This window comes from Paraflavitalea pollutisoli, from assembly GCF_029360705.1.
Taxonomy (GTDB): domain Bacteria; phylum Bacteroidota; class Bacteroidia; order Chitinophagales; family Chitinophagaceae; genus Paraflavitalea; species Paraflavitalea pollutisoli.
This window is the reverse complement of sequence record NZ_JARKMX010000008.1, coordinates 1,733,017-1,848,359: the sequence shown is the minus strand read 5'-3', so window position 1 is coordinate 1,848,359 and position 115,343 is coordinate 1,733,017. Positions and strand designations below refer to the sequence as shown.

Annotated in this window: 94 protein-coding genes (2 of these 94 only partly in view); 64 read left to right on the top strand and 30 right to left on the bottom strand. The window is 52.0% G+C overall.

Annotated elements, in window-relative coordinates; all coding sequences use genetic code 11:
- The 6 genes from P2W70_RS21085 to P2W70_RS21060 all read right to left on the bottom strand — a co-directional run.
- A protein-coding gene (locus P2W70_RS21085; RefSeq protein WP_276483504.1) for a short-chain dehydrogenase crosses the window boundary here: on the bottom strand, nt 1-129 show its start. The gene continues 135 nt to the left of window position 1, outside the view; the window shows 129 of its 264 coding nt (coding positions 1-129); the start codon lies at nt 127-129; the stop codon falls past the left edge of the window.
- A gap of 224 nt (nt 130-353) precedes the next feature.
- Nucleotides 354-1,424, bottom strand: a complete 1,071-nt coding sequence (locus P2W70_RS21080; protein WP_276483503.1) for an alpha/beta hydrolase family protein — start codon at nt 1,422-1,424, stop codon at nt 354-356.
- Nucleotide 1,425: 1 nt separating this feature from the next.
- The gene (locus tag P2W70_RS21075; RefSeq protein WP_276483502.1) at nt 1,426-3,042 is read right to left on the bottom strand and encodes a sigma-54 interaction domain-containing protein; all 1,617 of its coding nucleotides are present in this window, start codon (nt 3,040-3,042) and stop codon (nt 1,426-1,428) included.
- Between the two features lie 26 nt (nt 3,043-3,068).
- Nucleotides 3,069-4,451, bottom strand: coding sequence for a sigma-54-dependent transcriptional regulator (locus P2W70_RS21070; RefSeq protein WP_276483501.1), 1,383 nt, complete (start codon nt 4,449-4,451; stop codon nt 3,069-3,071).
- On the bottom strand, nt 4,444-6,711 hold the full coding sequence (locus tag P2W70_RS21065) for a histidine kinase dimerization/phosphoacceptor domain -containing protein (RefSeq protein ID WP_276483500.1): 2,268 nt from the start codon (nt 6,709-6,711) through the stop codon (nt 4,444-4,446). The genes P2W70_RS21070 and P2W70_RS21065 overlap by 8 nt, the downstream gene beginning before the upstream one ends.
- The gene (locus P2W70_RS21060; RefSeq protein ID WP_276483499.1) at nt 6,708-7,403 is read right to left on the bottom strand and encodes a YoaK family protein; all 696 of its coding nucleotides are present in this window, start codon (nt 7,401-7,403) and stop codon (nt 6,708-6,710) included. The genes P2W70_RS21065 and P2W70_RS21060 overlap by 4 nt, the downstream gene beginning before the upstream one ends.
- A 295-nt stretch (nt 7,404-7,698) precedes the next feature.
- Between P2W70_RS21060 and nudK the strand changes: the two genes are divergently transcribed.
- From nudK to P2W70_RS21020, 8 genes are all read left to right on the top strand, one after another.
- Entirely contained in the window at nt 7,699-8,274 is a 576-nt protein-coding gene (nudK, locus tag P2W70_RS21055) for a GDP-mannose pyrophosphatase NudK (protein ID WP_276483498.1), read from the top strand.
- 284 nt (nt 8,275-8,558) lie between these two features.
- Nucleotides 8,559-11,189: a sigma-54-dependent Fis family transcriptional regulator gene (locus P2W70_RS21050; protein WP_276483497.1), complete on the top strand. Its 2,631-nt coding sequence runs from the start codon at nt 8,559-8,561 to the stop codon at nt 11,187-11,189.
- A 165-nt stretch (nt 11,190-11,354) separates the two neighbouring features.
- The gene (locus P2W70_RS21045) at nt 11,355-12,110 is read left to right on the top strand and encodes an SDR family oxidoreductase (RefSeq protein ID WP_276483496.1); all 756 of its coding nucleotides are present in this window, start codon (nt 11,355-11,357) and stop codon (nt 12,108-12,110) included.
- Between the two features lie 91 nt (nt 12,111-12,201).
- Entirely contained in the window at nt 12,202-12,393 is a 192-nt protein-coding gene (locus tag P2W70_RS21040; RefSeq protein ID WP_276483495.1) for a hypothetical protein, read from the top strand.
- Between the two features lie 19 nt (nt 12,394-12,412).
- On the top strand, nt 12,413-12,682 hold the full coding sequence (locus P2W70_RS21035) for a hypothetical protein (RefSeq protein ID WP_276483494.1): 270 nt from the start codon (nt 12,413-12,415) through the stop codon (nt 12,680-12,682).
- Between the two features lie 230 nt (nt 12,683-12,912).
- The gene (locus tag P2W70_RS21030) at nt 12,913-14,142 is read left to right on the top strand and encodes a PepSY-associated TM helix domain-containing protein (RefSeq protein ID WP_276483493.1); all 1,230 of its coding nucleotides are present in this window, start codon (nt 12,913-12,915) and stop codon (nt 14,140-14,142) included.
- Between the two features lie 137 nt (nt 14,143-14,279).
- A complete protein-coding gene (locus tag P2W70_RS21025) occupies nt 14,280-16,598 on the top strand; it encodes a TonB-dependent receptor (protein WP_276483492.1) in 2,319 nt (772 codons plus the stop codon).
- 139 nt (nt 16,599-16,737) lie between these two features.
- The gene (locus P2W70_RS21020) at nt 16,738-19,260 is read left to right on the top strand and encodes a TonB-dependent receptor (RefSeq protein ID WP_276483491.1); all 2,523 of its coding nucleotides are present in this window, start codon (nt 16,738-16,740) and stop codon (nt 19,258-19,260) included.
- A 158-nt stretch (nt 19,261-19,418) separates the two neighbouring features.
- Here P2W70_RS21020 and P2W70_RS21015 read toward each other — a convergent pair whose 3' ends face one another.
- Nucleotides 19,419-22,412 carry a ligand-binding sensor domain-containing protein gene (locus P2W70_RS21015; RefSeq protein ID WP_276483490.1) on the bottom strand — a complete coding sequence of 998 codons (2,994 nt, stop codon included), beginning with the start codon at nt 22,410-22,412 and terminating at the stop codon, nt 19,419-19,421.
- 18 nt (nt 22,413-22,430) lie between these two features.
- On the opposite strand from P2W70_RS21015, the gene P2W70_RS21010 reads away from it, so the two are divergent.
- Nucleotides 22,431-23,939 carry a clostripain-related cysteine peptidase gene (locus tag P2W70_RS21010; RefSeq protein WP_276483489.1) on the top strand — a complete coding sequence of 503 codons (1,509 nt, stop codon included), beginning with the start codon at nt 22,431-22,433 and terminating at the stop codon, nt 23,937-23,939.
- On the opposite strand, the gene P2W70_RS21005 is transcribed toward P2W70_RS21010, so the two are convergent.
- Complete coding sequence (locus P2W70_RS21005) at nt 23,940-24,386, bottom strand: hypothetical protein (protein ID WP_276483488.1); 447 nt, start codon at nt 24,384-24,386, stop codon at nt 23,940-23,942.
- A 222-nt stretch (nt 24,387-24,608) separates the two neighbouring features.
- Between P2W70_RS21005 and P2W70_RS21000 the strand changes: the two genes are divergently transcribed.
- The 6 genes from P2W70_RS21000 (at nt 24,609) to P2W70_RS20975 (ending at nt 30,523) form a co-directional block, all read left to right on the top strand.
- Nucleotides 24,609-27,077: a discoidin domain-containing protein gene (locus P2W70_RS21000; RefSeq protein ID WP_276483487.1), complete on the top strand. Its 2,469-nt coding sequence runs from the start codon at nt 24,609-24,611 to the stop codon at nt 27,075-27,077.
- A gap of 147 nt (nt 27,078-27,224) precedes the next feature.
- Nucleotides 27,225-27,797: a Crp/Fnr family transcriptional regulator gene (locus tag P2W70_RS20995; RefSeq protein WP_276483486.1), complete on the top strand. Its 573-nt coding sequence runs from the start codon at nt 27,225-27,227 to the stop codon at nt 27,795-27,797.
- 122 nt (nt 27,798-27,919) lie between these two features.
- On the top strand, nt 27,920-28,138 hold the full coding sequence (locus P2W70_RS20990; protein WP_276483485.1) for a tautomerase family protein: 219 nt from the start codon (nt 27,920-27,922) through the stop codon (nt 28,136-28,138).
- A gap of 6 nt (nt 28,139-28,144) precedes the next feature.
- The gene (locus P2W70_RS20985) at nt 28,145-28,885 is read left to right on the top strand and encodes an SDR family NAD(P)-dependent oxidoreductase (RefSeq protein WP_276483484.1); all 741 of its coding nucleotides are present in this window, start codon (nt 28,145-28,147) and stop codon (nt 28,883-28,885) included.
- Nucleotides 28,886-28,913: 28 nt separating this feature from the next.
- On the top strand, nt 28,914-30,005 hold the full coding sequence (locus P2W70_RS20980; protein ID WP_276483483.1) for an NAD(P)H-dependent flavin oxidoreductase: 1,092 nt from the start codon (nt 28,914-28,916) through the stop codon (nt 30,003-30,005).
- Between the two features lie 113 nt (nt 30,006-30,118).
- Nucleotides 30,119-30,523: a hypothetical protein gene (locus P2W70_RS20975; protein WP_276483482.1), complete on the top strand. Its 405-nt coding sequence runs from the start codon at nt 30,119-30,121 to the stop codon at nt 30,521-30,523.
- Nucleotides 30,524-31,845: 1,322 nt separating this feature from the next.
- On the opposite strand, the gene P2W70_RS20970 is transcribed toward P2W70_RS20975, so the two are convergent.
- On the bottom strand, nt 31,846-32,427 hold the full coding sequence (locus P2W70_RS20970) for a PhnA domain-containing protein (protein WP_276483481.1): 582 nt from the start codon (nt 32,425-32,427) through the stop codon (nt 31,846-31,848).
- Nucleotides 32,428-32,663: 236 nt separating this feature from the next.
- Between P2W70_RS20970 and P2W70_RS20965 the strand changes: the two genes are divergently transcribed.
- From P2W70_RS20965 to P2W70_RS20940, 6 genes are all read left to right on the top strand, one after another.
- Nucleotides 32,664-32,996: a type II toxin-antitoxin system RelE/ParE family toxin gene (locus P2W70_RS20965; RefSeq protein ID WP_276483480.1), complete on the top strand. Its 333-nt coding sequence runs from the start codon at nt 32,664-32,666 to the stop codon at nt 32,994-32,996.
- A gap of 11 nt (nt 32,997-33,007) precedes the next feature.
- Nucleotides 33,008-34,096 (top strand): HigA family addiction module antitoxin, encoded by a 1,089-nt coding sequence (locus P2W70_RS20960; protein WP_276483479.1) that lies wholly within the window; start codon nt 33,008-33,010, stop codon nt 34,094-34,096.
- 734 nt (nt 34,097-34,830) lie between these two features.
- Nucleotides 34,831-35,556: a hypothetical protein gene (locus P2W70_RS20955; RefSeq protein ID WP_276483478.1), complete on the top strand. Its 726-nt coding sequence runs from the start codon at nt 34,831-34,833 to the stop codon at nt 35,554-35,556.
- Between the two features lie 93 nt (nt 35,557-35,649).
- Nucleotides 35,650-36,255: a tetratricopeptide repeat protein gene (locus P2W70_RS20950; protein ID WP_276483477.1), complete on the top strand. Its 606-nt coding sequence runs from the start codon at nt 35,650-35,652 to the stop codon at nt 36,253-36,255.
- Between the two features lie 647 nt (nt 36,256-36,902).
- Nucleotides 36,903-37,460 (top strand): hypothetical protein, encoded by a 558-nt coding sequence (locus P2W70_RS20945; RefSeq protein WP_276483476.1) that lies wholly within the window; start codon nt 36,903-36,905, stop codon nt 37,458-37,460.
- A gap of 4 nt (nt 37,461-37,464) precedes the next feature.
- A complete protein-coding gene (locus P2W70_RS20940) occupies nt 37,465-37,869 on the top strand; it encodes a hypothetical protein (protein WP_276483475.1) in 405 nt (134 codons plus the stop codon).
- Nucleotides 37,870-37,885: 16 nt separating this feature from the next.
- Here the strand turns inward: P2W70_RS20940 and P2W70_RS20935 are convergent, their stop codons facing one another.
- Nucleotides 37,886-38,440, bottom strand: coding sequence for a hypothetical protein (locus P2W70_RS20935; RefSeq protein WP_276483474.1), 555 nt, complete (start codon nt 38,438-38,440; stop codon nt 37,886-37,888).
- A gap of 181 nt (nt 38,441-38,621) precedes the next feature.
- On the opposite strand from P2W70_RS20935, the gene P2W70_RS20930 reads away from it, so the two are divergent.
- From P2W70_RS20930 to P2W70_RS20915, 4 genes are all read left to right on the top strand, one after another.
- Nucleotides 38,622-39,506, top strand: coding sequence for an AraC family transcriptional regulator (locus P2W70_RS20930; protein WP_276483473.1), 885 nt, complete (start codon nt 38,622-38,624; stop codon nt 39,504-39,506).
- 140 nt (nt 39,507-39,646) lie between these two features.
- Nucleotides 39,647-40,993, top strand: a complete 1,347-nt coding sequence (locus P2W70_RS20925) for a TolC family protein (RefSeq protein ID WP_276483472.1) — start codon at nt 39,647-39,649, stop codon at nt 40,991-40,993.
- A gap of 11 nt (nt 40,994-41,004) precedes the next feature.
- On the top strand, nt 41,005-42,045 hold the full coding sequence (locus P2W70_RS20920) for an HlyD family secretion protein (protein ID WP_276483471.1): 1,041 nt from the start codon (nt 41,005-41,007) through the stop codon (nt 42,043-42,045).
- Nucleotides 42,046-42,048: 3 nt separating this feature from the next.
- A complete protein-coding gene (locus P2W70_RS20915; protein ID WP_276483470.1) occupies nt 42,049-43,647 on the top strand; it encodes an efflux MFS transporter permease in 1,599 nt (532 codons plus the stop codon).
- A 99-nt stretch (nt 43,648-43,746) separates the two neighbouring features.
- Here the strand turns inward: P2W70_RS20915 and P2W70_RS20910 are convergent, their stop codons facing one another.
- From P2W70_RS20910 to P2W70_RS20890, 5 genes are all read right to left on the bottom strand, one after another.
- On the bottom strand, nt 43,747-45,957 hold the full coding sequence (locus P2W70_RS20910) for an outer membrane beta-barrel protein (protein WP_276483469.1): 2,211 nt from the start codon (nt 45,955-45,957) through the stop codon (nt 43,747-43,749).
- On the bottom strand, nt 45,954-47,366 hold the full coding sequence (locus P2W70_RS20905; RefSeq protein ID WP_276483468.1) for a DUF3526 domain-containing protein: 1,413 nt from the start codon (nt 47,364-47,366) through the stop codon (nt 45,954-45,956). The genes P2W70_RS20910 and P2W70_RS20905 overlap by 4 nt, the downstream gene beginning before the upstream one ends.
- A gap of 1 nt (nt 47,367) precedes the next feature.
- The gene (locus P2W70_RS20900) at nt 47,368-48,774 is read right to left on the bottom strand and encodes a DUF3526 domain-containing protein (protein WP_276483467.1); all 1,407 of its coding nucleotides are present in this window, start codon (nt 48,772-48,774) and stop codon (nt 47,368-47,370) included.
- A 6-nt stretch (nt 48,775-48,780) separates the two neighbouring features.
- Nucleotides 48,781-50,916: a TonB-dependent siderophore receptor gene (locus tag P2W70_RS20895; RefSeq protein ID WP_276483466.1), complete on the bottom strand. Its 2,136-nt coding sequence runs from the start codon at nt 50,914-50,916 to the stop codon at nt 48,781-48,783.
- 156 nt (nt 50,917-51,072) lie between these two features.
- A complete protein-coding gene (locus P2W70_RS20890) occupies nt 51,073-51,405 on the bottom strand; it encodes a hypothetical protein (protein ID WP_276483465.1) in 333 nt (110 codons plus the stop codon).
- Nucleotides 51,406-51,619: 214 nt separating this feature from the next.
- Between P2W70_RS20890 and P2W70_RS20885 the strand changes: the two genes are divergently transcribed.
- Both P2W70_RS20885 and P2W70_RS20880 read left to right on the top strand, forming a co-directional pair.
- Nucleotides 51,620-53,017 carry a hypothetical protein gene (locus P2W70_RS20885; RefSeq protein WP_276483464.1) on the top strand — a complete coding sequence of 466 codons (1,398 nt, stop codon included), beginning with the start codon at nt 51,620-51,622 and terminating at the stop codon, nt 53,015-53,017.
- Nucleotides 53,018-53,019: 2 nt separating this feature from the next.
- A complete protein-coding gene (locus tag P2W70_RS20880) occupies nt 53,020-54,195 on the top strand; it encodes a hypothetical protein (protein ID WP_276483463.1) in 1,176 nt (391 codons plus the stop codon).
- On the opposite strand, the gene P2W70_RS20875 is transcribed toward P2W70_RS20880, so the two are convergent.
- Nucleotides 54,141-56,423 (bottom strand): excinuclease ABC subunit UvrA, encoded by a 2,283-nt coding sequence (locus P2W70_RS20875; protein ID WP_276483462.1) that lies wholly within the window; start codon nt 56,421-56,423, stop codon nt 54,141-54,143. The genes P2W70_RS20880 and P2W70_RS20875 overlap by 55 nt on opposite strands.
- A gap of 143 nt (nt 56,424-56,566) precedes the next feature.
- On the opposite strand from P2W70_RS20875, the gene P2W70_RS20870 reads away from it, so the two are divergent.
- From P2W70_RS20870 to P2W70_RS20835, 8 genes are all read left to right on the top strand, one after another.
- Nucleotides 56,567-57,238 (top strand): DUF7691 family protein, encoded by a 672-nt coding sequence (locus tag P2W70_RS20870; RefSeq protein ID WP_276483461.1) that lies wholly within the window; start codon nt 56,567-56,569, stop codon nt 57,236-57,238.
- A gap of 45 nt (nt 57,239-57,283) precedes the next feature.
- Complete coding sequence (locus P2W70_RS20865; protein ID WP_276483460.1) at nt 57,284-57,868, top strand: hypothetical protein; 585 nt, start codon at nt 57,284-57,286, stop codon at nt 57,866-57,868.
- Nucleotides 57,869-57,893: 25 nt separating this feature from the next.
- Nucleotides 57,894-58,988, top strand: a complete 1,095-nt coding sequence (locus P2W70_RS20860) for a DUF695 domain-containing protein (protein ID WP_276483459.1) — start codon at nt 57,894-57,896, stop codon at nt 58,986-58,988.
- Nucleotides 58,989-59,262: 274 nt separating this feature from the next.
- The gene (locus P2W70_RS20855; RefSeq protein WP_276483458.1) at nt 59,263-59,982 is read left to right on the top strand and encodes a hypothetical protein; all 720 of its coding nucleotides are present in this window, start codon (nt 59,263-59,265) and stop codon (nt 59,980-59,982) included.
- A 46-nt stretch (nt 59,983-60,028) separates the two neighbouring features.
- Entirely contained in the window at nt 60,029-60,748 is a 720-nt protein-coding gene (locus P2W70_RS20850; protein WP_276483457.1) for a hypothetical protein, read from the top strand.
- 52 nt (nt 60,749-60,800) lie between these two features.
- Nucleotides 60,801-61,163, top strand: a complete 363-nt coding sequence (locus P2W70_RS20845) for a hypothetical protein (protein ID WP_276483456.1) — start codon at nt 60,801-60,803, stop codon at nt 61,161-61,163.
- Between the two features lie 64 nt (nt 61,164-61,227).
- On the top strand, nt 61,228-61,839 hold the full coding sequence (locus tag P2W70_RS20840) for a hypothetical protein (RefSeq protein ID WP_276483455.1): 612 nt from the start codon (nt 61,228-61,230) through the stop codon (nt 61,837-61,839).
- A gap of 70 nt (nt 61,840-61,909) precedes the next feature.
- Entirely contained in the window at nt 61,910-62,257 is a 348-nt protein-coding gene (locus P2W70_RS20835; protein WP_276483454.1) for a DUF3024 domain-containing protein, read from the top strand.
- 107 nt (nt 62,258-62,364) lie between these two features.
- Here P2W70_RS20835 and P2W70_RS20830 read toward each other — a convergent pair whose 3' ends face one another.
- From P2W70_RS20830 to P2W70_RS20820, 3 genes are all read right to left on the bottom strand, one after another.
- Nucleotides 62,365-62,967 carry a YdeI/OmpD-associated family protein gene (locus P2W70_RS20830; protein WP_276483453.1) on the bottom strand — a complete coding sequence of 201 codons (603 nt, stop codon included), beginning with the start codon at nt 62,965-62,967 and terminating at the stop codon, nt 62,365-62,367.
- 41 nt (nt 62,968-63,008) lie between these two features.
- Nucleotides 63,009-63,434 (bottom strand): VOC family protein, encoded by a 426-nt coding sequence (locus P2W70_RS20825; protein WP_276483452.1) that lies wholly within the window; start codon nt 63,432-63,434, stop codon nt 63,009-63,011.
- 88 nt (nt 63,435-63,522) lie between these two features.
- On the bottom strand, nt 63,523-64,221 hold the full coding sequence (locus P2W70_RS20820; protein WP_276483451.1) for a helix-turn-helix transcriptional regulator: 699 nt from the start codon (nt 64,219-64,221) through the stop codon (nt 63,523-63,525).
- Between the two features lie 87 nt (nt 64,222-64,308).
- On the opposite strand from P2W70_RS20820, the gene P2W70_RS20815 reads away from it, so the two are divergent.
- Together P2W70_RS20815 and P2W70_RS20810 are read left to right on the top strand one after the other, a co-directional pair.
- Nucleotides 64,309-64,863: an Imm21 family immunity protein gene (locus tag P2W70_RS20815; protein ID WP_276483450.1), complete on the top strand. Its 555-nt coding sequence runs from the start codon at nt 64,309-64,311 to the stop codon at nt 64,861-64,863.
- A gap of 16 nt (nt 64,864-64,879) precedes the next feature.
- Nucleotides 64,880-65,401, top strand: coding sequence for an ATP/GTP-binding protein (locus P2W70_RS20810; RefSeq protein ID WP_276483449.1), 522 nt, complete (start codon nt 64,880-64,882; stop codon nt 65,399-65,401).
- 723 nt (nt 65,402-66,124) lie between these two features.
- On the opposite strand, the gene P2W70_RS20805 is transcribed toward P2W70_RS20810, so the two are convergent.
- Both P2W70_RS20805 and P2W70_RS20800 read right to left on the bottom strand, forming a co-directional pair.
- Nucleotides 66,125-66,304 carry a hypothetical protein gene (locus P2W70_RS20805; RefSeq protein WP_276483448.1) on the bottom strand — a complete coding sequence of 60 codons (180 nt, stop codon included), beginning with the start codon at nt 66,302-66,304 and terminating at the stop codon, nt 66,125-66,127.
- Nucleotides 66,305-66,821: 517 nt separating this feature from the next.
- Complete coding sequence (locus P2W70_RS20800) at nt 66,822-67,088, bottom strand: hypothetical protein (RefSeq protein ID WP_276483447.1); 267 nt, start codon at nt 67,086-67,088, stop codon at nt 66,822-66,824.
- Nucleotides 67,089-67,452: 364 nt separating this feature from the next.
- Between P2W70_RS20800 and P2W70_RS20795 the strand changes: the two genes are divergently transcribed.
- The 3 genes from P2W70_RS20795 to P2W70_RS20785 all read left to right on the top strand — a co-directional run bounded on the left by P2W70_RS20795 (nt 67,453) and on the right by P2W70_RS20785 (nt 68,648).
- Complete coding sequence (locus P2W70_RS20795; protein WP_276483446.1) at nt 67,453-67,695, top strand: helix-turn-helix domain-containing protein; 243 nt, start codon at nt 67,453-67,455, stop codon at nt 67,693-67,695.
- Nucleotides 67,696-67,737: 42 nt separating this feature from the next.
- A complete protein-coding gene (locus tag P2W70_RS20790; protein WP_276483445.1) occupies nt 67,738-67,962 on the top strand; it encodes a helix-turn-helix domain-containing protein in 225 nt (74 codons plus the stop codon).
- 113 nt (nt 67,963-68,075) lie between these two features.
- Complete coding sequence (locus tag P2W70_RS20785; RefSeq protein ID WP_276483444.1) at nt 68,076-68,648, top strand: SMI1/KNR4 family protein; 573 nt, start codon at nt 68,076-68,078, stop codon at nt 68,646-68,648.
- 46 nt (nt 68,649-68,694) lie between these two features.
- On the opposite strand, the gene P2W70_RS20780 is transcribed toward P2W70_RS20785, so the two are convergent.
- A complete protein-coding gene (locus P2W70_RS20780) occupies nt 68,695-70,257 on the bottom strand; it encodes a glycoside hydrolase family 43 protein (RefSeq protein ID WP_276483443.1) in 1,563 nt (520 codons plus the stop codon).
- 241 nt (nt 70,258-70,498) lie between these two features.
- Between P2W70_RS20780 and P2W70_RS20775 the strand changes: the two genes are divergently transcribed.
- From P2W70_RS20775 to P2W70_RS20760, 4 genes are all read left to right on the top strand, one after another.
- On the top strand, nt 70,499-70,804 hold the full coding sequence (locus P2W70_RS20775; RefSeq protein ID WP_276483442.1) for a hypothetical protein: 306 nt from the start codon (nt 70,499-70,501) through the stop codon (nt 70,802-70,804).
- Between the two features lie 43 nt (nt 70,805-70,847).
- Nucleotides 70,848-73,013 (top strand): TonB-dependent receptor, encoded by a 2,166-nt coding sequence (locus P2W70_RS20770; protein ID WP_276483441.1) that lies wholly within the window; start codon nt 70,848-70,850, stop codon nt 73,011-73,013.
- Between the two features lie 141 nt (nt 73,014-73,154).
- A complete protein-coding gene (locus tag P2W70_RS20765; protein WP_276483440.1) occupies nt 73,155-74,021 on the top strand; it encodes a hypothetical protein in 867 nt (288 codons plus the stop codon).
- A gap of 166 nt (nt 74,022-74,187) precedes the next feature.
- The gene (locus P2W70_RS20760; protein ID WP_276483439.1) at nt 74,188-74,559 is read left to right on the top strand and encodes an RNA recognition motif domain-containing protein; all 372 of its coding nucleotides are present in this window, start codon (nt 74,188-74,190) and stop codon (nt 74,557-74,559) included.
- 126 nt (nt 74,560-74,685) lie between these two features.
- Here the strand turns inward: P2W70_RS20760 and P2W70_RS20755 are convergent, their stop codons facing one another.
- Nucleotides 74,686-74,916, bottom strand: a complete 231-nt coding sequence (locus tag P2W70_RS20755) for an RNA recognition motif domain-containing protein (protein WP_276483438.1) — start codon at nt 74,914-74,916, stop codon at nt 74,686-74,688.
- 143 nt (nt 74,917-75,059) lie between these two features.
- Nucleotides 75,060-75,863, bottom strand: a complete 804-nt coding sequence (locus P2W70_RS20750; protein ID WP_276483437.1) for a class I SAM-dependent methyltransferase — start codon at nt 75,861-75,863, stop codon at nt 75,060-75,062.
- A 210-nt stretch (nt 75,864-76,073) separates the two neighbouring features.
- Here P2W70_RS20750 and P2W70_RS20745 point away from each other — a divergent pair, with 210 nt between their 5' ends.
- From P2W70_RS20745 to galB, 15 genes are all read left to right on the top strand, one after another.
- Entirely contained in the window at nt 76,074-76,376 is a 303-nt protein-coding gene (locus tag P2W70_RS20745) for an RNA recognition motif domain-containing protein (protein ID WP_276483436.1), read from the top strand.
- A gap of 66 nt (nt 76,377-76,442) precedes the next feature.
- Nucleotides 76,443-76,727, top strand: coding sequence for a hypothetical protein (locus P2W70_RS20740; RefSeq protein WP_276483435.1), 285 nt, complete (start codon nt 76,443-76,445; stop codon nt 76,725-76,727).
- Between the two features lie 74 nt (nt 76,728-76,801).
- Complete coding sequence (locus P2W70_RS20735; protein WP_276483434.1) at nt 76,802-78,154, top strand: helix-turn-helix domain-containing protein; 1,353 nt, start codon at nt 76,802-76,804, stop codon at nt 78,152-78,154.
- Nucleotides 78,155-78,220: 66 nt separating this feature from the next.
- Nucleotides 78,221-79,717: a S41 family peptidase gene (locus P2W70_RS20730; RefSeq protein WP_276483433.1), complete on the top strand. Its 1,497-nt coding sequence runs from the start codon at nt 78,221-78,223 to the stop codon at nt 79,715-79,717.
- Between the two features lie 180 nt (nt 79,718-79,897).
- Entirely contained in the window at nt 79,898-80,272 is a 375-nt protein-coding gene (locus P2W70_RS20725) for a YidH family protein (protein WP_276483432.1), read from the top strand.
- A 418-nt stretch (nt 80,273-80,690) separates the two neighbouring features.
- Nucleotides 80,691-83,819: a SusC/RagA family TonB-linked outer membrane protein gene (locus tag P2W70_RS20720; protein ID WP_276483431.1), complete on the top strand. Its 3,129-nt coding sequence runs from the start codon at nt 80,691-80,693 to the stop codon at nt 83,817-83,819.
- A gap of 11 nt (nt 83,820-83,830) precedes the next feature.
- Complete coding sequence (locus P2W70_RS20715) at nt 83,831-85,711, top strand: RagB/SusD family nutrient uptake outer membrane protein (protein ID WP_276483430.1); 1,881 nt, start codon at nt 83,831-83,833, stop codon at nt 85,709-85,711.
- A gap of 93 nt (nt 85,712-85,804) precedes the next feature.
- Nucleotides 85,805-88,621: a SusC/RagA family TonB-linked outer membrane protein gene (locus tag P2W70_RS20710; RefSeq protein WP_276483429.1), complete on the top strand. Its 2,817-nt coding sequence runs from the start codon at nt 85,805-85,807 to the stop codon at nt 88,619-88,621.
- Nucleotides 88,622-88,653: 32 nt separating this feature from the next.
- Nucleotides 88,654-90,423 carry a RagB/SusD family nutrient uptake outer membrane protein gene (locus P2W70_RS20705; RefSeq protein WP_276483428.1) on the top strand — a complete coding sequence of 590 codons (1,770 nt, stop codon included), beginning with the start codon at nt 88,654-88,656 and terminating at the stop codon, nt 90,421-90,423.
- Nucleotides 90,424-90,450: 27 nt separating this feature from the next.
- Complete coding sequence (locus P2W70_RS20700) at nt 90,451-91,404, top strand: DUF5627 domain-containing protein (RefSeq protein ID WP_276483427.1); 954 nt, start codon at nt 90,451-90,453, stop codon at nt 91,402-91,404.
- A 27-nt stretch (nt 91,405-91,431) separates the two neighbouring features.
- Entirely contained in the window at nt 91,432-93,582 is a 2,151-nt protein-coding gene (locus tag P2W70_RS20695) for an endo-1,4-beta-xylanase (RefSeq protein ID WP_276483426.1), read from the top strand.
- Between the two features lie 114 nt (nt 93,583-93,696).
- Entirely contained in the window at nt 93,697-95,316 is a 1,620-nt protein-coding gene (locus tag P2W70_RS20690) for a peptidylprolyl isomerase (protein WP_276483425.1), read from the top strand.
- Nucleotides 95,317-95,389: 73 nt separating this feature from the next.
- Complete coding sequence (locus P2W70_RS20685) at nt 95,390-95,752, top strand: hypothetical protein (RefSeq protein WP_276483424.1); 363 nt, start codon at nt 95,390-95,392, stop codon at nt 95,750-95,752.
- A 114-nt stretch (nt 95,753-95,866) separates the two neighbouring features.
- Nucleotides 95,867-97,552 carry a glycoside hydrolase family 43 protein gene (locus P2W70_RS20680; protein WP_276483423.1) on the top strand — a complete coding sequence of 562 codons (1,686 nt, stop codon included), beginning with the start codon at nt 95,867-95,869 and terminating at the stop codon, nt 97,550-97,552.
- An 88-nt stretch (nt 97,553-97,640) separates the two neighbouring features.
- Nucleotides 97,641-100,364 (top strand): beta-galactosidase GalB, encoded by a 2,724-nt coding sequence (gene galB, locus P2W70_RS20675; protein WP_276483422.1) that lies wholly within the window; start codon nt 97,641-97,643, stop codon nt 100,362-100,364.
- 69 nt (nt 100,365-100,433) lie between these two features.
- On the opposite strand, the gene P2W70_RS20670 is transcribed toward galB, so the two are convergent.
- From P2W70_RS20670 to P2W70_RS20660, 3 genes are all read right to left on the bottom strand, one after another.
- Nucleotides 100,434-102,398: a sialate O-acetylesterase gene (locus P2W70_RS20670; RefSeq protein WP_276483421.1), complete on the bottom strand. Its 1,965-nt coding sequence runs from the start codon at nt 102,396-102,398 to the stop codon at nt 100,434-100,436.
- Between the two features lie 63 nt (nt 102,399-102,461).
- Nucleotides 102,462-103,640, bottom strand: coding sequence for an endo-1,4-beta-xylanase (locus P2W70_RS20665; RefSeq protein ID WP_276483420.1), 1,179 nt, complete (start codon nt 103,638-103,640; stop codon nt 102,462-102,464).
- A gap of 97 nt (nt 103,641-103,737) precedes the next feature.
- Nucleotides 103,738-107,859, bottom strand: a complete 4,122-nt coding sequence (locus P2W70_RS20660) for a hybrid sensor histidine kinase/response regulator transcription factor (RefSeq protein ID WP_276483419.1) — start codon at nt 107,857-107,859, stop codon at nt 103,738-103,740.
- Between the two features lie 199 nt (nt 107,860-108,058).
- Between P2W70_RS20660 and P2W70_RS20655 the strand changes: the two genes are divergently transcribed.
- Nucleotides 108,059-108,823 (top strand): helix-turn-helix transcriptional regulator, encoded by a 765-nt coding sequence (locus P2W70_RS20655; RefSeq protein ID WP_276483418.1) that lies wholly within the window; start codon nt 108,059-108,061, stop codon nt 108,821-108,823.
- A gap of 96 nt (nt 108,824-108,919) precedes the next feature.
- On the opposite strand, the gene rsgA is transcribed toward P2W70_RS20655, so the two are convergent.
- Nucleotides 108,920-109,981, bottom strand: a complete 1,062-nt coding sequence (rsgA, locus tag P2W70_RS20650; RefSeq protein WP_276483417.1) for a ribosome small subunit-dependent GTPase A — start codon at nt 109,979-109,981, stop codon at nt 108,920-108,922.
- A 388-nt stretch (nt 109,982-110,369) separates the two neighbouring features.
- Between rsgA and P2W70_RS20645 the strand changes: the two genes are divergently transcribed.
- Both P2W70_RS20645 and P2W70_RS20640 read left to right on the top strand, forming a co-directional pair.
- Entirely contained in the window at nt 110,370-110,867 is a 498-nt protein-coding gene (locus P2W70_RS20645; protein WP_276483416.1) for a hypothetical protein, read from the top strand.
- A 50-nt stretch (nt 110,868-110,917) separates the two neighbouring features.
- Nucleotides 110,918-112,408 (top strand): TlpA family protein disulfide reductase, encoded by a 1,491-nt coding sequence (locus P2W70_RS20640; protein ID WP_276483415.1) that lies wholly within the window; start codon nt 110,918-110,920, stop codon nt 112,406-112,408.
- A gap of 110 nt (nt 112,409-112,518) precedes the next feature.
- On the opposite strand, the gene P2W70_RS20635 is transcribed toward P2W70_RS20640, so the two are convergent.
- On the bottom strand, nt 112,519-113,091 hold the full coding sequence (locus P2W70_RS20635) for a hypothetical protein (protein ID WP_276483414.1): 573 nt from the start codon (nt 113,089-113,091) through the stop codon (nt 112,519-112,521).
- A 215-nt stretch (nt 113,092-113,306) separates the two neighbouring features.
- Here P2W70_RS20635 and P2W70_RS20630 point away from each other — a divergent pair, with 215 nt between their 5' ends.
- Both P2W70_RS20630 and P2W70_RS20625 read left to right on the top strand, forming a co-directional pair.
- Entirely contained in the window at nt 113,307-113,879 is a 573-nt protein-coding gene (locus P2W70_RS20630) for a GNAT family N-acetyltransferase (RefSeq protein WP_276483413.1), read from the top strand.
- Between the two features lie 171 nt (nt 113,880-114,050).
- On the top strand, nt 114,051-115,178 hold the full coding sequence (locus P2W70_RS20625; RefSeq protein ID WP_276483412.1) for a serine hydrolase domain-containing protein: 1,128 nt from the start codon (nt 114,051-114,053) through the stop codon (nt 115,176-115,178).
- Nucleotides 115,179-115,251: 73 nt separating this feature from the next.
- On the opposite strand, the gene P2W70_RS20620 is transcribed toward P2W70_RS20625, so the two are convergent.
- Nucleotides 115,252-115,343: the end of a hypothetical protein gene (locus P2W70_RS20620; RefSeq protein ID WP_276483411.1), read on the bottom strand. It continues 502 nt past the right edge of the window; the window shows 92 of its 594 coding nt (coding positions 503-594); the start codon falls outside the window, past its right edge — the gene reads right to left on this strand; it ends in the stop codon at nt 115,252-115,254.

The window sequence follows — 115,343 nt, the reverse complement described above, 5'->3', positions numbered from 1 at the left end:
CAGCTCAGTATAGTCATTGGTCTTAATAAAGATACCAGTGAAAGAGTTCCTGGTTTTGAAGCTAACTTTTACCTGATTGCGATCGAATTCGTTGCGTGTCAGGAAAGTATGAATCTGCTCGATGGTCATATACTAATTTAAATGAAGAAATAAGATTTTTTGCGCCAACTTATGACCTTGCCTTACCATATGTTGTAGCTACGATTACAGGTGTAGGGAGGAATATAAGGCTGTAAAGGTACGAATTTTACGGCAGATTTGAAGCATTGCTGCTTCGAATGCGTAAGTGGTTGATAATCTTGTGCTTTGGCGAAGGCTGTTGCTCCGGGCTCAGCCACTGGGGAGAAAGTTACCTATTTCACTTTGATCGATCTGGCTATGACAAATTGTGCCGTGACCACCGATTGGTTGAACCCGTGTGCTGCATTTGGCAGTAGGACGTATTTTTTCGCCGGTACCTGCAATTTGTCGAAATACCGGCGCGTGGTTTCTTTGGACGTGAGAATATCATGTTCGCCCTGTATCAGGTAGACGGGAATCTTGAAAACGGTATTGTCGCGCAGCAGATCGATGCCCGTGCGCATGGCTGATACGCCGAGTGGTTTGTCTCCAATAAAATGTACGAAGGAGTAATCGTCGCCCATTTCCCTGTTGCGCTCATCCTGTTCGTTACTGTACTCCTGGGTTTCTACAAACCACCCTGCGGGTGGCGGTGTGGAGCGGGCTGCTTCATATTTTTTCAGGATGCGGTACAGTTGACCAACGTTGCGGGCTCTTTCGTAAGGCGGGCGGCCCAGCATTTTCAGTTTGTCCAAAGCATCACGGTCATCTCTTCCCTTGGCGATCTTGTAGACTTTATTGAACAGCAGACTGTCGTTGTCGGGTTGTACGATCTGTGAATGGCCGATATAGGCATAGAACAGGTCTGGTCGTGCAGTGGCTACTTGCACGCCTAGTAAGGAACCCCAGGACGTACCTGCCAGTATGAGTTTGTCTTTTTTTAGTTGTTTGATCGCGTATTCCGCGACGGCAATACCATCTGCTGTCATTTGTGATAAGGTGAGCGGATGGTCGTGCAGGTACTCCAGTGTCAACTCCGCTGGTGCCACCTTGCCGAAAGTACGGGCGGTACCTCGCTGATCCCATTGGATCAATACAAAGTCTTTCTCCCAGGTCTTGTACACGTTATCGGCATAGGGCGTGATCGGACTACCGGGGCCACCATGAAAAAAGAGGATGGCAGGTTTGGTCGGATTGCCCTTGATCGTGATCCATTGCTCGCTGCCGTTGATGGTCACATATTTTTCTTCATGAAGATAATGCGTAGTGTCTTGCATGGATGGTGTTGCGGCTGCTGTATGGGCGAATGTGAGCTGTAGCAACAACAGGAGGCCGATGCTGAGGACGATGGTTTGGGGTGTCATGTTAGTCATTGTGTGCTCCGTCGAGGAAGTGTGTTTTCCGGATGCCGAGCTTTTGCATTTTTGAGATCAGGGTAGTATGGGGTAATTGTAGTTTGGCGGCAGCGCCAGAAGGGCCAGAGATGCGGCCGCCGGATAACCTTACTATTTTAAGGATATACTCCCGCTCCATATCGGCCAGCGACTGTACCTGATCGGCAGTACCGGGCAATAGTTCGTGGGCATTGCCGGGTAATTGTATGTCTTCGATGGTGGACGAGGTGGTCAGCAGTACCGTGCGTTCCAGCAGGTGTTCCAGCTCGCGGATATTGCCGGGCCAATGGTAAGCCAGTAGCTTTTTCATGGCCGCAGGCGCGATGCTGTCGAGTTGCTTTCCCATATTGCCTGCAAAGCGCTGCATAAAGCTATTGGCGAGCAGGGGGATGTCTTCGCGACGTTGACGCAGCGGTGGCAATTCGACGGGAAACACGTTGAGCCGATAATACAGGTCGTGGCGAAAGCGGCCGGCAGCTACTTCCTGCTGCAGGTTGCGGTTGGTGGCGGCGATGAGCCGTACATTGACCTTGATGGTGGCGTTCCCTCCGATGCGTTCGATCTCTTTTTCCTGCAGGGCCCGTAATATTTTAGCCTGTAGTTCGAGGGGCATTTCGCCGATCTCGTCCAGGAAGAGGGTGCTGTTGTTGGCCAGTTCGATCTTGCCGATCCTTCTTTCCAGGGCACCGGTGAAGCTGCCCTTTTCGTGACCAAACAGTTCGCTTTCGATGAGGTTGGCGGGCAGGGCAGCACAGTTCACTTTGATCATGAGCTGCTGGCTGCGGGAGGAGGCTGCATGGATGGCATGGGCGATCATCTCTTTGCCAGTGCCTGTTTCACCCAAAATGAGGACGGTGGTATCGGTGGGGGATACCTTGCTGACCCATTCCTGTATGGTTTGCATGGCGGCTGATTGGCCAATCATGCTGCCGGTAGCTGGTTGGTGCTTGCTGCGTTCTTCGCGCAGGTAGTTGTTTTCCTGTTCGAGTTGCCTGCGGTACTGGTCGATCTCCTGCAGTTGGGCTTCAATCTTTTCATTGGCCAGGATGTTGGAGATGCCACTGCCGAGCATGTCGGTGATGGCGCGCAACAGGTTGTACTGATCCCGCGTGAAGGAACCTTTTTGCCGGGCATAGAGATAAAGTAGTCCTTTGGGTTCTTTAGCGTGCATGATACGGGCGACGGCCATTTCGCGAATGCCACTGTTGTACCAATGATACACGTATTGCGGAGCGTTGCCCGTTTTGAGTACGGCATCCAGGTCGAAGATGAGGGGTGTTTCGGATGCGATGCCACGATCGAAGATGCCATCGTGCCAATCGTGTTTCTTTTGTATGATGGGGCTTTCGCCGGTCACGCTTGGTATGCTGTCTGGTGTACTGTACAGGAAGGGGGAATGTGTTTGGTCGTTGTCGTTGATGAGGCAGACGGTGTAATAGCTGGCGTGCAGTGTGCTCAGCAACTGATCGGTGAGTATTTCCCAGAGATCGGCACGGTTGCGGGCACCGGCTATGTTGTTGGCCAGGGTGAGCAGCAACTGGTATTGCTGTTCTTTGGTGTTGGCAGTGATTTCCTTGCTATCCTTCATGTGTCCTGCTGGTTACGGTACGCGGGTCAAAGATAACCCGTTTTAATTCCCAGTTTCTTCATTTTTGAATACAGCGTCTGGGCGGGTATGCCCAGTATTTCTGCGGCGCCGCCCATACCTGATACGCGGCCTTTGCAGGCCTTGAGTGTTTTGAGGATGTGGTTGCGTTCGACGGTCTCGAGTGTTTCAAGGTTGGTGTCGGTAGGTAGAGCAGATTGATCGGCCATGGTTAATTCGATGTGCTCGATGGGGTTGCCACCGCTGAGGATGACCTGTCGTTCGATGACGTGCTCCAGTTCGCGGATATTACCCGGCCAGTTGTATTGGGTCAGTGACTGCATGGCCTGTGGGCCCACGGCGGGTATTCCTTTGGGTGAGTTGTCGCGGAACTTGTGCAGAAAGTATTGTACCAGCGAAGGGATATCATCGGGGCGTTCGCGCAGGGGCGGTAATACGATCGGGAATACGTTGAGCCGGTAGTAGAGGTCGAGGCGAAAGCGGCCATGGGCTACTTCTTTCTCGAGGTGGCGGTTGGTGGCGGCGATTACGCGCACGTCGACGGGAATGGTGCGGTCGCCGCCGACCCGTTCGATCTCTTTCTGTTGCAATACGCGCAACAGCTTAACCTGTGCTTCGGGCGGCAGTTCGCCAATCTCATCTAGGAAGAGGGTGCCGCCTTCTGCCTGTTCGAATTTGCCGATCCGCTTTTGGTTGGCCCCGGTAAAGGCGCCGCGTTCATGTCCAAACAATTCCGATTCGAGCAGGGTGATGGGGATGGCGCCGCAATTGACAACGATAAAGGGTTTGTTCTTGCGGTTGGATCGCTTGTGTATGGCTTCGGCAAAGCGTTCTTTGCCGGTACCACTTTCGCCGAGCAGCAATACGCTGGTGGTGGTGGGGGCTACGGCGTTGACCTTGTTGAGGGCTTCGTGTATGACGGCGCTGTTGCCAATGAGGTCGTTGCTGTCGTAGGCAGGTACGGGCGTATGGGTGGTGGCGGGTGCTGCCACTTCTTTGATGGTGCCTTTCTCGATGCCGTACCGGTAGCGGGCAATATCGAGCATGACGAACAGGTCCTGCTGCCGGAAAGGCTTCACAAGGAAGCCGTAGGGCTGTGTCGCTTTGGCGGCTTCGAGGGTTTGCTCATTGGTGTTGGCAGATATATAGAGAAAGGGGATCTTTTGGGCATGCAGTTCCTTACCCAGTTCGATTCCGCTGGTAGGGGTCTTCAATACGATATCGAGCAAGACCCAGTCGGGCTTTTTGGCTTCTATCAGTTTGCGGGCCTGTTCTACCGATGCCGCCATGCCTACCACTTCATGTCCCCCTTTGATCAGCATCATGCGGAGGTCGTTGCCCACGATGAACTCGTCTTCTACTATAAGCAGTTTTTCCTTGCTGTTATTCATAATGATTCGCTGGTTCGTTTGTTATGGTCTGCCAACGGAAGCGCAGGTCGATGGATACGCCCTGGTCGCTGCTGCTGAGTTCATAGGTGGCATCGAGTTGCTCGGCGAGGCCCTGCATGAGGCTCATGCCCAGGGATGGTGCTTCGCCGGTTGGTGGCTGGTCCTGCATGCCGGTGCCGTCATCGGCCATGTGCAGGCTGCACCAGGCATCTCCTTCACTTTTCAATGCCAGTTCGATGGTGCCCTTGCGGCTGCCGGGAAAGGCATATTTAATGGCATTGCTGATGGCTTCGTTCAGGATCAGGCCGATCGGTACCGCCTGAACCACGTCCAGTTGTATGGGATCGTTGTCGATCCTGAAATAGATCCTGCCGGCTGTATCGAATGAGCTTTTCATATAGCCGATGAGATCGGTGATGTAACGGCTCATGTCGATCTTGCCGAGGTTTTCGGGCTGGTACAGTTGCTGGTGAATGAGCGACATGGCGTACATGCGGTTCTGACTGTTTTTGATGGCAGCGATCGCGTCGGCATTGTCGAGGTACTGTGACTGGGTGTTGAGCAGGCTGATGATGATCTGCAGGTTATTCTTGACCCGGTGGTGTATCTCTTTGAGCAGCCATTCCTTTTCACTCACCAGTTTTTTTAGTAACTCATTCTGGTGGTTGATCTCGTTCTGCTGTTGCTCGAGTGCAAAGGTAGTTCTTTTCCGGAGTCGGTAGCGGTTGTACAGCAGGGCCAGGAATACGAGCAGCAGGCAGGTGCCGCTGATGATCACATTGCGTACTACTTTTTCTTTGCCCAGGGAGGCTTGCTGCAATTCGTTTTCCTGTGTCAGGAATTTGATGTCCTGGTCTTTGCGTTCGGATTCGAACTGAAGTCGGAGTACTCCCAGTTGGCGTGATTGGTAGTTGCTGTTGAGCGAGTCGGAGAGGAGCTTGTATTGCTGAAAATGTTGCAAGGCCGCCGCTGTATTGTGCAGCGCGGAGTCGGTCTTGAAGGCGAGGTATTTGCTGTCGGCACGTCGCAATAGGGAGATGGGTGCTTCATCCTGCTCGAAGGCGTGGAGGTAGGGGATCGTTTCTTTGTATCGTCCGCGTGCCTGCAGGTAATTGATAAGGCCCAGGCGTATGATCTGACGGCTGGAGCCGCTGAATACCGGGTTGCTCATGGCGCGGTCGAGTTCGTGAAAATGAATTGCTGCTTTGTTGTATTCTCCGAGGGCTGTATAGTTTTTCAGGTAAATGAGCTCGGGTTGAACGCGTTCGTATTCATTGCCTGGACGAATGTATCGCATGGCGATGGCCAGGGTGTCTATGCTGCGGCGCAGTTCTTTTTTATTGCTGAGTGCATCGGCGATGTTGAGCAGCAGTGTTTTGGTGGCAGAACTGTCATTGTTGGCCCTGGCGCAGGTGAGGGAGCGGTTGAAGAAGTCCATGGCCTGGTCGAAGTAGCGGATGCTGTAATAGTTGAGTCCGACGCGGTTGAGTATAGTGGCCATGAGCGGACCCGTCTCGTGCAGTTTATCGCCGGTTTCCACGGCGAGCAGGTTGTAGCGTAGCGACTGTACAAAATTGTTGTTGCCGTGGTAGGCTTCGCCCAGAATGGAATAGACGCCCTGCAGGCGTGGGTATTTTAGCTGCTGGTAAGCGGTAAGACTTTCGAGGCCTACTTCGATGGCGCGCGGGTATTGACGTCCCAAGGTATACAGGTCTGCCACGAACTCATTGATCTTGGCGGCTTCCAGGGTATCGCCAGCCTCTTTGAACCAGGTGGCTCCCTGCTGGTAGCAGGCGATCTTTTGCGGCAGGTCCTGCTGTTCATTGGTAAAGGTACCTCCCCGCTCAATGATGGCTTGTGCTCTTTCTGCCAGGGTACCGTACGCGTCGAGCAGGCGGATGGCTTCATCACTGTGTTTTTTGGCTGCTGGGTGATCGCCTGCTTCACGCATGATCTTGGCCTGTAGCAGGTGGGCCAGTCCATGGCATCGGTGATCATCGTTCCTGTCGCCCAGCGCATTGATCTCGGCAGCTGCTGCGGTGGCCGCCTGCAGGTCGGCGGCTTGGGTGCCAGACCGGTCGAGGCATTCGTTGCCAAAACGGTACAGGGCGTTTATGCAGGCGGTATCATCGTGCCTGGTTTGAAGGATTTGGCTGATGCGGGTACGGTCGGCGGCTGTTTGGGCTGTCATGGTCAGTGGCAACGCGAGAAAAAGCAAAGCGATCAGGTTGGTGAGGGCAGTTCTTGGGCACGGGATCATTCGGCTGATTTAAGATTGGCGGGGTTTCCGGATAAATAACAGATCACTACGGCGCCTCCGGGCAGGATGATGGCGCTGAGGCCCTGCCAGTGGGCGAGGAGGGCACCGCAAACGCAGCCCAACAGAAACCCGCCGATCAGGATGTATTGTTTGCGAAGACTTTCTGCGACGTCCCTGCTGTTGCTTCTCCCTTTACGCAGCAGGCTACCGAGATCAAGGGCCGTCTGGGTAACATTGCCGGTCATGATGGTGGTGGGGCCAAGGGTTTCCTGGGCGAATAATCGCCCAAAACTGTTTTGCAGTCCCATCGCAAAGACGGTGGTGAAGGTGATGATAAACGCGCCCGTATTTTGCCAACTGCCGGATGCGAACGGCAGGAGGGTGGCTGCTGCGCCGGCCATCAACAACAAAATGCCTTCAACGAGGAGTAGCTTGTATTTGTGTTGCCGGCGATCGGCCATCCAGCCGCCTGCCATGACGGCCAGGATGAATACCGGTAGGGTGACCAGTTTGAGCCAGGATATGCTGTTGTGGGTGCCCAGCACGAGTTGTGCGGCAAAGACGATGAAGTTACCGGTTACGTGCGCCGAAAAGATCGAGTCGCCGGCCACGAAAGTGGCGGTGTCGCAATAGCCGGCGACCCATGCGAGCAGGAAGGTGGCTCCTTGTATGCTGTGTGGTTTCTCTGTCATGTCTGGTTTTGCCTGGTAGTGCCCTGGTAACTCTCCTGTCCGGGTTGCCTGGCTGGCACATGGGTAGGGCAAGTTCGGGGCCAGGTTGTAATTGCTTGATTGGTAGTTGTTTGGTGGCTTGTCTGGCTTCGCGGACTTTACGGTATATCGTAATTTTATGATGGCCATCAGGCAGCTGCGGCCCCGGCTGGTGGGCGATGGTTAATTGCTTGCATGCCCGGTTCCATGCTGTTAAACCGGCTTTTCACACATTATTGGGATGGTTTTGTGCTGCCGGCTTACGATTTTTGCGGCTATGGCTATTGAAATACTTAAGACAGAAGTCCTTTCGAACAATTGGTATACCCTGAACAAGATCACATATGAAATTGATGGGGCGGGCGGTGAAAAGAAGGTGCAGGTCCGCGAAGCGTACGACCGCGGAAATGGCGCAGCGATCCTGCTGTACAATCCTGCGGCGCAAACGGTGTTGCTGACCAGGCAGTTCCGGTTGCCGACATATATCAACGGCAATCCCGATGGCATGCTGATCGAGGTATGCGCGGGTTTGCTGGATAAAGACAATGCGGAAGACTGTATTCGCCGGGAAGCGGAAGAAGAGGTGGGATACCGGATCGGGAAGGTGGAGAAGGTGTTTGAGGTGTATATGAGCCCGGGTTCGGTGACGGAGATCTTGTACTTGTTTTTGGCAGAGTATGATCCGTCGATGAAGGTGCATGAAGGTGGTGGACTGGAGGAAGAGCAGGAAAATATCGAAGTGCTGGAGATTGGTTTTGCAGAAGCGACCAGAATGATGGGCACCGGGGAGATCCGCGATGCGAAAACCATCATGCTGTTGCAGCATTTGCAGTTGCGGCTAAAAGCTAACTAGGCATCGAGGCAACCAGGCAAAAAGCCATCGCGGTAAAAAGGCAATCCCGGCATACGCCAGGACAACGAGGTTACCAGGCAGAGAAGGCAACCAAGTAAGGCTGGCAATCATTGAGAACATGGGTTTGTTGCTATGCATTATAGCGAAGATCGTTGTTTTTTGGTCTGCGAATTCCTGCTTTTAATTACCGGAATGCAATCTGCCTGCAACCTGCTATGGGTGCCAGACCATCCATCCCTGTAATTTGCCTAACTTGCCGGGGTAAAACGATCCCTCTACTTTTCATGGCAAATAACTCTCCGCTGGTATCATCGCCTGTACGTTCCCTGGAATCGCTGGAACAGGAAAGGCAGATCTTGCTCGATCTTGGCAGTGATATTACGCGTGTGCGTGACAAGAACGACCTGATCGTACTGTTTTCGCAGCGCATCCGTAGCCTGTTTGAATTTACCCATACCATCGTCAGCCTGATCGATCTGCAAGACGATACTTATACGCCCTTTCTGCTGGATCATCTTTCTTCGCCATTGCGCACGGATGAACGGTATGCCCAGCTGGTCGTCACTCATTTTAGCCTGAAGGAGCCGTTTATCCAGTCTGTGCTGGCCAGTGATGGCCCTGCCTGTTTTCTGTTGGAAGATATCGTCGATCAACCGGATAGTCCGGTCTTTCTGCGCGTCAACTATGATGCCGGGGTGAAGGAGATCATGATGACGACCTTGCGCAACCAGGGCAAGCCGATGGGCTTTCTGCACATGTATTCGAAGTATGCCCATGGTTTTTCGCCGGAGTTCATCAGCATCATCAAGGGAATCGCGCCGCAGTTGTCGAGCGCTATTTCCAATATCATGAAGAATGATGAGCTGGTCTGCAAAGAGCAGGAGAAATCGTTCCTGCTGGAACTGAGCAGTGATATCGCCGGCGTGCGCACGAAGGAGCAATTGGCGGAAGCGGTACATGCTGCGCTCAGTCAACTGAATCCCTTGCGGGGCTATATCATTCGCCGGATCAATGACGATGGTACTACCCTGAGCCCTTATATCGTTGATGCCACTATCTTTTCGCCCGATGATCCGGAGGTGCAGGTATTGATGCAATCCAGTTTTGAGGTCAATGATGGTTTGCAAAACCGGGTACTGGATAGTTATATTCCTTTGCTGTTTAGCGTAGACCGGGAGATAGAGCGTGGGGTGGGATCATCCTACCTGCCGTACTGGAAAAAGAAGGGCTATAAAACCATCGTGGGCAACCGGCTGCGCAGCGGCGATACCAACCTGGGTATTCTCTGGCTGGGTATCGATGATATCAATATCCCGCTGTTACAGGGCATCTGTGCCCAGATATCTACGGCGATGGCGAATATCCTGGCCAACGAGCGGGTGGCCAGTCAGCAGGCCGAGCAGGCCTTTTTATTGGGGTTTAGTAATGAGGTAGCCCAGGTTCGCTCGAAGGATGATCTGCAGGCAGCGATCTTCAAAGTGCTGGATAAGATATTGCATACCCGGCTCGCGATGCTGCGGGTGATCGATGAAGATGGAGAGCACATGAGCCCGTTCATGTTTGATCAGGGTTTGTTTGAAACCGCCCAACAGTTGTTTATCGGGAAGAGGGATGCTCCGGTGACCGTGGCGGAACACTACAATGCGTTGGTGTTGGCCAGCGAAGAAGGGCTGGTCTTCAGTATAGAAGAGGAATTGAAAAAAGGCAGTAGTTATGCCTTGCTATGGCAAACGACCGGATTGCGGAATGTCTATGCGATGCCGCTGCGTATCCGCAATGCCAATATTGGTACTTTCTGGTTGTTGGCCAATCAGATGAGCGATTGGTTACTGAAAGGCCTGTGTGCGCAGATCTCGATTGCTATCGACAATATACAGGCGAATGAGCGTTTGCTGGCTTACAAGAAGCGGCTGGAAGTGGAGAACGACTACCTGAAAGAGCAGATCAAGACCATCTATAATTTTTCGGAGATCATTGGCCGTGGGGAGAAGATGCAGGAAGTGTTCCGCTTGCTGACACTCGTGGCCGATTCCAATTCGACCGTATTGGTGACGGGAGAGACTGGTACGGGCAAGGAGCTGATCGCGCGGGCGTTGCACAATGCCTCACCAAGAAAGGACAAGCTGATGGTGAAGGTGAACTGTGCGGCATTGCCGGCTAACCTGGTAGAAAGTGAGTTGTTTGGCCATGAGCGCGGCGCCTTTACCGGGGCCATCGACCGGCGCATCGGTAAGTTTGAGCTGGCCAACCACAGCAGCCTGTTTTTGGATGAGATCGGCGAGTTGCCGCTGGAGTCGCAAGCCAAGTTGTTGCGGGTGATCCAGGAGCGGGAAGTAGAGCGGGTAGGGGGCAAGCAAACCATCAAGGTGGATGTACGCCTGATCGCTGCGACGAACCGGAACCTGGAAGAGGAAGTGAAAGCGGGTCGTTTCCGGGCCGACTTGTATTTCCGCCTGAATGTATTTCCCATCGAGTTGCCGCCGCTGCGGGAGCGTGCGGAGGACATTGAACCGTTGACTTATTTCTTTGTCGATAAATTTTGCAAGAATACGGGCCGTAAGATCCGTAAGATCGCCCCACGCGTGATCCAGCAATTGCGCAGCTACACCTGGCCGGGTAATGTACGGGAGTTGGAGCATCTCCTGGAAAGAACGGTGTTGTTATCGACAGATGCCGTGTTGCAGGAGATCGATATGCCACGGCACGCCGCTTCAGACGACAAAGCGGAGCCGGCCATTCTGGGCAACCGTACGCTGGAGGAGGTGGAGCGCAGCTATATCATCGAAGTATTGCGCCGTTGCGGGGGTAAAATATCGGGGGCGGGTGGTGCTGCCGAAGTGCTGAACGTGCCGGGCAATACCTTACACTCCAAGATGAAGAAGCTCGGTATCACAAAGGCAGACTATTACATTTAATGCCTCTCTTATTTTCCTCATTCTATTTAGTGAATAAGCTAGTGCTTTCACTGTATTTCGTGAATAATAATACTGGCCTTTCCTGGTAATCTACTGATTAATAGCGGTTTGATGTGTTGGCATGTCGTTGGCCTTATATAGGGTACTCAACAAAAAATGCAAATCATGAAAATCGTAGTTATCGGAGGCACGGGCCTCATCGGCAGCCAGGTAGTCAATCATCTTCGCGCAGCAGGTCACCAGGTGATCGTAGGTTCTCCTTCTACCGGTATCAATACTTTGACAGGTGAAGGACTGGCAGAAGCCATGAACGGAACCGATGTGGTCGTCGACCTCGCCAATTCTCCCTCTTTTGAAGACAAAGCCGTGATGGACTTCTTCCAGACAGCCGGCAAGAATCTGCTGGCCGCCGAAGTAAATGCGGGTGTGAAACTCCACGTCGCTTTATCCATCGTCGGGGTGGACCTGATGCCGGCGAGCGGCTATATGCGCGCCAAGGTGGCCCAGGAAAAACTGATCCAGGAATCGGGCGTGCCATATACCATTGTTCGCAGCACCCAGTTCATGGAGTTTACACCTGCTGTAGCGCAGGGATACACGAAAGACAATGAAGTGCAGATCTCTACGGTTATTTACCAACCTATCGCGGCGAAAAATGTAGCTGAGTTTGTAGCCCAGGCTGCGCTGGCTGCTCCGGTAAACGGCCACTATGATATAGCCGGTCCCGATCGTGATACCATGGACAAGTTTGTAGGTCGTTACCTGACCCACCTCAACGATCCCCGCAAAGTGGTTCCCAACAATGAAGGCAATTATTTCGGCGCCATCAATAACAAGGGCGAGAACGTGCCTGCCGGTGAAGCGAAGATCGGTGCTGTATCCTTCGATCAGTGGCTGGAAAGCGTAGCTGTACCTGCTTAAAAGACTTGCTTTCGGGCGCAGGGCGGCATGCAGGCGTGCCTGCGCCAGAGAGACTCTTCTCCTTAGTCCTTTACATCTAAAATCTACCAGTATGTTTCATTACCTGATGCATTCTTTCTGGCCTCCGTTTGGCCCCAAGCCCGAAGGCCCTGCGGTGAATCCTTTACACGGCGAAGAGCTGCCCGCCAATGAGGGCGGCGAGTTCCTGGATGATGCCCTTCGGGAAGAAGACCGGCAACGGGATTATACCGAGCTGAACCAGGAGCGCGACGAACTTTTGTAAACCTCTCCATATAACGATTATGAAGCACTATAATAAACTATCCGACGCGGTGAATGAGCTGCGGAACGAAGGTTACGCAGAAGAATTACCCGATGAATCTTTCTGTCTGTATTGCAACAACCTCGAGTTGCGGATCAATCCGGACCTGCACGTGGACCAGCGGGTACACGTAGGTCCGGCTGATCAACCGGAGGCTGGTGAAGTGGTGTATGCTATTTCTACCCCCAATGGCGTGAAAGTAATCGAGGTGGAAGAGGAAGGCAAGCCGCAAGGGCCTCAGGCAGCATAGAGGAAATTTCGGCCCTCCATTGGCAAAGGGCTCCGCCAATGGAGAGCTTCTATCCGGCATTTCTTACGGGTTTCCGTTTTTGGTAAAAGGTTTTCGAGCGTCGGCAGCTACGGTCCTGTGGCTCAAAGGGTTGCCCCGGCGGAAAATATTCCGGATTGCGGGGAGATTTTCCGCATCCGGCATCCGGTTTTGGGTATGAAATGGCAATTTTGCGCCTCAATTGCATGGCTATGTTGCGTAAGACGGATTCCGTTTCGGGTAAAAAGAAGGCTGGGAAAGACTCGAAGGGGCTCGCTAAAAAGCTGGCCGGCTGGCTGCACCTGTGGCTGGGACTGGCTTCCGGGCTGGTTATTGTCGTGGTGGCCCTCACTGGCGCCATTTACGCCTGGCAACCTGAGTTGTCGGAGGCGTTGTACGATCACCTGCACGTGCAGCCCCAGGAAAAACCTTTGGCCCCACTATCTCAGTTGAAGGCCACCGCCGAAGCGGAAATGCCCGGTAAAAAGCCTACCCGTATCAGTTTTGCCGGTCGCGACCACTCGGTGGCCGTCAGTTTCAACAATGCCAAGGCCGGTTACTACTATATCGTTTACCTGAATCCCTATTCGGGCGAGGTGATCCGGGTGCAGAACATGGACCGCGAATTCTTCCGCCAGGTGCTCAATGGACATATGCACCTCTGGCTGCCCGATCCGTATGGCGCCGGCATCATTGCTGCCGCTTCCCTCATTTTCCTGGTCATCATCATTACCGGCCTCATCATGTGGTGGCCGCGTAAGTGGACCAAGGCCATCCGTCAGCAAAGCTTCAAAGTAAAATTGAACGCTTCTCCCAAACGACTCAATTACGATCTCCATAATGTACTCGGCTTTTACGCTTCCTGGGTCATGTTGTTTACCGTACTGACCGGGCTGGTATGGGCCTTCGATTCGGTGCGTGATGCCGAATACTGGTTGTTCAGTGGCGGTAAAAGTTTCCCGGCGCCCGACAAGGTCAAGTCGGTGAAGCCTGAGCAAGCGCTGGCAGACAATCCGCTCGACAAGATCGCGGCGCAAATGGTCGTGCGCTATCCCGATGCCGGCAAACTGCAATACCAGTTGCCTCCAGCGGCTACCGGGGTGATCACGGTGCGGATGTTTCCCGAAACGAAGCGCTTCTACAACGCAGACTATCTCAGTTTTGATCAATATACCGGGATCGAGATCCCGAACGGCCCCCGTGGTCCTTATGCCACTGCCAATGGCGGTGACCGCGCCAACAGGCTGACCTTCGACATCCACACCGGTATGATCGGTGGTGTTCCCCTGCGCCTGGTCGTGTTCCTGGCTGCCCTGGTAACGGCTTCGCTGCCCATTACCGGATTCTACATCTGGTGGGGGAAAAAGAAGAAGCAACGAAAACCCGCGCTCAAAGCGGTACGGTCTGTCAGGCTGCCCCAGTCGGCTGAGTTGGCCAACTAAAGATTGCTCTATGCTATTGTTCTGGTGCGTCTGCTCCCTGGGGAGCGGGGAGGATATTATTGTCCGTGCGTACCTGGTAAGCTCCAGCTGATACTGGAAGAACGTTGTAATCATCTGATCGCTATAAATACTGTAGTATGAACCGCATGCTTTTGTTGTTTTTAGGAGTGTTCTCTTTGACTGTTGTTGCGCAGGCGCAGGACGTGGGTTCTGTGCTTGGCCATGTGCTGCGTGAGCAGGGTGGTGTATTGCCCCTTGCAACGGTCGCTTTGCAAAAAGGCGCTACGACCACTACGGACGATGCGGGTCGTTTTATCTTGTTGAATGTACCGGCCGGTAAGCAATCGCTGACCGTTAGTGTGGCGGGCTATGCTACCCGTACGGTGACGGTAGTTGTGCAGGCTGGTAAAGAACTGACGATTGACCTCACGCTGGCGGCGGATGGCGTGCTGAACGAAGTGGTGGTCACGGCCGGCCGTAAGATAGAAAGCATCCGCGATGTACCTTCTTCGGTGACGATTGTCGGCGCGAAGCAAATTCGCGAACAGGCGGCGATCAATTCTTCGATTACCTCTATTCTCGGTAATACCGTACCTGGCCTGGGTACGTTTACGAATAAAGCCACGAACTCGGGCCAAACCTTGCGCGGCCGTTCGGTGCTGGTATTGATCGACGGTATACCCCAGTCAACGCCGCTGATGAATGGCAGCCGTGACCTGCGGTCGATCGACCCGGCGGTGATCGAGCGGATCGAAGTGATCAAAGGGGCTACTTCCATCTACGGCAACGGATCGGGCGGTGGTATCATCAATATGATCACCAAAAAGCCCGATGGCTCAAAGGCCATCAGCGGGGAAACGCGCGTGGGTGGTACCGGTAACCTGACGCATAGCGACAATACCCTCGGTTATCGATTGTCGCAGACCCTGCATGGTATGGTCAACAAATTCTCCTATGTCGTGAGTGGCGTGTACGAGCGCACGGGCGTACAGAAAGATGCCGATGGCAACGTGATTGCACAGGCTGACGGGTTGAGCGAAACCCGCTTATTCAACGGCTTCGGTAAACTGGGTTACCAGATCAATGCCAACCAATCGCTGACCTTCTCTTTCAATTTCTTTCAAAGTAAACAACATGCTGAGTATATCAACAAGGCGGGTAAGTATGATCAATACCCCGCTGTCGGTGTGCCCGGCGTAGATCCCGGTGAGCCTGCCGGTACGCCGCATAGTCACAATATGTACCTCAGTTACCGGGTGAATAACCTGCCCGGCAGAACGAACCTGGAAGTATTGCTGTATGATCATAAGTTTCAGTCACTGAACCGGTATGTGGAGAAGTCTAACAGCTGGTACGGTCCGGGGCAAACGTATATCCAATCCTGGAAGCAAGGGGTGCGTGCCAACCTGAGCACACCCTGGAAGATCGACCAAGCTGGTTTTGACCTCACCTATGGGGCCGACCTGTTGAAAGATAAAACCAACCAGGTGCTGACCGACGGGCGGGTATTTGTGCCGGATATGAATATGACCAACCTGGCGCCTTTTGGGCAGCTGAAGGTGGACCTGTTTGATTTTGTACTGAAGGGCGGTATTCGTTACGAGAATGCCCGCATCAAGGTCAAGGATTTCAATACCATCGCCAAGGGGCCCAACGGTCAAGGCAGTATTGCCATCAAGGGCGGAACGCTGAACTACAATGCGACCATGTTCAATGTTGGCTTGCGGTACAATAAGCTGGCAGCGTTCAGTCCGTTTGTGAGCTTCTCGCAGGCGTTTGGTTTGAATGAACTGGGCCGTGTGTTGCGTACGGCCACGGAAAATACATTGGATCAGATCACCACCGATCCGGTCATTACCAATAACTACGAAGCAGGCTTCAGTAGCCAGCTGGGCCCAGTAAGCTTTACCGGCGCGTACTTTGTTAGTACTTCCAAGCTCGGCGCCAACCTGGTAGAGCAAGGTGGTATTTTTGTAACACAGCGTGAGCCGGAGCGTATCTGGGGATACGAACTGGTGGCTGATGTGAAGGTGCTGCAAAACCTCAAGGTGGGTGGTAGCTACTCGTATGTGGAAGGTAAAGCGGAAAGCGCCACCGGCAAGGTGTACATGAACGGTGAGCGCATCATGCCACCCAAGGGTACAGGTTATATCAACTACCTGCCGATCCCGGCCGTGAACCTGCAGTTCTCGATGGTGTACACCGGTAGCCGCGACCGCTTTGCGAAGCGCAGCAATGGGGTGTATGGATTGAGTGAAGGGCCGGTCACCGATGTCACTTATTTCAACTTCAATGCGGGCTGGAATATCAACTCGTCATTCAACCTGACCATGGGTGTGGAGAATGTATTCAACCAATCTTACTATCCGCCACGCAGCCAGTACCGTGTGCAGGACCTGGAGTATGTACAGGGCAATGGTGCCAGGCTGAACTGGAGTGTGGGGTATAGATTTTAGGCACCGAGGCATCCAGGCAACGTAGGCAACAAGGGAATGGCATACAGTCAATTTCCCGATCTCATAAATGGATTTTCCAGATAGGGGCAGGATTGAGCGAGTAATCGTTTCAATTTTGCCCCTAAATATTAACTGCAATATGAACCGCGCTCAGCGAATCCTCTTGTGCCTCACGCTCCTGGTTTCTTTTTCTTCGTTTGCCCAGAAGGGCGGCCTTTTCGGTAAGGTGACCACGCCCGATGGTTTGCCCCTTGGCCAGATCAGTATTACCCTGGTGGATACGCGTATCGGTACGCAAACCGATGAAAACGGTGTGTATGCCATTCGTAACCTCAAGGCGGGTACCTATACGGTGCAGGTGTCATTTACCGGCAGTGTCCGGGAAACCAAGTCGGTGACGGTGGGAGAGTCGCCGGTAGAAATGAATTTCAGCATCACGCCAGAGACCAAGCAACTGGAAGAGGTGATCGTGGAGACCGGCAAGATCATGAACCGTGCCGCGTCTACCTCCAACAAACTTTCGCTGAGCAACCTGGAGACGCCACAGATCGTGCATTCCATTTCCAGCGTGGTGTTGCGCAAGCAAAATGCCATGACGCTGGAAGATGCGATGAAGAATGCCCCCGGAGTAACGAAGCTGTGGGACGCTACCAGCCGTCCGGATGGTGGGTCTTTCTTCGTGAGCCGCGGTTTTCAAACGTCTACCAAGGTGCGCAATGGTGTGGCCAATATCGTCAATACCAACGTAGAGATGGCCAACCTCGAGCGCATCGAGGTAATCAAGGGCCCATCGGCCACTATGTTTGGCAGCATCATTTCATCGTATGGCGGGTTGATCAACCGGGTAACCAAGAAGCCTTATTTCAAGGAAGGTGGTTATGCGGATGTATCGTATGGCAGCTATAATTTTTACCGGGCTTCTGCCGATGCCAACTTTGTGCTCACCAAAGACAAACTGGCGGCACGGATCAACGTGGCCGGACAGAACCAGGATAGCTGGCAGGATGCGGGCTTTCAACGCAGCTATATCATTGCTCCCTCTATCTTATACAAACCCAATAACAAGCTGTCGGTGAATGTGGATGCGGAGATCGTAGGCTCCAAGGGCAATGGCAACGGCGGTAATTTCCTATTTGTGCTGACGCCCAGTATGGTGAACGGTCCCTTGCGGCAAATGCTGGGACAGATGCTGCCGCCTGCCCAGGTGGACGCGATCATGTCGCAAGCGCCGCAAACCTTCAAGCAAGCCTTTGGTACGGACCGGGTGGATGAATTCAAAACCAGCTATGACCGTTCTTTCCTCAACGATGATATCTATGCTACTACGCAGTCGAATGCGTTCTTTGGAGAGGTGAATTATAAGTTTTCCCGCCACTGGAATGCGCAGTCGGTGATCACGTACAGCAATAGTCACAACAGTGGTTATACATCTTACCAATACCTGATTCCCAATTATGTCGGCAACTTCATCAACTCCCTGCAAACAGGGGTGCCCAATTTCGGAACGCCAGGGCATGATAGCCTGGGCCGCATGGTGTGGAATCCCGTAGGTAGTACGAAGACCTTCAACTTCCAGCAGAACTTCAGTTCTGACTACCAGTGGGGTAAGGTGCGCAACCGCGCCGTAGCCGGTTTCGACTTTGCTTATTACCGTTCGCTGGTGATCTACAACCGCTACTATGGTAGTCTGTATGGGGTGCCTTACCCCGACCTTTTTGATATCGTAGACATCAACGGTCAGTCGCCCAAGATGAACCAGTTTAACAAAGAGAACGTGCTGAATGCGTTTGCGACGCGCCCAGGTGGTACGCTGCCTTATGACCAGGAGTCGAGCGTGTACAGCGGGTATATCAACAACGTGACGAATATTACCGACTATGTGATCGTATCTGCCGGTGTGCGGGTGGATCATTTCAAGAATAAGATCATGGACCAGGGGCAAACGAAGTGGTCGCCCAAGGTGGGGTTGATCCTGATGCCACTGAAAGAACAGCTGACCGTATTTGCCAACTACCAGAATAGCTTTACCAACAAGTTTGGTGGTGACAAGAACAACAAGCCTTTCAATCCGGAAGAAGCCAATCAGGTGGAGTTTGGTGCGAAGTACAACCTCTTCAAGAACAAGCTGACGGGTAGTGTAAGTTATTATAATGTAAAGGTGAAAGACGTGATCCGTATGGACCTGAGCGATCCGATGTTCAATATCCAGGATGGTGAGCAGCACAGCAAGGGTATCGAGGCGGAGATCGTGGCGAACCCTTATATAGGCTGGACGATCCTGTTTGGATATGGCTACAACGACAGCAAGTATGTAAAGGCGGATGCCGATGTGGAAGGGTTGCGCCCGGTAGGTACCGGTCCGCGCAATACGGCTAACTTCTGGACCAACTACACCTTTACCAAAAATACGTTGAAGGGACTTGGCATTGGCGTGAGTGCCAACTATGCGGGTGAGGCGAATGCCGTGAACCAGCATCCTGATGGTGCTTTGATCCTGCCGGCGTATTCCGTGATCGGTGCGCACGTAACGTATGATACAAAGCGATACCGCCTGGGTGTGAAAGTGAATAACATTACTGATAAAGAATACTGGATGGGCTGGAGTAACTATATTCCTCAGATGAGGCGTCAGTTGATCGGCACCATCGCCGTGAAGTTTTGATTTAAGATCAGTGGCTTCTGCCGCATTGGACCATGCTAATGATTACCAGGCACCGGTGTTCTCGCCGGTGTTTTTTATTGCAATAAGGGGTGAAAACACCCGTACGCATCCGGGTAGAACCATTGATCTTTACGGCGGATTTACAGCGCTGGTGTGCATCAGGCAACGGGTGTTTGTGATACGGCGATCCGGGTTCCTGCTCCCGGCATGGTATTGAGGTTGACCTGGTAGCGGATCTGCCGCGCCCGGTATTGTATATTCTGCAAGCCATATCCTTTTTTGACGGTCTCGAGGTTGAAGCCGGTTCCGTTGTCGGTGATCAGTACCTGTAGCTGGTTGCCCTTGCTGGATATCAGGATATTGATGTGGGTGGCCTGCGAGTATTTGATGCTGTTGTTGATGGCCTCTTTACAGATCAGGAGCAGGTTGCTCTTTTCTTTTTTGGTGAGTCGCCGCTTACCGGTTTCGAAAGATGTTTTGATGCTCGTTTCTATATTGACGGCGGCTGATACCGGTGCGGCAAATTGGTTGAGGCGGGTGATCAACTCGTCGACGGTATCCATGTTGTCGTCGAGTACCCATAACATATCGCGGAGTTCGGCTGTTGCCTGCTCCATGCTTTTTACGATCTGCTGCAGGTTGGTTTCCGTTTGTATTTTATTGAGTGCCAGGTTGGCGAATATCTTGATGCTATTGAGTGTGCTGCCGAGGTTGTCGTGTAAGTCGGCGGCGATCTCTTTCCGGATATGTTGTTGTTTTTGCAGTTGGTAGAGGCGGTATCGGTAGGCCAGGTAGATCAGCATGGCGATGAGGAAGGAAACCAGTACGCGGAACCACCAGGTCTGGAACCATTGTGGTTCGAAACGAAGTACCAGTTCGCGTGGCTGACTCCAATTGGGTTCGCTATTGGCGGCGCGGACCTGCAGGTGATAGGTGCCGGGTGATAGTCCGAGCAGTTGTATAGAGTTTTGTGTTCCCAGGTCAATCCATTCGTCTTTTAGTTCAGCTATTTTGTATTGATAATGTACGCGGTGAGGATTTATATAATTCAAACCATTGAAGTGCACGGTTGTTTGCAGCACATTGTTGCCGATGGTATAGGTGTTTGCTGCGAGGTTGACGGTGTCGATGAATCTGTTGCCGGATTGTTGCAGGGTAATACCGGTAAAGCTCAAAGCTGGTATGGTGATGGGTTCGGCTAATTGTGACGGGTCGATTTCTACCCACCCATTGGAGCCGCCAGCATAGAAATGACCGTTGTACGTGACACCACTGGCTTCTTCGAAGGTGTTGTGTTGCAGGCCGTCTTCTTCGTAGTACTGGCTAAGTTGTTTATTCGCCACCTGAAAGGTGGTGATGCCGAAGTTGCTGGTGAGGTAGAGCAGGGAGTCTTTGTAATTGAAGAGCTCGTATACGCCGGTATTGGTCAGACCGTCTTTCAATCCATATTTCCGTATGAGGTCCCAGTTTTTATTCAGTTGCAGCAGGCCATGGCTGTAAGCGCTGATCCAGTAATGATCTTTTGTTTCTGTTATTTCCATAAAGACGCCCATGGGTTGTTGGGTGCGTGGATCGCGTAGCAGTACTGTTTTGAAGGTGGTGTCGGCGGGGTTATAAATGGCAATGGAATAATCGGAGAGGACGATGGCCCGCTGTTGTCGATCGATATATATGGTGTTGACGTTGTTGGTGGTTAGGTGAATTGCGTCGGAAGTTGAGGCTTTTTGGAGGTGGGTCAGTTGGTGCCGGTGTTTGTTCCATAATAATACGCCGGCGTTGGATTCTGTGCCGATCAGGGCCATGGAGTCGTTGAGGTGACCGATGCTGTTGAACTGCCATTGAGCATACGGCTTGAATTCCAGAAACTGGTCATGTACGGGTAACACGCGGTTGTTGCTGTAAAGCCGAATGCCCGCTTTGCCGGAAATGAGCAGGTCGGTAGGGGTGAGGTGAAATATGTTTTGTACACGGCCCTGACCATACAGCAGCGTTATCTGTTGGCCCCGCACCTGCCACAATCCATCTTCGGTACCTGCCAGCATGTTGTCCGGAGCGAGCGGTTGGAGGGCATATACGTGACCCAACTTGTTCTGGTAATGTTCTCCGTTACGCGTGGGCAGGAAGGGGGATGGTTCGGGACCTATGAGTGCGAGCCCCTGTTTACAGCCTACCCAAATATTGCATTGATTGTCTTCAAAGATATAGGTGGTGTTCATCAACCATGAACTATACTGCTGGTCGGCTGGTTGCAGGGTTTGCAGGAAACGTGTATGCGGGTTGTATTGGTGGAGGGAGGAGCCGGGTATGAGGAGTTGTCCCTCTTTACCGGTAAAGACCTGTTCGGTGATGGTGCTGGTGGTGGAGGGGCTGCTGAATGGTATGGTAGCGGGTAATGCGGAGGTACGGTAGTGGCGATCGTACCGGATGCGAAAGAGGCCCTGTGTTGATCCCAGCCAGTACGTATCACCGCTGGTAAAGGCGCTTGATTTGGGCCAGAAGTTGCCGGCGTCATTGGCTGAAAGAAAGGTGTCGGCCCTGATTGTTTTGAGTAGTTGTTGCGATTTGGTATCGTACAGGAGTAGCCCGTATTTGGCGACGCCAATCCAACAAATGCCGTTGTGGTCCGTGCTTATGGTCCATATCTCTGTGGAGTTGAGGCTGCGGAAGAGTGCTGTCAGTGTTGCCGGGACGGCTTCGAAGTGACCAGTAAGGGTATTAAATATTTCCAGTCCTGCGGAGGTGCCGATATACATCTTTTCGTTGTACAGGGTAGCGCAGATGCGCCATTCCTGGCGCAGGTCGAGGTTGTCGTATGGATAGTTGCGGGTTACGTCGCCCGTAGCCAGATCGATGGTACTGATACCTCCATCGCTGCCAACGACCCACAGTGTTTGCAGATCGTCGGCGAGCAGGATCTCCCTGACGGTATTGGTCAGTAACTGCTTTTGGGGATGCAGGTCTTTGTTGTAAATAGTAAAGGTTCGTCCGTTGAAGCGGTTGAGCCCGTCTTGTGTGGCGATCCACAGGTAGCCGTATTTGTCTTGCAGGATCTTGCTGATATTAGGACTGCTCAGTCCCTGTTTTTGCGTGTAGGTGTTGATGTTGCGGAAAACGGTTTGCTGGGCGCTGCTTGCAATTTGTATGCTTGTCAACAATAAAACAACAATAATATGGGAGACACATCTACGCAATTGGAATGGCTTGTAGTAGCGCTGTTTTACAATAACTCATGTTATGATATAGAGAATCAGGCTGATAACCCAGGATACGTGAAGATGGAACGACAGAAGAATAGCTTCTTTAGTGCTATTAAAGATAGCGCGTTCTCGGACAAGATAAAAATTTTTATCGTAGAAGCCCGGATCGGGAAAACGGCTGAAAACAAGATTATTCAAAGGATCTGTATTTGTGAAAAGGTGGAGAATAAGATCACTGACTGGCTGATCACGCCGCAGGCTAACCTCGCCTTGTTATCCGATAAAGATGGTATTGCCGACATTTTGCGGGCATTGGTGAACGCTTATCCTGCGAAAAAACATATCGTCATCACAGCTGGTCATGGTTCTTGTTTTGGTATCAACTACCTGCCGCTGGGGCAGATCACGGAAGCAGGCGCCAAAGATGATTCGAATAAGGCTGTTTCTTCTGTTATCGATGAATCTGATCCGGTTATACAGCCAGGTTCGATCACCAAAGAAATGGAGACCTTTACCAGGTTCGATATAGGATTCAATGGGAACCCCGACGATCGGCTGTTGTTCAAATTATCGGCAAGCGGGAACGGTATGAAGGAGGTTGAAAAACAGCAGGATGAATTCAACCTGTTGACCAATATCGAATTGAGCGAGGCCTTGCGCAGCGTGTTCGATAAGAGCAACAATGGTAGCAAACTCGATATACTGGTGATGTACAATTGCCTGATGCAAAATCTGTTTACCCAATACGAGTTGCGCGAAGCTGTAGACTACCTGGTGGCGCCGCTGACGGGTATCTGCCATCCGGGATATGACTATCGCTTTGTATTCAAGGAACTGACCGCAATGCCTACAAAAGAAACGGATGTCGTGGCACAGTTGTTTCTCGAAGCGGCGAGAGACGACCGCAAGGACACGCACCGGGCGTATTTCGGAGATATACATAGTACCTGGAAGGTATGTGCCGTGCAGCTGGACAAAGACAAGTTCGAAGACATCCAGGCCAGGTTTGCTTCCCTGCTCGGGCAGGTGGCCGGGTTGATGAACAATCCGTTTGTGCTGTATAGTCTCCGGGTTGCCAACCGGCAGGTGTACAATTATGCGCAACATAGTTTGCCGGAGGTGAAGATCGTCGACCTGCCCATTCTGTTGACCTACTGGCTTGAAAAAATAAAGGCATTTCCAGCTTTGCAGTCACTGGAAATGCCTATCAAAGATCTTTTAGAAAGCCTTGCCCAGGTTAGATCCTTTCACTTTACCGGCAGAGATCTGTACAAAACCGCTTTTTTCTACGTCGACGAGGGACTGGCTGCCACCATGCCTACCGGACTGGGTATCTGGTTTCCGCATACTGCACCGAAGGAGGGTAACCTGGTATTCCGTGAAATTCTGAATCCCAATGGCCTGCAGCAAATTGTTCCCAATTTTGTGGTCAATAGCGCCTACGGACAGGTATTCGGTCAGTATATCAGAAAATTTGGTTGATCAGATAGGGCCGACGATGGGATTCTGTGTTTTGATGTTTTGTGTTTTGCCAACACCGCCCAGGGGGGAGAGGGTAATGACGATGTCGCCACTGCCGCCGTCATTATCTTCTTTGTCCTGGTTGACAAGCATTTTGCCCTCACTGAAAGGGATATCGATGGATTGGCCTGCCGGGTTAAAAGCTTCAAAATAGATCTGATTGGGAAACAGTTTTTCATGCAGGACCGGATCTTCGATCGAGACGCCGTTGGCATCTTTGAAGTCTGCAAATTTACTGATCACATTGGTGGCCTCTGCGGGGGAAATGAATAACTCCAGCGAGAGATTCCAGGAGCCGTCGGCTTCGTTCCTGGTCAGTTTCATTCCTTTCGCGGTGGTGCCATTGATTTCCAGCTCTACTTTCTTACCGCCTGCAAAGAATACCGCGTTTTTCTTGGTGATAGACATGTGTGTTTGGTTTATTTACTGTGATGAATACCGTAAAGTTATGCCGCCTGCCTTCCTGCAATGACCCGTGAAAAGGCCCAGATCCGGTGGTTGAAAACACCTGTACGCATCATTTGGGTGGTAAGGCGAACGATTCGCCGGCCATACAAATTGGTGGTAAAATGAGACGATATGGGGAAGGGTTGAGACGGAAGGGTGTTATATTCGACAAAACTTTAACCTATGTTGAAGCCGGTCGCTTTGCCATCCAGGACTGCTTTACCTTTTCTGCTATTCCTGCTCCTTGCCGTTACGGCATCTTCCCAGTATAACTGGCCCGCAGGCCAACTGTTGCCCACGTTTCCGGCTCCTGCTACGACGCAGGACCTGATCCTGCTGCGCCAATCCAGCAGTCGCTGGGAAGCGGAGGGTGGGTCTATCGGGCATGGTACGGGCCGGCTGGAGACAGATGGCTGGCTGTGCCAGACGGGCATCGACGCGGCCAATGCCCATATGGTGTATGGTCCCTACGACAGCAGTATTCCGCCAGGGCCCAATGTGGCGGAGTTCAGGATGAAGGTCGACAACAACACCGCCAACAATGATCCCATCGTCGATATCGATGTGCGCAATGCGACATCAGGCGCTATTCTTGCCACACAGACCATTACCCGGCAGCAATTTACGGCTGCAGGTTCCTATGTCAACTTTACGTTGCCCTTCACCTTAACAGCGGCCAATCAATCGCTCGAACTGCGGGTATACTGGCGCGGAACTTCCTATACCAAGGTAGACTGGGTGGCGGTGCAGCAGAATGCTTCTTCTGCAGAAATGTATTTGTTTGCCTCGCTCAAAGGCATCGTGAACCGTACGCAACCGCGCATTTTCAGTTATGAAGGCGACGCCTTTGCCGAAGGCCAATATACCTGGCTGCAATCGCTGGGCATGAGCTGGAACGAGCCGGCGGATAAGTGGAGCCTCATCACCAAGTACAGAAGTGAGTTGCTGGGGCTGATCGTGTACGATCCGGCACAAACGGCTACCATCAACCTGGCCACCGTGCTGGCACGGGGGCAGAAGGCATTGATCGCTTCGCCGGGTTTGTTGTCGAAGTTGCAGGGGGCGCCGTATAACCTCCCCATCATTACCGACCTGCGTAACCAATACACCAGCAAGCTGCAGGTATACCAGGCGCTGTACAATACACATTGGCCCAATCTCGATAAACGGGTGCTGATCGGCCTCAACCCGGATGTGCACAAGGCGGCGCTGCGTGAGTACGCGGTGGCCATTGGCGCGGCGACGCTGTGGCTCGATCCCAATGTGGCGTCGGAGAGCACGTTGCTGAATAGCTTCCTGTCGTCGATGCCACCGGGTGCCAATGTGATGGGCTGGTGGCCGGAGGAAGCGCCGGGTGTGCAACGAGCTTCGACCTATGGCATTGCTACGATTGCCAGCGACTGGTGCAGCAACCTGACGATGCACAGCGGCACTGCGCGGACGATCAACCTGCAAACGCCTCCTGCCAAACCAACCCTGCAAAATAAACTCTATGTAGCCTTTATACTGAGTGATGGCGACAACCTGCAATACATCGAACACCTGATGCGCAAGTTGTGGAACAACCCCGACCGGGGCACGGTACCGATGGGCTGGACCTTATCGCCCGCGATGATCGATGCCATGCCGGGTGCGTTGAACTTCTATGCGCAATCGGCTACGGCTAACGACAACCTGATCTCTGGTCCGTCGGGGTATGGGTATGCGTATCCGAATAATTTCCCCAATGCCGCTTCGCTGGACCAGTTCGTGTCGCAAACGGAACGCTATAACCGCAAGGCGGGCTTCCGGGTAGTGACGATCTGGAATACGATCACCGGGGGTATCAATGCGAATGTGGGGCAGAGCTTTGCGGACAATGCGCCTTCGCTGCTGGGATTGACGGCGCAGAATACTGGTGGCGGGCTGACGGTGTACAGCGGTTCGCTGCCGGGACAGGCGCTGTCGTGTAACTACTGTACCAATGAGCAGGCGATGAAAGATCATATTGCAACGGCGGCGTCGGGCTGGAATGGTACCTCACCGCGCTTTATCATAATTCAGGCGCAACCCTGGACGAATGTGACGCCTACGAGTTTCAAGAATGTGGCGGCTTCGCTGGGCAGCAATTATGTGGTGGTGCGGCCCGATCATTTGTTTCAGCTGCTGCGCCAGGCGAATGGACTGGTGGTAGACCCGGGGCCGAAGGGGCAGGATATCACGGATTTTGGCGGCACGGTGAGTGCGCAATACCAGACCGGGTCACCGGCCGGAGAGGAGTACACCAAGCTGATCGATAACCATGTGCGGGCAAAGTATCTCACGTTCAACGCGAGTGGCTGGGTACAATACCAGGCCAATTCGCCGTATACGGTTACGGGATATTCTATAGCGTCGGCCAATGATGCGCCGGAACGTGATCCGCTAAGCTGGACCTTGCAGGGGTCGAATAACGGGACAAGCTGGACGACGATCGATACGCGCACTAATCAGGATTTCCCCAACCGGTATCAAACGAAGACCTTTTCTTTTACCAACACGACTGCCTACACGCACTATCGGCTGAACCTGTCGAATAACAGCGGCACCATTTTGCAGGTGGGCGAGATTGAGCTGTTTGGCACCGGGGCCGGCGCTCCGTTCTTCGTGATGCGCGGGGAGGAGAAGCGGTAAAGTGCGCTATATTCGACGGATACTGTCCAGGAGCGCCGTGATCACGTCTTTGAGGTAGCGCTGCCCGCCCTGGCTGATGATCGGATTGCAAACGGGTTATCCTGCATCCCGCAATCGGCATCAATTCCTTATTTTTGGTTCCGAACTATGAACGGAGCCGATATTTTACAAGCCCATATTGCCAAAATGGTGGCGCTGACGCCCGAGCAGCATGCTGCGATCTTTGACCGCTTTACACCACTGTCACTGAAGAAGGGGCAGTCGCTGATCCACGAGGGAGACCGGGTGGATAGCGAGTATTTTGTACTGGAAGGCTGCCTGAAGTCGTATTTCGTGAACGACGAGGCCAAAATGTTTATTCTTCAATTTGCTATGCCTACCTGGTGGGCTTCCGATTACCAGGCTTTGTACAGTGGTCAGCGGGCCACCATTACCGTGGATTGTATTACCAATGCTGAAGTGCTGAAGCTGTCGAATGCCGACCGGGAGGCCTTGTGTGCGGCCATTCCGGCTGTGGCGCATTTCTTCCGCTGGCGTACCAACCGCGGGTATGTGGCCTTGCAGAAAAGGCTGTTATCGTTCATGAACAACGATGTCAAGATCCGGTATGAAGAGTTGCTGCAGCAATATCCCGAGCTGTACAACCTGGTGCCGAAACAACTGATCGCAGCCTACCTGGGTGTGTCGCGCGAAACCCTCAGCCGGCTGTACCATCCTTAAAGGGGCGTTGCTCCCCGAATGTGACCCAGGTCACACAATCACCTTCCTGTCTTTTCTCAACTTTGTGTTGTCCAATTGCACGATAGCGGTTGCTGTTGGTGCCGGACACTAAACTAATTATTATGCCTTACGTTAAAATCGAGGTGACGCGCGAAGGCGTTACCCGTCAGCAAAAACAAGCGCTCATCAAGGGCGTAACCGATGTAATCACCAGTGTACTCAACAAAGATCCGCACCTGACCCATGTGGTGATCGACGAGATCGACACCGATAACTGGGGCTATGCGGGGGAACAGACCTCTTTATTACGTGAACGCGGCATTACGGCCGACAAAAAGTAACCCATCATGAGTACACAAACGGTGATTATCACCGGTGCCTCTTCGGGCATCGGTAAAGAACTAGCCAGGTATTTCCTGGACAAAGGTGACAACGTAGTGATCAATTCGCACACAGCGGCCAAATTACAAGCCGTGTACGACGAACTGGGCGCAGGCGCTCAACTGGCCATGGTGGCTGGTGATGTGGCCGACCCTAAGACCGGCAAGGCGCTCGTCAAGGAAGCGGTGGACCGTTTTGGCCGGGTAGATGTGCTGGTGAACAATGCCGGTATCTTCGAGACCAAGCCTTTCCTGGAGGTCGATGAAGCCTACCTCGACCGGTTTCTGAATACGAACTTGAAGGGTACCTATTTCACCACGCAAGCGGTGATCCCGGTGATGTTGCAGCAAAAAGGCGGCGTCGTCATCAATATCGGTACACCTTTCGTGTACAAGGGCATCGGTGGTGTACCCATTACCGCACAAATGGCGAGTAAGGGGGCGGTGCATGCGCTGACGTTGCAACTGGCCGCAGAGTTTGGCCGGTACAATATCCGGGTAAACACCGTGGCACCGGGTACGATCAGAACACCGATGCATGGTGACAAGAGTGATCAGACGGCGGGGCTGCACCTGGTGAACCGGATAGGAGAAGTGGGCGATGTAGCGGATATGGTGTATACGGTGGCAAAGAGTAACTTTATCAACGGAGCGATCATCAATGTGGATGGTGGTTTTGGTGCGGGGTACAACCTGCCGGGTATCTGATCGGTCTTAAACAACAAACAAGGTAGTTATGTGGAATCAAACGCGGGTGTCAAAGCTGGCCGGAGTGGATTACCCGGTCATGCAGGGTCCTTTTGGTGGTAATTTCTCTACGGCCGCTTTGACGGCCGTTGTTTCCAATGCGGGTGGTATCGGTGGCTATGGTGCTTATACACTGAGCCCCGAGGCCATCTATGCCGAAGTACAACAGATCAATGCCCTGACGAATAAGCCTTATAACATCAACCTGTGGGTGAGCGATGGGGATGCGCCGGGTGCGGTAATTACGGATGCGCAATATGACAAGGTGAAGGCTTTGTACCAACCTTATTTTGATGAGCTGGGGATAGCGGTGCCCGATAAGCCAGCGCCTTTTCAATCCCGTTATGAGAACCAGGTGCAGGTGATACTCGATGTAAAACCGAAGGTGTTCAGTTTTGTGTTTGGTATTCCGTCGGCGGCGGTGCTGGAGCAATGCCGTAAGCTGGGTATCCTGACTGCGGGGGCGGCTACCACGCTGGCGGAAGCGCTGGCGCTGGATGCGGCGGGTGTGGACATGATCGTGGCGAGTGGTTTTGAAGCGGGCGGTCACCGGCCTTCGTGGCTGGCGCCTGCAGAGCAATCGACCATGGGCACGTTTGTGCTGACGCAGTTGATCAAAGAGCGCGTGAAAGCGCCAGTGATCGCGGCGGGTGGCATTGCCAATGGCAAAGGGATTGCGGCGGCGTTGACGGCGGGCGCTGATGCGGTGCAGGTAGGTACGGCTTTCCTGGCAACGGAAGAATCGGGTGCCATGCCGGTGCACCGGGATATGCTGTTGAGCGGAGATTATACTACTATACTTACACGAGCTTTTACCGGCCGACTAGGCCGTGGCATAGTAACGAAGCTAGCGCAGGACGTGATCGGTAAAGAGTCATCTTTGCTGCCGTTTCCGGTGCAGAGCCAGTTTGTGTCGAGTTTGCGGAAGGCTGCGGTGGAGCAGGAGCGTTGGGACCTGGTATTTTTCTGGAGTGGACAGGCGGCGCCGTTGCTGAAACACCGGAGGGCAGCAGCACTGATGGGGTCGTTGGTGGAGGAGACTGATATGATAATGGAAAGGCAACGAGGCAGCAAGGCATAGAGGCAACTGAGGAAATACAGCGGAATGGCAGGGCGCAAATGCCCTTGTTTTTGTCGCAGGTGGACCTCCTGTGCCTGATGGTTAATTGGTAAGTTTGTATAAAACCTACCAGTATGTTTATTCATCATCTCGAGCAGGATATTCCTGTTTTGTGTAAGGAGGTTCCTACGTTTCCTGAGGGTATTCAGGCGGCTTTCGAAGAACTGTGTGTAAAGGTGCCCGACCGCGTCTATTACGGCCTGTCGCATATGGAGAACAGTGGGCGGATCGTGTACCAGGCGGCTGCCGTGGGCACGGAGCAGGAGGCTGCCAAACTGGGTTATTCCGCGAGCGTGATCCCGCAGGGTGACTGGCTGGTGGAGTCAATCGACGGCTGGATGGAGAAGATTGACGGTATAAAGGACGTATTTGGCCGGTTGATGAGTGACCCGCGGTTTGACCCCGCTTATGAGTGTGTGGAATGGTACCGGACCGATACCGAGATGTGGTGCATGGTGCGTTGTGTTGCCACGAATTAGTATCGATTATTTTTGGAATGCGGGTCGTTCCCGTTGTATATTGTACAGGCGTCTGAGAGCGCCTGTCTTTATGTTTATGTTCTTCTTTTTTACTTTCTCTGAAACGATCAAACCCGCCATGGGATTGAGTATGCCGATTGGGACCAATGTAAACCTGCGTCCCGCCTACGTTTGATATCTCCTGATATGGCTTTGACCCGGAGTTGACCCGGAATTGACCTGCCGCTGACTGCCGGCTGGATAGGCGCGTCTATGGGACAGCTATGGGACAGCTACGGCGTTGCTATGGGTGGAACCAGGGGCAGGCTATTGCCATATGCGCCAGGCAGCCAGTATGATGGTTACGCTTTAACTAGTTCTGGTTTGAGCCCAATGCCTGTTCAATTGTAGTCAAAAATGATCATTTCCCAACATGGGACAGTCAGGATTTGGAAACCCTATCGCATTATCCGTATATTGTATATAAACTTTATTCTATGGCTAAAGTACAGAGCTTTGTCAAATTAAGCGGATCTATTGGAGGAATGACGTTTGTGCGCGGTGAAAATGGTGAGACCTATGCTAAAGAGAAGACCGGCCCTTCGAAGGAGCGCATCAAACGTGCTGCATCCTTTGCGAATACCCGTCGAAACAATGCAGAATTTGCAATCGCCGGAAAGGCTACCAAGGTATTTCGCGCAGCTATGGGAAATTTAAGAGATGGTGTAACGGACCGTTATTTGGCGGGTCGTATCAACGCGTGGTTGTATAAAGGGGTTCGTGCTGATCAGGTACATCAGTGGGGTGAGCGCCGTCTGGAAGTGGGGGACGTGTCTTTGCTGGAAGGCTTTGAATTGAATCGTAAGCTGGCGTTGGATGACCTATTGCCGCTTAACCTGTCTGATTGCTGCGATGTTTCGAACAGCCAGGTGCAAGTGTCTATGGATGGTTTCCGGCTGCGCCGTGCGGATAAGGATGTTCCGAAAGCAGCGACGCATTTCCGGTTGGTATCGGCGATGCTGTATGTGGACTTTAGGAAGGGGACCTATACCCGCGACATCAAGGAGGGTAAGTTAAGCGCGGTTGGTCGCAAGTGTAGTGATGAATTTGTCGCTGAACATGGTGTAGCGCCTTTAAATGGGCAGATTGCCTTTTGGTTGCTGGGAATTGAGTTTTATGCGATGACTGATAAGGGCCTGGTGATTGTGCGGGGAGGTGCGCTGCGGTGTATGAAAGTGGTGCAAGGCAACGAGGCAGCAAAGCAACAAGGCACCGAGGAAGGCGAGGTAGTGGTAGCTGATAGGGAAACATTGCGCCCGCCGGGCGGACGCAATGGGGATCAATCAGTTTTGCTTCCGCAGGTATTTGGTGAGGATCACGATGGTTTGCCCTTCGATCTTTCCTTCAATTTGTTCGGTATTGTCTTGCACGAGGCGGATATTCCTGACGACGGTGCCCAGTTTGGCATTGAGCGTAGATCCCTTTACATCGAGTGACTTGATGAGCACCACGGTATCACCATCTTGCAGCAGGTTGCCGTTGGCATCTTTGTGTAAGTCTACGGTGCCATCATTTTCGTGATCGCCAGTGGCTTTGGCCCAGGTGAGCAGGTCATCGGCCAGGTACAACATATCCAAATTCTCCATAGCCCAGCTTTCGTTGCGCAGGCGGTTGAGCATGCGCCAGGATACGACCTGTATGCCGGGCACTTCGCTCCACATGGCGGTGGTGAGGCAACGCCAGTGTTCGTTGTCGATCGGGGCTTTCTTATCGATCTGCGTTCTGCAGTGGTGGCAAATATTAATGATGTTATCGGCGCTGGCGTAGGAGGCTGGCGGTACTTCATACACTTCCAGTGGTTCTGCTGACTGGCATAATTCGCATTGTTGCTGGCTGCGTGCGCGCACCTGGTCGACTGCTTTCATGATGGGTAAAATTTTACAAGTGCGCGAATGTAGGGTTTTTCCGGAACTTATTGGGTGACCAGGGTCAGGTGGGAAATCTAGAATGGTTGATACGTATGGGTTGTTCGTTTTAGAAAATGTGATTTTGAGGAATGTTTTATAGATGTTGATAATCAGTTTGTTGTTGCTTGTTTTAATGGTTTTGGGTTGAAATTATGACTTACAGTAAGTGTTAGCTAAAAAATAATTACTTTTGCGTGGATATTACTTTTGGCGATAAGAAGTTGGAGGGATATGCTGAAAATAACAAGAAGTGTATCCAGGGTATGGGAAAAAAACGTGCTGAGTTATTCATGAAGCGGCTTAATGCCCTTCATAATGCTTTGACTTTGGAAGACGTAAGGCACCTGCCAGGGAGGTTTCATGAATTAACCAACAATAGAAAGGGACAATGGGCCTGTGATTTGGATCATCCTTACAGATTAATCTTTGTTCCTCACGAGCGACCAATTCCAATCAACGACCATGGTCAATTTATTTGGGTGGAAATTAAGGGTGTTGAAATCGTTGAAATAGCAGATTATCATTAAAACAGTTGTTTATGGCAAAAAAGCACCCATATAGTCCTCCGGTAGTTTTTCATCCTGGAGAAACCTTGTCCGAAAAACTTCAGGAAATGGATATGGGGCCCAAAGAGTTTGCTTTGCGCACCGGTAAGCCGGAAAAGACGATAATTGCCGTGATGAATGGTAAAAGCTCCATTATGCCGGATATGGCTTTGCTATTTGAAAGCGTTACCAAAATACCTGCGGATTTCTGGCTAAGACTTCAGCGAAGTTATGACGAGTTTATAGCCAGGGAAAAAAGACAACAGGTAATCGATAAAGCGGTTGCATGGGCTAAGCGTTTCCCAGTTGCAGATATGATCAAGAAAGAGTGGTTGTCTCCAGTAGAATCCTGGCAGGAGAAGGCCAATGAGATGCTTGCGTTTTTTGGCTTTGCCAATCATGGTGCCTGGGAGGATTATTACTTTAAACAACAGTTGAAAGTTGCTTTCCGAATTTCTCTTGCGCATACTAATGAGGCTTACGCGATTTCTGCCTGGCTAAGAAAAGGCGAATTGGATGCTGCCCTACTTTCTGCCAGACCTTATAATGAGAAGCGGTTTAGGGAATCTTTGCTGGAGTTGAGGTCGGTCATGGCCAGTCAGCCAATTGATTATTTTCAACAATTGCAATCTATATGCCTTCATGCAGGTGTTAAGGTAGTTCATACTCCATGTATTAATAAGGCACCGATCTGTGGGTCGACGCGTTGGCTAGGTGATACGCCATTCATTCAGTTGTCAGGCAGGTATAAGCGCAATGACAGTTTTTGGTTTACTTTTTTTCACGAAGCTGGTCATATTTTGTTACATGGGAAAAAAGATATCTTTCTTGAAAATGTAGTTTATAGTGACAAAGAGCAATTGAAAGAAGAGGAGGCCAATGATTTTGCTAGAAAATGGACATTATCTCTTGATCAAGAAGCTGAGTTGTTGTCTGCTCTTCCTTTGCAAGAATCAGAAGTTCCTCTATATGCTACTAAATTTAATACTCATCCTGCAATTATCGTGGGCCGACTACAGCATTTAAAAAAGGTATCTTATTCATTCGGTACGCAATACATTGTTCCGGTCAGTTTTGAATAAGATTTTGTTTCCTTCCTCCACATGGCTGTCAATCTTCACAATGGGCGGCAATTAGTAAGCTTTCCGACACTATTACTATGGCTCTGCTTATAAATATTCGTATTTATTTACTTCCAGGTATATTTATTACGTTTATAACCTTAAACAGAAAAGCAAGGATCTATCAGGTTGCGCGTTCGGATAGCAGTCGATATGCGATGTTGCCTGGTAAACTATTGGGCAAATATGCAAAGGGCAAGCAGTTTCGACTGAAGATCAAATACTCCTACTGTGACACGTTCAAGTGGGATAGGGTGGTTCGGTCTATACCGTTCAGGTTTGAGGATTAGGCGGCTGGGGCAACCCAGACGGCGCAATTGTGTAGTCAGGTTTTTGCAGGTAGCATGCAACTGATCCAATAATAATCATGACTAAATTCTTATCGATATTGTTTTTCCTGTTACAGAACGGTTGGTGTCAGCGCGCCGGCAATCAGTTGGTGACTTTGTCTGCTACACAGCAGGCTGAAAGCAAGGGTGTGGGTACACCTCACCGTGCTCTCCACCGGCAAGGAAAAAAAATGAATGATCTAAGGAAATTACCGGGAATGGAAGGAGATATGATCAAAATGTTTGATGGGGTCGTGGGACGTGGTAAAGTGTTGATCGGTGCAGTGGTTATTGCGCCATGTTTTATTAAGTGCTATATTACCGGTAGTAATAGATACCATCATGTAGTTTATCGTAACAATTTGTTTGTTTGCTGCCCTGGTCATTGTGTCGGGCGGCTGTCAGGGAGTAGGTAAATGGGATCTTAACCGGGGAGCCACTCCCGGCGCGCCGAAGGATGCCGGGTTTCAATTCAGTTATGAAACGGCGAACCTCCGCGCTCAGCAGCTCATGAAGGACTCTTTTTTCTGGGACGTAGGTGAGGAGGCGGCGCCGTTTGGGAGCGACGATGGCTGGGATGCCGCGCAGCGGTTTCATGCCTGGCGGTTGACGGAAAAATCAGGTGATCCGGTTGCTTTTGTAAACAGGCTGCGGGCAGAATGGAACTACCCTGCATTGGATTGGACGGTCAGCGACAGCGTTCGGATAAAGGCAATACTTGACTCGTCAACGGTGCTCGATGAAGCGATCATCAGCGAACGTGTTAAGCTGTTGAAGCAAGCAGTTGCTAACTCGGCGGATGAAAAAATACGAAACAGCAGTGAGGCAGACCTGCGTAAGGTAGTATTGGAGAATTCGAAGGGTGATATTGGTATGTTTCTGCTTTACACTGATAATGCGATCATAGGCGTGGCCTTTGCTCAATTGGTGGAAGAAGGGATTGTGGAGGCGAATCTAAAGAAGCTAACCATCATTGCACTCAAAAGACAGTTGCTTCCTGTATTGATCAATCGATATGATGAACCTGTTAAGGAAAGGCGCCGTTCGCAATTGACACGCATGCTGTCGGTCATGGAGCAGGCGGTTAGTTGATGGCTGATCGGTTGACCAGCCTGTTAACCGTTTTTGGGATACGGAGGTCTGTGAAGTATAGGCGGAAGCTGTAGTATACTCAAATTGAACCACATGAAAATAGCTGATCTGTTTACGGAAACTGATGCGCTGGTTTTTGTGATTACCCAGTCTGACGCTGCCGATATACTTGATTGGGATATCGAAGTTGTGGAAACGGCGTTAATTCCGGCGGAGTACGGAACCTATCTTGTAAAGGGTATGCAGGTTTTTCCCAGTGCTGCACTAAATTGTTATTTAATGTTAGCCATTCCGGAGCGCATCGTGGAAACGGTCATATTAAATGATGGTATTGGTATGCCGGCGGTTAGGCCTATATACGATATTCCTTTCCGTGTGATTCCTTCCGTGGCCGCGGAATGCTATGGTAATTATGAATTGTACTACGTGAAGGAAAATCCTGCACCAGGCATCGATGTGCTTCGGGCCGGGCTTGATAAGGCGGTCGATAAAAGTCCGGTGGCGGAAGATCTGGGTTATATCCTGCGGGATGAGGGCCGGTTAGAGGAGGCTATCGAAGCATTTCTTGTCAGCATAGCGTCCGGCCCTTCCAGTGAGTTTGTTTTTCTGGAACTATCGCTGTTGTATCAGCAAACTGGTCAGACTGAGCTGTCTTCGAGCTACCATCAATTGTATATGGAGAATGGAGGAGCCGACTAAATGACATCATTGCCAGAGTTGCTCGTCCTAAAGCAGTGGTATATCATGAATGGGGAAAATTTTGACGTGTATATTTATGCCGTAAAGCGCTTAAACACTTACCATGCGGTTGTTAGTGACGATTATATGTTTTATGTTTTCTTCTGCACTGCTGGCGCAGTCGAATTCAAATAAGCCATCTACGGTTCCAGTAAAAACCGAATTTGAGAATCAAGGGGAGCAGGAGGCTACTGGGCGACCCTATTGTTTGATACTGGGTATGTGAAACAGGCGTACGCTCGCTATCAGGGAGCAATCGTAGTGGAGGGGGATAACTTTTTCTGGGGAATAGCTTCCTTGAAAATCATGGATACGGATAGTAGACTCCTGACGATCTTTTCCAAAGGGCTTTTATATCCGCGTGTGATGGGTATTCTTCCGGGAGCAACAGGAAGGATTAGCAGTGTGACCGAATTAACGTTTTTGAACAAGTCTTCTACGCAGAAAAGGTTCAGCTTTTGGTTTTACCGGGGAGGTGTTGCGAATCCCACGGTATTCTATTTTGAACTGACAAATACCAGGGCGACCACCCGTACATCCATAGAAGCATTTATTGAGGGTGCATCGTTGACGTTCTTTAAACAAGGATCGATCATAATATAGGTACTATGAAGAACGATAAAAAGACCATTGGCGCCTATGAACTGATGATGCAAAAGCACAGCGACCGGAAGGATTTTGTTACATTGGAGCGGTCCTGGGGGGATAATCTTACCGGGTTTATACTGGGTATTTCTAAAGACTTTTTACTGCTTCAGATCGACAGGGATTTTGCATCAGACGGCTATGCGGTTATTCCCAAGCATGGTTTCGAGAGTCTGCGTTGCAACCGATTTGACAGGATGTCGAAAAAAATCTATAAGGGGGAAGGTGGGCTGGGTGCTTCCTGGGGTTTGCAGCAACCGGTATCCCTTGATTCCTGGCCTGATCTGTTCCGGAGCCTTCGTGCGCTGGATTATCATGTGATCGTAGAATTGGAAGACCAGGAAGAGCCGGATTTTGTCATTGGTCCCATCAAAAAGGTCCTTAAGACATTGGTTGGTGTTCAATACTATAATCCCGAGGGAAAATTGGATGCACGCACCACTTCGATCCCTTATAGCGAAATCACCATTGTTCGATTTGGCGACCGTTATAGTACTGTATTCCGGAAATACTTAAAATGATTCTATGAAGGCATGTTTACTCGTTGCAGCATTTGCAGTAATGGCAGCATTGTCTGGCTGCGATCCGGCAAAGGTGCTGCAGGTGCGTTCTGTCGATAAACCTAACTATTCGGTGTCTGTGTATGCCAACGGAACCGTATTTCCCGGGTTGCAACGTTCTCCCAATGATAAGGTGATGCTGACACTCCCTTTGCCAGGAGGCACCAGGGATACCTCTTTTCATTACGGCATCGGAGGATGGTCAGATCCGGGAGTGAAGACTTTTGCCAGTCATTTTGATTCCATCATCATTGTAAACAACGGCGTGCCGCTGCACCTGGTTGATCAAGTCTCTATCATTGCTTACCTGCAACAACATCGGCAGGGCTCTATGAATGCGCTTTTGATGATCGAGTCTGATGAGCAGTAATCAGGTGTGCAAGCTTTTAGTCGTACTCGAGGATGTCGTCGATCAGTAGCTTGCCGTTTTGGTGGATGACCTTGATGTCGCGGTGGTAGGAGAGATTATTGTCGACGTCTTCGATAACTACTTTGTAGAAAGAAGCGTCTTGTGTATTGCGCAGCCATTGACAGGTGGTCACTTTACATTTTCCATTGTCCTGCGCTGAAATAAAATACCCGCCTTCTCCAGCCCGGTCTGTGTTGTATTTGTGCTGCCATTTCTTCTTGAACTTTTCTTCGGTAATGGTGGAGTCGCCATTGTCGTACTCCACATTCAATGCGTCCTGTTTAAACTCCTGGTAGTCTTTGGTGAGCGAGTTAATCATGGAGTCGCGCCTTGCATTGGAGATTTCGCTATTCAAAAAACCTTCGATAACTCCGGTAATCCATTTTTGCACGCTGGCCGTGTCGGGTAGGGTGCTTTCCGTCTTTGCGGGGGATTCTGCGCGTGTGTCTGTGGAGGCCGTTACAGCCGGCGGGTTATTGGTACAAGCGATGCCTGAAGTAGCTAATATGGCCGAAATGATATATTTGTTCATGAGGGGCGAATAATAGCCGTAAAGATAATAACTGGCGCATTAAATACAAGTGGAAGCCAGGCCTATTTCAACACTCCTCGCCCCGCCTAAAAAGCTTATTTGTCCAACAAAAGCGCGGATTCAGTGCACTTTCCCGGGTGAATAGCGGTGTAATTTTGTGTTGTGATCAAGGGCGAAGTACATGAAATATACCATTCCGATATTGATGCTGAAGGAGCATATTGCAGGGGTTCATATTGACCGCATCAGTGATGATTACATCGCTGAACGGTTTGGAGACATCGGACAGCCCCATCGGAATGACCATTATGTCATTATTCTTTTGACTGCAGGCCATGCAGAACTGCAGGTAGATTTCAGGAAGGTTAATGTGGCGCATCATTCCATGCTACTGTTGTTGCCGGGAAATATTCAGCGGGCCATACGCTTCCATGATGCCAGCAACGGTTTTATCCTGTATTTAGATGCCAAGCTGATCGATGAACTGGCGGGGAATATCATTGAGCGTTCGATAGTCAGCGATCCCGTGTTGCCCGTTCAGGGTGCTGATCTCGACTGGTTTGTCCGTTACTTTGAACTTCTGCTGCATACCTATCACGATTTTTCATTGGGTAGCCTGCACCGTGGCGCGGTCAATGCCCTGGCCATCCCGGGTATTTATAAGCTGGCTGCTGGTTTTCAAGCCAATGCAAAATATGCCACACGGCATCATTCTGCCAGAAGCATCGATGTGGTACGGCAATTCAAACAACTTGTCAGAAAGCATTACAAGGAGCTAAAGAAGCCCGGTGATTATGCGCAGTTGATGCGCCTATCAATGAGTTATCTCGGCGAAACGATCAAGGTTGTTACAGGTTTTAATGCTTCGTATTTTATTCAGCAGGAAATGCTGCGTGAAGCGCAACGTTTGTTATGCTACACCCATTTAAGCGTCAAGCAGATTGCTGCCAGGGTGGGCTTTGACGACCCCAGGTACTTTAACCGTTTATTCAGTAAGCTGGCTCATGAATCGCCCGGCCAGTTCAGGGCACAATTCAAATCGGGCATTTCTCCAACAGGGTCTTAATCCGAACCAGATGACCATTGATGCATGGACCGGCGTGCGCCGGAACCCAACAAATTTCTCGTGTCCTTACGAAAAGGATGTTTACGAAATCACGCAGCTAATTGGCCATGCCAATTGTAAACCAATTGAACTCAACAAAGATGAAAACATGCAGATCAGGTATATTCCTGAAAATGAACATTTGTGCGGCGCTGTTAGGTGTGTCGGCGGGCAGTGCCCTGGCGCAGCCCACCGATCGCACGGTGCTGAAACTATCGCTGGAGGAGGCGATCCGGTATGGTAAAGCCGCTAACAGGTCGGTGAAAGTATTCAAGATGGAAGAAGATGCCACCCGCCTGGACTGGGAAGACGCGAAGATGGGCATGCTGCCCAGGGTGCAGACCAACGCGGCCTTCCAACGATACACCAAAGTGGTGCTGTTTGATGGAGCAATAGGCGATCCGCATGCTATTCCAAAACCTCCCAGTCCCAATGCCGGGGCGCTGGCGCTGGAATCTTCATTCAATGTATATGGCGGCGGGCGGCAAAAAGCATCGGTCACCGATGGCAAGCTGAGGAGTGAACTGGCGGGTATTCAAACCAAAGAGCAGGAAGCAGCGATCGGTTTGCAGGTAGTACTGCAATACCTGGACATGGTTAAATATATTTACCAGGAACGACTGATCGATGACCAGGTGAACCGGGCTCAAACAAGGCTTAATAATATTACCACTTTCTATAAGAATGGTAAAGTGACCAAAAGTGATCTGTTGCGGGCTGAAGTGCAAGTGGCGAACATTGAATTAAATGCCATCGCTAATAGGAACGACTACCAGATCAGCCAACAGCGGCTTAATACTTTGTTCGATGTTGATGCCGGCACCCAAATCGTACCGGTTGATACAGCCGCGTTGTTTTTGCAGGACAGTGTGGAGGTATCTGCGCTGCTCAATGACCCTTCCGGCAACTATGCCCTTCGGAAAGTGCAGCATCAGCAACTGTTGCAAGAGAACCGCATCAGGCTCACCCAGTCATTCAATCGACCTTCGGTCAGTTTGTTTGGCGGTTATGGATTCAACTATCCCAACACTTTTTTGTTTCCGCCGGTTGCTCAAACCATCGGCGTTGGTACCGTGGGCGTGAAATTGACCTATGATATCTCCTCGCTGTACCAGAATAGTAATAAAGTAAAGGCGGCCAGGCTGCGCACGGTGGCGCTTGGTGAGCAGCAACGATGGGTAGCCGACAATGTGTCGCAGGAAGTGCAGGCGCTGACCATCAAGTACCACGAGGCTGCGCACCGTTTGCGGGTAATACGGAAGTCTATCGAGCAGGCGGAGACCAATCTGCATATTCAAACCACGAAATATGCGAACCAGCTTTCTTTACTAACCGATCTGCTGGAGGCCGACAACCTGTACCAGGAAACGCGGTTCAATTACCTGCAGGCAAATATTGCCGCGACCGCTATTTACTATCGTTTACTGTTTATCTCCGGAAAATTGTAAATCATCAGCATATGGAACCCACAAGAAGAAGTTTTGTCAATGTACTCACCAAACTACTGGCCGTAACGGTGGTGGTGGTATCCCTGATCTACCTGGTCAGGTATCTCGTTCATGCCAGTCATTATGAAACAACCAACGATGCGCAGGTAGATGCCTATATCAATCCTGTGTCGGCCCGTGCGGGTGGCTTTATCAAAAAGGTACTGTTCAGCGAACACCAGCCAGTAAAGCAGGGCGATACGCTGGTGATACTGGACGACCGCGAGTATGTGCAGAAGGTAAAGGAAGCCGAGGCATTGCTGGAAGATACCCGTGCCCAGCAGGAGATACTGATGGCTGCCATACAGGCTGCGCAAACGGCCACCCTGGTCAACAAAGACCAGATCCATGCGGCGAAGGCGCGGTTGTGGCAGCAGGAGCAGGATGTGCGGCGTTTTCAGAACCTGTTGAAAGAAGAGGCCGTTACGTTATCGGATTTCGAGCAGGTGCAAACCAGGTATGATATATCCCAGAGTGATTACAGTGCGGCACAGAACAGCCTGAAGACCGGAGACAGCAAAGTGCGCGAACTGCAATCGAGGTTTGCTGCTTTGTTTGCTGCCAGGAAGCGGGCGGAAGCTTTACTCGGCCTGGCGCGGTTAAACCTGGGCTATACCGTCATTGTATCGCCCTACAGTGGGTACACAGGCAGGAAAAATATACTGGAAGGGCAACAGGTACAGGCTGGTCAGCCATTGGTGTCGGTGGTGAATAGTAACGACACCTGGGTGATTGCCAACTTCAAGGAAACCCAGGTGCATGGCATGTATGTAGGGCAGCCGGTAGTGATTACGGCCGATGCCGTTTCCGGGCGGCAATTCGCGGGCAGGATCGATGCGATTGCCGCTTCGACAGGGTCGAAGTTCTCTTTATTACCTGCGGATAACTCTTCCGGCAATTTCGTCAAGATCATTCAACGCGTGCCGGTGAAGATCCTGTTTACCGACAGTGCTACCCAGGTATTGAAGGCGGGCATGAATGTGCAGGTCAGTATTCAAAAAACTACTCAATAACGCATGATGCAAACGATCTATTTCCACGACCGGCTTGGTGGGTATATGGGCTTCGTGCGGTGCGTATTGCTGTTGATACTCTTTGCGGCGATCGCGCAGTTTGCTTCTTTCGGCATCATTCAGGCCCATGTCGTTTCTTTTTATGGTGCGCAACCTGAAGACATTTCATTTGCCTTTCAATCGGCGTATGTAGGTATTATTGCTATCCTGCCGGTCATGTTCCGGTTGATCCGTTTTTTCAATACGCGCACTTATTTACTCTCGGTTTTCCTGGCTGGCATTGTGCTGAATATTTGTTGCCTGTATGTGCAGGATCTGTTGGTGTTTGCCCTGCTGCGTTTTTTCGTGGGCATTTGTACTGGGTTGGTGGCGGGTTGTATTCTTGTGGTGGTATTCTCCACACTGCCGGCCGCCAGGAGCATCCTGGTAGGGGTGTCGCTTTTCTTTTCATTGATCCTTACGGCCGGGATCATTATTGGTATTGCCGGTTCGCGGGTAATTATCACCAGCGATTGGACAGCTTTGTATTACGGGCTCATCGGGTTGCAGGTGATGGCGCTGGTGCTCTGTCTATTGGTGTTTAAATCCAGCCCCGCCAGGAAGCCCTATCCCCTGTACCAATTGGACTGGTTTGGTTTTTTGTTGTTTGTGTTTGGTGCTACTGCATTTGCTTACGTGATGATCTATGGTCCGCGGCAGTATTGGTTTTCCAGCGCGACGATCACGTATATGGCGCTTCTTGGCCTGGTGATGATCGCTGGTTTTCTCTACCGCCAGGCCATATTGAAAAGGCCATTGATCGATTTGCAGGTATTCCGGTCTGGAAAGTTCTTGTACGGCCTGGCGCTTATGTTATTGTTTTATGGCATTCGTGATACCATCAACCTGTTATACGGCTATGCTATAGCAGTCCTCAACTGGAGCGCTGCCGATGTGGTGGATGCCGGCTTTTTTAATGTGGCTGGCGTGATCCTGTCCACCTTTATCGTGGTCAGGGCCGTAGCCGCCAATAAGCTACACCTGCCCAAACTGCTGTTGGTTGGCTTTGCTGTATTGTTAGGTTATCATTATTGGGTATATCTCTATTTGACGCCCGATCTGTCATTTGCTCAATTGTGCCTACCCATATTCTTACAGGGGTTTGCCTGTGGCTTGTTGTTTGTTCCCATCACCATCCTTTGCCTGGCCTCTATCCCGCCAGCCAGCAATACTACCGGTATCGTGGTGTGCACATACGCCCGGTTCATCGCTGTGCTCAATTCCATCGCGGGCTTTTATACGTTGCAGTTGTATTATAACCAGCACTTCAAAGAAGGCTTTCTCGGCAAGTTGACGCCGGGAACGGCGTTGCTGGCGCAACAGCAGGAGGTGTATGCGGGCTTGCTGACCGCGAAGGGTTTTGCCCCTGCGGAAGCTACAGGGGTTGGTATCGCGTTGATCGCGAAGGCGACCGGTATCCAAAGTCAATTGCTAACGATCAGGGCCATCTTCCTGATCGGAGCGTGGCTGTCGGCTGCGGCATTGATCAGCCTGGTGGTATTTGCGGTGATCAATAAGGTGAAAGCCAGCAGGGAGCAGCCACCTATGGCGGTCGCTGCCTGAGATCCATAACGGATGCTATTTATGGCAACCCAGGGATAAGTTGGGTTGTTCTATAAAATGGTGGTCCGTGCTTTGCCGGGGTGGGAGTTGTCGTACGGGTCATAACCGTTCCTGTTCTTCCAGCTGGGTTGCTTTGCGGGTCGTCAATTTTCCGCCGATCCTGTATTGCAGACTCAGGCTGATGCGGTGTGCCTCCGGGCGATCATTGTACCAGTAGTCTGTTGTATTCGATAAGGAAGTGCCACGTAGCCGATAGGTACGGAAGATATCGGTAAGGCTGATCTGTGCAGTCAGTTTATCCTGCCCGAAATTTTTGCGTAAACCGGCATCTACATAGTACAGCGGTCTCTTTAAGTAAATCCCCCATAGTTCACTGGAATAATAATAAGCTGCGAGTTCGGCCCGGAAACCTGCCGGCAGCCGGAGTTGTTGCTGTAGCTGTACGTTGGCCGACCAGCGTGCGAGGGTTGTTTCGCCGGATAACTGTGACAGCGGATAACGGCTATGGTTGATCCCCGCGTTCAACTGCAGGCTCCAGGGCCCTGCACTGAACGGGGCGGACACCAGGAGATCGAATCGCTGTAGGTTACGAAAGTTGGCCGTCTGACTTTTCACCGCGTTCGCACTGCTGTCCATCGTCAGCCTTTTCGTCAAATAGTTTTCCCGCAGGGCATAGCTGGCGGTGAGGATGTATTTGCGGTGAACCGTCCAGGCGGCCGACAATAGCCAGGCCATTTCCGGTACCAGTGAAGGGTTGCCCGCATAATAGAAATATTGATCCGTGTACCAGCGGACGGGATTGAGGTCTGCATAAGCTGGCCGGTTGATGCGGCGGCTCAATGACAGACTGAGTTTGTGGTCGTGTAATTCCTGGTCAATGGACAAGCTGGGGAAGAGGCTGGTGTACTGCCAGCGATTGAAATTGCCGTCTTTCAACGTTTGGCCTTTGGCGTCGGTGTGTTCGATGCGCAAGCCGGCGACGAAGCTGGTGCGCTGTATCTTTTTGAAGGCTGATACGTAGGCGGCTGCAACCCGTTCCTCATACAGGAAGTGGTTAGACATGCTGCTGGCTTCCTCATATCGATCATTGATCAGCGAATCGAAGCGGTAGTGGTTGTCGTTGGTTACCCCGGCATATTTTAGTCCGGCTTTCCATAAGATGGTCGGGGTAGGCCATTCAAGGTCTGCTTTCGCTGACCGAATGGTGATGTACCCGGGCTGGTGAGTCCGAAGTGCATTTTTCTCCAGTAGTGCACCGTCGATACCACTGGTGAGCGTGCTGGTCATGAGCGCGTCCGAGAGATTGCGGTAACTGATATAATGCGCCTCCGTCGTGAGCTTTTTGCCGGTGGTATCGAGCCACCAGGTCCAGGCCAGGTTGGCGGCGTCGTAGTGATAGGGTTCGACGATGTTGGTGGTGGTGCGTACAGTGGAATGTACCTGCTGATCCGGTCCATAGCGATAAACCAGGGCGTCTTTCGGCGCGGTGAAGTCGTCGAAGTAACCGTGGTAATGCGCACTGAGTTGGTGGTGCTTATTGAGTTGGTAATCGATGCCGGCGCGCCCTGTATAAAACTTGATCAGGTACCGGCTGGTGTTCTGGCGATGTAGTCGCAGGGAGGTGCCGTTTTCGGGTATCGTATTGCCGCTGGTGCTGTTCACCTGCCGGTTGGGGGTATTGTAGTCGAAAGAACCATAGAGACTCCATGTACCCGTATTCACCGATGCACTGATGTTTTCGTTGTGCATCCAGGTGCTGCCGCGGGTGACCGTGGTACGCAGGTCGACGGCGTAGCCACGGGTGGTGCGTTTACGGGTGACGATGTTGATGATGCCTGCATTGCCGGCTGCGTCGTAGTTGGCGGTGGGGGTAGTGAGGAGTTCGATGCGTACAATATTGTCGCCACTCATGCCTTTGAGCAGATCGGCGAGTTGCTTGCCGGTGAGGTAATTCATTTTCCCATCTATCAGTACCTGTACGCCTTCACTGCCGCGAAGGCTGATGTTGTCATCCTGCGTGACGCCCACGCCGGGCATTCTTTTCAATAGCTCGAAGGCCGAGGCGCCTGCGGTCAGCGCGCTGTTGGCCAGGTTCATGGTGATACGGCCATTTTCTACCTGCAGGTTGTTTTTGATGGCCGTAACCGTCACGGAGCGCATCGAATCCGTACGCGGAAATACCAGGGTATCCTTCAGGAATGCCGATGGCTGCTTACCGGCCGTATCGGGGAGCGCTGGCTGCGCCCACCCGAAAGCCGGTACTGCTGTTGCCAGCAGGAAGGAAAGGATTGGTTCATGGAACAGGTTCATATAGCTTTTTTTCGATTGAACAAGACATAGCCTGCTGCCATTGTTACCGCGATCAGTATATACAGTCCATAGGTGATGCCGGTGTTGCCGATGGCCCTGGCCTCGTTGAATACCGGGAAGCTTTGGAACTCCGCGGTGCCGAGCCGTTGGTCGGCCAACTGGAAGGGGTAGAGGAAGCCTTTCCATTGCTGCTGAAAGGCGGCTACCTGCCGACGGTAGTGCTGGTAATCGTCGAACCCGGAACCTGCCAGCTGGTTGTACTGTTGCTGAGTGTGGAGTACAGGATTGATGGCAGCCATTTGCGCGAAGTACTGGTTGCGTTGTGTCAATTCCCGCTCCTGGGTGATAGCGGCCCGCTGCACCCTTTTCTCCAATAAATAATAATAGCCGGCTACAAAACGGGTGCTGATACCCACAGTGTCTTTGGCTGGATTACTGCTGCCAGCGTATTGCGGATGTGCAGCATTGAAACTGTCGACCAGCACGCGGGGCGGCATGGACCAGATCTGCTCCGACTCGTGCCGTTGGAGAGACGCCAGTTCACTGCGGAGCGGTACCGGATAACGGGCTGCCACATAGATATTGCTGACGGCCGGCGCTACGATGGTAGTGACCAGCCAGGTAGCGGTGAGCAGCAGGGCGGCCAGCGTGCTGCCCGTGCGGAGCGATACAATGAGCCAGACGATGGCCGCCCAAAGCAGGATATATCCCTGGGTGACCGACAGCCAGGCCACCACTTCTGCCGTGGTAAGCTGGCCAGGTGACGCGATAAAGCCCGCAACGTTGATCCCGGCGACGAGTACGCTGATAAGGGTGATGCGGAAGAGTAGTTTGACCGCTATGATGCGACGCAGGCTGCGGCCCTGGATGCTCAGCAAGGCGGCGGTGCCCCGTTCCTGCTCTTCGGCGTATAGCGGATAACCATACGCAATGATCAGCAAGGGCAACAGGTAGAGCCAGACAAAGGCCAGATCGAAGTTGCCGGCGAACAGCCGCACCGGGTTGCTCACGGGGATATTGGGCGGCTCGGTGTAGTTGGTGGTCGTTTGTACGGCGTAATAAAAGGGCTGCACGTCGCTGATGCCGCCCGACAGTGTTTGCAGGGAGCGCGGTTGCCAGAGGGCGTTTTGTGGCAGTCGGAAATTGACAACGGCGGCAATGCCGGCGGAGCCTGCTTTGGCTTTGCCCGCCGGGGTGGTATCGTTGATGAGTTGCCACTGTGCCTGGAAGTCGCGCTGGTAGGCGTTACGGATACTGTCGAGCTGTTGCCCGCGCACCTGCATGGCTACGCGGCCGGTGTGGATGGCCCCCGCTGCGATGGCGGTGAAGGCAATCAGACTGATCAACAGCAGGCGGCTGCGGACTAGCCGGAACCATTCCAATCGAAATAGGGCGGCGAATAGGTTCATATCAGTAAGCCAGTTTTTGAGCGGTGAAGGGAATCAGTAAGCAGGCGATGCCGAGCCAGGCTATCAAGGCCAGCCAGGCACGACCATGGGTAGCAATGGCGTTGCTGGTGGACGGTAGCCGATACCGGAAGTCCTGGGTGTTGCGGAAGAAGGCAGGACCGACTTTGTAGTCGTACGAGCCATAGTTGCCGCCGTTCTTGGCCAGGTCGAGGTTGAGCGTGCGGATAAAAGCATCGCGGTACACGCGTGCCTGTTGGTGAAAACCCAGGTGGTGGAAATAGTCGGTGGCCGTAAGGCCCATGGACAATTGCTGCAGGGCGATGAAGGGGTTGGCCCAGGCGGCGTTCTCCAGCAAGTGTTGCTGGCAGCGTATAAGGCTGTCGGTGGTAGCCGCAACCTGTTGGTATACCAGAGCGCTGTAGTCTTCTCCGTACTGCATGGAGAGCCCATCGAAGTTGACGGGCAGCTGCTGGATCGAATCTACTTTGTATTGCTGCAAAACCTGTTGTTCGAATCGTTTGCGGCGATCCATCACCGCTCCATCATTGCCGAGCCCTTTGCTATAGCCTTCCTGTAGCTGCAGGTTGAACGCGTGGCGGGAGGGCAGGGGCGCTGCCTGATCGGCCCAGTTGGCAGCGATGCGCGGCAGCAACACGGCGCACCATACCCAGGCTCCCAGATTGATGAACAGTGATCCTGAAGAACTTTTGCTCCAGGCGGATATAATCACCGTCAGGATCGTGATGAGCAGAAAATAACCCAGGTAGGCTACCACGAATGTCCCGGCGCGGGTGAATAAGTCTGGTTGCTGAAAGATCCAGGCGCCTGCTGCCAGGAGCAGCAGGGCGGGAGAGAGGATCAACACGATCATGGCATAGTTGCCGGCGATCTTGCCCGCCAGGAGGGCGGCATGACTGCCGCCCTGGATGCGGAGTAAGCGCAGGGTGTTTTGTTCGCGTTCACGGGTAATGGATCCATAAGCGAGGAGGACGATGAGCAGCGGCACGAGCAACTGGCAAACGAGGGCGATGGATAATTCGCCAAACCGTAACTGGCTGTCGGTATCCTGTATGTTGCTGTGGTTGACCTCGTGTTGCTTGTGTGCTTCCACCCGGTAAGAGATACCGGTGTAGTTGTTGAGGCCGTTGTCGTATACCGTGAGGAAGGTGAGCGGTTTGAACAACCAGGTGCCGAAATGGGCCGCGGAATGCGGATTCGCTTCCTGGTGTTCCCATTCCTGGCGTAGTTGGTCACTGGCCATGCGTTGTTGCTGCTGTGCCTGCTGGTAGCGTGCATAGCCACCGATTGCCGCTACGAGGAGGAGCAACCAGGTAATGGCGGCGAGGGTCAGGAATAATTTATCCCGCCAGGCCTGTCGTATTTCTTTTTTGGCGATGATATGCCACATGGTGGTTTATTTAAGTGCGTAACTGAGGGTAACGAGCCAGTTGCGGGGCATGCCGGGCGTATAAGAATTGCTGACACCGCTGAGGGCGTAGCGTTTGTCGGCCAGGTTGTTGCCGTTGACCTGTAAGCTGTATTGTTTGTAGCGATAGCCGATCAGGGCATCGATGGTGGTATAGGCTGGCATTTCCAATACATACACCGTGGCTGGTTTCTTCGCGCTGAAATAACGGCTATCGACATATTGAAAGCCCCCTCCGAGAAACAGTCCTTTGAGTGTGCCTTTGGTGAGGGTGTAGCGAGCCCATCCATTGGCGGAGTTTTGCGGGTTGTTGGCAAACAGCTGTCCGATGTCGGCGGGATTCTTGCTTTCGGTGGTCTTGGTCTTGTTGTAATTGTAGTTGACGATCAGCAGCAGGCTGTTGAACAATACGCCTCTGGCACCCATCTCCACGCCACGGCTTCTCACTGCACCAATAGCTTCCTGCCATTGCGGAAATCCATCGCGGGGGGCGGACTGCAATACATTCTTCCGCGTGCTTTGGTAGATCGACATAAATGGCTGGAACTGTCCCTGGAAGAATTCGCCTTTGGCACCAATCTCGTATTGACGAGAGGTGAGGGGATCGAAGGGACCGCCGTTCTCGCTGAAGTTGCCGTAATGGGGTTCAAAGCCTTCATTGTAATCGAGGTAGACGGATATAGTTTTCGTGGGTTGGTAAACGAGTCCGAGCCGGGGTGAAAAGTTCTCGGTGCGTTCGGGCTTTTCGTCGTACATGATGTTGTCGTCGTGGTCGACGGCTTTGTAGCGGCGGAAGTAGTTGTTGTAACGGAGTCCGGCCAGGAACTTGAGGTTAGCCAGGAGGGTTACCTGGTCCTGTATATACAGACCGATCACGTTATAGTTAAACTTCTCCCATTTGGAATCGGTATAGCGAGCCATGCCCGTGGTATCGTAGGGTTCGTCTTTGACGGGGGTGAAGACGGGGATGCGGGTGGCGGCATATTGGAGAATGCCCCGTGGGTAATTGTTGACCGACAGCGCAGCATCGGCACCGGTGATGAACTGGTGTTGAAGTTTTCCGTTGCGCAGCTGTCCGGTGAGGTACCCGTTGACGGTGGTTTGCGGGGAGTAGATGTTTTGCCAGGAGTAGGAACGCATGACGGTATTGTCGGTGGCGCGCACGAACCCGGCCGCGAAGTACTGAGCTCTTTGGGCACGTGCTTCGTTGTAGGCGGTGAGCAGACTGAGCTTCCAGCGATCGGAGAAGCTGTGCTCGATGATGGACTGCAGTTGCAGGTTGTTGCCTTTGTAGCGGCTATCGGTACCCGGGTTGAAATCGTAGGGTACGAGGAAGATGCTGTCTTTGCTGCGGCTGTTGTAGATGGGTACGCGTGGCTGGTAGTTGTTGCTGGCGTCGTCATTGACGTAATTCGCATTGACCTGCCAGGTGGTGCGGGTGCCGATCTCCCATTTCAGGGCGCCATACAACTGCAGGCTGCGGCGGTCGAAGGCCTGGGTAAAGCTGCCGCCGTTTTGGTAGCCGGCGCCGGCGAGGAAGTAGAGGTTCTTCTTTTTGTTGAGGCTACCGGTGATATCGGCCTGGGCACGGTAGAGGTCGAAGCTACCAGCGGATATGGACCCATTGAGGGTGGTGAATTTCTTCGGTTGTTTGGTGACCATGTTGACGTTGCCACCCATGGCGCCGGGACCATTCATGATAGCGGTAGGACCGTGCAACACTTCCACGCTTTCAATGTTGCCGAGCAGGGGCAGTTGTCCTTCAGGATAGGGGGAGCCTTTGATGCCATTGGTGGTGATGCTGCCGATGCCGGTGGTGTAGCCGCGGGAGCTAAAGCCCCCGTAAAAGTCGGTGGCCGTGATGCCGGCAGCGAAACGGAAGGCATCGTTGAGCTGCAATAGCTGCTGGTCGTTCAGTACGCTGCGGTCGATTACCTGCACCTGTTGCGGAATATCGCGCAGCGGTGTGTTGGTGCGGGTGAGGGAACTGGTGTTGGACGGTAGTTTGGTGGATGACACGACCACTGCTTTCAGGGTCCGTACAGAATCTTTGTTGTCGAGCTTTTGCTGGGCGGTTCCTGCCATAGCGAGGCAGGCGCCCAGTAGGGTGCAATACAATTTCACTGCTTGCTGATTTTTGGTGTTGGGTAAATGGAATGGTTGGCCGGTCCCGGTGGGGAGGGCGTCATGGTTTACAATGCGTGAATGGTTGACCGATGCCGTGACGGCATAGCCATAATTTACCTGCTGCGTGTAGGTGCAGGTGAAAAACAGGTCGGTTTACGCCTGGGGCGGACCTCTTCCTTCGGTGGTGACTAAGCGGTGTGGGTTGATGGCGGTGAGCAGCGCGGTAAAGGTGGGTGCTGCGTGTACCGGGGCGATGCGGAAGGTGATGTCGCCGGTAAAGGTGGTATCCTTGGACAACTGAAATTCGCAGATGGAACAGTGGTGATGGCTGGCCGCCTGGGCGATGACCTGCTCCTGGTGGCAGTTGCTGGCGTGGCCGGCCGGGGCGTGGGTATGCAGGCTTTTGGTGACGTGCACGATCATCATGACTGCGAGCAGCAGTAACGCGATCAGTTGCCTGGTTTGTATATACCGCCTACGATACATGGTGGCAAAGATAGGGGAATTGGGAACTAATGCAATAGTGTTGCAAATTATATTATTAAGATCCCTGGTGCCTGCGGCCAATATTGGTCGTTAACCAGGGCAGGGAGAAACAATTCCCTTTTATTATCTTCATCAGCCCGAATGGCTACGGTGACGCTGAGGTGCTTTACGGGGCCCGGTAAGATGGGCTGATTGATACTATAACCCCCGATTGATGAAATACTTGTTGATCTTTTGTTTGGTGCTTGTTGCCATTCCTGGTTCAGGCCAGGTAAAACGGGCGTCTGTCACTGAACTGGTGAAAAAGATTGCCGCCTTTAATGAGTTACATGGAGATGCCGTAGGCGTGGCTGGTATTTCCTCCGGTCAGTACCAGTGTTTTGAAAAACTGCGCAGCATCGCCAGTCTGCAAGAGCTTGTATCGCTGCTTGATCACTCCAATGGGGTGGTGAAAGGCTATGCGAGCTGGGCCCTGGCTGACCGGAAGTATGCTGGCATGGCCCCTATTTTCAGCCGTTTTCTTCAATCGGGCGAAAAGGTTCGCGGCATGCATGGATGCATTGTGGCTGATTTCGAGCTGGCTACAGAGCTTTACAACAGAGTCGGCTACCATCAATTTCGCCGGAGGATAAAATTGTCGGATAGTTTGTATTTCCATCAACAGCTTGCTGTATTCGACAGTACTGTTTTGTATAGTGATCGGGATGATCTGTTGCTGTCGAGGGCGTTGGAGAACCAGGCCGGGGACCCCAGGTACTATACGCGTGTGCGTTATTGGGCGCTGGAGCGGAAGGTTCCTGAAGCTATTTGGGCGCTTGGCGTATACCGCAACAAAGAAGATATTGACGCGATCAAAGGATTGGGTAAGGAAGCCTTTGCGGCCATCGTGCGGTTTCCGGATCCTGCTTTCTGGGACTTTCTGCTGTTGTACCGTGGTAAAGAGCTGACCACGGACTATTTCAGCGCCATCGCTGCCTTTCAATCGAAGGCAGCTGCAGCCGAGCTTGCCCAAGCATTGCCCACATTGTCTATCGAGGAAGCCGGATTCCTGGGAGAGGCTATTACCCTTCATGACTGTCCTTTCTACCAGGATATTCACCTGTCTATATGGCGTAAGCACGCATTGATCGATCATGTGGCCACCAACCAATTGATCAAAGCTATTCCTGACAGGGCCGCCCGGGCCTTTGCGGAGGTGCTTTCCAGCGGGCGGGAATTGCATTTCATGGAGTACGACTCAGACTACGGGACAAGTGAGGAGATACTACCCAGGATGCTCGGTCATATTTACCGGCATTTACCGGATACTACCCCGGCGGTTTGCAGGCAGCTCATCCTTGGTGAAGAGGAGGATGCTCTTATTCCTGCATTGGAGATTGCCCGTACTTTCAAGTTGCCTGGTATCACCAGTGCCGCCCTGGAGAAAATGGAAGAGGGTACTTATCCTTATCAGCTTTTTCATTTAGCGGAGACCGTATTGTTGCTCGGCAACAAGGCGGAACGGCAGCAAGCAATGGGCATAATACAGCGGGAACAACCCCAGTGGGATACCGGCAACTGGTCGGGGGCCTATAGAAAACTATTTAAAAAATACAAGATCAAGTTGGTGTAACGATGAAAGAATACAAACTGTCTAAAGGCTGGACCATTTTTATGTATGTTGCCGCAACGGTGATGATCGCTTTATTTGGCTGGTTATTGGTGATACCCTTTCAGGACAGTGGTGCCCAGGCTAAACTGGGCTGGTTCTTGGTGCCGCTATCGCTGGTGATGATCGCAGTGATGGTGGGTGGTATGTGGGACGCCTACAAGCGAAGGTTTATTATCCAGGCAGACCGGTTGACGTCCGTCGGCATCTTCTCCACGCGGGAGTTAAGGTTGGAGGAGATCAAGGGGTACCGTGTAAAAGATAAATACATTGCCGTGGAGCCGTCCGTGCCTGGTAAAAAGCAACTAAGGGTAAGCGAATACCTTGGCGGCTACCACGAGATCCAGTCGTGGCTGTCGGAACGGTATGCGGACCTCGATGCGGTGGCGGTGCAGGAACAAGAGCAGGTGATGCTGGAGGATGAACGATTGGGGGTGACGAAGGAAGAGCGGGCAGCGAAACTGTTGAAGGCTCGTAAGGTCTGTACAACATTAAACCTGGTATCGGCGGCGGTCGCTTTGTGGGTGATGTTTTTCCCTGCGCCTTACTCCTTGAGTGTTGTGCTCGCAATCGCCTTGCCGGTCGTTGGCCTGGCGGTATTGAGGCTATACCGCGGTTTTATCTGGATCGACGACAGGAAGAGCAGCGGTTATCCTTCCCTGGGACTCACTTTCATATTGCCTGCTGTTGCGCTGGTTTTGCGTGCTCTATTGGACTACGATATTTTTGATCATAGCCATTTGTGGAAGCCGGCTGGTATCGTGGCGGCGGTTTTTCTGGTGTTGTTATTGTTTAAGCAGGGAGCGTTCTTTTTCAAGCGGGCATCCGATTACTGGTCGGCCGTGGTGGTAGGCTTGTTCCTGTTGGGTTACAGCTATGGCGTTGTGGTACATATCAACTGTTATTATGATCCCGCCAGTCCGCAGCATTTTACTGCGGAAGTGTTGGCCAAGCGCAAGAGTTCCAGCAAGAGAAGCACGTCGTATTACCTCCATTTATCTGCCTGGGGACCGCAGAATACCGATGAAGAATCATCCGTAGGCCGGGATCTGTATCAGCGGGTAGAAGAAGGCGATACCGTGCACATTTATTTCAGGCCTGGTAAGCTGGCGATTCCCTGGTTTGTCGTGTCTGACAGATAGGGGGCGGTGAGCGACTCCTTGTTGTGGAGCAGATCGGCCGGTGTGCCTTCAAATAGTACTTTCCCTCCTTTGTGGCCACCTTCGGGGCCCATGTCGATGATCCAGTCGGCATTTTTGATGATGCTGGTATTGTGTTCGATGATGATCATGGTATTGCCTGCATCAACAAGCCGGTTGATGATGGTGAGCAGGTGATCGATGTCGGACATGTGCAGTCCTGTCGTAGGCTCATCCAGCACGTATACACTTCCTTTTTTATGCAATTCACTGGCGAGTTTGATGCGCTGGCATTCTCCGCCGGAGAGGGTGCTGAGTGGCTGTCCTAGGGTGAGGTAATTGAGTCCTACATCAGCCATGGCCTGCAGTTTTTTCTGTATTTCCTTTTGTGGCAGGGTGTCGAGTGCCTGTTGTACGGAGAGGTCGAGCACGTCGGCGATCGACAGGCCGTTGAGTTTATAGGCTAGTACTTCCTCTTTGAATCTCTTTCCCTGGCATATTTCGCAGGGGATCTTGATGGCGTCGAGGAAGGCTAGGTCGGTGTAGGTGACGCCAGCACCCTGGCAGTTTTCGCAGGCTCCTTTGGAGTTGAAGCTGAAAAGGGAAGCGCTGACGTTGTTGGCGGTGGCAAAGGCTTTGCGCAGGTCGTCCATAATGCCGGTGTAGGTGGCGGGGTTAGAGCGGGTGGAGGTGCCTACGGCCGATTGGTCGATGACGATGGCGTCGGGGTGCTGCTTAAGGAACACATGGTGTATGAGGGAGCTTTTGCCGGAGCCTGCCACGCCGGTAACCACGGTGAGCACGCCGGTGGGAATGCCGACACTGACGTTGCGCAGGTTGTTGGCTTTGGCGTTTTTTACGGGCAATGCGCCGGTGGCTTTGCGGAAGGAGGCCTTGACGGTTCCTTGCTGTTGCATGTGCCGGCCGGTGAGGGTGCCGGATTGCAGCAGTCCGGCGAAGCTGCCTTCAAACATGATCTGTCCGCCGCGGGCGCCGGCATGCGGTCCTACGTCGACGATATGGTCCGCTTCTTTGATCACGTCGGGATCGTGTTCTACAACGATGACGGTGTTGCCTTTGTCGCGCAGTTTTTTGAGAAGTTCATTGAGCCGGTGTACATCGCGCGGGTGAAGGCCTACGCTGGGCTCGTCGAAGATGTACATAACATCGACGAGGCTGCTGCTGAGGTGCTTGACCATTTTGATGCGTTGGGATTCTCCGCCGGAGAGGGTGCTGGTTTCGCGGTCGAGACTGAGGTAGTCGAGCCCGATGTCGACGAGGTGCTGTAATCGCTCTTTGAGTGTTTTGAGCATGGGGCCGGCAACGGGATCATCGACGGTATCGAGGAAAGCGATGAGGTCGGCTACTTCCATCGAGCTGCAGTCGGCGATGTTTTTGCCGTTGATCCTGCAGGCGAGGGCGGCCTGACTGAGACGGGCGCCGTGACAGAGCGGGCAGGGGGTGAGTCCGATATAGGGCGCTACTTTTTTCTGCGTACGTTCAGACAGGGTTTTGAGGTCGCGTTTGATATAGGCTTTGGTAAACTTTTCGATGATGCCCTGGTAGGTTACGTTGATGATACCGCCTCCGAAGGCCATTTTGATCTTTTCTGGTTGCGCGTGGAGTAGTTTGTCCATTTCTTCCTGGGTGTAGTCGCGCAATTTTTTGTCGTTGTCGAAGAAGCCGGAGCTTTTGTACATTTCCGCTTCCCAGGCTACGAAGCCGGGCACCTGGATGGCGCCTTCGTTGAGGGATTTGTCGAGGTCGAAGAAGGTATCGGCCATCAGTCCCATTTTTTTGCCGAGGCCACTGCATTCGGGGCACATGCCCTGGGGATCGTTGAAGGAAAAGGCATTGGAATAGCCGACGAAAGGTTGTCCGGCCCGGGAGTACAACAACCGCAGTACCGGCGCGATATCGGTGATGGTGCCCATGGTAGAGGTGGAGCCGCCGCCGAGGCGTTTCTGGTCGACGACGATGGGCATGCTGAGGTTTTCGATGACGTCGGCATGCGGCGGGGCGTAACGCGGCAGGAAATTGCGGACGAACATGCTGAAGTTTTCGTAGAGCTGCCGTTGTGCTTCGGTAGCGATGGTATCGAATACGATGGAGGATTTGCCGGACCCTGATACACCGGTGAAGATGGTGATGGCGCGTTTGGGAATGCGGAGGCTGACGTCTTTCAGGTTGTTTTCACGGGCTCCGCGGATCTCGATAAATTCCTGTTTCATGGCAAGGATTTAATGAGGGGGCAAGGTCGGGAAAATTATGATTTGCGGCAGGGGGTGATTGCGACTTGTGTAAGTGGAAGTATTGCGTATATTGGTGCGGTGGAGGGGGATTGTGAAAGGAGCGATCAACTATTAAATAATGTATGGGTATAACTGCGATTCCATTTGCTGTGCGTGTCGATGCTGTCAGGAGCATATTCGGATCAAAAGATCGGGAACTATTAGAAAAGATTAAGAATACGAATCTGTATGGGCATTATGCCGAAATGGATGATTTGCCGAAAGAATACCAGTTCGATTTTGACCAGGCGCTGGAAGATATCGTGTTCGGGTATATTCCTCCTGCGGAACGGAAGTCTGCCAAAGACCGCTTTTGGGGACTGGTGAAGGGCAAGCCGGTTACCGGACTGAACGAAAAGATCGCCCATGGTTATGGCTATGTGTTGCTGGTGGTTTGTGATCTGTTGGGCGAACACCTGCTTCCGCATTGCGATGGTTTTTATGGGGGGAGTACTTTTAAGGCGGCTGCTGCTATCTTGCGGCAAGAAGGCTTGTCGTTCGATCTGCAGGGTATCTTTGAAGGGGAGGAGGTATTTGATCTGCCGAGAATTACAGATTTTCCTGCGATCAAGTTGTATTCCCGACAGGCCATCGATGAGGTGAATGCGGTGATGGAGAAAATTGATCTGGATGATTTGGCGGCTATTGAAGCGTATGATGACCCTGACGAATTGCGGGACATGTTGGGCGATATCAGGGACAGTTTTCAAGCGTGTGCGGAGCGCGGTGTGGAGATGGTGGTGTTTACGCATTGAAGCGAGTGGAATAATAATAATTTAAGGATGATTGTTTAATTCAGTATGATAACCATTAGAAGACATATTCTGTTTGATGCAGCTGGTGATGACCTGTTGGAAAGGTCCGTGCAGTATTTTGAGCAGTCGGGTTTTAAGGTGGTTGATAGGCAGGAACAAGGGTTGACGATTAAGCGTGGGTCGGCGGCGTTGAATATGTGTACTTTCAATCCGTTGAAGGTGAAGTCTGCTATCCGCGTCACGATCAAGGAAGGGATGGTCACTGCTACCTTCGAGGTCGATACCGTCTACCAATTGATGTCGGTAGAAGATGAAAAGCTCTGGGATCTGTTTGTCGACAATTTCAAGCTTTACCTAACGAGCGATATTGATTTTGTGAGCGTGAATGAGCGCGCCTTACGGGCGACTAAGAAAGGCAATCTAAAATACCTTGGCTGGGCCCTGCTAGGAGCTGTGGTGGTGGGTGTGCCTGCCGGGGTGATCGCTTATCTGACGGACATCGACTCCATAGCGTCGACGGGTGTTGCGCTTGGGGCGTTTGGTCTGGTGATGAAAAAGATGAACGATGAGCGGAAGCGGAATGCCAATTCCGACGAGCGTGGTAGCAGCACGATTAGGAGGAGCCTTTGAGTTTTAATTTATTATTTGACTGTATATGGGATTGTTGAGTCGACTATTTAGCAAGATAGAAGCACCGGTTGTTACTTACGATGATTTTTGGAAATGGTTTCAATCGAATGCCGCTGCTTTTCACAAGGTAGTAAAACAGCGTGGCGATCTGGAGAAGGAGTTTTTCGATAAGCTGGGACCGAAGTTGAACGCGTTGAAAGACGGATATTGGTACCTGACAGGCATGTATGATGATCACTGTGCGGAGCTGGTGCTGACGGCTGACGGTGCCTTGGAGAATATTGTCTTTGTAGAAGAGCTGGTGGCTGCTGCCCCTGCCATACCGCATTGGCGGATTACTGCTTTAAAGCCGGCCCTTTCCATCGAAGATGTCAACATCAATATGGATGGGTATGAATTTAAGGAAAGCAATCTTTCTTTTTATGCCACGCATCACGAGGACTATCCGGATGAGGTCGATATCGTATTTGTGTATGATGGATTCAATGAAACTGATCGTGATACCATTGTAAACGGGGTTTTTATCTTCCTTGACAATTACCTGGGCGAACTATACGCTGCCACCGCCATCGATAAGGTGACGGTGCGGGGGCGGGAACAGCAGGAGCAGGAACTGATCCCGATGGGTAAACTGAAAGACTACCTGATCTGGCGGGAAAAGGAATTTGTGGAGAAGTACAGTGACGTATGGCATGATAACGGAGATGGGCAATATGCTTTGATGGAGGGGACACTAAAAAGCGGGAACCCGATTATCGGGGTCATTGACCAGGATCTGCTGGAATGGGATGGTAAGGCCTCGCATCCCTGGATGGTAGTGCTCGAATTGAAGTACGGTGGAAAGGCCTCTCAGGGCATGCCGGACCGTAATACCAGCGACCTGCTGAATGCGATTGAAGATGAACTGACACCGGTGTTGCCGGCTGCAGCGGGGTATTTACATATTGGCAGAACGACTGCCAATAATGTGAGAACGATCTATTGGGCTTGTAAGGAATTCCGGCAGGTATCGAAAGTGTTATTTGCGACGGTCAAAAAGTATGAGGGTCGGATCGACATCAGTTATGACATCTTTAAGGATAAATACTGGCAGTCGGTGGAGCAGTACCGGCAACGGTAGGATAGCTACACAGTTTTCGGCAAAATCTGCACAGTTACCGGCCTAATCTGCACGACTATGGGTTTGCCTGGGGACCGGAAGAACTGTATATTATATTTGAAACAAGAACATTGATGCCGCTTGCGTGGCAGCGGGCGGTTTTCAGTGATTTTGTTGTGCAAACTGTTGGCCGGTGTACCTGTTGGGTGGCCGGCCACTTTTTTGGGTGGGCGGGATCGCATAGCTGGGGGAGTAATCGGTGATTAATTCTTAAGTTGCATCAAAATGTAGTGATATGGGTATGTTTCTTTCGATGACCAGTGTGGTAGGTAAGGGGCAGGAGGCGGTGGCAGGTAGTTTGGCCAATTATATGCAGTCTGCCGGTGGTGGCCTTGCAAAGGAGGAACTGCCTCTTCGGGACGAGCATTGTTTTGTGATTTTGGAAGAGAATGGGAATACCTCCATCTTCCACTCCTTTGACTTTATGGAATGGGACGAGGCGTCGACCTTTATTTCGAAAGACCTGGCGACGCCCGTATTCTCGTTTCATATTCATGATGGTGATCTGTGGATGTATAATTTGTTCGTGAATGGGGTAGAGGTGGATCGCTTCAATCCCCTTCCTGACTATTGGGAGGAAAATTTGGATACGGAAGAAATAGCCAGTTGGGCCGGTGATGCGACGGTGGTTGCCCAATACGTGCCGGGTTTATCGCCGGTAGCGATTAGCAATTACCTGGTGCGGTGGGACCTGGAATCGGATGGCGTGGAGAAAGCCTACGAGGGCGATGTGTATGGCCAGGAGGATTGGCAATTGCTCGACTTTATGCGAAAGTTGAGGCTGCCTTATCCGTTGGATGAGCAACTGAAGCCGTTGGGCGATACTTATAAAGGGTGGACGAAAGAACTTCGTATAAAGATCCAGCCTCCGCGTAAGGCGGCTACCGAGGTGGCGAGCGCTCCACGAGTTATAGTGCATGCTGTAGCTAAGAAGCCCTGGTGGAAGTTTTGGTAGGGGCTTGTGAAAAATGGGGGCTGTTGCGTCTTATCTAAAAGCCCCTATGCGTGTTATCCTATCCCTATCGATAATATTCTTTCTCGCTTGTTGCAAACAGCGGCCTGCCCGAGTTACTAATCTTTCATTGGACGGAATCGTTATTTCGGATACAGCCGTGGTGCCAGACTCCTTCTTGACATGGCGGGAGCATAGCGGCTATCCCATTTACTACCTGGGGCCAATTTTAGATACTATCCGTATCGGTCGGCAATATATTAAAGGCAACACTCCCTGGGCGAATGATTACTGGCAAGTTCGCAGTCGTAGGTATTCTGATAATACCTTGCAGATAGTGGTTGATACTTCGTCAGAAACCGACTCGCCCGAGGAATATTTGCAGGAAAATTACCAGGTGCTGGAAGATTCGACAAACCACTATAAGTCATTTTTATTTTACGTTCGTAATATTTCAGATTCTGCTATTCACCTGGGAGGAATGTTTTCGTTGCAGTTTATGCATCGGGAGGTCAAAGACAGACAGGGAAATTGGATAAAAATTGAAAGAAAGTTGAGTGAATACAGCTTCTGTACGACTGGCGCACCCATTGTATTGTTGTGTCCACAAGATATCGTCATTTCTAAGCTGAGACGGTATAGTGGCTCTTTTGTGACCGATTTTAGGCTGGTTTTGGGTGATGGGGATCAGGCCGTTTATTCGAACGTATTCAGGGATTCGATCGATCCTGCTGTATTCGAAGAGGAAATCATCGGCGATTTGCAGTAGTACAATTGGTTGATTGTTGCATTTGAAGTATTTTGTAATTGACCTACTATTTATGGAAGAACTTCAGAAAAATGTCAAGTATCATACCCTCCGGACGCTGGAATGTATCTCATCCGTCGATGCATTGCTGATGTATAAAAAAGATGTTCCCTTTGTACATGTTGGGCAAGAGTTGTTGGCGCAATGTGAAACGATTGAACGTTGCCTGACATGGGATTGGTTTATGGATTTTTGGACGGATGCGCAGATGTTGGCATTGGAAGAATTTGTGGACGTATATAGTACTACTTCGGATATGTACAATCAATACATGCCGGATGTACCCGAGCTACTGGAGGACAAGCGCTGGCTCCATTTTATGCGTAAAACGAAAGAGTTATTGCTGACGATTGGAGAGTCGACGAAAAGGCCATGAAAAAAATCGAGACGTTTTGAACAGGTGCGTGTGAAAACAGTGGTTAAATCTATATAATAGTATTATGGCATATTATGTAAGAGTTTTGGGTACTCGAGATCCTGACGTTCAAGTTGACGAACTACTGAATGCCCTGGCTGGGGAGGGATTGAAGGCTCAGTTTGAGCTTCTTCAAACCGAGACACCCTCCAGTTGGACAGTACTAAATATTCTAAACGAGCAACGCATTCCTTTGGCACAGCTGGAACGAAGTGCAGTCGTTGATGGCGAAATTGGTCAAAAGGAGCTGGACGAATTCCGGGAGTTTATTAACGATTATAGACCAGTTTCTGCTGTTTCCTGGTTGCAGACCTTTTTTGATACCGTAAAAGTTATTTACGCATTTAGGATACTGAACGCAGCTTTTGATGACGACAACTTTGAAATCATCAATTGTCTTAAGCAGAAATTGTGGAATGTTACGAACGGGATTATACAAGCGGATGGTGAGGGCTTTACGAACGAATTTGGCTATCATATTCTTTGGCAATTCGACGACGATGTGACGGGGGAATGGAGTTGCGCGGTCAGGAATGCAGAAGGAGGTTGGACAAGTTTTGTCATGGAACTGGGGAATACAAGACAAAGGAAGGAGTTTATGGATGGTAAGGTTCCGTATCTTGCAAGACTTGTTTAACTACCTGCCAGACGATGATTTAGGTAGATCATTGTACACCGAGCTGTCTGTTAGATCAAAACCTTTTGTTATGGCCTTACCGTTAATGAATACCGTAGATGTGATCGAATTGATGGAGAACTATGTGGAGGCGATCCGGCCATCGGAGGACATCCGTGACATGCTGGACATCTCTTATGAGATCGAAGATCAAAGTGTGGTATTGTTTGAAATAAGACCCTCCTGGAGCACGCCCGGTGAAAAGATCCACATGCGTTATGCTAAAGCAACGTTTGTCAAAAAGACGAATACCTGGAAGGTATTGTGGATGAGGGCCAGTGGTCAATGGAATATCTACAAACCGATGCCTGAAGTGCCTTTACTGGAAGATTTTCTGGACCTGGTAGAGGAAGACAAATACCGGTGTTTTAAGGGGTAAGTACGTCGACAATGGTATACACCTGAGGTAAGCCTCTTCAGTAACCATCGAACAATACAATACAAAATAAGAAGAAGCTATGAGCCGCATTGCAGGCGGCCAATCGATTACGCACGACGAGGTAAAGAAACTGTCTCAAACCCATTCGGCATTCCACGGGTAGCTGCAGCCGCTACAATCTCCGTGATCCGCTTCTTTCTTGTTTCCGGACGCTGGGCCAGTACGATCCACTGCAATAGCCGCTTCTTGCGGCTGCGGGCGAGGTTGGTGAAATATTCGTTGGCGGCCTTTTTTCCACGCAGGGCCTTTGCCAGGTCTTCGGGAACGATCAATGCTTCGACTTCATCGAGTATATTCCAATAGCCATTGGCCTTGGCCACAGCGATACTATCCAGCCCGGGTTGTGCCAGGCGACCCGCCTTCTTAAACTGCCTGATCTTTTCTTTATTGATCTTACTCCAAACGCTTTTCGGCTTGCGGCGGCTGAACGACTGCAGGAAGTAATGCTCATTCAGCGACTGCGCCGTTCCATCTATCCACCCATAACAAAGGGCTTCGTTAACCGCTTCTGCCTGACTCAAGGTGGGCTGATCCGCATTCTTTTTCGACACCGCCACCCATACGGTGGCAGTTTGCTGGTGATGTTGCGATAGCCAGGTGCGCCAATCGGCGGGGCTGGCTGGACGTAGTATTTTCAATGCTTTGGTCATGTGATGCTTTTGAAAGGGTTAATAGATGGAAGGGATACAGGTCATCGCGCAGTACCTACGATCTCGAGGTAATGTGGGTTGTACATAATGCCGAGCACATTGCCGAAGGGATCGATCACGGAGGCCGTCACGAAATTGCTGTTGGCGCGTTGGGTGATGGGCTCGTATTGAGTGGCCCCCAGGGAGAGCAAACGGGCATATACGGCCTCGATGTCATCGACATGCCAGTAAGTGACAGCGCCGCCTGGCTGCCCCTGAGGCTGTGGGGCGTATTTGGCATCGATGAGGCCGAGCTCATGCTGGTAGTCGCCGATCCGGAACTCGATGTAGGCGGGATCGCCTTCCTTAGGAAAAGCAAAATAAGCATCCATGCCGAGGAAGTTGGCATACCACTGGCGGGCAGCGGACAGATCGTTTGCGAAGAAGGTGATGGTTGCCAGTCCGCGCAATGTGTTGGGTGTTGCCATGATGTTTTGTTTTATCGTTTGTTTGATACAACAAAATTCGGCCGGCGTGGTGACAGCCCTGTGTCAGGGGTGTCAAAAAGGTTTCCAATTATTTCCAGGTTTTCCGGAAATACTCTTCCAGCGACAGTTTGTGGGGTGTAAATTTATCGGGTTGTACCTGTACCTGCACGATCCGGTCCAGCCGGAAGTTGCGAAAATCGTTGCGCAGGCGGCAAAAGGCTACCATTAACCAGTTTTCCTGGGTACTGAGGATGGCAAAAGGCTCTACAAGGCGAATTTCTTCGCTGTCACTGTCGGGCTTGCGGTAGGTGAGTCGAACCACGTTAAATGCCGTCAGGGCCTGTTGTAAGGTCGCTAAATGATTGCTGGTGTGGGCGGCGGCACTGCTGGCGCTGATGGCGGTGCGGGAAGAGAGCAGTTCGACGTTTTCGCGGGCGGTGCTGCGCAGTACGGCTTTTATCTTGTCGATGGCGTCGACATAGGCCTTGACAAAAGAGGCGTCTTTGTTTTTCAGCACGAATTGCTCGGCGGTGATGAGGGCATTGGCTTCTGTTTCGGTAAAACTGACGGGCGGAATGCGGTAGCCCTCCATGAGGTAATAGCCCTTGCCTTCTTCCGTGAGTACGGGCACGCCTGACTGCTCGAGCGACCGAATGTCCCGGTAAATGGTGCGGATGCTGACGCCGAACTTCTCGGCCAACGCGGTGGCAGTCACCATGCGTTTGGCCTGTAATTGGTTGAGGATGGCCGTGAGGCGGGAGAGCCGGGATGTTTCGTTGTCGTTCATGGCAGATCTTCGGGTGTTTGATCGGGATGGTAAGATAAATCATCTGGCGATTGTTTGGTATCTTGGCGGCGAATCTTACTTATTGTTATGTTGAAATGGATTGAATCAGGCGGTGGCCCATTGGTGTTGATGGATGAAAACAGTGTGAAGGGGTGGAGTGGCGTATTGGATAGCCGGGCTTATGCCGACAACAAATTGGAGGATGCGGCCGATTTTATGGATGCCGAACAAGCCGATTATGGCAAGGCATGCCTGGTGGAGGATATGCTGGGCCTGGTGGATGTGGACGATAATCAGGCGCTGGTACTGAATGATGATGCCTTGCCCACTACGGTGTTGCCACCCATCGACAGCGTGACGGTCATTGCCCGGGCTGTATCTGGGGAAAGCTTTGCGAAAGTGGAAGCCTACCTGAAGCAATTGCCCCTTGCGTCGATCACAGATTGGCAGGAATTTGGCATCTTCCGGGTGGTGGACGAGTACCTGGTGCTGTTTGATGCGGCGGCCTATGCGATCATCCTGCGCGAGCCGGATTACTTGGCGATCAACATGCCGGTGGGATCGTATTTTGTGTCGACAGCGATGTATGAGCCCGATGAGCAGACGCAGGTGTTGTTGCATAAACTGGAAAAGGTAGGTTGAGTCAACTGAAAGAATCATGAGAATTGCGATTACAGGAGCCCATGGGGTAGGGAAGACCAGTTTGGCAGAACGACTGCAGGCATCCCTTACCGGTTACGACTATGTGCAGGAACCTTTTTATGACCTGGAAGAAAGAGGATATGTGTTTGCGGAGGAACCTACGGTCGATGATTTTCTTGTTCAACTGGAACGTTCTTTTAAACTGTTGGCCAAGCCGGAACCAAACGTGATCTATGATCGATGTCCGCTTGACTTGCTGGCGTATATCCAGGCTTTGCAGGGTGATGATATCGTTCGTCAATATTACAGCCGCATGGAAGCTGCTATGGCGGGCATCGATTTGCTGGTGGTAGTGCCTATCGAATCGCCCGACAGGATCAAGTTGCCAAAGGAAGAATTACCCCAACTGCGCGAGGATGTCAATGACATACTGATGGAATGGTTGCCTGACCTGGTTATTGATGTTATGGAAGTAAAAGGCAGTTTGGCGGAGCGGGAGCAGCAGGTGGTCGGTAAGATCAGTACACTCGCTATTTAGATAGTTATAATCTTTAATGCGAATTGTGTCCGCACTGCGGACACAATTCGGGTAATGATAAATTACATAGTATTAATCGCTGATATTCAATACTTCTGTTTCCCCCTTCGACAAAATTGATAAGGAATAATAACCAGGATACCTGAGAGGTCTGATCAGTCCCGGGTTGCCTGGTCGAATAAATGCCGCATGTCCATAATATCCACCGACGCCAGGATTTTGCACGTACCAGGAATGATGGGTAAAAGCGCTTAGAGTGTATGCGGAGGGTACCCGGACTGTACGCGATATGGCCTGGGAATGCTCTCCACATTGCACTGACTAGGCCTAGGCATTGCACTGAAAGGGCCTTCCAGTGCAATACGCAGTATATACTGGTGGTTTCCACAGGCCTATAACAGCGCTATAATCATACAGTTAGCGCCCATTTACCATGCTTGGACGCAAATATTCAGTGCACTCGCCACGCCCCGAAAGCGCTACAAGCGCAAGTAAATGAATGATTTAAAGTGTTGTTGGGGGTCTATTTTTAGCCTATGTATGGTATAAAAATGTTATATCATGGGTTGAAAACCTGCTCTAATACTGTTGCAAAAGAAAGTGAAGAAGAAACGAAAAAGAAGTGCCGGGCAGGAACGCCTGCGCGAAAACATGGAAAAGTGAGCGTAGCTACTACCGCCAACAAGCTGATTCGCCAGGCTCTTCTGGAAAAGGGCCGAAGCCCTAGCTATACTGCCGGAGTGGAGCTGCTGGTAGTGCACGCTTGCTGAAGCTAACCTGAAGAATGCGGCCTGCGAACTGCTTTTCAAAAGCCGCCTGCTGTGCCAGCCCCACCTGGTAGACGATGCACTGCTCGATGCCTACCATACAGCAAGTAACCGACGCTACGAGATAATACTTCATAACAAAACATTTAATAGTAAAAAATAACAGCAAAAGCTGCCCGCAGCATTCAATGCGGCTATCGCGCAAGGCCAAATGGAAGCGGAATAAATAGGCGGATGGCGGCTGTTGCCCGACTTACTATTGCCTGTGCGGGTTCGACTGTTGATGGCTGGTATCTCCGCTTTATGCCGAACCATTTGGCGGCCGGTGTGCCGGCTGCCGCATTAATTTGCGGGAAAGGTTTTTGATGTTTTGGGTATGAAGTGGCGTGGTGGTTGGTGGTGCAGAAGCGTACTACGAGTAGGGGTAGGGGCGCTACGGCTGATTGATAGTAGGATTTAGGTGTGTGAACTAAAATAGGGTACGGATCAACGACCAACCACCTCGCAGGCTCTTTGCTGGCATACGGTAAGAAAGCCGTGCATCCACAAAAAATGCGGACAGTCCTCCGTCTTCAACCAGGGGCCCGGCCTGCAGAAGTGAATTGGTGTATTCCTCCGGAAAACCGTAACCAGTTCCCCGGTTACGGCTGCTACTAACCGAGTACTTTGCTATGATGAACCAGCCACATGGTGCTGATCAATTCTTTCAGGTTTTCGTAAAAGAAAATAAGATTGGCGCGTTCTTTCGCGTTGGAGTAAATGCTGTGATCTCGGGTAAGGGCCGCTACCAGCCATTCCCACAGGATCTTTTCGGCGTCGTCGGGATGGTAGTTGGTGAAGAATTCTTCCATTACCTCTTTAACGGGACGTGCATCGATTACGGGTACGGACGGCAGACCGCCCTTGCTGTTTGCGGGCATAGACCTGATTAATGGTGAATAAAGATGGATAGCGATACAGGTTGGAGGAAAAGATCGGATGCGGGTATATGTCTGCGTGGAGGCAGAGAACACATAGAGGCTGAACCTGTTCTTTCCTTTGTCCGCCGGCTCTGACAAAGCCTGCCCGTTGCCGGGCATTGGTCACAAAGGTCATAAGCAGGCCCAACCCTATATGCGCTATAAGATTGGGCACTTACTTACACTTGCGACCCTATTGAACTGTCAGATTCGCGGGCAAGACCTGTAAGCTGTGCCTGTAGGTTGGTCCAGTAAAGATAGGGGAATAATTGAAAGTCAACAGGGCTGTTTACTTATTTTTTTTCGGCTACCGGAACATTGTACCATGGCAGTGATATTAAGCAAAGAGGATCTTCAACTCAAACAGCAAATTACGGAACGACTAAAGCAGTTACGTGAGAGCACCGGGAAAAGCCAGGTGGACTTTGCTTATGACCTCGGCCTGGACAAACAGGCTGTGAACCGGATTGAGAAGGGGAATGGGGCTACGATCTACACCATTTCTAAATACTGCAAGTATTTCGAGATTACTCTGAAGGAGTTTTTTGATTCGGAGTTGTTTAAATAGACTTACTGTTTAAGTATTGCTGTGGTAGCTCATATTTACCTTATGGCTGATAAACTAAATAAAGAAGATATCAAGTTCAGGGATCAAATCGCTGCCCGCTTACGGGAGATTCGTGAAGCAGCTGACATGAACCAGACTGTCTTGTCGCATGAGCTTGGTGTCGATCCTCTGTCGGTGAGCCGGTACGAAACTGGTGGGGGAGCTTCTATCTACGTAGTTCGCAGTTACTGCAAAGTGTTTGGTGTTAGTGTAAAGAATTTTTTTTGATTTCCTATGTTTAATTAAAAAGAAAGCGTAAGCAGGAATATAATTTGTTTATAAGTAAAGTTACTTCAGGCCCGTAGGTCCTTAGGTAGCTCTATATTGTTGAAATCAGATTTATGCAAAAGTTGCAGACAATTAAAGACATTATTGATACGCATCTCATGCGTATAGTTAATATGGGGTTAAACAAACTGCCCGTAAATGTTGAAAGCCTTATGGTCGATCCAAATCAGGATAAGAACGACGAGTGGCAGTCCTGGTTACCCGTTGAAAGCACAGTTGTAGATGAGGAAGTCGTTGAGTTTGAGGGGAGGTTAGGGTATAAATTACCTTCAGCGTATGTGGCTTTTTTGAAACATAAACATTTCTATGAGCTCCATATTTCCTCAGCATCTTTTTGCGCACATCCATCTGATAGTTGGCGAGCAAGGCTAACTGAAATGGTGTTCGACGGCTATCCGAGGGAATTTCTTATTGATAAAGGTTATATACCTTTTGCCGATTGGAGTGACTGGGGTTTATTGTGTTTTGATGCCAACAAGCATGTATTAGACTTCAATTATCCAATTGTATTGTGGGATCATGAGCGTGCAAATGAAGTAGAGCCACACGCCCAGGATTTTTTTGATCTTATTTTTGCATTAGATAAGGCGGAAAAGGAAAGAGAGGTTGAGGATGATGAAAGTTGATTGATGGAGGATGCTTCAATTCCCTCCCACGAAATTGCAGGTAGCTTTACTTACTTAGACCCATCCCATCCCACTCCACCCATCCACCTGTCGACTTCGTCGCCCAATTGAAGAGACCGAAACGATAACCCATGAAATGGGGTAGGGTGTACTCCATCTGCAGGATGTTGCCGATGTGGGTCCAGGACTGGCCGTCGAGGCTGTAGGAGAATGTGCCTTTGTCGGTGCGGTCACGGAAGTCGCAGTCCGCTTTCAGGTACACCGTATTGGCGGTGAGGGGTACGCGTTCTACTTCTACCGGGGCAGTCTTATCGCCATTGATCATCACCAACCATTTCTTCCCGCCTTCCATCTTCACACCCACCCAGCCAAACTTCTTTTGCAACAGGGCCAAGCCAGCACAATCGCCTTCTTTCATGTTCGATACATCCATCAGGGTTGACGCGGCACTCGTAGGGCCAAACGTGCGCTGTGTCAGCATGTTCTTCACCAGCAGCAACGACGTATCTACCCGGCCCGTAGTGATCCGCAGCCAGCCCTTGCGAGCCGCCAGCGACCAGTTGGCATTGTCCGGATTGTGGTTCCACTGCCATACCAATGGTAACGCGCGGTCGTTCTTCTTACGGTTGAAATCATCCGACGCTACAATGCCCGGCATCAAGCCCTTGCTGGCGGGCAGTTTGGCCAACGTATCGGGCACCTTGCCATCCACCCCAATCACCGGCCAGCCATCCACCCACTGCACCGGCACCCAATAGGGGATACGACCCACCGCGCCATAATCGCGGAACAGGTAGGCATACCAATCGCCCTTCGGCGTACTGATCAATCCCCCCTGCGCCACGCCCTTGTCCTGGAAGCCAAGCCGCCCTTCATAAGGCCCCGTGATCTTATCGGCCCGGTGGATCGTGACCGTGCGCATGCCGCCCCGTGGCCAGCAAATATTGAACAGGTAATACTTTCCATTTTCTTTAAAGAGCTGGGAACCTTCCGCCTTCAACCCCATATTGGGCCCGCCGGGCTTGCTGGCGTCCTCTATGAGTACCTGCGGTGTAGTGCCTGCTTTAATTCCGGTGAGGTCTGCCTCCAATTCAGCGATCATCAACCTGCCCCCACCATAGATCATGTACACCTTTCCATCATCATCGAAGAACAATGAATGATCGTGCATCATCGGTTTGAAGGAGATCTTCTTCCACGGACCTTTTTCAATATTCTTGGTGGTGTAGATATAGGTTTTGCCCGTAGTGCCGGCAAACGTGGAGACATAAAACGTGCCCTTGTGGTAGCGGATGCTGCTGGCCCAGGAGCCACTGCCATAGGCAAACTTGCCATTATCCAGGTTGAGCGCATCGACACTATCGAGCACATCGTAACAATAACTCACGATCTGCCAGTTGACCAAATCCTTTGACTTCATGATCGGCACCCCCGGACTCATGTGCATCGTTGTACTGCTCATGTAATACGTATCGCCCACGCGGATCATCGACAGGTCGGGCACATCCGCATAGATAATAGGATTGGTGGCTTGTGCGGGGGTAGTCAGCGGCTGTACAATAAGCAGGGTAGTGACCAACGCCAGGTTGGTCAGGATAGTCTTGATCATATAGCAAGTTGGCAGTAGTGGAAAACTACAGAATAATTAAGTGTGTAATTGACAATCAAATGTAGCGATCCGCCCGGATACGGCCAAGCTGGGCGGCAGGAAATTCTGGCCGGGGCGTCTCAATTACGAACGGGCAGGGTAGGGACGGCCTGGTCTCAAGGGACCACCATGTACCCGGCTAACTGTGTATGGTGCTACCCGCTCTTTTTGCTAACTTGCTTTTAGCGTGTATCTTAGCGCCGTGCGCATCCTTTTTTCTTTGCTGTTGACACTGCTGACTGCCGCCGGGACGTTTTTTCCCTGCTGCATGCACGACGATTGTGCCGACGAGGTAGCGGTATCCGTCACCAACCACGAAGAGGAGAAAAAAGATGAGGCCTGCTCTCCCTTTTTTGCCTGCGGCACCTGCCCGGCAGCCGTAGAAGTGGCCAAAGCCCCCTTGATCGATGTACCGGAAACTACCGTGCAACCCGTGCATGGGGCTGTATACCTGGTTCGTCTTGCTACTTTTACGGCCGATTGGTTTCAGCCACCCCGCCTGGGTTAGCACTATCCGTTCTTAACCCATTTACTCCATTTAATCATCGATCATGCGATTCCTTTTGACAGGGATACTACTGTGCTGCCTGTATGGGGCAGCTTCGGCTCAACATTCATTCAAAGCAATTATTCGCGGCGGGGACGACAAAGCCCCGCTGGCCGGCGCTACGGTGGTATGGCAAGGCCCCAACAAATCGGCCCTGGCCGACTCCACCGGCCTGGTGATCATCGCCGGCATACCCGATGGTAAACAAACCTTCGTCATTTCATTTGTAGGATTCGAACCCCAGACGCTGTCTTATATATTCCCCCTCACTACGCAAGCGCCTATAGAGATCTTGCTGGAAGGCGGCTCAGCAGCCGAAGAGGAAGAAGAGGAAGTGGTGGTCACCGCTACCCGTACCAGCCGCACCATCGCCAATACACCCACCCGTACGGAAGTGATCTCCGGCGAAGAGCTGGATGAGAAAGGCAATATGAAACCCGGTGATATCCGGATGTTGCTCAACGAAAGTACCGGCATTCAAACCCAGCAAACCTCCGCCACTTCTTTCAACGCGGGTATACGTATCCAGGGGCTGGATGGCCGCTACACACAATTGCTGCGCGATGGCTATCCGTTGTATGCGGGCTTCTCGGGCGGGCTGTCCATTTTGCAGATCGCCCCGCTCGACCTGCAGCAGGTGGAAGTGATCAAAGGATCGGCCTCTACCCTGTATGGTGGCGGCGCCATCGCGGGCCTCGTGAACCTTGTGTCCAAAAAGCCCAAAGAAGAACGCGAACTGAGCTTTATGGCGAATGCCACCTCCGCCAAAGGACTTGACCTGAGCGGCTTTTACAGCGAACGTTATGGCAAGGCAGGGCTGACTGTCTTCGCCTCCCGCAACAGCAATGCCCCTTTTGATCCGGCTGATATCGGGTTGACCGCCATCCCGAAATTTGAACGCTATACCGTCAACCCGCGCTTGTTCCTGTATGGTAAAAAGCTGACGGCCGATGTGGGCGTGACCTATATCACGGAAGACCGCACCGGGGGTAACGTAAACTATATCAAACACGGCGGCAGCGGCTTTTATGAACGCAACAATACCGACCGGGTAACGACGCAATTGGGTGTAGCCTACCAGGCGGGAGATCATTCGACGCTGCAATTCAAAAACAGCTACAGTCATTTTAAACGCGCCATCGAGATCCCCGGTTATGCGTTCGACGCCCTGCAGCAGTCCTCGTTCTCGGAGCTGACCTGGAACCGCAAAGGGGAACAATCGGACTGGGTAGCCGGCGCCAACTTCCTGACGGACGATCTGCAGGAAGAAAAACGATCCAACGATCCGGTGCGCGATTATCATTATAACACGTTCGGCGTGTTTGTGCAGAACGCCTGGGAAGTATCTGACAAGGTCGTACTGGAGACGGGCTTACGGGGTGACTATACGAAGGCGTATGGTTTTGAGCTGTTGCCCCGTGTATCGGCCATGTGGCGGATCTCGCCTGCCGTTACCACGCGCCTGGGCGGTGGCTTTGGGTACAAGACGCCCACCATCTTTACGGAAGAGGCGGAGCGGCGCCAGTTTCAACGCATCCTCCCCATCAACGAGAACCGTGAGCGCAACGAACGCTCCGTGGGTGGCAACTGGGATATCAACTACCGCACGCGTATCGGCGAGGTAGGGGTACAATTTAATCACCTGTTCTTTTATACCCGGCTGAACAGGCCGCTGGTATTGATCACGGCCCCTTCCGGTATCGCAGCTTTCCAGAACAGCGAAGGGTATATCGATACCAAGGGCATGGAAACGAATCTGCGGCTTAGCTATGGGGATTTCAAACTGTTCCTGGGTTATACCTACACCGATGCCAACACGCATTTCCTGGATACCAAAGCCTGGCTACCACTGACGGCCCGTCACCGGCTCAACAATGTGCTGATGTATGAGGTGGAGGAGAAATGGAAGCTGGGGCTGGAGGCGTATTATTACAGTCCGCAGCAACTGAACGATGGTACCAGAGGGAAGTCGTACTGGATCACCGGCTTCATGGCGGAGAAGTTGTGGGAGCATTTCTCCCTGTTTGTGAACTTTGAGAATTTCACGAATACCCGGCAAACCCGTTTCGATACGATCTATACCGGCCCGATCGATAACCCGGTTTTCCGCGATATCTACGCGCCGGTAGAAGGTTTTGTGGTGAATGGAGGCTTGAAGGTTCGGTTGTGATTGATATTTATCAAGTGTATTCAAGGGCGGCAATGGGCCGCCCTTTTTGCTGACGGGTGTGTTACGCCTTTGTAAATCCGGGCAGGGCGGGGCCCGACGAATGGTGTTTTCTTCGTATATTTTGTGCCCAAGTCAACTGCCATGAGCAAGTTTCTCCTATTCACCGTGTTGTTACTGGCCTGTCAAAAGGAGCCGGATGCCAGTATCCTGGAAGTGCCGGTCACCGTTACTCCCGAAGGATTTGCGGCGACGCCGCAGGTGATCGCCCTAAAGAATGGAATGATCGTGGAAGCTTCGGGTATGGCCGATAGTAAGCGGCATGCCGGTTATTTGTGGGTGCAGGAAGACAGCGGCAACCCACCGGCCATTTACCTGCTCAAACACGATGGTACGATTGCCGATACGGTGCTGCTGGAAGGGGCGGTGAACCGTGACTGGGAAGATATGGTACTGGCCGGCGATCAGCTGTACATCGGCGATATCGGCGACAACAATGCCGAAGCGACCAGCTGCCGCTTTTACCGCTTTGCCGAGCCGGCCCGTGGCGTGAAGAAGACCAGTTCCTTTGATGTGATCGAATTCAGGTATCCCGATGGGGCACATGATGCAGAGGCTTTCCTAGTGGATCCCGGCACCAAAGACATCTATGTATTTACGAAACGCGATGCGGCCAGCAAGGTATTCAAGCTGCCCTATCCGCAAAGCACCACGTCGATGAATGTGGCCGTGCCGGTTCGGGACCTCGATTATACGGGGGTGGTGAGTGCGGCTTTGTCACCGGACGGTAAGGAATTTATTCTGAAGACGTATACCCGTCTATACTATTACACGAAGAGGGCAAGCGACGCCATTCCTTCCGTATTGGGCAACAAGCCGGTTACATTGGCCTATCTGCCGGAAATGCAAGGGGAGGCGGTGGCTTTCCGGGCAGACAACAAAGGTTTTTACACCCTGAGCGAGCGCGCCTTCAATGTGGACCCCTCCCTGCGTTACTATCAGCGCCAATAAGGGTTTGGGCAGTTTGCCCGAAAAATAAAATTGCTGCTAACAATAATTAGTCTTACCTTTTAGATATCGTTTGAGCTAGCATCAGTATCGTTAGTAATTTGCTCTGCCCCTGCATTTTATTCGTTTACTTCTTGCATTACTCAGATATCATTTTAAAAAATAGCAGATGAAAATCTATGTCTCTAATTTGTCTTTCAACTTCCGCGACGAAGACCTTGAAAATTTATTTACGCCATTTGGTAATGTAGTTTCGGCAAGCATCGTAAACGACCGTGAAACCGGCAGATCACGTGGCTTTGGTTTTGTTGAGATGGATGATGACAATGCAGCCAAAGAAGCTATCGAGAAGCTGAATCAAACCAGTGTAGAGGGCAGACCCCTGAACGTAACCGAAGCAAGGCCTAAGCCCGGCGGTGGTGGCGGTGGTGGTTTCCGTGGCGGTGGCGGCGGTGGTGGCTATCGCGGCGGTGGCGGCGGTGGTGGATACCGTGGTGGCGGCGGCGGAGGCGGCGGCTACAACAAAGGAAACAAATGGTAATCCGACAATATTATCTGAAGGGTCCGCTTATGGCGGACCTTTTCTTTTTTAACGAGTTGCCCCATAGTCAACATACAATTAGCGCGAGCAAAAGATTGTAGGTAGAATGCCGGCAAGGACCGTTGATCAGGCTTCTTCGATCTGGATGTAGTGATTCATGAATTGCAGGTTGTGTAATTCATACATCGCTATCATGCCTGCCTCCTGCTCCATCTCGATCATGGCGGTTCCATTGCAACGTCCATCGTCTCCATTCCCGACGAGCCTGGCAGAGCTCAGCAATCCAAAGGGGAAAAAAAGCCTGGTCAGGTGTGTGACGGTAGTCAACCTGTTCAAGTTGCTAATAAGCATACGCATGTTGTACGATTTACTGATGACTAAATTGACCTGGTATAGTGTAGAGGACTAATAGAGGTGGGATTGTACACAATAGAAAGCCGTTTGTGTAAGGTAGTCTATTTAGACAGCGGCGCCTAATTTATTGTAAACGATTTTCAACCCTATTTTTGCAACATGAAACTATAGTAGATCAGTGCATTGGACAGCAGGTCTTTGTGGATCCGGGAACCTTTGGTGCCGGCGAACTGACTGAAGGCCGGGCGCATCCAGCGTGCGATGTGCTGGTTGATCCGCTGTTGCTTGTTCGTGTCTTCTTCCTCGATGGCGTTGCTTACATTGCGGGTGATGTTCTCTTCCGATAGCAGCTGCAGGCCGCTGGCATCCAGTTGCTCCTTGAGCAGGATCATTCCTTCGGGACCGCGCAGGTCTGTACACAGAAATACACCGCCAGGCTTCAATACTCTTTTTACTTCTGCCAGGAACCGGGGTACCGATCCGTAGGCATGGCAACTCTCCACGTTCAATACAACATCGAAACTTTCCGGGGGAAAGGGCAGTTTTTCTGCATTGCCCTGCAAGAAATGCAGGTTGGCTTCCTGGTGGTGGTGCCTGGCCAGGTTAACTGCGTGACTGGCGATATCGATACCCGTTATTTTCGAGGGTTGCAGGTAACGGCTGATATAACTGGCGCCGCCACCGCGACCGCTGCCTACTTCCAGTACGTGTTTGCCTTTGATGGAGGTCTTTTGTGCGAGGTAGTGGTATAGCTGTATGGGATAGCGGTTGATCTCGTCGTGCGGAAGTAAGTCGATGGATGCCTGGGTTGACGCCGGTGCATAACCGTAATTCATGAAATGCCAATCGCTGATCCTGAAGTGTTTCGCCAGTCCTTCATATACCGGTTTCCAGATAAGCCTTCTGAAAGCAGGATACTCTGTGAGTGCCAGGAATGCTTTTGCAATCATAGTTTGTCTTTCGTTGAAGTTACTTTATTATCTCCAAGCGGCAGAGACCGTTTGCAGGCAGAAAATAATTGTGGATTTGTCGATTATTAAGCTTAGCTTTGGTCAATTCATTTGAGCCTCGCATCAGTATTTGACTTCAATCTGCTACTACCATTGCATTTTTGCTTCTACTACTTGCCTTACTCAGATATCATTTTATAAAAGATTTATATGAACCTTTATGTTTCTAACCTGTCATTCAATGTACAGGATGAACAATTGAAAGAATTGTTTGCTCAATTTGGCGCGGTAACTTCTGCGAAGATCATCACGGACCGTGAAACTGGTCGCAGCCGTGGTTTTGGCTTTGTAGAAATGGAAGACGGCATTGCATCCCGTGAAGCCATACAACAGCTTGACCAGTCGTCGCTGGATGGCCGTACCATCAAGGTATCGGAAGCCAACGCCAAGCCGACCAAGTCTTTTAACAAAAGTCCTTTTAAAACGGAAGGTTATTCCGGTAATAAGTGGTAAACGACTTACGCGAGTCCGCCGAAAGGCGGACTTTTTTTTTGTTCTGTTTTGTTGGGGAGAATTGCTATGAAGTATTTAAAAGAGCATCTTGTTCATGCCTATAACTGGTCGGGACCAGGTGCCATATCATTTGCCGGGGCGCCGAGCCGGCGCCGGTTTGATCCGGATAATGGTGAACAGCTATTGTTTATCATTAATTGCTTTTATGAATCGATCGGCCTGACTGCGCCGGAGATTGGTCAACAGTTGGAAAGACTGATCAATACCCAACTTCCTTTGGAGGTTATGAGCGAAGTGACGGTTTTCAATTGGTTGAAGCGGGCGTATATGTACCAGGCCGCAGACCAGTAAGCGGTTATTACAGGACCGGTGCCCAGCGCTTTGGTCAATCCCTTATTTTTGTGGGGTAACACCGGGCGCCCTTCATGAATACAACGGCTCTCTTTCAATATTTTGTTGTTGCTGGCTTGATCAATACCAGCTTGTTTGCTTTCTTGCTGCTGACCAAAAAGAAGCATACGATCGTATCGGTATTGCTGATCGTATTGATGTTATTGCTCTCTTTTCAGGCATTGTTGAATGCTTTTGACACACGCTCTTTCTTCCTGCGTTTTCCGCACCTGAGTAAGATCTCGTGGTTGCTGCCTACCTTGTTTGGTCCGCTCATTTATCTCTTCACCTATCATATTACTTCCCGCAGCCAGCACTTTCACCGGCGGGCACTGTTGCATTTCATTCCTTTCGTCGCCTACTTCGTGTTGCTGCTGCCCTGGTATGTACAGTCGGCCGACGACAAGCGAGCGACGCTGAATGATTTTGACGCGGCCAGTGTGGCCGATTTTGGCTGGATGAACCAGTTCACCATTCCGTGGACGCTGGCTTACCTCTTGTTTTCGTTGCGACAACTGCGCCTGTACCGGGAATCGCTGACGGATACGCATTCGGAGATCAGCCTGTACCAATTCCAGTGGTTGCGGCAGTTCATTTATATCATCCTCGCTATCCTGGGTATTACCATCTTCGGGTTTTATGGCCGCAAATGGGATATTCCTTTCCTCACCAATTTCTACCACTACAATTATGCGATCATCGTGCTGGTCTTGTATTGGGTGGCTTATAAGAGCATTACGCAGCCAGCCCTGTTCAACCTGGAAGGGCGGGGGAGGGCTATCGGGAGCAACCCGGTGAAGCAGGAGTTGGTGGCTGAGCGGGCGGCGATTGCCGGGGCGGTCGATAGTGGGCAGCATGCAGTGGCTGACCGGAAGGGGGTTACTGATGCGGGCAGTGTGCAAGTGACTGACTTATCTATGCCGCTGGTGCAGGAAGTAGCGACCAGGGCGGATGACATGGCGCATACAACTACCGAAGTTGCGCCTGGGATGGATGAACCGGTTGAAGGAAAGAAATATGCCAAGTCGGGCCTCGACGCCGCAACGACGGAGCAGTTGCTGACGCGGCTGCTGGATTATATGGAGCGGGAGCGGCCTTACCTGCAACCTGAACTGACGATCTATACTTTGGCAGAGGCGCTGAACACCAACCGGCACCATCTGTCGCAGGTGATCAATGAACGGTTGCATGTCAGTTTTTTCGATTTTATCAATCGCTACCGCGTGAAGGCGGTGCAGGCCAAGATGGCCGATCCGGGTACCCGGTCGATGAGCATCCTGGGTATAGCCTATGATTGCGGGTTCAATTCCAAGGCTACTTTCAATACTTCCTTCAAGAAATATACGGGTATGACGCCGTCGGCATACCTCCAATCGCTCGGTCAATAGGTACTAGCCTGTCGGCTGAGGCGGTGTGGGGGCCGTGCCGGGATAGTTTTGCTGAAAAATTAATCTATGAACTATTGGGGTTTTGTATGGGCAGGCGTGCTGCTGACGATGCAGGCAGCCGGGCAAGCAAATGCTGGTCGGGAAACGATGACCACCGGGCAAGCGGACCAATCCGATTCGACCAGGCGTTTTACGCCGACGGAACTAAAGAGGGACCTGGCCATTTTTAAAACTGCCTTGCGGGAAGCTCATCCCGGTTTGTATGCTTTTCACGATAGCGTTTACTGGGCGAAGCGATTTGCTGCAGTAGAACAGCAAATGGAAAAGCCCATGAGCGAGCTGGCCTTTTACCGGCTGCTGAACCCCGTGGCGGTAGATATCCGCTGCGGTCATGTGAAATGGTTTCGCGATGGCAAGCCAGACGATCTGTATGCCTTTTATCAAACCGGTCTCTTTCCGTTGCGGCTGCATTTTCAGCAAGGTAAGGCGGTGCATTATTTCAGTTATGGTACCTCCGTGGTGCCGGTAGGGGCAGAGATCGTCAGCATCAACGGCAAGTCCATGGCCGAGGTGACGAGACAACTGCTGCCGCAGGTATTCGTAGACGGGACGGTGGAAAGTGCCCGCTGGCAGTTCCTGGGAGAATCATTTGCCGGATACTATGCAAGTTTTATCGGGCCCGCAAAAGCATTTACGGTGGGGTACCGGGTGAAGGGTGGAGCGGTGAAGACGGTTAGGCTGGCGTCTGTTGGGGTGGATGAAATAAGGCAATCCTCCCGCAAGACTGCGGGAGCGGGACAACGAGGCGATGAACACCGAGTGGATACCTTGGGGGTGACGTTTCCGAAACCAGGAGTAGCCCTGCTGCGCATACCGGTGTTTATGCCGCAGGAAGGCGCGCAGCCTTGGGAGGCTTTTCTGCAAAATGCTTTCCGTCGCATCCAGGCGACGGGTACGCATCACCTGGTCCTCGACCTACGCAACAATGAGGGGGGGATGGACCGCTGGGGCGCTCAATTGTATGCCTGGTTGACGGACAAACCCTTTCGCTACTATGACCACCTGACGGTGGCTTCGGATGGCAACCTTAGTTTCCGTGAATACGCCTGGCTGCCCGAGCAATTTGACCAGTTAAAAGCGTTTATCGTTCGGCAAGGCAATGAATACCTGTTCACGATGAACCCCAGCCTGGGCGAGCAGGCTCCTCAACCAGGCGCCTACACCGGCCAACTGTACGTATTGATCAATGGGCGTAGTTTTTCGGTGACCAGTGAGTTCAGTGCTATTGTTCGTGACCGGCAGCGCGGCGTCTTCATCGGTGAAGAGACCGGCGGGACTTTGACAGCGGATAACAGTGGCGCTTTTGCCAATGTGCGCCTGCCCCATAGTAAGTTGACGCTGGCGGTGCCGCTGGTACGGTATCATATGTCTTTACAGGGAAAGTATAATACAAGCCATGGTATTGTGCCTGAGCACCTGGTGGTGCCCCGCGTGGAGGATTTAGTGGCCGGTCGTGATGTGGTGTTGGAAAAAGCCTTTCAGCTGATAGCGCTTAAACCGTAACGCATGCGTACGCATCACCGCAGGCGGCTGCTCTGGATACTCATTCTGGTACTGATGGCCGAAGTGGTCTTATTCCTGGTCTTGTTTGGATGATCTTTGTTGAGCGCCGTACTCCCCTGGGGTACGGCGCTTTTTATTGTGCGGCTATCTTCCTGGCATTGGTTTTATGCGTTGGCTGGTATGGATGATAAAAAATTACTGACCAACGAACACCTGGCCAATGAGCGCACCCTGCTGGCGTGGATACGCACCGGCGTGGGCATCATGGCTTTTGGTTTCGTAGTGGTGAAATTCTCCTTATTCATGCAGCAACTGGCGATGGTGATGGGTAAGCCTTATGCGGTTCGCTCGCAGGGATTCTCGGGTCCTGTCGGCATTTTGCTGGTGATACTCGGTACCCTCGCCCTGGTCGTGGGCATGATCCGGTACCAGCGTACCAACCGCGAGTTATCGACCGGTCAATTTCACCAGCGCTCCACCTGGTTGTATGTTTTTGCCGCAGGAATGTTTGTATGTAGCCTTCTCCTCATTCTTTATCTTATTGACACATTGTAGTCGCTTCTCATTAGCAATCAATGATTTAATGCCGCTGTTGCAATTGGTGCAAGACATTATTACCCTCCTTTTGGTGATCTGTGCCATGTGTGCACATATGGCAATCGTAGTTTTAGTGCGTTGTATTTTCTGTTAGTGCCGTATGACCTGCCAACTAACGCTTTGTAAAAATTGCTTATTCAAAACGCTTAAATGATTGCTTATGACATGCTCTCCCCAGCCCGGTCTTGCCCCTTCTTGCAGGCCGTTTTCGAACAACTTATGTATGGTACGCGCAGCTGATCTCCCGTAACGGGTAAGCTGCATTTAATTTAACCCGGCAATCCCGAGGGGATTGTGTATGGGTTCGATGGTCACTCGCTGGCCGTCGTGGTAGTTTATTGTCTCTCCATTTCAAACGTCAATTCAACATTTAAACATGAGCTTTTCGCAAAAGACCTTCCGGTTTTGGCTGTCGACAGCGATCGTGCTTTCGATGGTGCTGGTCTATTCACCCCTGCGGGCGCAGGAGGCGCGGTTGGTGCAAGGGGTGGTACTGGATGAAAAGAAGTTACCCATTCCAGGCACTACCGTATCGGTAAAAACAACCGGTATCAGCACCAGTACGACCGCCGATGGGCGGTTCTCCATCCGGGTGCCGGCTGGTAAAAATATCCTGCTGTTTACGTTTGTGGGCAAGATCTCGCAGGAAGTAGCCATCGGCAACCAGACCAATGTGTCGATCGCTTTAAAAGATAGTGTCATTGGTCTCGAAGATGTCGTGGTGGTCGGTTATGGCCGCCAGAAGAAGGAAAGTGTGGTAGCAGCCGTATCACAAACCACAGGCGCCGTACTGGAAAGGGCCGGTGGTGTTTCCAATATCGGGGCCGCCCTGACGGGTAATGTGCCCGGCCTGATCACGGCGCAAAGTACCGGTTTGCCGGGTGAAGAAGACCCGCAGATCATCATTCGTGGCCGTAGCACCTGGAACAATGCCAGTCCGCTGGTACTGGTGGATGGTGTAGAACGCCCGATGACGAGCGTCGATATCGGCTCCGTAGAATCAGTGACTGTACTGAAAGATGCCTCCGCTACAGCCGTATTCGGTTCGCGGGGTGCCAACGGTGTTATTCTGATTACCACCAAACGGGGTAAAACGGGCAAGGCCTCTATCCGCGGTACCATCAACTCTGTCGTGAAGGTGCCCTCCAAGTTACCGGGTAAGGCTGATTCTTATGATGCCTTGCGTACGATGAACGATGCGATCGAATATGAGCTCGCGTTGAAACCCGACTCCTGGAACAACTATACGCCGATGGAGATCATCGACAAGTACCGTAACCCGGCAAACCTCGTGGAAGCAGAACGTTATCCAAACGTGGATTGGGCGAAGGCGTTATTTAAAGATTATGCGCTGTCGCAAAATGCCAACCTGAATATCAGCGGGGGAACCCGTTTTGTAAAATATTTTACCAGTGCCGATTTCCTGCATGAGGGCGACCTGTTTCGTGTGCTGGACAATAACCGCGGCTACAGCCCCGGTTTTGGTTTCAACCGCGCCAACGTGCGGACGAACCTCGATTTCAACCTGACACCTACCACCGTCTTCAAGGCCAACCTGAGCGGTTCGTATGGTGTACGTAAGAGCCCCTGGGGTTTTTCGGGCAACCAATATGGCCCCTGGATCGATGCGTATACGACGGCGCCGGATGTGTTCCTGCCCAAGTATGCCGATGGCAGCTGGGGCTATTTTGCGCCGAACGAAGGCCGTGCTGAAAACTCTGCCCGCAGTGTATCGGTGGGTGGTATTCAGTACCAGACCACAACGCGGATCACTACGGACTTCGCGCTGGAGCAAAACCTGGACATGATCTTACAGGGCCTTCGCTTCAACGGTACCGTTTCGATGGACAATACTTTCATCGAGAGTGACCGTGGTGTGAATGACCTGTACAATGGCGTACAACGCAAATGGATAGATCCCGAGACCGGTATTCCTACTTATAAGGAAACCATGGACCCGGCCACGGGCTTCGATTTCCAGGAAGGTTCCAAATGGTCGCCTGCAGCAGGCGCCATATCCGGCAACCAGCGTCGCCTCTTCTATCAATTGCAATTGAACTACGCCAGGACCTTTGCCCGCAAACATGCGGTGACGGCGATGGGCCTGCTGAACCGGAACATTACCGCCACCAACAGTGCGATCCCTTCGTACCGCGAAGATTGGGTATTCCGTACTACCTATACCTATGACGGTAAGTATACCTTAGAATACAACGGTGCTTACAATGGATCGGAGAAGTTTGCGCCGGCCTATCGTTTTGCCTTCTTCTCTTCGGGTGGTTTGAACTGGATCGTAACCCGGGAGAAGTTCATGAAGGACGTAAAATTCCTGGACCTGCTGAAACTGCGGGCTTCTTATGGCCAGACTGGTTTCGATGACGTCGGCAACCGCTTCCTGTATCTCACCGAGTGGGCTTATGGCGGACAGTCGAGACTGGGTATGACGGGTGAGCAGGCCGAGTTCAGTCCGTACAACTGGTACCGGGAAACTGCCGTGGGCAACCCGAATGTACAATGGGAGCAGGCCGAGAAATACAATGTGGGTGTCGACTTTGAACTGTTCAGGGGCCTCATCCGCGGTAAGGCCGATTTCTTCCAGGACAACCGCAGCAAGATCCTGATGGGCACCCGTACATCGGTACCTTCTTATTATGGAGCCAATCCACCGGTAGCCAACCTGGGCAGGGCCCAGTCGAAGGGCTATGAGCTAGAGTTACATGTCAATCACCAGACTTCCCATAACCTGCGTTTGTGGGCCGACCTCAACATGACGCATACGCAGAATAAAGTGATCAATGGCGACAATCCTGAATTGCTGCCGGCTTATCAAAAAACCGATGGCTACCAGATCGGTCAAACGAATTCTTATGTAAGCCGTGGGTACTACAATACCTGGGATGAATTGTATGGCAGCACGATCCATGATGCTAATGACAACCAGAAATTGCCCGGCAACTATTATATCGTGGATTACAATGGCGACGGTATCATCGATACCCGCGACAATATTCCCTATGGCCACAGCAGCTGGCCGCAGAATACCTACAACGCCACGCTGGGCCTTGACTGGAAGGGCCTGACTTTCTTTGTGCAGTTCTACGCGGTGAACAACGTTACCCGCCAGGTGGTGTTCAACAGCCTGGGTTCACAAAACCACGTGGTGTACGATGAAGGCAGCTACTGGTCGAAAGACAATTTTGGCGCCGACGTACCCATGCCGCGCTGGTTGTCTACACCGGCCGGCTATTACCGGGGTACGCAGTACATGTTTGATGGTTCGTACGTGCGGTTGAAGAATGCTGAAGTGGCGTACACGTTCAACAGTGGGCTGGTGAAGCGCCTGGGACTGGCTTCCCTGCGGGTTTACCTCAATGGTAACAACCTGGTGGCCTGGAGCAAAATGCCCGACGACCGCGAGTCGAACTTCGCCGGTACGGGTTGGGCTTCTCAGGGTGCTTACCCTACGGTGAAACGTTATAATCTTGGTGCTAACATTACTTTCTAAACATGCCAATCATGAAAAAATATATCAAGCCTTTGCTGTTGCTGTGTGTGTTGGGTACGGTGTGTGGCCTGGGTGGCTGCAAACGCTTCCTCGACCGGGAGCCGCAATCGATCGTGTCGGCAGAGAATGCTTTTAAGAACTTTACGAATTTTCAAGGTTTTACAGAAGAACTATACCACTGTATCCCTGATTTTACCAATGCCTACTGGACCAACTGCTGGAACTGGGGCGAAGACGAGATCCAGGGTACGGTGCGGGATTTCCATTTTGTCGTGAAGATCGACAATGGTGATTTCTGGGGCTGGCAGGCGCAGTATGACGGCTGGCAGGCCGGCTGGATGGACCGCAACACCACCAGTACCAACGACAACCGCTTCAACAAATCGTTGTGGAAACTGGGTTGGTATGGCATCCGCAAATGCAATATGGGCCTGGAGAATATGGAGAAACTGACCGATGCCACACAGGAGGAGAAAGACCTGATCAAAGGCCAGTTGCTGTTTTTCCGTGGCTGGTTCCACTTCATGTTCATTCAATATTTCGGTGGCTTACCTTATATCGATAAAGTATTGCCCGGTGATGAGAAGCTGACCCTGCCGCGCCTCAAATACAGCGAGTGTGCCGACAAGGCTGGTGCTGATTTTGCCGAAGCGGCGAGGTTATTGCCCACCAACTGGGACAACACGACGGCTGGTAAACGTACACTCGGCAAAAACCAGCTGCGGATCAACAAGATCATGGCGCTGGGCTACCTGGGTAAGAACTATCTGTGGGCCGGTAGTCCGCTGATGAACTATGTATCGACCGGCAACAAAACCTATAATGTAGAGTACTGCAAGAAAGCGGCAACCGCCCTGGGTGAATTGCTGCAATTGTGTGAAGTAGGCGAGGCGCCTTACAAGCTGCAGGAGTTTGCCAAATACTACAACAACTTTTATACGACCGGCCAGAATTTTGCGATGCCGGGTGGTACCGAGGCGATCTTCCGCGGGCCTTATTATGCGGCGCACCAATCGACGTATAATACGGCTGCGCAGTATGGACCTACGGGAATCCTGGTAGACGAGTCGATCACCTTTGCACCTACCGCGAATTATGTAGATTACTATGGTATGGCCAATGGCTTGCCCATCAAAGATATTACCAAGGCCGATGCCGAGTCGGGGTATGATCCGCAATATCCCTGGCGCAACCGCGATCCCCGTTTCTACAACGACTTCGTGTACGACGGTGTTAAATGTATTCAGGGTACTGCGCCTGTTGAATCCAACCGTTATGCGAACCTGTTTACGGGTGGTACTTACCGGGATGTAAGTACGGGCAGTCGTACCGGCTACCTGTTGTACAAATTCATTCCCATCACTTCCAATAAACATGACCAGGGTTACTCGTATGACAAGGGCCTGAACATTCACGTGCCTTATATGCGCCTGGCCGATGCCTACCTGATGTATGCCGAAGCGGCTGCGCAGGGCTATGGCAGCCCTGCCGGGAAGTCGACCAATTATGGTAAGACGGCTTTAGAAGCCATCAATGTATTGCGCGACCGCGCGGGTGCGGGGCATGTGGCGGCCCAGTTTACCGGATCGCTGGAATCCTTTATGCCGGAAGTGCGCCGGGAGCGTGCGGTAGAGCTTTCGTTCGAAGGTCACCGCTTCAATGATCTGCGTCGCTGGATGTTGTTTATCGATGCGCCGTATACGCTGAAGAAGTCGGTTGAGTTTGACCGGGCTCCGGGTTTCAATCCGGCCGATCCGAAGAACAACCGCGTACTGAACCTGCGTGAGGTAACGATCCTGGAAAGGAAATTCACGGAAAAGCATTACTGGCTCCCGTTGAAAAATGCCGACGCCAACCTGTACATAGAGTTTAAGCAAAACCCAGGGTGGTAGGGAGAAAGGCATCGAGGCAATCCCGACATTCGTCGGGACATAGAGGCAGCGAGAGAGACAAAAGGTTCCTAATTAATCTTAACTAACTAATTCATGAAACAGATAAAAATACTGATCCTGGCAAGTACGCTGGCGGCGATGGGGCCGGCAGCGACCGCACAGGACAGCAGTGAAACTGCGACACCCGTCGTTGCCGACAACCGGGTACAGGTAGCGTTTCGCCGTGTGGAGAAAAAAGATGTGCTCGGTGGCGTGTTGGTGGTCGATGTAGCCAGTCAGCTGAAGAAAAACTATATGACCTATAGCCTGGAAAACATGGATGCCTGGGCTGGTGGCTTTAATGGCAACAGTATGTGGGGCATGGGTAGCTACCTGCTGGTGATCGATGGGGTGCCCCGTGAGGCGACCAACGTGTTGCCTACGGAGATCGACAAGATCACCTTCATGAAGGGTGTCAATGCCGTAGCGCTTTATGGCAGTAGGGCTGCCAAAGGGGTGGTGTACATTACGACCAAACGTGGTTTGCCCGGCGCCCAGAAGATCGATATCCGGGTGAATGCCGGTTTGCATGTTCCCAAAGATTATCCCGAATACCTGGGATCGGCCGAATACATGACCTTGTACAATGAAGCCAGGCGCAATGATGGATTGGCGGACCTGTACACGCCCGAGACGATCTACAATTATGCATCGGGCAAAAACGTATTCCGCTACCCCAATGTGGATTATTATTCGGATCAGTACCTGCAGAAAGCGTATGGGCGGTATGATGCGACGGCCGAGATCTCCGGTGGCAACGACAGAGCGCGGTACTACACCAATGTGGGATACAATACCGCCGGTTCGCTGCTCAATTTTGGCGAAGCTATCCGCAATGACCGTAGCGACCGTCTGAACCTGCGTGGTAATGTGGACATCACTCTCAACGACTATATAACCTGCAATGTGGACGCGACCGCTATTTTTTATACCGGCAAGGGCGTGAATACCAATTACTGGCAAAGCGCATCTACCCTTCGTCCGCACCGCTTTACGCCGCTCATTCCGCTCGATATGATCGAACCGGAAGATGAGGCTTCCCAGGTGTATGTGAAGAACAGCAACCATATCATCGATGGCCGTTACCTGCTGGGGGGCACGCAGCTCGATCAAACCAATCCTTTTGCCGCGATCTATGCGGGTGGCAACAACAAGTATACCAGCCGTCAGTTCCAGTTCAATACCGGCGTCAATGCTGATTTGCGCAATGTGTTGAAGGGGCTGACCTTCCGGGGGGCGTTTGCGGTGGATTACAACGCATCGTATAACCTGGCTTTCAATAATTCCTATACGGTATATGCGCCTACCTGGAATACGTATTCGGGCGTGGACCTGGTCAGCAACCTGGCACCCTTCGGGCAGGATGCTTCTACCGGTGTCCAAAACGTGAGCAACAACTGGTACCGCCAAACGATCTGGGCTACGGGCCAGTTCAATTATGTGAACAGCATCAAAGGCATACACAACCTGTCGGCGGTGTTGCTGGTGAATGGCTGGCAGCAGAAAGAATCGGCGGTATACCACGCCACGAGCAATGCCAATATCGGATTGCAGCTCGGCTATAACTTCAAGCAAACTTATTACCTCGACTTCAGCGGTGCCGTGGTGCACAGTGCGCGCCTGCCGGAGGGCAATCGTTCGGCGATCTCTCCAACCGTTTCTTTGGGATGGCGCCTGAGCAACGAAAAATTCCTGCGTGGCAGCCAGGTGGTGGACGATCTGCGCCTCACGGCTTCAGCAGGCATCCTGCATACCGATCTCGATATCAGCAACTACTATTTGTACCAGGGTGTTTACACGGTATTGGGCAGCTGGTATGGCTGGAAGGATGGCAGTGGTATCCAGGCCACCGAATCGAGAAGGGGTAACAATACCGATATGACCTTCCCCAAGCGCGAAGAGGTGAGCCTCGGCGTAGAAGGTTCTTTCTTTAAGGGCCTGTTGCAAGTGGATGCCAATGTATTTGCCAACCGGATCACGGGTAACCTGATCCAGGCGGGTGTATTGTTCCCTTCTTATTTCACGACGGGCTGGCCTGTTTCTTCTTTCATTCCCTACGTGAATTACAACAATGACCAGCGCGTTGGTTTCGACTTCAATGTACGCGCCCATAAAAAACTGGGTGAAGTGGATTGGACACTCGGACTGGCCGGCACCTATTACAATACGAAAGCCACACAACGGGCCGAAGTATTTGAAGACGCTTACCAATACCGCGCCGATAAACCACTCGATGGTATCTGGGGTTTGCAAAACCTGGGCTTCTTCAAAGATGCAGCAGATATCACCAGTTCGCCCTCGCAGACCTTTGGAGCTGTGAAGCCCGGCGATATCAAATACAAGGACCAGAACGGAGATGGCGTGATCGACTCCCGCGATGAGGTATACCTGGGTCGTGGCGGTTGGAGCGGGGCTCCCCTGACACTGGGGCTGAACCTGAGCGCGAAATGGAAAAACCTTTCCGTACTGGCAGTGGCCGTTGGCCGTTTTGGCGCGTATGCGATGAAGAACAGCTCTTATTTCTGGGTAGATGGCGAGGATAAATATTCCGTCGTAGTACGTGACCGCTGGACACCGCAAACGGCGGCAACCGCGAAGTATCCGCGCCTTACGACCTTCAACAGCGATAACAATTTCCGTGCTTCCGATTTCTGGTTGTACAGCAATAACCGGGTTGACCTGGCGAAAGTGCAGGTATCGTATAAGCTGACTGACGTATTGAAAGGACAGGACTTCATCAAGGACCTGGGTGTATACATCAGTGGCTTCAACCTGTTGACCCTTTCCGGCGAGCGGGAGGTGTTGGAAATGAATGTAGGCAGTGCGCCACAAACCAGATTGTTTAACCTGGGCGTGACCGCATCTTTTTAAACCGTGGCCTGCCGGCCAATCAATAAATGCATATGAAAAGAACAACCCTGATGCTGGCGATCGCGGCGGTCCTGCTGAGTAGCTGTAAGGACCTGCTGGTGCCCGAAATCGAAAATAACCGGGACCTGAACCCGAATCAATACGTACCCAACGACGCACGTTTTCCTTTCGGCATTTTGCTGAACGGGTACAACCGTATACCTACCAACAGCTGGTCATTTAACGATGTGGCCACGGATGACGCCGTTACGAATGACCAGACCAATGGTCTGCTTAAAATGGCCAATGGTCAGTGGACGGCCAACAACAATCCTATCAGCCAGTGGACAAACGCGTTTGCCGGCATCCAATACATCAATATCCTGCTGAAGGATGTGGATACCGTGCAATGGGCGACGGATAAAACCGTGAGCCGGTTGTTTGGTATGCGTGTGAAGGGCGAGGCGTATGGCCTGCGTGCGCTGCTGTACTACCATTTGCTGCAAACGCATGCCGGTATCGGCGAGAGTGGTACCCTGTTGGGTGTGCCCCTCATCCTGGAGCCGCAGGGCAGCGATGCCAACTTCAACCAGCCGCGCGCCACCTTCGAGGCTTGTATGAAGCAGGTCTATAGTGACCTGACGACTGCTGAAAGTTTATTGCCACTCGATTTTGAAAATGTGAACAATGCATCGCAGGTACCGGGCAAGTTTGGTACGGTCACGGCAGAACAATACAACCGGGCGCTGGGTGTAAACTTCCGCGGGCTCGTCTCTGGCCGGATCGTGAAAGCCATTCGGTCGAAAGCGGCTTTGCTGGCTGCCAGTCCGGCCTTTGCGGCGGGCAATAGCGGCACCTGGGCCGATGCTGCCAACTATGCCGGCGAATTGCTGACCATGAAGGGTGGCATCACCGGGCTGGCCGCCAACGGACTCACCTGGTATGCGAATACCAGTGAGATTGCCGGTCTGGCAGACGGTGCCAATCCCGCCGAGATCCTGTGGCGCAATAATCATGGTGATAGCCGCGACCTGGAGCAGCAACATTTTCCGCCCAGCCTGTTTGGCAGCGGACGGTTGAACCCCACGCAAAACCTCGTGGACGCTTTCCCGACACTGACCGGTTATCCGATCGCAGAGGGTGCCAGCGGTTACGATGCCGCCAATCCCTACAATAACCGTGATCCACGCCTCAAGACCTATGTGCTGGTCAATGGTGGTACTGCGGGGCCTTCCAGTACGGTGATCAATACGGCGGTGGATGGGCCTACCAATGATGCCCTCAACAAAGTGGAGACCTCTACCCGTACCGGTTATTACATGCGTAAGCTGCTGCGTCAGGATGTGAACCTGAACCCCAACTCGGCCAATAACCAACGTCATTATAAACCCCATATCCGTTACACCGAGATCTTCCTGAACTATGCGGAGGCTGCCAATGAAGCCTGGGGCCCGATGGGAACCGGCAACAGTGCTTTCTCTGCGTATGATGTGATCAAGGCCATCCGCAAACGGGCCGGTATTGGGTTGACCAATGGTGACGCGTACCTGGAGTCGATAAAGGGTGACAAGGATCGCATGCGCACCCTGATACGCAACGAGCGACGGCTGGAGCTGTGCTTCGAAGGTTTCCGCTTCTGGGACCTGCGTCGCTGGAAAGCGCCGCTGACCGAAACGGCCAAGGGGATCAGCATCCGCAACAACGTGCCTTCGGTGATCGATGTAGAGACACGCCAGTTTCAACCCTTCACGACCTATGGCCCGATACCTTACGGTGAGATCCTGAAGTTTGGTGCACTGGAGCAAAACCAGGGATGGCGCTAATTAATAATGACCTTGAAAATCGTAATAATGAAAAAGTTGCTTTTACCACTGCTGGGCCTGTTTGTACTGTCGGCCTGTAATAAAGAGGCAGAGTTCCCGGATTTTGAATTCCAGACGGTGTATTTCGCGTACCAATACCCGGTACGTACGATCACTTTCGGTGAAGATGTTTTCAACACAGACCTCGATAATCAGGGCAAATGCCAGATCGTGGCGGCCACGGGTGGGGTATACTATAGTAAAAAAGACATCAACATTCCCATCGTCGTAGACCCCTCCCTGCTGGGCAACGGCATGTTGTTTGGTGCCGGTAAGGATGATGTGCTGGCGATGCCCACCAATTATTTTCAGTTGAGCGCCAACAGTATCGTGATCAAAAAAGGTGGTCTGACGGGTGCAGTAGATGTGCAGTTGACAGAGGCCTTCTTCAATGATCCCAAGGCGATCAAAAATACCTATGTGATCCCGGTTCGCATGACCGATAAGGCGGCTGCCGACTCTATCCTGTTTGGGAAAGGCTTTGTGCTGTATGCCATCAAATATGTGAATGACTGGCACGGTAACTACCTGCGTCGCGGCAAGGATGTCATCACGGGTAGTGTCAATAGTACCATCGTGCGTCACAAGCAATATGTGGAAGACGATGAGGTGAACAAGTTGTCGACCCGGGCCAGGAAGGAGATCGAGTTTCCCGTGGTGTACAAGGATAAGAACGGCATTAACGTCAACTGCACGCTTTTACTGCGCTTCGATGATGCAGGCAAATGCACCGTTACCAGCGGAACTGCGAACGTCACTGCAACCGGTAGTGGTCAGTTTGTGAAGAAAGGGGAGAAGAACAGTTGGGGTGGTAAGGACCGTGATGCGCTTTACCTCAACTATTCGGTGAGTTTACCGGATATGCAGGTGGCTGCCACGGATACGCTGGTCATTCGCGACAGGGCCGTGACCATGGAAACCTTTACACCTGTCAGGAAGTAATCTATTCTGCCATTTTTAATTTTTGTTATGCAAAAGCTACTAACGATCGCTGCAGGGATGTCGGTGTTGTCACTGATGACTGCCTGCAACAAATATAAATCGCCTGCCTTCGCCGTCGATAAACCAGCTACGGTAAGCGTGCAGGAAGACCTGGATGCCTACCCGGCTTTGAAAAGCTATATCAACCGTAGCGCACACCCCAATTTTAAATGGGGCGTTGCGCTGGGCTTGCAGGAATACCTTGATAAAGGGGTTAAATACCGGCTTGCCAACAAGAACTTCGATGAGATCGTGCTGGGTTATGAAATGAAGCACGGTGCCGTGGTGCAGGCAGATGGAAGTCTGGACCTGGTAAAAGTGAAGGCATTGCTCGAGACGGCCACCCAAAACAATATGGCGGTGTATGGCCATACCCTGGTATGGCATGCAAACCAAAAAGCCAGTTACCTGAATGGCTTGCTGTCGCCCCTGGTGGTGACGGCGCCTGCCTATAACAATGACCTGAACCTGGCCGGACTAAAAGACAAAAGTTTTACCGGCTGGAACCGGACCAACGCTGGTGCTGGTATTTCAGTGGCTGATAATGGAGGTATGGGGGCAGGAACCAAGTCGCTCAAACTGGTAGCAGGCACTGGCACTGCGGCGACGGACCTGCAACTGGTGACTCCTTCGATCACGGTCAATACCGCGCATAAATATGAAGTGGTGTTGTACATCAAATCGGATCTGCCGGGTGAAGGCCGTATCGCTTTCGAAGGCATGAAAGACAATACGCCTGCTATCGACTGGTCGAAATCGGGTAAGGCGACCGCTACTTTTACCACCGGTATCTCCTGGAAAGAAATACGTTTTCAATTGAGTGATTTCGCGGGTGGACCTATCAAACTGCACCTCGACCTCGGCTACAAGCCCGGGGTTACCTATACGGTGGATGTCAATAATTTTTATGTATACGATACGCAGGGTACGGCTGCTGTTACCAACCTGGTAACAGGCGGTGACTTTGAAAGCGGCTCCGGTTGGGGCGGCTGGGGTGGCAGCAGCACCCGCGGTGTGACGGCCGATGGCCTGGGCGTGGGCAATAAGGGCAAAGCCTTTTTTGTGACCAATCCTACAAAGGCTGCCAATTACTGGGATGTGCAGACGAGTTATCCGTTTGCCGCGAACCTGAGCAATGGGGAAACCTATGAACTCAGTTTCTGGGTGAAAGGTACCGCTGCCGGTGTGATCCGTCCGGAACTGCAAAGCACCGACTATTCCTCCAATGGTTTTGGTCAGGTGAATGTTACCACGGAGTGGAAACAGGTCAATATTGCGACAACGGCCACTTCGGATACCCGTAGCAGACTCATCTTCAGCTATGGTGAATTTGCCGGCACGGTATACATCGACGATGTGGTACTCAAGAACAGCAAGGCGACAGGTGGCAGCACCACCATTGCCGAGAAGAGTGCCGCAGAAAAAACAATGCTGATCGGTGGCGCACTGGATACCTGGATGAAGGGTATGCTCGATGCCAGCAAGGCAACGGTGAAGGCCTGGGATGTGGTGAACGAACCCATGGATGATGGCAAGCCTTATGAATTGAAAACAGGCGTGGGCAGGACACTGGCGACCGATGAGTTTTACTGGCAGGATTATCTCGGGAAAGATTATGGGGTGACCGCTTTCAAACTGGCACGCCAGTATGGCAATGCGACTGATATCCTGTTCATCAATGATTATAACCTCGAGTACAGCCTGGACAAATGCCGCGGCCTGATCGAATATGTCAAGTATATCGAAAGCAAGGGTGCTAAAGTGGATGGTATCGGTACGCAGATGCACATCAGTATCAGCAATGACAAAGCGAAGATCGACGAGATGTTCAAGCTGCTGGCGGCGACGGGCAAGCTGATCAAGATATCTGAGCTGGACCTTGGCGTAGGGGTGAAGACAACGGCTGCTACTGCCGAGCATTACCAAAAGCAGGCGGAGCTGTACAAATACGTGATCGATAAATACTTTGAACTGATACCTGCCAAACAGCGGTATGGTATTACGTTGTGGAGTCCGTTGGATAGTCCGGCCAGTTCGAGCTGGCGCGCCGGCGAGCCCATCGGCGTATGGACAGAATCTTATGTACGCAAACTGGCGTATGGCGCCGTGGCGGAATCGCTGAAGGCGAATACCAAGTAATACGAGGCATTAAGGCAACGAGGCATCGAGGTAACGTAGGAGATGCAAGAGGCATAAAGGCCCTTCATTACAAGCCAACGAGCTTAGGTGCTGTACACCTGATCAAGACATTACATGAGGAAAACGTTAGTGGCTTATTTCATACTACTGGTGTTAGCAGGTGCAGGATGTCAACCCGCACCTGCCGATGCCGTGGTGTTGCAGGCCGGACAATATACGCTGCTGGAAGACGAGTTGCAGGCATTGCGGCAGCAGGGCGGTTACCGGGAGCTGACGGATGTGGAACTGCGTGATCGGTTGGTAGAAGAGGCGCGTGTGCTCGCCTATGCTGCAGAGCACCGGTTCGATACCATCGTTGCGTTGCAGCAGCAACTGGCCTATGCAATACGTTACCAGGTATCGTCGGTCAATGGGTATTTATGGAATAAACAGGTGAAACCACTGCTGCAGGTGTCGCACGATGAGCTGAAAAAAGCGTATGTGCTGCGTAACCGGGAGTATTGGTTGGATTATTTATTCTACCCGGAAACCAGCAACACACCGGCGTCCGAGGGCGTGTCAGTTGCGCAGGCTGCCGGCGAAGGGGCCTGGCCTGCTTTGCGGCGGCGGGTACTGGCGCAGCCAGGTGCGCAGGCCTTCAGTGGCTGGAGTCGCTTCCCTTTTGTACCGCTGGCGGTTTACCTGCCAGCATTGGTGGCCCCACAGGTGGGCAAGGTATATGGCCCTGTGCGTACCCTGCATGGTCAGTGCGTAGTGTATGTGCGTGAACATCGGCCGGCCGCTGCACGTGATTTTGCAACAGACAGTGCGGCGATCTATGGTGAACTGTTGATGGCGTTGCAGGAAGATAAGATCTGGCGGAGCCAGGAACAGGTGATGCAACGGATGCAGCCGGTGTATCATGACGAGGCCATCCATTCCGTGGCGCAGGTGTATGACCCCGGCAGGCGTGCCTGGCCGGGTGTTGACAGCCGTGTGTTGCTGATGGAGTATTCCTGGCAGGACAGCCGGCAAGTGTTTACCCTGGCTGACCTGCAGGAGCTGGTTCGTTACCAACCTGTATTTGCCGGATCATTGCGGCAGGCTGGTGATGTCAAAAAACTACTGGCGGCCCACCTGATCGGCATCAGCCTGTACGACCAGGCGAATGCGCTGGGCATGCAGCAGGATCCTGTTTTTCTGTGGCAGCAAAAACATTATTTACGCGCTCTTTATCTACAGCATTATAAGCAATCCTTTGTTTATCCCCGGTTATCGGTACCGGATGCCGCTGTGCAGGACGCCTACCGGCATCAGCCGGCACGGAACAGTTTTGAGCAAGCGACCGTAGCCCTCTATAGCTATCCCGATCTTGCCACGGCCATGGCTGCCCGGCAATCGTTGCTGGATAGCGCCAGGGGCCGAACGGAAGGGAGCCAGTCACCGGCTGTTGCCTTGAACAAGGAGCTGCTGATCAGAACGGCAGATACCGTATGTGCTCCTGCGGTGTTTGACGCCATTCATCGGTTGACGCCCGGACACTTTTCCCTGCCGGTACTGGCGGATGGACAATATGTGGTGATCCGCTTGCTGCACAAACAAGGTGTGGTGCCGATGCCTTTCAAATATGCTGCTTCGGACCTGCGACAAAGCCTGCTGCAGCTGAAGGAGCGCGACCTGCTGCGGGACCTGGAAGACTCGTTTCCTATTCGCATCAATCGACTCAATGACCTGCTGGTGTTCAACAGCCAGTAGCGATCCATATAACGCCAGGCTTAGCCGGATCAAATGGATACTGTTATTTTTCAATTATTCAAAACCTGACATTATGAAAAAGTTGTTTTTCGTGTTTGCCCTTTTAATCGGATCTGTTGTGAGCAGTTATGCGTTCCAGCAGGCTTTATATGCCGGCCCACCCGTTGGTTATGCCGGTACCCTGGTGAATATTAATATGAATTGCAGTTATATCAAACTCGATCTTTCGTGGACGACACCTTCAGGCGGATCCGGTGGTGGTAGTGGTGTTGCTTATGGCGGCGGCACGCTGATCGGGGAACATACGTTTACACCCGGCTGGAGTGCCCAAACTTATAGTGGTGGCATTTTTTCGTACCAGTATTGGGGAGATGTTCAAATGTATTTATCCGGATCAAATTGTTATGGCACGGCGATCCTGGAATGGATGCCCTAACAGACGATTGTTTTAGTATCATTTGATCTTTGCTACAGCCTGTTCGTTCCGGGCACCCGGCCTTTCAGGGCCGGGTTGCCTTTTTTTAATAAAGAATTATCAAAAGTGAAACACATGCATTTTTTCCGATCTAGTACCCGATCGTTGGTGGTATTGTTGTTGGTGGCGACCTGTTCAGTTACTGTATTGCGGGCGCAGTCTATAACCTTCACCAATCCGATCCTGCAAGGCTTTTATCCCGATCCGAGTATTGTGCGGGCGGGCAATGACTATTACCTCGTGAACTCTACCTTCTCGTATTTTCCGGGGTTGCCCATCTTTCACAGCAAGGACCTCAAGAACTGGAAGCAGATCGGCAATGCCATTGACCGGCCCTCGCAGATGCAGTTCCTGAAACAGGGAACGACCCGTGGATTGTTTGCGCCTGGTATCAGTTTCCACAACGGTACTTTTTACCTGGCCTGTACCAATATCGATGATGGCGGCAACTTCGTGATCACCGCTACCAATCCGGCGGGTCCCTGGAGTGATCCTGTGTGGCTAAAGGACGTACGGGGTATCGATCCTTCGGTGCATTTTATCGATGACAAGGCTTACATCATCTACAACAGTGATCCACCGGAACATAAATCATTGTATCCGGGTCACCGTACCATACGTATGTATGAATTCGATCCCGTTGCCCTGAAGGTGGTCGGCGAAGAAAAGATATTGGTGAATGGCGGCGTTGATATCAGCAAGAAGCCCGTATGGATCGAAGGTCCGCACCTGTTGCAGCGCAATGGGTGGTATTACCTGTCTGCTGCGGAAGGTGGCACGTCTGTCAACCACTCGCAAGTGGTCTTTCGCAGTAAATCGGTATGGGGACCATATGTACCTTATGAGAAGAACCCCATATTAACACAAAGAGGATTGCCGGACAATCGCAAAGATCCGGTGACGTCTACCGGCCATGCGCAATTCGTGGACGGTCCGGATGGAAATACCTATGCCATTTTCCTGGCCTGTCGTCCGTATGAAGGCGATTATTACAATACCGGCCGGGAAACTTTTATTGCCCCGGTGCAATGGAAAGACGAGTGGCCGGTGATCAATCCCGATCATACCGAGGTGCAGTACCAGTATACTGCTCGGTTTCCGGAAGTGAAGCAGGCGGGGGCTTTGCCGCAAAGCGGTAATTTTTCCTACACGGTACAGTTTGCCAAAAGCTGGGATCCTTCTTTGTTGTACCTGCGGTCGGTAGATAGTCATGCCTTTAAACGCGATAAAAAGGGGCTCTCGCTGTTGCTGAAACCTGCCACGGTGCAGGAGATGGGTGTGCCTTCTTTTGTAGGCAAACGACAACAACACCTGTATGCGAGTGCCGAAACGGAATTGCGTTTTGCCGCCGCTGCAGAGCATGAAAAGGCCGGCTTTATGGTGTACCAGGCGGAGAACCATTTTTATTATCTCTGTCAGTCGGTGGCAGCCGGGAAGCCGGTGTTGCAATTGTACAAGGGGCGCAAGGGGGAGGAGATGCAGCTGCTGGCGTCGCAGGAGTTGGTGGGTAAGCCTGGTGCGGTGCAACTGAAGATCGATGCGAAAGGGGGCACGTATGATTTCTCGTATGCGGTAAAGAAAGGTGAGTGGAAGTTGCTGCAGGGCGGTGTGGATGCGAAGTATGTGAGCACGCGGACGGCCGGTGGATTTACCGGTTGCTTCTTTGCGCTCTATGCTACTTCACTGGGCAAGCCTTCTACCTCGTGGGCACAATATGCTTATCTACGTTACAGCGGCAATGATCCGATGTACAACAAGTAAAGTTTCTTTTTCACCTATTAGCAGTGAACGGGGGGATGGTCTCATCCTCCCTTTGTTATTTATGGCCGTTTATGGTAAATTGAGGACTATGATGATTGTTAGATGGAGAATATTACCTGCTGCGCTGCTGTTGGTATTGGTGAGTCAGGTTGCAGTTAGCTATGCACAAATACCCGGTCGGGAGCGTACCAGGATCAATGATGGCTGGCGCTTTATGCTGTACCCCGGTGAGGGAGATTCGCTGGTCTATGATGAGCGACCCGTGGTGGGTTATCGCAATGACAACATCGTGGCGGATACGCGTGCTACAGAATCGGGCAGGGGACAGTCGTCCTCCCGTGCCCTGAAAGCCTGGATATTGCCCACGGCCAATGAATTTATCAAAGACCCGGCGAAACATCACCGGCGTCCGGCTGGTGTAAGTCCTGGCGTTAATTTCCCCTTAGTGCATACGCAATTTGATGACAGCCGCTGGGACCTGGTGAACCTGCCGCATGACTGGGCGATCACGAAAGAGTTCTACAAAGAAGCCAATGCTATCGTTGGTGGAGGCATGGGACGATTGCCGATCCAAGGCGTGGCCTGGTATCGCCGTAAATTGGCAGTGTCTGCTACAGATCAGGGCAAATCCATTTACCTCGATATCGACGGTGCCATGTCGTACGCCATGGTATGGCTGAATGGTGTGCTGGTGGGTGGCTGGCCGTATGGTTATAATTCGTTCCGGCTTGATCTGACACCCTATATCCAATATGGTGGCGATAACCAACTTGCCATCCGCATCGATAATCCCAATCATGCTGCCCGCTGGTATCCGGGTGCTGGTTTGTACCGCAATGTGTGGCTGACGAAAGTAAGTCCGGTACATATCGGGCAGTGGGGCACGTTTGTGCGCACGAAAGAAGTATCGGCGCAATCGGCCGTGGTGGACCTGGTGGTGGAACTCGAAAACAGTAGTGCTGCTGCACAAGCCGAAGTGGCCACCGACCTCTACCTGGTCAATATGCTGACGGGTAAGCCTGGTGGTAAGGTGGCCAGCTTTGAACGGATGTCTGCCACCGTGCCTGCCGGTAAAAAAGGGAAGGCCAGTGCTTCGATAGTGCTCATGAATCCCAAATTATGGGGACCACGCCCCACCGCCATTCAGTCGATGTATGTAGCCGTGAGTCAGGTGTATGTAGGCGGCAAGCTGGTGGATACGTATGAAACGAAATTCGGTATCCGTTCACTGGAGTTTCACCCCACCAACGGTTTGCTGGTGAATGGCACACCGGTGCGTATGCAGGGCGTGAATCAACACCATGATCTCGGGGCGCTGGGTGGTGCTTTCAATGTGCGGGCTGCCGAGCGGCAACTGGAACTATTGGCCGAGCTGGGCTGCAATGCCATCCGGCTGGCGCACAATCCGCCTGCTCCTGAATTGCTCGACCTCACCGATCGCATGGGTTTCCTGGTGATCGATGAGGTATTCGATTGCTGGGAGAAAGGCAAGACGCCCCTCGACTTTCACCTGATCTTCCCGGATTGGTACGAGGCCGATACGCGTTCTTTCATTCGCCGCGACCGCAACCATCCTTCCGTGATTGCCTGGAGTTTTGGCAATGAGGTGGGCGAGCAGTATACGGCCGATTCCGGTGCCATCGTCGCAAAGCGACTGTACGACATCGTCAAAGACGAAGATCCTACGCGGCCTGCCACCGCTTCCATGAACTATGCCAAACCTACCATGCCTTTTCCGGCGGTGATGGATATTATTAGTCTCAACTACCAGGGCGAAGGCATCCGGGATGCACCGGCTTATGCCCATCTCAAGGGTATTCGTACGACGCCGTTGTATCCGGCATTCCACGACGCATTTTCGCAAAAGCTCATCTTCAGCAGCGAGAGCGCTTCGGCGTTGAGTACGCGGGGTACTTATGTGTTTCCTGTAACGCCTGGTATCAGCGCACCTGTGAGCGATTCTACAGGGGGCAACCCGGTGGCTCAGTTCGTGAGTGCGTATGAATTGTATACAGCGGCTTTTGGCGCTTCGCCCGATAAGGTATTTGCTTCGCAGGATAAACACCTGTATGTGGCCGGTGAGTTTGTGTGGAGTGGCTGGGACTATATTGGAGAGCCTACCCCATACTATGGTGCCCGCAGTTCTTATTGTGGTATCATCGATCTCGCTGGCTTTAAGAAAGATCGTTTCTGGCTGTACCAATCCCGCTGGCGGCCCGATCTACCGGTGGCACATATTCTGCCGCATTGGAACTGGCCCGACCGTACCGGTAAGGTGACGCCCGTGCATGTGTTCTCATCGGGTGATGAAGCGGAACTGTTCCTCAATGGTCGATCGTTGGGTCGTAAAAAGAAAGGGCTTTATGAATACCGTTTCCGGTGGGACAGTGTGATGTATACACCCGGTGACCTCAAGGTGCAGACCTATAAGGACGGAAAGTCCTGGGCCAGTGAAGTGATACGCACTACCGGTGTGGCTACCGGCCTGAAGCTGGAAGCTGACCGCAAAACGATTGCAGCAGATGGGGATGACCTGTCGTTTATCACCGTGCGTGTGGTGGATAAGGAGGGGCGTGTAGTACCCGATGCGGCACCATCGATCCGCTTCAGCGTGGCAGGTGCGGGTGAGCTGGTCGCGACAGACAATGGCAACCCAGCTGATCTCGTTAGTTTTGCATCGCCCGAACGCCGGGCTTTCGGCGGACTGGCGCTGGCAATCGTGCGGGCAAAAAAAGGGTTTAAAGGAACCATTACCCTACAAGCTACTTCGAATGGGTTGAATGCCGGCACGATCAACATTCAGGCAAAATAATGTTCGTTGAAAATAACAAGGCGATTGACGGAGTACCCGGCAATCGCCTTTTGTTATTATATTGTTTGTCTATTGATCAGTGCGGAAGGGAGACGCAGGTAATCTCTCCTGGTTGCCCAGGTTGGGATTGTCGGGATTATCGGACCAGGCGTACCGAACGTATTTAGGTTGTGTTACCTGGTCGCTCGATACAACCACCTTGCCGTTTTCGATCCTGGCAGTGGCCCATACAAATTTCTTATCGGCACCGGCGATGGCAAAATTGCTGAGTGGCTCGTTGTCGAGTGCAATGAGTCCGCCCCCGGTATGGGTAAAACTGATGACGATCTTGTTGCCTTCTACGCTGGCCGACTCATAGATGGGTCCGCTGTATTCAAATCCCTTCTCTCCATATACGATAGCGCGCGCAGCGAGTGCCAGGCGATCGCCTACCGATTTTTTATTGTCGGGGTGCACATCATTCCATTCGCCGAGGTCGATGGCGACGGCCATGCCGGTGTTGGGAATGGACAGTGATTTTCTTTGTGCTTCGCGGAAGGTAGCCCAGCTACTTTCTTCGGGGCGGTAGTTGACATCCATATAACCCGGCAGTTGCACGAACAGGAAGGGCAGTTCGCCCTGGTTCCACCGGCTGCGCCAATCCGCGATGAGGGCAGGTTGCAACCTTGCATATTCATCAGGTCGTCCCGCATTGGTTTCGCCCTGGTACCAGCAAAATCCTTTGAGGGTATAGTTGAGTATTGGTGCGATCATGCCATTGTAATTGGCCATGGGTTGGTTTTGTGCAGCAACCGGTGGCGGCACGGGGTTGGTCACGGGTTCAAATACTTCGCCCACTTTGTATTGCCAATAACCCGTTAGACTAACCGTGTCGTTGCCGGCAAATACATAGTATGGTTTGTCGGACACGAATCCACCTTTGCCATTGAAATTGCTGACGCGGATGGCGAAGGTGTTCTTGCCGGCTTTCAGCAATCCTGCCGGCACATTGTATCTTCTTTGCGGATAGAGGTAGGTGGTGTTGCCCACCTGTTTGCCATTGATGTACAATACATCTGCATCGTGTATGCGGCCCAGAAAGACGCGTGCTTCCTTACCGGTCATCGATGCGGGAATGTCTATTTCACGGCGGTACCAGATGGTGCCGTTGAGGTCTTTGATGCCCTGGTCTTCCCAATACCCCGGTATGGCGATATCGCGCCAGGCCTTTGGCTGGTAAGCGGGATCATACCAATGTTGGAGACCGGTAAGTCCTTTGTCTTTGACCGGGCCGGGCTTGTTGGCCGCTGACGCATTACGCTGCAGGGTATTGATGTAGGCGGTATCTCTGTTGCGTTGTATGGTGCTGACGAAGTTAGGAAATGTCTGCAGGGCTTCTTCGCTGATCCAGGATTCGATGGGGGTGCCACCGATAGATGCGTTGATGATGCCGATGGGCACTTTATAGCGTTCGTTGATATCGCGGGCGAAGAAATAAGCAACGGCCGAGAAGTTGCGTACATCTTCGGGATTGGCCCATTTCCAGTTGCCGCCAGCGAGGTCTGCACGGGTAGCGTTCATGTCATTGACATAGGGTATCCAGAACTGGCGTATCTGCGGGTTGTTGGCGGTGGCGATGTCATTGGCATAGCGTACACTGTGCAGGTTCATCTGGTGCACCATGTTGGACTGGCCTGCACAGAGGTATACATCCCCCACGAGTATGTCTTTCAGTTCGATCTTGTTGCTGCCGGCAATCTCCATCATATACGGGCCGCCGGCTGGTGTAGGAGCCAGCCATAGCCGCCACTTGCCATCGGCTGCGGTGGTGGTGGTGTAGCGCTTGTTGTTGAAGCGGACAGTGACCTTTTCTTTGGGCGAGGCCCATCCCCAGAGGCTGACCTTCGTATCGCGTTGAAGGATCATGCTGTCACGCACCAGCCGGGGTAGCTTCACCTGGGCTGAGGTGGTTTGTGTGCCGAGCAGGGTGGTGATCGCCAGTGCTGCAGGCAGCAGTCGACTGGTTTGTAGGGTGTTGGTAAACAATCGTATCATAGGGGACGAACGTACTGTATTTTGTTGCATATTCCTAATACTCCTTTAACCAAGTCGTATCGACTACAATTTGTTTTTGGCACCAATCACGGCGTAGAAGGCAGGCTTGGGGTCATTTTGCCGGTCAAACAACAGCGGGTAATTCGTGCGACCTCCAATGGGGAAGTTGTTGAGCCAGGATTGACCGTCGCCTACACCCCAGAAGGTGATGCGGGTGATCTTGTCGCGGTGCTTAAGGAACAACTGGAAGAGTTGTTCATAGGCCTGGCTGAGCTGGGTATGTACAGAGTCGGGCAATCCGGCTGTGTAAGGATTCATGCCTTCTTTTTTAGTGGTGCTGGTGTTGCTTACATCGGCGGTATTGGCATCCCAGGGATTGGGCAGTACGCTGATGTCGAGTTCTGTGAACATTACTTTTAGTCCGAGGGCATGGTAGGCAAGGATGCTTTTTTCAATCTCTGCCAGCGGCAAATTGTTGATGCGCCAGTGGCCTTGTATACCTACGCCATCGATGCGGGCGCCCGACGCCTGCAGTTTTTTGATCAGCGCAATGGCACCGGCTCTTTTCTTCGGTTGTTCGATGTTGTAATCGTTGTAGTAGAGTTCGGCACCGGGGTCTGCCTGCTGCGCTAATTTGAAAGCCTCTTCCAGGTATTGCTCGCCCAGCAGGTTCAGGAAGGGTGACTTGCGCAGGCTGCCATCTTCGTTGAGTGCCTCGTTGACAACATCCCAGGAATATACTTTGCCTTTGTAGTGACCGGCTACCGTGGCGATGTGGCTGGTGAAGAATTGGCGCAGTGAGTCGGCATTCCGGATGCGCCGGGCAAAGGATGGCATCTGACTGTGCCATACGAGGGTGTGCCCGTTTACTTTCATCTGATGCTGTTGCGCATAGTCGATCAATTTATCGGCAGCTTCAAAACGGAACTCACCCCAACGTGGTTGCAGGTGTTGTGCCTTCATGGCATTCTCAGCTGTTATGGCGTTGAATTGCGCCGGTATCAGGTCGGCTAGTTTCCCATCCTGTGCGTTCACCTGGAAATTGTTGAGCGCTGTGCCGATGAGGAAATCATCTTTGAAGGTGTTTTTCAAAGATGGAGTGGGTGCGGTCTTTGTGCTGGTGGAATGACCGGATTGCGTGTTGGTAGGGCTGGCTGTCTGACTGGCATATTTGCCTGCGCATCCTGCGCCTATCAACGTGGCCAGTGTTGCAGCGATGGTGATGTTGTTGATCTTGTTCATGGGTAAAGCTGGTGGATTGCACCTGCACTAATGTCCATAAAAAAAGACCAGCAATCGCTTGTCGGCCCTTATTGCTGTATTTTTTGAGACGTTAGGGCTAAACAGCTCCTTTCTTGTGCCGCGTAATGTATTCCGAAGGCAGCAGGTTGAATTTTGCCTTGAATGATTTGGCGAAATAATTGGGTGTCGAGAAACCCACCTGGTAAGCGATTTCTGCAATGGTCATGTCGCTTTTTTGCAACAGCACCGCGGCTTTGTCGAGCCGGTAGGCGCGGATGTATTCGACCGGTGTTTGTCCGGTCAGCTCCAGCAGTTTGTTGTAGAGGGAGCTGCGGCTCATGCCTACTTCGCGGCTCAGGCTTTCTACAGATAATTGTGAATTGGTGAGGTTCTCTTCGAGGTAGGCAACGATGCGGTTGAGTAGTTTCTCATCGCCGGTGGTCACACTGACCTCTGGCGCCAATACCTTGATCTGTTTTGTATAGGTAGTCTTCAGGGTGTTGTTGAGGTGCAGCAGGTTGCGTATGCGCGCATGCAATACCTCTACATTGAAAGGTTTGGTGATGTAGTCGTTGGCACCGGTACTGAGGCCTGCCAGTTGTTGTTCTTCGGCGGTGAGGGCGGTCAGTAAGATGACGGGTATATGGCTGGTACGTTTATCGGCCTTGAGTTTTTGCACGAGACTGATGCCGTCCATTTCGGGCATGGTGACATCGCTGACGATCAGTTGTGGATGTTGGGCCAGGGCTTTTTGCCAGCCTTCTTTTCCGTTGACGGCTTCCAGTATTTTGTATTGGTGGCGCAGGTTGTCTTTAAGGTAGAAACGGAAGTCTTCGTTGTCTTCCACCAATAATACAACCGGTTGGTCGGTGTCTGCGGGGGATGCGTAACTGAGGATGGCGGCTGTAGGTTCCTCTTCCGGTATCGGCTGGTCATCGCCAGTGGCCAGTGGGTCGGCTACCTCCGGCAACCCGGCCAGGGTAAGGGGCAGTTGCAGGGTGAAGGCTGAGCCTTGTCCGGGTTCACTGTCTACCGTGATGATGCCGCCCTGCATGGTGATGAACTCTTTGGTGATGGACAAGCCGATGCCCGATCCCTGGTTGAGCACGGCGCCGGTGGTATTGGTTTGGAAGAAGCGATCGAATATCTGTTCCTGTTGTTCTTTGGGAATGCCGATGCCGGAGTCCTGTACTTTGATGCTGACCCATTGCTGGCCGTGGGCGGCAGTCCGTACGGGTGTGTCGATCGATACACTGACATGCCCGCCTTCGAGGGTAAACTTGAAGGCATTGGACAACAGGTTAAAGAGAATACGTTCTATTTTGTCGTGGTCAAACAGGGCAGGCAGTGCGGGCAAGGTACTGCTGAAGCGGAATTGTATGTTCTTGCGTTCGGCAAAATCCATGAACGAGTCTGTTACTTCTTTTACAAAAGAAACGAATTCCCCCTGCGAGAGTTGCAGGCGCAGTTCGTGTTCTTCCATTTTGCGGAAGTCGAGCAGTTGGTTGACGAGGTTGAGCAGGCGCCGTGCGTTGCGCTTGACCATCTGTAATTTGCCGAGCCGGTTGGGGGTGTTTTCGCCGGTGATCAGCTGGTCAACCGGTCCCATGATGAGGGAGATGGGCGTGCGGAAATCGTGGCTGAGGTTGGTAAGGAATTTGATCTTCAGCCGGTCAAGTTCACGGATGCGCTGGGCTTCCTGCCGTTCCTGCTCCAGTTGAAATTTCTTGCGGAGGCGGGCTATGCCTACACGGCGGCTGTATAACAATATACCTGCTGCCAGCAGTACATAGGCGATATAAGCCCAGGTGGTACGCCAGAAGGGCGGTTGTACGTAGATCCGGATGGTACTGTCTTCCGTACTCCAGATGCCATCGTTGTTGCTGGCCTTTACCCGGAAGGTGTATTCACCCGGATCGAGGTTGGTATAGGAGGCGGTGTTGATGATGCCGGTATAGTTCCAGTCCTTGTCGAAGCCTTCTAATTTGTACGCATAATGATTTTGCCGCGGTATGGTGTAGTTGAGGGCTACAAAGCTGACGGCAAAATTCTGCTTGTACGCGAGGTGTATCTCTTTGGCTACGGAGATATGTTCCTGGATAGGGGCGTCGTCACCGGGTTGTACCGACTTGTTGGATATTTTCAGGTCGGTGATCAGTACCCGTGGTACATTGCGGTTAATGGCCAGTTTTCCGGGATCGAAGTAATTGAATCCCTCGATGCCGCCGAAGATCAGTTGTCCGTCGCTGAGGGCGATGCCGGCTGCATGCGAAAAGTTGTTGTTCTGTACACCGTTGAGGTGGGTGTAGTTGCGGAATGTTTTATTGATGGGGTCAAAGCTGCTGATGCCGGTGTTGGTGCTCACCCAGATGAGGCCGTTGCGGTCTTCGATCACCTGGTAAATGGTATTGTTTTGCAGCCCATCTTTTTCCGTATAGGTAATGAAGTTTTTTTGTTGTTCATCGTAGTAACTAAGGCCTTCACCAAAGGTGCCGATCCAGATATGTCCTTTGCTGTCGCGCAGCATGGCCTGCACTTTATCGCTCGGCAACTGGCTGTTGGTTTGGGTGTAGCTGGTCCATTGCCGGTTGTTGGGATTGTATACACTGATGCCCCCGCCGTGCGAGCCGATCCAGATATTGCCCGCCAGGTCTTCCTCTATGGCGCGTACAAACCCGTTGCGGGGCAGCAATTGCTCGTTGGTGGCTCCCGGGGTAGGGGTGGGCGTAAAGCGGGTGATGACCTTGCCATTCCGGAGCAGGTTGATGCCTTCGCCGTTGGTGCCTACCCACAGATCTCCGTTGCTGTCTTCTTTGAAACAAAAAATATTGTTGGAGTTGAGGTCGGCAGGGCCTGGTGCCTGGCGAAGGTATTGCCGGTGGCCGGTTTGCAGGTCGAAGACGACGATGCCCCAGGCATAGGTGCCAACATATAATTTATTATCGCGCGTACGGCAAAGTGCCAGTACCGACAGGGGGTGTTTGCTGTCGACCGGCAGGCCGAGGTCGATGGGGGTAACCTGTTCGGTTTTGTGGTTGAAACGATAAAGGCCACCGCCATCCGATCCGATATAGATGCTGCCATCCGGCGTTTCGGCAAAGGCGCTGATGATGGTGGTTTTGCGGGTTTGCGGGAAAAAGGACTGGCTGAGTTTAAAGTCGAACAGGTTGAGGTGACGGTCATATTTGTTGACACCACCACGGAAGGTGCCGATCCAGCAGATACCCTGGTTGTCGACGTAGGTGGAGCGTATGAATTTGCTGGTGAGGCTATGGATATTCCCATCTTGTGGCACATAGCTGTCGACCTGCTGTTTGCCGGGGTCCACGATGCTGAGTCCATGGACGGTGCCTACCCAGAGTTTGCCGGTTTCATCGACGGCGATGCTGGTGATCTCATTGCTGATGAGGGTGGAGGCGGGGCCGCTGAGGTAGGGATAGTTGATGAAGCCGGACCCATCTGCTTTAAACGTGGAAAGGCCGTTGCTGGTGCCGATCCAGATATTGCCCGCCTTGTCTTCTGTAATGACTTTGATGTCGTTGCTGTTGAGGCTGGCCGGGTTGTCTGGATGATGCCGGAACCGGCTCGCTTTGCGGGTAGCTGGTTCATACAGGTACAGTGCCTGGGTGGCGCCGATCCATACCCTTTGGCGGCTGTCGACGAATAGGCAGTTGAATACGTGGGTAAGGGGTTGCTGCTGATCGGCGGAAGACAGGTCAATGCGGGTGATGCTGGCTCTGCCGGGTGTCAGTTGAAACAGGTTTTCGTACTGGGCGATCCAGAGGCGGCCGGATGGGTCGCTGTCGATGCCACGGACGACAGCATTGGGCGGTAATTCGGGTGTTTTTCCGTCGGTCGGGTAATGGATAAACAGGTCCTGGCGGCGGTCGTACAGACTGAGGCCGCCACCGCTGGTACCGATCCAGAGGTTGCCGGCGGGGTCTTCGTGCAGGGTCAGTATCTCATTGGACCGGAGGCTGGAGGGCACGCCGGGGAGGTGGCGGTATTGAGTAAAGTTGGTGCCGTCGAATTTATTGAGGCCATCGTCGGTGGCAAACCACATCAGTCCGTAATGGTCTTTGATGATGGCGTTGACGGAATTGGAAATAAGTCCGTCGCGGAGGGTGAGGGAGGTGAAGTTGATATGGCCGGTCTGTGCCTGTCCGATAAGTGTCAGCAGCAGCAGGAAGAGCAGGGGCAAAGTTTTTTTTGTAGACATAGGTAGCAATCGTTCTGGCTGGGTTACGGCATGGCCCGGTTTTACTCCCCGAAAATAGGTAATGTAGCCTAATCAGACAATGCTACCCGCTGAAACGCTTCACCCGCTACGGTTTCAGAACATTTGTCGCAGCATTTTCAACAAATGAAGCATCGCTCCGGTGGCTGGCCGGGTAGTTTTGTGGGGTAAGCGATTTGCTATGCGCAGTACTATTTTGATCGTCGGTCCGAGCAGGGACCTTTTGCACAGATTGCGGGACAAGCTGCCGGTTGACTATGGTGTCTATGTGGCACGTACCCTGGCGGCCGGATTGTCGATCGTTGGTAGCCACGCCATACAGCTGGTGTTGCTGGTGCCGGATGGCCTGGCAGATGGGGGCCGCTCCTGGTGCCGGTCGTTAAAAACCGGAGATGGCGGCGAACACCGGCCGGTAGTCATGGTGACCGGCGTGGACGGTGCGGAGATGCGGCAGCGCTGCCTGGCAGCTGGTGCCGATGAGCATATCGGGGGCGCGATCTTCCGGGAGCACCTGGATATGCTGGTGCGCCACCTGATTGCCAACCGGCTGAAGGAAAAACGGGTCATGGCGCACCGGGTGGTGGTGCCGGCGCCGGCGATGAGCGAACAGGAATCTTTGTTGCAAAAGTTGCATGCCTGCCTGCGCGGCCATGTGTTCGGGAAGGACCTGACGGTAGACCGCCTCGCGCTGCTGATGCACATGAGCCGGCCGACCTTGTACCGCAAGATCAAACAGGTGACCCATATGACCCCCAATGAACTGATCAATGAGATCCGGTTGCAGCAGGCCGCCGCTTTGCTGGCAGCCGGTAACTACAAAGTGTTTGAAGTGGCGCAACTGCTGGGGTACACCTCGCAAAGCAGTTTTGGTAAATCTTTTCTCAAATATTATAAAGTGACGCCAGCTACCTATCAACGCACCAAGAAAATGCAGGACGCGGCCTAGTGCTGGTGTGCCAGAGCGATTTCAGCGATAGCTAATTAAGCAAAAAGACTGAGCAGGGTGCTCAGTCTTTTTGCTTTTGGTGATGCGGGCAAGCCCTTAATACTTCCTGTCTTTGCGGTGTTTGGCGACCTGTTTGGCCATTTTGCCAAACTGCCGCTCATTGCGTCGTTTATCTGCTACGCTCGCCTGGAAATGGTATTGCTCGCGCAGCAATTTGCTGTAGCTGCGATACACCAGTTCTGGTAGGTCGCCCTGGCGCATAGCCTCCAGTACCGCGCAGCCGGGCTCGTGCTGGTGGGAGCAATCGGCAAACCGGCAACGTATCGCCAACTGTTCTATCAGGGGATGCGGTATACCGGTGCTGCCCGCTTCTTCCGTAATGCCCAGTTCGCGCATGCCGGGTGCATCGATGAGCAGGCTGCCATTGGGCAATTGAACGAGTTGCCGGGTGGTCGTGGTATGCCTGCCTTTGTGGTTAGCCGTGCTGGTAGCACCTTCTTCCATACGTTGATACCCCAGCAGACCGTTGAGCAAGGTGCTTTTTCCTACGCCCGATGATCCCAGCAGGATGTAGGTGTGCTGTGGCAACAGGTATTGACTTGTCCAGTCCTGTTGTTGGGTGGGGTACAGGGCACTCGTGAGCACTACCGGGCAATGGTATCCCAGTTTCAGTACCTGCTGCCGGTAGGTTTCCGGATCGTGTACCAGGTCTGACTTGTTCAGAACAACGATAGGTCGTATGCCGCACTGGACAATCTGGTGCAGGTAGCGTTGCAGGCGCATGGGGTTGAAGTCGCGATCAAGTCCCTGAACGATCAATGCAGCATCGATGTTGACGGCGAGCACTTGTCGGGCGCTATTGGTGCCCGGTGCCTTGCGGCTGAGCTCGTTGATGCGCGGTAAGGTGTCGATGATGATGCCCTCTTCTTCATAGCGCTTGACCAGTACCCAGTCACCCACTTTGGGGTAGGCTTCCTGTTCGCGGCTGTGGAGCAGGGCGCCGGCCAGTTGTGCCTCGGCCACGCCTGTTTCGGTGATCAGTATATGTTTAAATCCCTGTATGGAAATGACCCTGGCTGCCTCCAGGTCTTGTGTGTAATGGGCATTGAATGATTGTATGAAATGCTCATTCCATCCGTACGACGGTAGTGTCGACATGGTTGTATAATTCTTTCCCCTCGTGTGCGTATAGGCACAGCGGGACGGTTACAATAAATAAATTGGAATCTGTAGACGCAGGTAAAAGAAGGTAGTTAAAGCTGCAAGAGCTTCAGGGGCCTGCGTCAGGCAGCTATGATCGGCAGCAAATGATATGGTAGTTGGCGTGTCATCTGGTACAAAGATACTACAAATTCCATTGCAACCGGTATACCCATACGTGGGGATGGCGGGGTGGACGTCAGCTGCGCAAACGCATGGTTGACAGGAATGGGCCACTTCCGTTCATAGCATGTTTTTGACGTTCCATACGAGGATTGCCCCTGTTTGCACAAGGGAGCATTGTGCACCCTGCGCGGCCGGAATAGCTTTGCGGAAATGTATAGCTATGATGAAGGATGTTTTATATGCCATGAATTGTTTGTGTTTCGCCATCATGATCGGCGGCGCCGTATATGAGCACCTCAATGTGGTGCCGGTGTGGTCTTCGGCGCCGCCCGTATCGTTGAGTATGTTTCAGGGACCCTATGGACTAAAACCGGAACTGTTCTGGAAGATCATACACCCGGTGAACCTGATCTTGTTTGCGCTGACGCTGATCCTGCACTGGAAGACCGGCCGTGCCGGTTCGATAGGCATTGCTTTTACCGGTTATGTGGTCATACTGGTGATTACTTTCCTGTATTTTGTACCATCGCTGATCGCAATTATTACTGCGACCTATGGTGAGGTAGCCGATGCGGATCTCACCCGCCAGGCCCGCCTATGGGAACAACTGAGTCTCGTACGCTTGTGTGTGTTGGTGGTATTGGCGATGGTGTTGCTGACGGGTATGGCGAGGAGCCGGGACCGGGTAACGAAGGTCACCACGTTTAAATCTGCTTAAATATACACGACCTGTTGGGTAGGATGAGGTTGCTCCTGTATATTGTGGGTATGAAATGGATTGCCTGCCTGTTTGTCGCCGCCTGTAGTTATGGTGTGGCTGCTGCTCAATCGAAGCCTGCTATCGTTTTTAAAGTGCCCGATGCGCCGGGAGGCGCTGTGACGGTAACCAAACCGCTCGATGGAAAAGTATTTATCGATTTCCCTGCTGCCGATACGCTAAACGCGCACGGTGAATTGGTGTTGCCCAATACACAAAAGAAAGCAGGACCCTATACGTTTCATTACAAGGGAAAAATATACCGGCTTTTCGTAAAGCCGGGCAAAAATTATAAGGTTACAGTTGATCCCGGTCAGGTGCAAAGGCCTGTGATCGTGGAAGGGGCTGATGCGGCCGGTCAGGAAGCGTTGGGCTTGCTGCAGTTTGATAATTTCCAGGGGCGCGGCATGCGATTGTACAAGCAGGATACTGTGTTTGAACACAACCGTGATAAGGCCTTGCGGGAGATCGACAGCTGCCTGCAGCCTTTCCGGCAATTGCTGGCCAAAAAAGCGATTGACCAGGTATTCTATACCTACACAGAACAGATGGTGCGGAATTATTATGCGTCGGTACTCACGACTACCCTCATGGCACCAGTACGGGCGCTGGTATTCCACAAAGACAGTGCGCGGTTTGATGCGTCGAAACTACGTGCGGTTGAAAATCACTGGCAGGATGTGCTGGCCATCAGTGATCCGCGCAATATGGCCACCGCCGCCAATGATACTTACTTCAACTATTGGTACGTCATCAACAACTGGTATTACGTTTATTTTTTGGAGCAGTCCAGGGGCACCTATAAAGTGTCCAAGAACGATGATGACGCGCAGCAGGCCTGGTACAATGCCATCGACGCACATGTGAAACAAGAGCCGATGCGGGAATTTCAGGTAGCCAGCCTGCTGCAGCTGATGGTATTGGAAAAACGATACGAGACGATCATTCCCGGATTGTATGCTGCTTTTGTGAAGCGCTATCCGAAAAGCGTTTATATCCCGTTGCTGGAGCCTGGTATCGAAGACGTGAAGGTGTTTCTGGCTACCCACAACACCGATTTCTCTCCCGATCAGCAATTCGTGGAGCAATATGCGGCCATCAATACTGTCGATGACCTGGTAGCCCGTTTCAAAGGCAAGGCAGTTTTCATGGACCTGTGGGCCACCTGGTGCGGACCCTGTAAAGAAGAGTTTGCCTATAGTCCGGACCTGAAGGCCATGTTGGATAAGAACAATATCGCCATGCTGTATGTGTCGATCGACAGAGATGCGGTAGATGCCCAATGGAAAAACATGATCAAGTTCTACAAGCTGAAAGGGTATCATGTACGTGCCTCCAAAAAGCTGAACGAAGACATCTTCCGCCTGTTCAATAAAAAGGAAATACTGGCCATTCCCCGTTATGTGCTGTTCAAAGATGGCAAGATGGTGTTGGCGGAAGCGAAGGAGCCACGATCCAAGGAAGCCTTGTACCAGCAATTGCTGGAAGCACTGAAATCATAGGTGGTTGCCTGTTTCCGATATTACAAAAGCCCCGCTACGTTGCGGGGCTTTTTGCTGCAGTAGTGCGCTGTACGCCAGCCTGCCTGTGTGTGAACCGTCGCTGTGCTCAACTATTTTTGCGGCTCCTGCGATTTGACGAAGTCGAGGGAGGAACCATCGGAATAGGCTATATGCCAGGAGCTGATCTTTCCGTTCTCTTTCGTGAACCCTATGTCTTTGTATTGTGATTTTTTGGTGGGATAGAGTTCGGCGCTGCCATACTGCTTGACTTTACCATTGCCCGATCCATTACAGGTAAAGGAGCGGTAGTTGCCACTGGCCGGATAAAAGGTAATGGTGTTGTTGGTGAGGCTAACCTCTACCGTTCCTTCTTTATAGCCCAATACCTGACTGCGGCAATTGTAAGCGGTGCTGGTATAGTAAAAATATTCACGGGCGCGTCCGTCTTTGTATAACCTGTAACCGGTGGCCAGCTCAAATGCAGCGCCCTGGTAGCTACCATCATATCCCCAGAAATTGCCGATGGAGGTAGAGCCGGCCAGCCAATAGCCTACGAGGTCGTCAGGTACTGCCGTGCGTGGGTGATTGCCGTAATCGCCGGGGTTATCGTCATTTTTGGAGCAGGCACTGCTCGTCAAAACAAGGCTGACCAGTAAAATGGCCAGTGGGAAATTGCACTTCATGTCCGTATTTTTTTTCAAAAGTAGCAGCAGGGATGGCCGGGAAAATGGCGGGCAGTATTAACTGCACATTCTGTTTACCGAAGCAGCGGCAGGATGCGAAGAAGTGTTTGGGCGCTGGTGGGCGCTAACCGGACTACCGGGATTCCGGCAAGCGGTCTACCTGTGGCCCGGGTAGTGTGCTTATTTTTGAACCAATAAATAGTATAACCATGCATATGCCCCTTCAGCCAGTATTGCAGAAAGAACGCGTGTTGCTGCAGCCATTGACCAACCAGGATTTCGATGCCCTGTACGCTGTGGCCGCCGATCCGGCCATCTGGGCGCAACATCCCAGCAATGACCGTTGGCAAGAGGACGTCTTCCGGTCTTTCTTTGCGGTCGCCCTGGAGAGCAAAGGGGCTTTCCTGATTTTTGACAAGGCAAGTGGCGAGGTGGCTGGCAGTACCCGCTATTATGACTACAACGAACAGGAAAGCAGCGTGGCCATCGGCTATACGTTCTATGCCACCCGGTATTGGGGTACCGGATTTAATCCCGCGGTGAAACGACTGATGCTCGATCATGCTTTTCAGTATGTGAATACAGTATTCTTTCATGTAGGCGCTACCAATGTACGTTCGCAGATCGCGATGGGGCGGGTAGGTGCGCTGAAAGTAGGGGAGATGGATTTCGCGCCAGTGGGGAGTGTGCCCAAGCCTTATTTTCTCTATGCTATTCAGCGGGCTGACTACGAGGAGCAGCGGAAAGATGCCGGCCTTCCAGCCAGGCAAGACCACCAACAACCATAACCTGTCATAGCAGTACCCACGTTTTTTACCTGATAGTTCATGGCTGTATTATGCGGTTGAATGATGCTGTTGGGTGCGCTTATTGTACGAGGTATGCAATAACCTGCAAGGTAGGAAATTGTATTGGCGGATCGACTTTGTTTTAATAGCTTTCCGGCTTAACCACTGCTTATGATCCGGCTGCTATCGATCCCTTTATTTGTATTTTTATTGTTCGCCAGTGCGGGCGCTACGGCCCAGATCGACAGTGCCGAAGCTGGCATACGGCAACTGATGCAGCAGGCAAAAGTGGCTGGCATATCCGTCGCTGTCGTCAAAAACAATCAACTCCTCTACACGCATTCTTTCGGGTTAAAAAATATCGAATCACAAACCCCATTGACAGATGATTGCCTGTTCCGCATTGCTTCCATCTCGAAATCCTTCACGGCTACTTCGCTGATGCAACTGGTAGAACGGAAAAAGGTATCGCTGGAGGATGATGTGAGTGAGCTGGTCGGCTTCCGGGTCAGGAACCCGCAGTATCCCGATCAAAAGATCACGTTGAAAATGTTGCTGTCGCACAAGTCGGGCATCAATGACAGCCAGGGCTATTTTACCCTCGATGCCATCAATCCTGATAAGAACCCCAATTGGGCGAAATGTTACAATAACTATGCGCCCGATGGTGGTTATATGTATTGCAACCTCAACTTCAACCTGGCCGGCACGATCCTGGAAAGGTTGTCGGGGGAGCGCTTCGATCAATACGTAAAACACCATATCCTCGATCCGTTGGGCTTGTATGGTGGTTATTGTGTGGACTCGCTGGACGCGTCGCGCTTTGCTACCTTGTATGAATACAATGCCGATTCGGGCCGTCTTGTTGCTGCCCCCATGGCGTACGCACCCCGCAGTGCCGAGATCGCCCAATATACCATGGGGTACAGTGTGCCCATCTTTTCGCCAACCGGGGGCATGAAGATCAGTGCGCCTGATCTGGCACGCTACATGATGCTCCACATGAACCAGGGAAAAACGCAAGGCAAGCGCTTGATCTCGAAGAAAAGTGCGCGTCTCATGCAAACGCCTTATTCGGACAAAGAGGGCTATGGGTTGGCACTGCTGCAAACCGATTCGCTGATACCCGGCGAAAAGATGACCGGGCATACCGGTTCTGCCTACGGTCTTTACAGTATGATGTTCTTTCAGCCGAAAAAGAAATTCGGCATCGTGGTGATCACCAATGGGTATCAATCGCCGGTGCCGGGTGGACTGAAGCCTTTCGTACAATGTCTCTACAAATACCTCATTCAATAAACACGTGCAAAAAAGAACCGCCCCGCATACCTGGTGAAGGCCAGGCGCAGGGCGGTCTGTGCTACTAATAGAATTATTTTCTGATGGCTGGCTTCAGCACGATCTTGTACGAATCGGAGATACCACCGCCATTATTGTCTGAGACTTCTGTGATCTTCAGGATGC

What these genes read in the sequence shown, in the direction of transcription:
- P2W70_RS21080 (WP_276483503.1), bottom strand. Translation starts at nt 1,424, where the DNA reads ATGACACCCCAAACCATCGTCCTCAGCATCGGCCTCCTGTTGTTGCTA.
- P2W70_RS21075 (WP_276483502.1), bottom strand. Translation starts at nt 3,042, where the DNA reads ATGAAGGATAGCAAGGAAATCACTGCCAACACCAAAGAACAGCAATAC.
- P2W70_RS21070 (WP_276483501.1), bottom strand. Translation starts at nt 4,451, where the DNA reads ATGAATAACAGCAAGGAAAAACTGCTTATAGTAGAAGACGAGTTCATC.
- P2W70_RS21065 (WP_276483500.1), bottom strand. Translation starts at nt 6,711, where the DNA reads ATGATCCCGTGCCCAAGAACTGCCCTCACCAACCTGATCGCTTTGCTT.
- P2W70_RS21060 (WP_276483499.1), bottom strand. Translation starts at nt 7,403, where the DNA reads ATGACAGAGAAACCACACAGCATACAAGGAGCCACCTTCCTGCTCGCA.
- nudK (WP_276483498.1), top strand. Translation starts at nt 7,699, where the DNA reads ATGGCTATTGAAATACTTAAGACAGAAGTCCTTTCGAACAATTGGTAT.
- P2W70_RS21050 (WP_276483497.1), top strand. Translation starts at nt 8,559, where the DNA reads ATGGCAAATAACTCTCCGCTGGTATCATCGCCTGTACGTTCCCTGGAA.
- P2W70_RS21045 (WP_276483496.1), top strand. Translation starts at nt 11,355, where the DNA reads ATGAAAATCGTAGTTATCGGAGGCACGGGCCTCATCGGCAGCCAGGTA.
- P2W70_RS21040 (WP_276483495.1), top strand. Translation starts at nt 12,202, where the DNA reads ATGTTTCATTACCTGATGCATTCTTTCTGGCCTCCGTTTGGCCCCAAG.
- P2W70_RS21035 (WP_276483494.1), top strand. Translation starts at nt 12,413, where the DNA reads ATGAAGCACTATAATAAACTATCCGACGCGGTGAATGAGCTGCGGAAC.
- P2W70_RS21030 (WP_276483493.1), top strand. Translation starts at nt 12,913, where the DNA reads ATGTTGCGTAAGACGGATTCCGTTTCGGGTAAAAAGAAGGCTGGGAAA.
- P2W70_RS21025 (WP_276483492.1), top strand. Translation starts at nt 14,280, where the DNA reads ATGAACCGCATGCTTTTGTTGTTTTTAGGAGTGTTCTCTTTGACTGTT.
- P2W70_RS21020 (WP_276483491.1), top strand. Translation starts at nt 16,738, where the DNA reads ATGAACCGCGCTCAGCGAATCCTCTTGTGCCTCACGCTCCTGGTTTCT.
- P2W70_RS21010 (WP_276483489.1), top strand. Translation starts at nt 22,431, where the DNA reads ATGGGAGACACATCTACGCAATTGGAATGGCTTGTAGTAGCGCTGTTT.
- P2W70_RS21005 (WP_276483488.1), bottom strand. Translation starts at nt 24,386, where the DNA reads ATGTCTATCACCAAGAAAAACGCGGTATTCTTTGCAGGCGGTAAGAAA.
- P2W70_RS21000 (WP_276483487.1), top strand. Translation starts at nt 24,609, where the DNA reads ATGTTGAAGCCGGTCGCTTTGCCATCCAGGACTGCTTTACCTTTTCTG.
- P2W70_RS20995 (WP_276483486.1), top strand. Translation starts at nt 27,225, where the DNA reads ATGAACGGAGCCGATATTTTACAAGCCCATATTGCCAAAATGGTGGCG.
- P2W70_RS20990 (WP_276483485.1), top strand. Translation starts at nt 27,920, where the DNA reads ATGCCTTACGTTAAAATCGAGGTGACGCGCGAAGGCGTTACCCGTCAG.
- P2W70_RS20985 (WP_276483484.1), top strand. Translation starts at nt 28,145, where the DNA reads ATGAGTACACAAACGGTGATTATCACCGGTGCCTCTTCGGGCATCGGT.
- P2W70_RS20980 (WP_276483483.1), top strand. Translation starts at nt 28,914, where the DNA reads ATGTGGAATCAAACGCGGGTGTCAAAGCTGGCCGGAGTGGATTACCCG.
- P2W70_RS20975 (WP_276483482.1), top strand. Translation starts at nt 30,119, where the DNA reads ATGTTTATTCATCATCTCGAGCAGGATATTCCTGTTTTGTGTAAGGAG.
- P2W70_RS20970 (WP_276483481.1), bottom strand. Translation starts at nt 32,427, where the DNA reads ATGAAAGCAGTCGACCAGGTGCGCGCACGCAGCCAGCAACAATGCGAA.
- P2W70_RS20960 (WP_276483479.1), top strand. Translation starts at nt 33,008, where the DNA reads ATGGCAAAAAAGCACCCATATAGTCCTCCGGTAGTTTTTCATCCTGGA.
- P2W70_RS20950 (WP_276483477.1), top strand. Translation starts at nt 35,650, where the DNA reads ATGAAAATAGCTGATCTGTTTACGGAAACTGATGCGCTGGTTTTTGTG.
- P2W70_RS20945 (WP_276483476.1), top strand. Translation starts at nt 36,903, where the DNA reads ATGAAGAACGATAAAAAGACCATTGGCGCCTATGAACTGATGATGCAA.
- P2W70_RS20940 (WP_276483475.1), top strand. Translation starts at nt 37,465, where the DNA reads ATGAAGGCATGTTTACTCGTTGCAGCATTTGCAGTAATGGCAGCATTG.
- P2W70_RS20935 (WP_276483474.1), bottom strand. Translation starts at nt 38,440, where the DNA reads ATGAACAAATATATCATTTCGGCCATATTAGCTACTTCAGGCATCGCT.
- P2W70_RS20930 (WP_276483473.1), top strand. Translation starts at nt 38,622, where the DNA reads ATGAAATATACCATTCCGATATTGATGCTGAAGGAGCATATTGCAGGG.
- P2W70_RS20925 (WP_276483472.1), top strand. Translation starts at nt 39,647, where the DNA reads ATGAAAACATGCAGATCAGGTATATTCCTGAAAATGAACATTTGTGCG.
- P2W70_RS20920 (WP_276483471.1), top strand. Translation starts at nt 41,005, where the DNA reads ATGGAACCCACAAGAAGAAGTTTTGTCAATGTACTCACCAAACTACTG.
- P2W70_RS20915 (WP_276483470.1), top strand. Translation starts at nt 42,049, where the DNA reads ATGATGCAAACGATCTATTTCCACGACCGGCTTGGTGGGTATATGGGC.
- P2W70_RS20910 (WP_276483469.1), bottom strand. Translation starts at nt 45,957, where the DNA reads ATGAACCTGTTCCATGAACCAATCCTTTCCTTCCTGCTGGCAACAGCA.
- P2W70_RS20905 (WP_276483468.1), bottom strand. Translation starts at nt 47,366, where the DNA reads ATGAACCTATTCGCCGCCCTATTTCGATTGGAATGGTTCCGGCTAGTC.
- P2W70_RS20900 (WP_276483467.1), bottom strand. Translation starts at nt 48,774, where the DNA reads ATGTGGCATATCATCGCCAAAAAAGAAATACGACAGGCCTGGCGGGAT.
- P2W70_RS20890 (WP_276483465.1), bottom strand. Translation starts at nt 51,405, where the DNA reads ATGTATCGTAGGCGGTATATACAAACCAGGCAACTGATCGCGTTACTG.
- P2W70_RS20885 (WP_276483464.1), top strand. Translation starts at nt 51,620, where the DNA reads ATGAAATACTTGTTGATCTTTTGTTTGGTGCTTGTTGCCATTCCTGGT.
- P2W70_RS20880 (WP_276483463.1), top strand. Translation starts at nt 53,020, where the DNA reads ATGAAAGAATACAAACTGTCTAAAGGCTGGACCATTTTTATGTATGTT.
- P2W70_RS20875 (WP_276483462.1), bottom strand. Translation starts at nt 56,423, where the DNA reads ATGAAACAGGAATTTATCGAGATCCGCGGAGCCCGTGAAAACAACCTG.
- P2W70_RS20870 (WP_276483461.1), top strand. Translation starts at nt 56,567, where the DNA reads ATGGGTATAACTGCGATTCCATTTGCTGTGCGTGTCGATGCTGTCAGG.
- P2W70_RS20865 (WP_276483460.1), top strand. Translation starts at nt 57,284, where the DNA reads ATGATAACCATTAGAAGACATATTCTGTTTGATGCAGCTGGTGATGAC.
- P2W70_RS20860 (WP_276483459.1), top strand. Translation starts at nt 57,894, where the DNA reads ATGGGATTGTTGAGTCGACTATTTAGCAAGATAGAAGCACCGGTTGTT.
- P2W70_RS20855 (WP_276483458.1), top strand. Translation starts at nt 59,263, where the DNA reads ATGGGTATGTTTCTTTCGATGACCAGTGTGGTAGGTAAGGGGCAGGAG.
- P2W70_RS20850 (WP_276483457.1), top strand. Translation starts at nt 60,029, where the DNA reads ATGCGTGTTATCCTATCCCTATCGATAATATTCTTTCTCGCTTGTTGC.
- P2W70_RS20845 (WP_276483456.1), top strand. Translation starts at nt 60,801, where the DNA reads ATGGAAGAACTTCAGAAAAATGTCAAGTATCATACCCTCCGGACGCTG.
- P2W70_RS20840 (WP_276483455.1), top strand. Translation starts at nt 61,228, where the DNA reads ATGGCATATTATGTAAGAGTTTTGGGTACTCGAGATCCTGACGTTCAA.
- P2W70_RS20835 (WP_276483454.1), top strand. Translation starts at nt 61,910, where the DNA reads ATGGCCTTACCGTTAATGAATACCGTAGATGTGATCGAATTGATGGAG.
- P2W70_RS20830 (WP_276483453.1), bottom strand. Translation starts at nt 62,967, where the DNA reads ATGACCAAAGCATTGAAAATACTACGTCCAGCCAGCCCCGCCGATTGG.
- P2W70_RS20825 (WP_276483452.1), bottom strand. Translation starts at nt 63,434, where the DNA reads ATGGCAACACCCAACACATTGCGCGGACTGGCAACCATCACCTTCTTC.
- P2W70_RS20820 (WP_276483451.1), bottom strand. Translation starts at nt 64,221, where the DNA reads ATGAACGACAACGAAACATCCCGGCTCTCCCGCCTCACGGCCATCCTC.
- P2W70_RS20815 (WP_276483450.1), top strand. Translation starts at nt 64,309, where the DNA reads ATGTTGAAATGGATTGAATCAGGCGGTGGCCCATTGGTGTTGATGGAT.
- P2W70_RS20810 (WP_276483449.1), top strand. Translation starts at nt 64,880, where the DNA reads ATGAGAATTGCGATTACAGGAGCCCATGGGGTAGGGAAGACCAGTTTG.
- P2W70_RS20805 (WP_276483448.1), bottom strand. Translation starts at nt 66,304, where the DNA reads ATGAAGTATTATCTCGTAGCGTCGGTTACTTGCTGTATGGTAGGCATC.
- P2W70_RS20800 (WP_276483447.1), bottom strand. Translation starts at nt 67,088, where the DNA reads ATGCCCGCAAACAGCAAGGGCGGTCTGCCGTCCGTACCCGTAATCGAT.
- P2W70_RS20795 (WP_276483446.1), top strand. Translation starts at nt 67,453, where the DNA reads ATGGCAGTGATATTAAGCAAAGAGGATCTTCAACTCAAACAGCAAATT.
- P2W70_RS20790 (WP_276483445.1), top strand. Translation starts at nt 67,738, where the DNA reads ATGGCTGATAAACTAAATAAAGAAGATATCAAGTTCAGGGATCAAATC.
- P2W70_RS20785 (WP_276483444.1), top strand. Translation starts at nt 68,076, where the DNA reads ATGCAAAAGTTGCAGACAATTAAAGACATTATTGATACGCATCTCATG.
- P2W70_RS20780 (WP_276483443.1), bottom strand. Translation starts at nt 70,257, where the DNA reads ATGATCAAGACTATCCTGACCAACCTGGCGTTGGTCACTACCCTGCTT.
- P2W70_RS20770 (WP_276483441.1), top strand. Translation starts at nt 70,848, where the DNA reads ATGCGATTCCTTTTGACAGGGATACTACTGTGCTGCCTGTATGGGGCA.
- P2W70_RS20765 (WP_276483440.1), top strand. Translation starts at nt 73,155, where the DNA reads ATGAGCAAGTTTCTCCTATTCACCGTGTTGTTACTGGCCTGTCAAAAG.
- P2W70_RS20760 (WP_276483439.1), top strand. Translation starts at nt 74,188, where the DNA reads ATGAAAATCTATGTCTCTAATTTGTCTTTCAACTTCCGCGACGAAGAC.
- P2W70_RS20755 (WP_276483438.1), bottom strand. Translation starts at nt 74,916, where the DNA reads ATGCGTATGCTTATTAGCAACTTGAACAGGTTGACTACCGTCACACAC.
- P2W70_RS20750 (WP_276483437.1), bottom strand. Translation starts at nt 75,863, where the DNA reads ATGATTGCAAAAGCATTCCTGGCACTCACAGAGTATCCTGCTTTCAGA.
- P2W70_RS20745 (WP_276483436.1), top strand. Translation starts at nt 76,074, where the DNA reads ATGAACCTTTATGTTTCTAACCTGTCATTCAATGTACAGGATGAACAA.
- P2W70_RS20740 (WP_276483435.1), top strand. Translation starts at nt 76,443, where the DNA reads ATGAAGTATTTAAAAGAGCATCTTGTTCATGCCTATAACTGGTCGGGA.
- P2W70_RS20735 (WP_276483434.1), top strand. Translation starts at nt 76,802, where the DNA reads ATGAATACAACGGCTCTCTTTCAATATTTTGTTGTTGCTGGCTTGATC.
- P2W70_RS20730 (WP_276483433.1), top strand. Translation starts at nt 78,221, where the DNA reads ATGAACTATTGGGGTTTTGTATGGGCAGGCGTGCTGCTGACGATGCAG.
- P2W70_RS20725 (WP_276483432.1), top strand. Translation starts at nt 79,898, where the DNA reads ATGGATGATAAAAAATTACTGACCAACGAACACCTGGCCAATGAGCGC.
- P2W70_RS20720 (WP_276483431.1), top strand. Translation starts at nt 80,691, where the DNA reads ATGAGCTTTTCGCAAAAGACCTTCCGGTTTTGGCTGTCGACAGCGATC.
- P2W70_RS20715 (WP_276483430.1), top strand. Translation starts at nt 83,831, where the DNA reads ATGAAAAAATATATCAAGCCTTTGCTGTTGCTGTGTGTGTTGGGTACG.
- P2W70_RS20710 (WP_276483429.1), top strand. Translation starts at nt 85,805, where the DNA reads ATGAAACAGATAAAAATACTGATCCTGGCAAGTACGCTGGCGGCGATG.
- P2W70_RS20705 (WP_276483428.1), top strand. Translation starts at nt 88,654, where the DNA reads ATGAAAAGAACAACCCTGATGCTGGCGATCGCGGCGGTCCTGCTGAGT.
- P2W70_RS20700 (WP_276483427.1), top strand. Translation starts at nt 90,451, where the DNA reads ATGAAAAAGTTGCTTTTACCACTGCTGGGCCTGTTTGTACTGTCGGCC.
- P2W70_RS20695 (WP_276483426.1), top strand. Translation starts at nt 91,432, where the DNA reads ATGCAAAAGCTACTAACGATCGCTGCAGGGATGTCGGTGTTGTCACTG.
- P2W70_RS20690 (WP_276483425.1), top strand. Translation starts at nt 93,697, where the DNA reads ATGAGGAAAACGTTAGTGGCTTATTTCATACTACTGGTGTTAGCAGGT.
- P2W70_RS20685 (WP_276483424.1), top strand. Translation starts at nt 95,390, where the DNA reads ATGAAAAAGTTGTTTTTCGTGTTTGCCCTTTTAATCGGATCTGTTGTG.
- P2W70_RS20680 (WP_276483423.1), top strand. Translation starts at nt 95,867, where the DNA reads ATGCATTTTTTCCGATCTAGTACCCGATCGTTGGTGGTATTGTTGTTG.
- galB (WP_276483422.1), top strand. Translation starts at nt 97,641, where the DNA reads ATGATGATTGTTAGATGGAGAATATTACCTGCTGCGCTGCTGTTGGTA.
- P2W70_RS20670 (WP_276483421.1), bottom strand. Translation starts at nt 102,398, where the DNA reads ATGATACGATTGTTTACCAACACCCTACAAACCAGTCGACTGCTGCCT.
- P2W70_RS20665 (WP_276483420.1), bottom strand. Translation starts at nt 103,640, where the DNA reads ATGAACAAGATCAACAACATCACCATCGCTGCAACACTGGCCACGTTG.
- P2W70_RS20660 (WP_276483419.1), bottom strand. Translation starts at nt 107,859, where the DNA reads ATGTCTACAAAAAAAACTTTGCCCCTGCTCTTCCTGCTGCTGCTGACA.
- P2W70_RS20655 (WP_276483418.1), top strand. Translation starts at nt 108,059, where the DNA reads ATGCGCAGTACTATTTTGATCGTCGGTCCGAGCAGGGACCTTTTGCAC.
- rsgA (WP_276483417.1), bottom strand. Translation starts at nt 109,981, where the DNA reads ATGTCGACACTACCGTCGTACGGATGGAATGAGCATTTCATACAATCA.
- P2W70_RS20645 (WP_276483416.1), top strand. Translation starts at nt 110,370, where the DNA reads ATGATGAAGGATGTTTTATATGCCATGAATTGTTTGTGTTTCGCCATC.
- P2W70_RS20640 (WP_276483415.1), top strand. Translation starts at nt 110,918, where the DNA reads ATGAAATGGATTGCCTGCCTGTTTGTCGCCGCCTGTAGTTATGGTGTG.
- P2W70_RS20635 (WP_276483414.1), bottom strand. Translation starts at nt 113,091, where the DNA reads ATGAAGTGCAATTTCCCACTGGCCATTTTACTGGTCAGCCTTGTTTTG.
- P2W70_RS20630 (WP_276483413.1), top strand. Translation starts at nt 113,307, where the DNA reads ATGCCCCTTCAGCCAGTATTGCAGAAAGAACGCGTGTTGCTGCAGCCA.
- P2W70_RS20625 (WP_276483412.1), top strand. Translation starts at nt 114,051, where the DNA reads ATGATCCGGCTGCTATCGATCCCTTTATTTGTATTTTTATTGTTCGCC.